General features: G+C 73.0%; 67 protein-coding genes and 2 pseudogenes (1 of these 69 running past the window's edge). 39 read left to right on the top strand and 30 right to left on the bottom strand.

Annotated features, from left to right (window positions below; genetic code table 11):
• Positions 1-165: 165 nt before the first annotated feature.
• Genes ABZ919_RS04770 through ABZ919_RS04760 form a run of 3 tightly spaced genes read left to right on the top strand, consistent with a single transcriptional unit; the run spans position 166 to position 4153 of the window.
• On the top strand, positions 166-885 hold the full coding sequence (locus ABZ919_RS04770) for an FCD domain-containing protein (protein ID WP_361242848.1): 720 nt from the start codon (positions 166-168) through the stop codon (positions 883-885).
• Positions 882-2324, top strand: a complete 1443-nt coding sequence (locus tag ABZ919_RS04765) for a hypothetical protein (RefSeq protein ID WP_361242846.1) — start codon at positions 882-884, stop codon at positions 2322-2324. Before ABZ919_RS04770 ends, ABZ919_RS04765 begins: the two co-directional genes overlap by 4 nt.
• Positions 2321-4153 (top strand): GMC family oxidoreductase, encoded by a 1833-nt coding sequence (locus ABZ919_RS04760; RefSeq protein ID WP_361242844.1) that lies wholly within the window; start codon positions 2321-2323, stop codon positions 4151-4153. Before ABZ919_RS04765 ends, ABZ919_RS04760 begins: the two co-directional genes overlap by 4 nt.
• Positions 4154-4331: 178 nt before the next feature.
• Here the strand turns inward: ABZ919_RS04760 and ABZ919_RS04755 are convergent, their stop codons facing one another.
• The 4 genes from ABZ919_RS04755 to ABZ919_RS04740 form a co-directional block, all read right to left on the bottom strand.
• Positions 4332-4892, bottom strand: coding sequence for a methylated-DNA--[protein]-cysteine S-methyltransferase (locus ABZ919_RS04755; protein ID WP_361242842.1), 561 nt, complete (start codon positions 4890-4892; stop codon positions 4332-4334).
• Positions 4889-6301: an AlkA N-terminal domain-containing protein gene (locus ABZ919_RS04750; RefSeq protein WP_361242862.1), complete on the bottom strand. Its 1413-nt coding sequence runs from the start codon at positions 6299-6301 to the stop codon at positions 4889-4891. The genes ABZ919_RS04755 and ABZ919_RS04750 overlap by 4 nt, the downstream gene beginning before the upstream one ends.
• A 164-nt stretch (positions 6302-6465) precedes the next feature.
• A complete protein-coding gene (gene rsgA / locus ABZ919_RS04745; protein ID WP_361242840.1) occupies positions 6466-7545 on the bottom strand; it encodes a ribosome small subunit-dependent GTPase A in 1080 nt (359 codons plus the stop codon).
• Positions 7546-7806: 261 nt separating this feature from the next.
• On the bottom strand, positions 7807-8343 hold the full coding sequence (locus ABZ919_RS04740; RefSeq protein ID WP_361242838.1) for a hypothetical protein: 537 nt from the start codon (positions 8341-8343) through the stop codon (positions 7807-7809).
• Positions 8344-9078: 735 nt separating this feature from the next.
• Between ABZ919_RS04740 and ABZ919_RS04735 the strand changes: the two genes are divergently transcribed.
• Positions 9079-9480 carry a hypothetical protein gene (locus ABZ919_RS04735; RefSeq protein ID WP_361242836.1) on the top strand — a complete coding sequence of 134 codons (402 nt, stop codon included), beginning with the start codon at positions 9079-9081 and terminating at the stop codon, positions 9478-9480.
• A gap of 242 nt (positions 9481-9722) precedes the next feature.
• Here the strand turns inward: ABZ919_RS04735 and ABZ919_RS04730 are convergent, their stop codons facing one another.
• On the bottom strand, positions 9723-9854 hold the full coding sequence (locus ABZ919_RS04730; RefSeq protein WP_361242834.1) for a hypothetical protein: 132 nt from the start codon (positions 9852-9854) through the stop codon (positions 9723-9725).
• Here ABZ919_RS04730 and ABZ919_RS04725 point away from each other — a divergent pair.
• The gene (locus ABZ919_RS04725; protein WP_361242832.1) at positions 9838-10611 is read left to right on the top strand and encodes a hypothetical protein; all 774 of its coding nucleotides are present in this window, start codon (positions 9838-9840) and stop codon (positions 10609-10611) included. The genes ABZ919_RS04730 and ABZ919_RS04725 overlap by 17 nt on opposite strands.
• 66 nt (positions 10612-10677) lie before the next feature.
• A complete protein-coding gene (locus tag ABZ919_RS04720; protein ID WP_361242830.1) occupies positions 10678-13266 on the top strand; it encodes an NACHT domain-containing protein in 2589 nt (862 codons plus the stop codon).
• 5 nt (positions 13267-13271) lie between these two features.
• On the opposite strand, the gene ABZ919_RS04715 is transcribed toward ABZ919_RS04720, so the two are convergent.
• The 7 genes from ABZ919_RS04715 to ABZ919_RS04685 form a co-directional block, all read right to left on the bottom strand.
• A complete protein-coding gene (locus tag ABZ919_RS04715; RefSeq protein ID WP_361242828.1) occupies positions 13272-15533 on the bottom strand; it encodes a discoidin domain-containing protein in 2262 nt (753 codons plus the stop codon).
• A 3-nt stretch (positions 15534-15536) separates the two neighbouring features.
• On the bottom strand, positions 15537-17054 hold the full coding sequence (locus ABZ919_RS04710) for a hypothetical protein (protein ID WP_361242826.1): 1518 nt from the start codon (positions 17052-17054) through the stop codon (positions 15537-15539).
• A gap of 5 nt (positions 17055-17059) precedes the next feature.
• A complete protein-coding gene (locus ABZ919_RS04705) occupies positions 17060-18151 on the bottom strand; it encodes a hypothetical protein (RefSeq protein WP_361242823.1) in 1092 nt (363 codons plus the stop codon).
• Positions 18148-20790 (bottom strand): hypothetical protein, encoded by a 2643-nt coding sequence (locus tag ABZ919_RS04700; RefSeq protein ID WP_361242820.1) that lies wholly within the window; start codon positions 20788-20790, stop codon positions 18148-18150. Before ABZ919_RS04700 ends, ABZ919_RS04705 begins: the two co-directional genes overlap by 4 nt.
• A 26-nt stretch (positions 20791-20816) precedes the next feature.
• Complete coding sequence (locus ABZ919_RS04695; RefSeq protein WP_361242817.1) at positions 20817-22391, bottom strand: Hsp70 family protein; 1575 nt, start codon at positions 22389-22391, stop codon at positions 20817-20819.
• A gap of 106 nt (positions 22392-22497) precedes the next feature.
• Positions 22498-22992, bottom strand: coding sequence for a nucleotide exchange factor GrpE (gene grpE, locus ABZ919_RS04690; RefSeq protein WP_361242814.1), 495 nt, complete (start codon positions 22990-22992; stop codon positions 22498-22500).
• A gap of 132 nt (positions 22993-23124) precedes the next feature.
• Positions 23125-23508: a hypothetical protein gene (locus tag ABZ919_RS04685; protein ID WP_361242811.1), complete on the bottom strand. Its 384-nt coding sequence runs from the start codon at positions 23506-23508 to the stop codon at positions 23125-23127.
• Positions 23509-24147: 639 nt separating this feature from the next.
• Here ABZ919_RS04685 and ABZ919_RS04680 point away from each other — a divergent pair.
• The 4 genes from ABZ919_RS04680 to ABZ919_RS04665 all read left to right on the top strand — a co-directional run bounded on the left by ABZ919_RS04680 (position 24148) and on the right by ABZ919_RS04665 (position 28473).
• A complete protein-coding gene (locus ABZ919_RS04680) occupies positions 24148-24732 on the top strand; it encodes an ImmA/IrrE family metallo-endopeptidase (protein WP_361242808.1) in 585 nt (194 codons plus the stop codon).
• Positions 24725-26077 (top strand): DUF6545 domain-containing protein, encoded by a 1353-nt coding sequence (locus tag ABZ919_RS04675; RefSeq protein ID WP_361242805.1) that lies wholly within the window; start codon positions 24725-24727, stop codon positions 26075-26077. Before ABZ919_RS04680 ends, ABZ919_RS04675 begins: the two co-directional genes overlap by 8 nt.
• Positions 26078-26158: 81 nt before the next feature.
• On the top strand, positions 26159-27484 hold the full coding sequence (locus tag ABZ919_RS04670; protein WP_361242802.1) for a hypothetical protein: 1326 nt from the start codon (positions 26159-26161) through the stop codon (positions 27482-27484).
• 41 nt (positions 27485-27525) lie between these two features.
• Positions 27526-28473 (top strand): squalene/phytoene synthase family protein, encoded by a 948-nt coding sequence (locus tag ABZ919_RS04665; protein WP_361242799.1) that lies wholly within the window; start codon positions 27526-27528, stop codon positions 28471-28473.
• 72 nt (positions 28474-28545) lie between these two features.
• On the opposite strand, the gene ABZ919_RS04660 is transcribed toward ABZ919_RS04665, so the two are convergent.
• Entirely contained in the window at positions 28546-29271 is a 726-nt protein-coding gene (locus ABZ919_RS04660; RefSeq protein ID WP_361242796.1) for a helix-turn-helix transcriptional regulator, read from the bottom strand.
• Positions 29272-29798: 527 nt separating this feature from the next.
• On the opposite strand from ABZ919_RS04660, the gene ABZ919_RS04655 reads away from it, so the two are divergent.
• On the top strand, positions 29799-30002 hold the full coding sequence (locus ABZ919_RS04655; protein WP_361242793.1) for a cold-shock protein: 204 nt from the start codon (positions 29799-29801) through the stop codon (positions 30000-30002).
• An 87-nt stretch (positions 30003-30089) separates the two neighbouring features.
• Positions 30090-31820 carry a DEAD/DEAH box helicase gene (locus ABZ919_RS04650; RefSeq protein ID WP_361242790.1) on the top strand — a complete coding sequence of 577 codons (1731 nt, stop codon included), beginning with the start codon at positions 30090-30092 and terminating at the stop codon, positions 31818-31820.
• A 289-nt stretch (positions 31821-32109) separates the two neighbouring features.
• Here ABZ919_RS04650 and ABZ919_RS04645 read toward each other — a convergent pair whose 3' ends face one another.
• The 3 genes from ABZ919_RS04645 to ABZ919_RS04635 all read right to left on the bottom strand — a co-directional run bounded on the left by ABZ919_RS04645 (position 32110) and on the right by ABZ919_RS04635 (position 35911).
• Complete coding sequence (locus tag ABZ919_RS04645; protein ID WP_361242787.1) at positions 32110-33597, bottom strand: cellulose-binding domain-containing protein; 1488 nt, start codon at positions 33595-33597, stop codon at positions 32110-32112.
• 237 nt (positions 33598-33834) lie between these two features.
• Positions 33835-35178: a radical SAM protein gene (locus ABZ919_RS04640; RefSeq protein WP_361242784.1), complete on the bottom strand. Its 1344-nt coding sequence runs from the start codon at positions 35176-35178 to the stop codon at positions 33835-33837.
• Positions 35179-35236: 58 nt separating this feature from the next.
• Positions 35237-35911: a pyridoxamine 5'-phosphate oxidase family protein gene (locus tag ABZ919_RS04635; RefSeq protein ID WP_361242781.1), complete on the bottom strand. Its 675-nt coding sequence runs from the start codon at positions 35909-35911 to the stop codon at positions 35237-35239.
• A 174-nt stretch (positions 35912-36085) separates the two neighbouring features.
• Here ABZ919_RS04635 and ABZ919_RS04630 point away from each other — a divergent pair, with 174 nt between their 5' ends.
• The 6 genes from ABZ919_RS04630 (at position 36086) to ABZ919_RS04605 (ending at position 45716) form a co-directional block, all read left to right on the top strand.
• A complete protein-coding gene (locus ABZ919_RS04630) occupies positions 36086-37369 on the top strand; it encodes an FAD-binding protein (protein ID WP_361242778.1) in 1284 nt (427 codons plus the stop codon).
• Between the two features lie 98 nt (positions 37370-37467).
• Positions 37468-38733, top strand: a complete 1266-nt coding sequence (locus tag ABZ919_RS04625; RefSeq protein ID WP_361242775.1) for an ROK family transcriptional regulator — start codon at positions 37468-37470, stop codon at positions 38731-38733.
• Positions 38734-38744: 11 nt separating this feature from the next.
• Complete coding sequence (locus ABZ919_RS04620; protein WP_361242772.1) at positions 38745-40604, top strand: glycoside hydrolase; 1860 nt, start codon at positions 38745-38747, stop codon at positions 40602-40604.
• 86 nt (positions 40605-40690) lie between these two features.
• A complete protein-coding gene (locus ABZ919_RS04615; protein ID WP_361242770.1) occupies positions 40691-43573 on the top strand; it encodes a glycoside hydrolase family 2 TIM barrel-domain containing protein in 2883 nt (960 codons plus the stop codon).
• A gap of 849 nt (positions 43574-44422) precedes the next feature.
• A complete protein-coding gene (locus ABZ919_RS04610; RefSeq protein ID WP_361242767.1) occupies positions 44423-45007 on the top strand; it encodes a WHG domain-containing protein in 585 nt (194 codons plus the stop codon).
• The gene (locus tag ABZ919_RS04605) at positions 45000-45716 is read left to right on the top strand and encodes an alpha/beta fold hydrolase (RefSeq protein WP_361242764.1); all 717 of its coding nucleotides are present in this window, start codon (positions 45000-45002) and stop codon (positions 45714-45716) included. Before ABZ919_RS04610 ends, ABZ919_RS04605 begins: the two co-directional genes overlap by 8 nt.
• Here ABZ919_RS04605 and ABZ919_RS04600 read toward each other — a convergent pair.
• Positions 45650-45884: pseudogene (locus tag ABZ919_RS04600) on the bottom strand (isocitrate lyase/phosphoenolpyruvate mutase family protein); the annotation flags it as partial. The gene ABZ919_RS04605 and the pseudogene ABZ919_RS04600 sit on opposite strands and share 67 nt — an antisense overlap.
• A gap of 93 nt (positions 45885-45977) precedes the next feature.
• On the bottom strand, positions 45978-47690 hold the full coding sequence (locus tag ABZ919_RS04595) for a DUF2264 domain-containing protein (RefSeq protein WP_361242860.1): 1713 nt from the start codon (positions 47688-47690) through the stop codon (positions 45978-45980).
• A 257-nt stretch (positions 47691-47947) separates the two neighbouring features.
• On the opposite strand from ABZ919_RS04595, the gene mmuM reads away from it, so the two are divergent.
• A complete protein-coding gene (gene mmuM / locus ABZ919_RS04590) occupies positions 47948-48874 on the top strand; it encodes a homocysteine S-methyltransferase (RefSeq protein WP_361242761.1) in 927 nt (308 codons plus the stop codon).
• Between the two features lie 184 nt (positions 48875-49058).
• On the opposite strand, the gene ABZ919_RS04585 is transcribed toward mmuM, so the two are convergent.
• Positions 49059-50627 carry a carboxylesterase family protein gene (locus tag ABZ919_RS04585; RefSeq protein WP_361242758.1) on the bottom strand — a complete coding sequence of 523 codons (1569 nt, stop codon included), beginning with the start codon at positions 50625-50627 and terminating at the stop codon, positions 49059-49061.
• A gap of 346 nt (positions 50628-50973) precedes the next feature.
• On the opposite strand from ABZ919_RS04585, the gene ABZ919_RS04580 reads away from it, so the two are divergent.
• A complete protein-coding gene (locus tag ABZ919_RS04580) occupies positions 50974-51987 on the top strand; it encodes a hydroxyacid dehydrogenase (protein WP_361242756.1) in 1014 nt (337 codons plus the stop codon).
• A gap of 211 nt (positions 51988-52198) precedes the next feature.
• Here the strand turns inward: ABZ919_RS04580 and ABZ919_RS04575 are convergent, their stop codons facing one another.
• The 3 genes from ABZ919_RS04575 to ABZ919_RS04565 all read right to left on the bottom strand — a co-directional run bounded on the left by ABZ919_RS04575 (position 52199) and on the right by ABZ919_RS04565 (position 54127).
• On the bottom strand, positions 52199-52453 hold the full coding sequence (locus ABZ919_RS04575) for a hypothetical protein (protein WP_361242753.1): 255 nt from the start codon (positions 52451-52453) through the stop codon (positions 52199-52201).
• The gene (locus ABZ919_RS04570) at positions 52450-53313 is read right to left on the bottom strand and encodes an isocitrate lyase/PEP mutase family protein (protein ID WP_361242750.1); all 864 of its coding nucleotides are present in this window, start codon (positions 53311-53313) and stop codon (positions 52450-52452) included. Before ABZ919_RS04570 ends, ABZ919_RS04575 begins: the two co-directional genes overlap by 4 nt.
• A gap of 157 nt (positions 53314-53470) precedes the next feature.
• Entirely contained in the window at positions 53471-54127 is a 657-nt protein-coding gene (locus tag ABZ919_RS04565) for a ThuA domain-containing protein (protein WP_361242747.1), read from the bottom strand.
• A 172-nt stretch (positions 54128-54299) separates the two neighbouring features.
• Here ABZ919_RS04565 and ABZ919_RS04560 point away from each other — a divergent pair, with 172 nt between their 5' ends.
• Positions 54300-54701 (top strand): VOC family protein, encoded by a 402-nt coding sequence (locus ABZ919_RS04560; protein WP_361242744.1) that lies wholly within the window; start codon positions 54300-54302, stop codon positions 54699-54701.
• Here the strand turns inward: ABZ919_RS04560 and ABZ919_RS04555 are convergent.
• From ABZ919_RS04555 to ABZ919_RS04545, 3 genes and pseudogenes are all read right to left on the bottom strand, one after another.
• A complete protein-coding gene (locus tag ABZ919_RS04555; protein ID WP_361242741.1) occupies positions 54684-55370 on the bottom strand; it encodes a helix-turn-helix domain-containing protein in 687 nt (228 codons plus the stop codon). The genes ABZ919_RS04560 and ABZ919_RS04555 overlap by 18 nt on opposite strands.
• Positions 55371-55568: 198 nt before the next feature.
• Positions 55569-56239, bottom strand: a pseudogene (locus ABZ919_RS04550) (cupin domain-containing protein); the annotation flags it as partial.
• Between the two features lie 218 nt (positions 56240-56457).
• Positions 56458-57738 carry a YihY/virulence factor BrkB family protein gene (locus tag ABZ919_RS04545; protein ID WP_361242738.1) on the bottom strand — a complete coding sequence of 427 codons (1281 nt, stop codon included), beginning with the start codon at positions 57736-57738 and terminating at the stop codon, positions 56458-56460.
• A gap of 131 nt (positions 57739-57869) precedes the next feature.
• Between ABZ919_RS04545 and ABZ919_RS04540 the strand changes: the two genes are divergently transcribed.
• The 15 genes from ABZ919_RS04540 (at position 57870) to ABZ919_RS04470 (ending at position 72848) form a co-directional block, all read left to right on the top strand.
• Positions 57870-59507, top strand: a complete 1638-nt coding sequence (locus ABZ919_RS04540; protein ID WP_361242735.1) for an acyl-CoA dehydrogenase family protein — start codon at positions 57870-57872, stop codon at positions 59505-59507.
• A 387-nt stretch (positions 59508-59894) separates the two neighbouring features.
• The gene (locus ABZ919_RS04535; protein ID WP_361242858.1) at positions 59895-61181 is read left to right on the top strand and encodes a GAF domain-containing protein; all 1287 of its coding nucleotides are present in this window, start codon (positions 59895-59897) and stop codon (positions 61179-61181) included.
• 173 nt (positions 61182-61354) lie between these two features.
• Positions 61355-62689: a hypothetical protein gene (locus tag ABZ919_RS04530; RefSeq protein ID WP_361242732.1), complete on the top strand. Its 1335-nt coding sequence runs from the start codon at positions 61355-61357 to the stop codon at positions 62687-62689.
• Between the two features lie 65 nt (positions 62690-62754).
• Positions 62755-63327 (top strand): GNAT family N-acetyltransferase, encoded by a 573-nt coding sequence (locus tag ABZ919_RS04525; RefSeq protein WP_361242729.1) that lies wholly within the window; start codon positions 62755-62757, stop codon positions 63325-63327.
• A 127-nt stretch (positions 63328-63454) separates the two neighbouring features.
• Complete coding sequence (locus ABZ919_RS04520; RefSeq protein ID WP_310739661.1) at positions 63455-63538, top strand: putative leader peptide; 84 nt, start codon at positions 63455-63457, stop codon at positions 63536-63538.
• Positions 63539-63665: 127 nt separating this feature from the next.
• Complete coding sequence (locus ABZ919_RS04515) at positions 63666-65363, top strand: nitrite/sulfite reductase (protein WP_361242727.1); 1698 nt, start codon at positions 63666-63668, stop codon at positions 65361-65363.
• A complete protein-coding gene (locus ABZ919_RS04510; protein WP_361242723.1) occupies positions 65360-65542 on the top strand; it encodes a hypothetical protein in 183 nt (60 codons plus the stop codon). The genes ABZ919_RS04515 and ABZ919_RS04510 overlap by 4 nt, the downstream gene beginning before the upstream one ends.
• Positions 65539-66249 carry a phosphoadenylyl-sulfate reductase gene (locus ABZ919_RS04505; RefSeq protein ID WP_361242720.1) on the top strand — a complete coding sequence of 237 codons (711 nt, stop codon included), beginning with the start codon at positions 65539-65541 and terminating at the stop codon, positions 66247-66249. The genes ABZ919_RS04510 and ABZ919_RS04505 overlap by 4 nt, the downstream gene beginning before the upstream one ends.
• Before the next feature lie 29 nt (positions 66250-66278).
• The gene (gene cysC, locus ABZ919_RS04500; protein WP_361242717.1) at positions 66279-66815 is read left to right on the top strand and encodes an adenylyl-sulfate kinase; all 537 of its coding nucleotides are present in this window, start codon (positions 66279-66281) and stop codon (positions 66813-66815) included.
• Complete coding sequence (gene cysD, locus ABZ919_RS04495; protein ID WP_361242714.1) at positions 66812-67747, top strand: sulfate adenylyltransferase subunit CysD; 936 nt, start codon at positions 66812-66814, stop codon at positions 67745-67747. The genes cysC and cysD overlap by 4 nt, the downstream gene beginning before the upstream one ends.
• Before the next feature lie 2 nt (positions 67748-67749).
• Positions 67750-69084 (top strand): GTP-binding protein, encoded by a 1335-nt coding sequence (locus tag ABZ919_RS04490; RefSeq protein WP_361242711.1) that lies wholly within the window; start codon positions 67750-67752, stop codon positions 69082-69084.
• 223 nt (positions 69085-69307) lie between these two features.
• Positions 69308-70417: an aliphatic sulfonate ABC transporter substrate-binding protein gene (locus ABZ919_RS04485; RefSeq protein ID WP_361242708.1), complete on the top strand. Its 1110-nt coding sequence runs from the start codon at positions 69308-69310 to the stop codon at positions 70415-70417.
• Between the two features lie 11 nt (positions 70418-70428).
• The gene (locus ABZ919_RS04480; protein WP_361242705.1) at positions 70429-71232 is read left to right on the top strand and encodes an ABC transporter ATP-binding protein; all 804 of its coding nucleotides are present in this window, start codon (positions 70429-70431) and stop codon (positions 71230-71232) included.
• Complete coding sequence (locus tag ABZ919_RS04475) at positions 71219-72103, top strand: ABC transporter permease (RefSeq protein WP_361242702.1); 885 nt, start codon at positions 71219-71221, stop codon at positions 72101-72103. The genes ABZ919_RS04480 and ABZ919_RS04475 overlap by 14 nt, the downstream gene beginning before the upstream one ends.
• A gap of 7 nt (positions 72104-72110) precedes the next feature.
• Positions 72111-72848 carry a sirohydrochlorin chelatase gene (locus tag ABZ919_RS04470; protein WP_361242699.1) on the top strand — a complete coding sequence of 246 codons (738 nt, stop codon included), beginning with the start codon at positions 72111-72113 and terminating at the stop codon, positions 72846-72848.
• A gap of 46 nt (positions 72849-72894) precedes the next feature.
• Here the strand turns inward: ABZ919_RS04470 and ABZ919_RS04465 are convergent, their stop codons facing one another.
• Entirely contained in the window at positions 72895-73203 is a 309-nt protein-coding gene (locus ABZ919_RS04465) for a hypothetical protein (RefSeq protein WP_361242696.1), read from the bottom strand.
• Positions 73204-73297: 94 nt separating this feature from the next.
• Between ABZ919_RS04465 and ABZ919_RS04460 the strand changes: the two genes are divergently transcribed.
• Positions 73298-73522: a hypothetical protein gene (locus ABZ919_RS04460; protein ID WP_361242693.1), complete on the top strand. Its 225-nt coding sequence runs from the start codon at positions 73298-73300 to the stop codon at positions 73520-73522.
• A 484-nt stretch (positions 73523-74006) separates the two neighbouring features.
• Here ABZ919_RS04460 and ABZ919_RS04455 read toward each other — a convergent pair whose 3' ends face one another.
• The 3 genes from ABZ919_RS04455 to ABZ919_RS04445 all read right to left on the bottom strand — a co-directional run bounded on the left by ABZ919_RS04455 (position 74007) and on the right by ABZ919_RS04445 (position 76836).
• The gene (locus ABZ919_RS04455) at positions 74007-74642 is read right to left on the bottom strand and encodes a DsbA family protein (RefSeq protein WP_361242690.1); all 636 of its coding nucleotides are present in this window, start codon (positions 74640-74642) and stop codon (positions 74007-74009) included.
• 55 nt (positions 74643-74697) lie between these two features.
• Entirely contained in the window at positions 74698-75645 is a 948-nt protein-coding gene (locus tag ABZ919_RS04450) for a sigma-70 family RNA polymerase sigma factor (protein ID WP_361242687.1), read from the bottom strand.
• A gap of 174 nt (positions 75646-75819) precedes the next feature.
• On the bottom strand, positions 75820-76836 hold the full coding sequence (locus ABZ919_RS04445) for a 2-dehydropantoate 2-reductase N-terminal domain-containing protein (protein WP_361242684.1): 1017 nt from the start codon (positions 76834-76836) through the stop codon (positions 75820-75822).
• 100 nt (positions 76837-76936) lie between these two features.
• Here ABZ919_RS04445 and ABZ919_RS04440 point away from each other — a divergent pair, with 100 nt between their 5' ends.
• On the top strand, positions 76937-77806 hold the full coding sequence (locus tag ABZ919_RS04440; RefSeq protein WP_361242681.1) for a transglutaminase domain-containing protein: 870 nt from the start codon (positions 76937-76939) through the stop codon (positions 77804-77806).
• Here ABZ919_RS04440 and ABZ919_RS04435 read toward each other — a convergent pair.
• Entirely contained in the window at positions 77772-78323 is a 552-nt protein-coding gene (locus ABZ919_RS04435) for a DUF1697 domain-containing protein (protein WP_361242678.1), read from the bottom strand. The genes ABZ919_RS04440 and ABZ919_RS04435 overlap by 35 nt on opposite strands.
• A 411-nt stretch (positions 78324-78734) precedes the next feature.
• Here ABZ919_RS04435 and ABZ919_RS04430 point away from each other — a divergent pair, with 411 nt between their 5' ends.
• A protein-coding gene (locus ABZ919_RS04430; RefSeq protein WP_361242675.1) for an MMPL family transporter crosses the window boundary here: on the top strand, positions 78735-80819 show its 5' portion. Its footprint extends 162 nt past the window's final position; the window shows 2085 of its 2247 coding nt (coding positions 1-2085); it begins with the start codon at positions 78735-78737; its stop codon lies beyond the right edge, outside the window.

Below are 80819 nucleotides of genomic sequence, written 5' to 3'. Positions count from 1 at the left end.
GGAATACCGGGCCGTCTGTCCTGTTCAGAGGCATCCAGGGGGTACGGCCCTCTTTAGGATGTGATCCCGCTCTCGTGGGCACCATCACCCCCGACGCCCCCCGAGGGTGGCGAAGCGAGGCCATTTTTGTCATGCCCATTGACTACGGGCGGCCCCGTTGGTTGAGTGGCTCAGCCACTGAGCCACTGGGAGGACCGCGTGGAGGCACTGCCCCGCGAAACCGTCGTCGATGTCCTGGAGAGCCGTCTGCGCGAGGACATCCTGGCCGGACGCCACCCGGCCGGCAGCTATCTGCCGCCCGAACGCACGCTCGCCCACGGCTACGGCGTCACGCGCACCACCCTCAAGCACGCGTTCGGGCGTCTGGCGCAGGCCGGACTCCTGGAGACTCGGCACGGTGTCGGCACCCGCGTCCGGGACTACCTGCGCCTCGGCGGCGCCGACCTGCTGCCCATGCTCGTGCGGCACAGCCCCGACTGGATCGGCGAGGTCTTCGAAGTGCGGCGGCACATCGGCGCGCTGATCGCGCAGCGCGCCGCCGCCCGGGCCACCGGCCGTCAGCGTGCCGAGCTGCGCGGGCTTCTGACCGCCGTGGCACAGGCGGCGGACGCCGATGCCGTTCAGCTCGCGGACATCGAGGTCCACCGCGCCCTGGCCCGCGCCACCGGCAACCGCGTCTACGTCCTGCTGACCAACACCCTCTTCAACGCCTACCTGCCCGTGCGCACGGCGCTCAGGGCGCCGTTCGAGGACGCCCGGGTGGCCCACGGACGCCTGGAGCCGGTGGTCGAGGCGGTCGCGGCCGGCGACCAGGCCGGCGCCCGCCGGGCGGCCGAGCAGTATCTGACGGCGACCGAACGGATCATGCTGGAGGCCCTCGCATGAGCGCGGACACGACCGCACGCACGGAACCGGGCGACAGCGGCCCATCGGCCCGTGGCACCCGCTTCCACGAGACGATGCTCGGCACGCTGACGCTCGACGACGAGGACCACGCCCGCCCGGTCCGCCTCGATCTGACCGTCCCGGCGGACCACCTCCTCAGGCCCCTCGGTACGACCCGTGCCCGCGCCACCGGCCGGATCCGTGTCGCCGGCTGGGCCGACGACCCCGACGCGCAGGGCGAGCTGGAGATCTCGCCGCTCAGGCGCCGCCGCATCCGCTACCGCATCGCGTTCATCGCCGACGGGCGGCGCCTCACGCTGGACGGCTGGAAGTCCATCACCCCGCGCAGGCCCGTCACCTCGATGACCGTGTTGCCGTACACCGTCCTCGAGGACGCCGTGCCGATCGGCACCGGCACCCTTCGCTTCCCCCTCGGCACCCAGCTCCTGCCCTTCCTCGCCAGTTTCCGCTTCCCGCGGCGGGAGGATCCCGCCGTCCTCCTCGCGCCCCGCTGGCGCGGTGAACCCGGCCGTACCGAGGTCTGGTACACCACGGTCACCGATCCCGACTCCGGCAGCGGACTGTGGCTGCACCACGAACTGACCGCGCCGGCCGACGGATCCGCGCCGTACGCACACGGCTGGGCGGCGGTCTTCCCCAAGGACGGCCCCGTGCGGCACGCCCGGTTCGGCCCGGCACCCTGGAGTTCCGGGCAGCCCGGCTTCAGCGCCGACGGGGTCTCGGTCCGCCCCGGGCGACTGGCCGGGTCCGCCGCGGACGGCGCGCTGCAGTGGGACCTCACGGAACGGCCCGCGGACGACGCCCTGTTCACCTTCCCCCGCTGGTCGTGGAAGCGGCCGCTGCTGCCGGCCACCCACGTGCTCCCGGCAGCGCGGGCCGTCTACGACGGCACGTTCACCCAGGACGGCACCGTGCTGAAGCTCACGGCGGCGCCGGGGGCCTCTGCCCGGATCTACGGTCACGGCAACGCCCGCCGATGGGCCTGGCTGCACGCCGACCTCGGCGGCAGGGACGTGCTGGAGATCGTCGCGGCCGTGTCCATGCGCCCGGGCCTGCGCAGGCTGCCACCCCTGGTCTTCCTCCGGCTGCGGCGCAACGGCCGCACCTGGCCACGCCGCCCGGAACGACCGGCCGTCGGCTGGGCCGGTGCGGGGCGCTTCCGCGCCGGCATCGGCCTGCCCACGTGGACGGTCACCGGCCGCGCGGGCCTGCGCCGGATCCGGGTCGAGGTGACGCAGCCGGCCGACCGCACGCTCACCCTGGACTACACCGACCCGGACGGCCGGCACGCGACGTGCCGCAACAGCGAGCGCGCCGACGCGCACGTGCTGCTGGAGCGCTGGTGGTTCGGCGGCTGGCGCACCGAGGCGGAGTGGACACTCGACGGCACGGCCCACGCGGAGGTGGGCACACGATGAGTCTCGCCGGCCTCGTGTCCGCGCTCGTCGCCGACGACGGCACCGCCGACTGGCCCCGCCGCGTCCCCGCCCGGCTGGAGACGCTCCTCGCCGCGACGCCGGCCGCCGCCCGGGCCGGACTGCGGGCGGCGGCGCGCGGCGTGGACGCCTACGCCCTGGCACGCACCGGCCGCTCCCTCGGCGAACTCACCCCGCCCGAAAGGGAGTCCGTGCTGCGCGCACTCGCCGCGCGTCCCGCCCTCCTCCCGCTGCTGGACGTGCTGAAGGTGCCCGTCCTACTGGCGGCCGGTACCGAGCGGATGCTCCAGGACGGCCCCGTACCGCCGGCCCGCACGCCTCCGGACCCGCCGCTGCATCTGACACCCGCATCGGCCTGGCCCGCCCGCTCCACCGCCGACGCCGTGGTCATCGGCTCGGGCGCGGGCGGAGCCATGGCGGCGCGGACCCTGGCCAGGGCGGGACTCGACGTCCTCGTCCTCGAAGAGGGGCAGCACCATCGCACCGAGTCGTTCGGCCGGCGTGCGCCCCTGGACCGGTTCACCGAGCTGTACCGGGACGGCGGGGCGACCGTCGCCGTCGGCACCCCGCCCCTGCTGCTGCCGACCGGCCGAGCCGTCGGCGGCACCACGGTCGTCAACTCCGGTACGTGCTACCGGACTCCGGCCCACGTCCTCGCCCACTGGGCCAGGGACCTCGGTTTCACGCTCGCGGACGGCTTCGCCCGGTACCTGGACGAGGCCGAGCGCACCCTGCAGGTGGCCAGCCAACCCGTCGACGTCCTCGGCAACAACGGCCGCGTCGCGCTCACCGGTGCCCGGGAACTGGGCTGGCGGGCCGCGCCCCTTCGCCGTAACGCGCCCGGCTGCCGTGGCTCCTGCCAGTGCGTGGTGGGCTGCCCCACGGGAGCCAAACAGAGCGTGCAGCTGTCCGTGCTGCCCGACGCCTGCGCCGCAGGTGCCCGCATCGTGACAGGGGCACGGGTCGAGCGCATCCTCGTCGACGCGGACCGGCCCGGGGGCCCACGGGCGGCAGGGGTGCGCGTGCGCCGGGAGGACGGCGGGGCGGAGATCCTCGCGCCCCTGGTCGTCGTCGCGGCGGGAGCACTGCAGTCCCCGCCGCTGCTGCGCCGCTCCGGACTCGGCCGGCATCCCCGCCTCGGGCGCAACCTCAGCGTGCACCCGGCCACCAGCGTCGCCGGACGCTTCGCGCAGCCCGTCACCGCCTGGGAAGGCGTACTGCAGAGCGTCGGCGTGGAGGAGCACCACGACGCGGGGATCCTCATCGAGGCCACCGCCACCCCGCCCGGCATGGGCTCCTTCGTCCTCCCCGGGGTGGGTGCCGAGCTACGGCGCGAACTGGAGGGCGCCGACCGGCTGGCGACGCTCGGCGCGATGATCGCGGACCGGCCCTCCGGACGCGTCCTCGGCCGTGACCGCACACTGATCCGCTACGACCTGGACCCTCGCGACGCGGGCCGCCTGATGAGGGCCGTCCGCGCCATGGGTGAGCTGCTCTTCGCCGCGGGCGCCGAGGAAGTCCTCACGGGTCTCCCCCGCACTCCGCGCGTCGAAAGCCTCGCGCAGCTGGACGCCGTGCTCGCCGGTACGACCGCGCGACAGCTGCACCTGTCGGCCTACCACCCCACCGGCACGGTCGCCGCGGGCGCCGACCCCGAGCGGTTCCCGGCCGATCCGGCGGGCCGCCTGCGCGGGGTGCACGGAGTTCTGGTCGCGGACGCCTCCGTACTCCCCAGCTGCCCGCAGGTGAATCCCCAGCTGAGCGTCATGGCGGCGGCCCTGGCCACGGCAACCGCACATCTGGGCGCGTGACCAGCGGGAGGGCGCTCCTGCAGGCCGTGGGCGAGGACAGCCGTGGCGTGGGCGAGGACAGCCGTGGCGTGGGCGAGGACGGCCGTGGTGCCGGATCGTGCGGCCCGGCATACGGGACACCGCCGGGACGACGGGCGCGGCCGGGGACCCGGGCGCCGCTCGGCGCACGTGGCCGGGATCAGGATCCGGCGGCCGGTGGCCTAGGTGTGCCGGTGACCTGCCGGGCCGTGCCCGGGGCGGACGGGGCGCCGCCGGCGATCGCGCCCTCCAGGGTCAGCAGCCACGCCTTGCGGTCGACTCCGCCCGCGTATCCGGTCATCGCCCCGTCCGCGCCGATGACCCGATGGCAGGGGCGCACGATCAGGAGCGGGTTGGCGCCGATCGCGCCGCCGACGGCGCGTACCGCCGCGCGGGGAGCGCCGATCCGCGCGGCGATCTCCCCGTAGGTGACGGTGGCGCCGTACGGGACCTCGTCCAGCGCGGCCCACACCCGCTGCCGGAACTCGGTGCCCCGGGCGCTCAACGGCAGCCCGAACTCCTCGAGTTCACCGGCGAAGTAGGCGGCGAGCCGTTCCGCGGCGGTGCGGAACGGCCCGGCGTCGTGCCGCCAGCCGTCCGCTGCCGTCTGCGCGCCCTTCTGCCCGGGCACGGACAGCGAGGTGAGCGCCCCGTCCGCATCGGCGGTGAGGAGCAGCGGACCCACGGGCGCGTCCAGCCGGGTCCAGTACACGGTCGTCATCGGTTCCACTCCCCTGCCACGCGCAGATGCTGGACGGCGTACGAACGCCAGGGCCGCCAGTCGTCGGGCACCCCCACGCCGGGCGGCGCGACGTCCGGATCGCCGAGGGCACGCACGCGTACGGTGGCGACGGTGGCCGGGTCCATCCCGGGCAGGGCGAGCAGGGCCTCCTGCGTCTCGTCCCGGTCGGCGCCCGGATCCAGTCGTACGGTGCCGTCGGCCAGGGCGGCGGCCAGCGCGCCCAGCGGGCCGGCCGGCCCCACCTCGGCGAGGGCGGCGGGCTCGGGGAAGAGATGGGTGAGGCCGCCGCAGGGCGCGTCGAGCACCTTGCCGTACCGGCGCACCAGGTCCTCCGCGCCCGCCCTGCCCACCAGGGCCTGGACGGCGGGCTCCAGCGGGTCCACGGCGCCGGGCGAGCGCAGTCCGGGCCGGGCGGCGACCAGCGGGCCGAGCCGCGGGTCGGCGCCGAGCCGCTCGTCGACGGCGTACGGGTCGGCGTCCAGGTCGAACAGGCGGCGCAGGCGCTGCACCGCGGTCGTGAGGTCCCTGGGGTCGGTGAGGTGCAGCCGCGCGTCCAGCCAGCCGCCCGGGCGGGTGCCGGTACCGCCCTTCGGCACGCGGGTGCGCTCCTCCACGGCGACGACGCCGGTGCCGTACGGCAGCCGCAGCGTGCGCCGGTAGGTGCGGCTGCCGTGTACGCCGGACACCTCCTCGACTCCGGACACCGCCTCGTGGGCGAGCTGGTCGAAGACGGCGGCGGCCTGGTACGGGCCGCGGTGGGCGAGCCGCAGCGGGATCCCGGCGCCGGGAGCCGCCCGGCGGGCGTCGCGGCCCCGGGAGGCGCTCCGGCCCCGGGAAGCCGCGGCCCGCAGCTGCGTCGGTGTCGAGGCGTACACCTCCCGGACCGTGTCGTTGAACTGGCGCACGCTGGCGAACCCGGCCGCGAACGCGATCTCCGTGACCGGCAGCTGCGTGGTCTGCAGCAGCACCCGCGCGGTGTGCGCCCGCTGGGCGCGGGCGAGCGCCACGGGCCCGGCGCCGAGTTCCCCGGTCAGCTGCCGCTGGACCTGCCGCGCGCTGTAACCGAGCCGCGCGGCGAGCCCGGCTACGCCCTCGCGGTCCACGACGCCGTCGGCGATCAGCCGCATGGCCCGTCCGACGGCGTCCGCCCGCACGTTCCACTCCGCCGACCCCGGTACCGCGTCCGGCCGGCACCGACGGCAGGCGCGGAACCCGGATCCCTGCGCGGCGGCGGCCGTCGGGAAGAACCGCACGTTGTGCCGCTTCGGCGTCACCGCCGGGCAACTGGGCCGGCAGTAGATCCCGGTGGTCTCGACAGCGAAGAAGAAGACCCCGTCGAACCGCCCGTCCCGGCTGCGCACCGCCTCGTACCTGGTGTCCTCGTCCATCACGGTTCCAGTGTGAGGCGGCCGAGGGAGGCGGTGCCAGCGGGAATCGGACATGGCGGTGGTGGGCGTGCGGAACGCACGGCAGGGGACGCCGACCGCCGCCGGGCGCGGGTACGACACGACCGGTCGCGCAGTCCCCGCGCCCCCCGCGGCGTCTCCGGCGCCTACCCCCGGCGGCCCCGCTTGGCCTCCATCGCGGCCTTCCCGACGGCCCCCTTCTTCTTCCACTCCCGCCGAAGGTCCGCGCGGACCCGCGCATCGGTCTTGGCCACGATCCACTGGTTCTCCCGCACCAGCTTCCGGTAGCTCTCCAGCCGCCTTGCCGCGAGCTCCCCGCTCTCCAGGGCGGAGCGCACCGCGCAGTCCGGCTCGCTCTCGTGCGCGCAGTCGTGGAAGCGGCACCGCTCGGCCAGTTCCTCGATCTCGGCGAACACCTGGCCGACCCCGCTCTCGGCGTCGTACAGGCCGACGCCCCGCAGCCCGGGCGTGTCGATGAGGACGCCGCCGGAGGGAAGGGCGAGCAGGTTGCGGGTGGTGGTGGTGTGGCGGCCCTTTCCGTCGATGTCCCGCGCGGCCCGCACGTCCATGACGTCGGCACCCATGAGGGCGTTGGCCAGCGTGGACTTGCCCGCGCCGGACTGGCCGAGCAGCACGGACGTCCCGGACCCGACCAGCGCGACGACGACGTCGAGCCCGTCGCCGTGCAGGGCGCTGACGGTGAGCACGGGCACGCCGGGCGCGCTCGACTCCACGTCCTGCACCAGGTGGGCGAGGGTGACCGGGTCCGGCACCAGGTCGGCCTTGGTGAGGACGACGACCGGCTGGGCGCCGGACTCCCAGGCCAGGGCGAGGAAGCGTTCGACCCGGCCGAGGTCGAGTTCGACGGCGAGGGACACGGCGACGACGGCGTGGTCGACGTTGGCGGCCAGGATCTGTCCCTCGGACCGCTTGGAGGAGGTGGAACGCACGAAGGCGGTACGGCGCGGCAGGTACGCGCGGACGTAGCGCGGATCGCCGCCGGGGTCGACGGCGACCCAGTCCCCCGTGCACACCACCTTCATCGGGTCACGGGGAACGACGAACTCGGTGTCGGCACGGACGAGACCGCCGGCGGTGACGACGTCGCACTGGCCCCGGTCGACCCGTACGACACGGCCCGGCAGGAGACCCTGCCCGGCACAGGGAGCGAACTCGGCCTCCCAGCCCTCGTCCCAGCCGTACGGGGCCAGAGGGTGCGAGGACACGGAAGAAGCCAAAGAAGAAGAGCGATTCAAGGGGAACCCTTCACAAGGGCGGCCCCGGCTCTGCGCAGGTGTGCGCTGTGAGAAAGGTCAGCCGGTGGCCACGGAGGTGGAGTGGATGATCTTCTGGTCGCGGGCAGCGCCCGTCACAGAGACAGCCATCGGTCACACCTCCCGTTCCTCACTCGGCCGACAGCGGCAGCCAGTGGCCGCCGCGCGAAGTTGACCTCACGATAGAGCGGCACCGACCCGAGTGCCACCGATTTAGTGTTCCGGCAGCGGTCCGTGTCCGGAGCCGGACGTTGCCGGTGGTCGCTCGGGGGGCGGGCAGGTTTCCACTCCACAGCTCGCGTCCCCCCACACGGCTTGCAGATCCTCGCACCGGACGGTGATCGACGCGTCGGTGAGCGCGATCTCGTGCAGGCACCCGCCGTCCTCGTCGGGCAGGATCTCGTCGAGGAGGACGGTGTCGACGCTCATCCAATCGATGGAGTGTCCGTACTCGATGGAGAAGTGCGTCACGCCCGAGTAGCTGATGCGCAGGCCGGAGTCGTGCTTGAACTTGTTGGGCGCGAACTCCAGGACCAAGCCGCCACTCTTGTCGGTGGCCACGTGGATCCCGGCCAGCTCCAGATCCTTCACACAGCGGGTGGCGGCCGCGATGTCGTAGTGGCCGGGGTCGGTGGCGAAGGACCGGGCGCCTGGGGGTAGGTCAGTGCGCAGACGCGGCAGTTCGGTCAGGTAGGGCCTCGGATCCACCGCGAACCCACCATCGGCCCATACGGCTGTGACGTACTCCATGTGCAACCTTCCGCGGCGAGAAGCGGTCGCCTCCATTGTCTCCGGTGATGTCCTCAGTCCCCTTGGGCCCGATGCGCCGACTTTCCGCAGGGCCGGCGGTACTTCGGCTTCCGGCGTCACGCACGAATCCCAGAACCAGCAGCTCATCGCACGGGCCGCGGGCGTGGCCGCCACCGCACCGTAGTGGCCGATCGTGTTGACGGTGTGCTTGAGCCAACTGGGCGCCCAACTTCCGTCGTCATCCTGCGAAGCAGCCCTTTGTTTCATGACCTCGTACAACTGCCCCGTCGGTGATTCCGTGGTTCCCTGCGCCCGCTGTCCCGATGCCCCCGACGATGGCCGGTGCGCCCACCAGGCAGTCGATGCCACTCAGACAGAGTTCTGCGCCCCCGAAGACGGCTTCACCGCCTTGGCCGACGCCCCAGACGCCCGCCATCACCCGGTTCAACAACGGCCTCGGACAAGCCCTGCGCGATGCTCAGGAGAGGTCCGCGGCGGAAGACTCCTGCACCCAGTGCTTCGTCGCGGCCTGCGACCGGGTACCACCCTGCTTCGGAAGTGGCCGCTTCGTCTCCAAGGACAGATCGCCTGCACCGTCGGGCAGTTGCCCCGGACAGCAGCACTGACGGCACGGGCCGCAGATCCCTCTCGGGACGTCGACTGGTAGTTGGCGGGACGTGCCCACCCGGCCGTAGGACATGACAGTGACGGTCAGGTCCCCCGTAGGGTGCTCGGGTGTTCAATCGGCTTGAGGTCGGTGCGTTGCCGCCGGGCCCTCGATGGGCTGCCCAGTTGAAGGTCCGGATCGACGGCGAGGATGTAGTGGCAGAGGCGGTTGGGGAGGGAGGCCGCGGCCCGTTCGCGGAGGAGGCGCTGTCCGCCGACAGCCACGATGCCCTCCGGGCGACCGGCGAGGGGCGACGTGTCGTGCTGGGCGAGCCTGAGTGCACCGGCGGATGCTGTGGCTACCTGTCCGTGTTCGTGCAGCGGCACGGCGGGAGTGTGGAGTGGTCCGACTGGCAGGTGCCCAGAGACGAGGTGCGGCCCCCAGCGTTCTGTTTTGACGCCGATCAGTACGACGCCGAACTGACCCGAGCACTGACAGACCGGCGGTGGCAGGTCTACAGGTGTGATTGACGCCCCGCCGGTCCTGTCCTGGGCGGCGCGTGACGTGCCCAGATGGAATGCCGTTACCGCCTCTTGATGTTGCTCGAGAGAGAACGAGCGGACGTCGGGCACCCTCAGTGCCGGAACCGCTTCACACAACACCGGGCACCACCACGTCAGTTCCGCGACCGTCTGGCGCGGCTATGGTTACTGAGCATGTCGTCAGGAGAGCCGCCCGAGGGTCAGCGAGATCCTCACAGCCGGAAACCCCGTCAGCGGACGAGGTGGCCGCGGCCGTCGAGCAGCGGCAGCGGCAGCGGCAGCGGCAGCGGCAGCGGCGGGAACCGGGCAAAGGCCGTCGCGGTCGCTGCGGCCTCGGCCGTGGTCGTGGCGGCCTGCGTCACCGGCTCGCTGATCCTGGGCGGCTCCCAGGACGACGCCGACGGCGGCGGGCACGCGCAGGCGTCGGCGAGTGCCCCGCGGAGCGCCACGGCCTCGGCGCCGGCATCCGGCGGGCCGGGCGGCGGCGCGGCCGAGAAGCCGACCGTCCCGGGCTGGAAGGTCGTCGTCAACCCCGAGTGGGGCACGGCCTTCGACGTGCCGCCGGACTGGGACGTCAAGCCGCCGGACATGATGTTCGGCTTCGAGAACAGCAAGCTCGACTACAACGACCCCAAGAACTGGGGCAAGGTCGTCATCATCATGAGCGCAACGGCGGTCCTCCAGGAGAACTGGTGCCTGTCCGACGCCGACGAGGACGGGCGGGTGGACGGCACCGCGCTGGCGGTGGCGGGCACGAAGGGCGCCGAGGGTGCCAAGAGCACCGGCGACGCCGCGTTGGGCCAGGTGGTCGAGTGGGTGTACGGCGGTTACACGCAGCCCGACAGGAAGAGCATCGTCCCCGACAGGACGGCGAAGCCCTACACGACCAAGTCCGGTCTCAGGGGGAGCATCGCCTGGGCCCGGTCCAGGAACACGCCCGAGAAGGACAGGTGCGCGAGTGACGGCAAGGCCGTCACCTTCGGCTTCAAGGACTCCGCGGGTGACCTCGTCGCATGGAGCCTCTTCGGCGCGACCGGCGTGCGGGGCGAGCTGCCGGACTCGACGATCATGAAAATCCTCGGCACGGTACGCCTCCACGGGAAGCCGAAGAAATACTGAGCCGGCACCGGCGACGCGCGAGACCGATGAGTACAGTGGGAAGGGCGACGACGGGGGCGGACGTACATGTCGAGGCAGACGGGCCCGGACGGTGGGCCGCAGATCACCAACACCGCGGTCGACTGCACTGCCGAGTACCTGATCCAGATCGGGATCCTCCAGGGCGACCTCAATGTCAACGTGCGGGTGAACGCGTCCGATGACGGCGCCCCGCTGGCCGCGGCCGAGCGGACACTCGCGCGCAGCCTCCTGTACCGCTGGCGGGCCGAGGCCGACGCCTGGGACATGACCGACCCGCAGCCGCTGCCCGTGCGCTGGACAGCCAGCCACCGGGTGGCGTCCGCCGGGGAGTACCTCCCGGCGGGCTCCGGGACGGACACCATCGCCGGGATGTTCCTGAGGCTCGGCCCACGGCGGCGGCTGGTCGTGCTCGGCACGGCCGGGTCCGGCAAGACCGTCCTGTCCGTGCTGCTCACCCTCGAACTGCTCGCCCGCCGGCTCACCCAGGACGAGCCCGACGTACCGATCCCGCTCGTGCTGTCGCTGGAGTCCTGGGACACCCGGCGGCAGTCGCTGACCGAGTGGCTCGTGGACCGGCTGCACCAGGACCACCCCGGTCTGCCACCCGTGGACGGCGCCCACCCGGCCCGCCGGCTGGTCCTGGACCGGCGGGTGCTGCCCGTCCTCGACGGTCTCGACGAACTGCCCGCGCACCGCCGCGCCGAGGTGCTCGGCGCCCTCAACTCGGGCCTCGGCGGCGACGGGGACGCCGTACTCGTCTCCCGCACGGGCGAGTACGCCGATCTCGACGGGAAGGGCCAGGGCCTACGGCACGCCACCGTCATCGAGTCGCTGCCGTTACGCCCGGACGAGGTGGCGGAGTACCTCCGCAGGGCCCGGCCGCCGGCCCGTGCCGCCGCCTGGACCGACCTGCTGGACACCCTCCGCAATCAGCCCTCCGCACCGGTCTCGTGGGCCCTGACCAGTCCCCTGATGGTGTGGCTGGTGCGCCGCTCTTACGAGCAGTCCCCCGCCGATCCCCGCGAGTTGACGAGACAGGAGCGCTTTCCCACCCGGGAGGCCGTCGAGGCGCACCTGCTCGACCGGATCGTGCCCGCCGCGTTTCCGGCGCGGCCGCCGGACCCCGGCCGGCTGCACCCGCCCCGCGCCTGGGACGCCGAACGGGCCGGCGCCTGGCTGTCGTACCTGGCGCTGCTGCTCAGCCGCCGGGAGGAGTCCGAGCTCGCCTGGTGGCGGCTGTACGCGGCGCCGCTGCCCCGGCTGCTCGCGGTGCCCGCGCTGCTGACGGCCGGCATCCTGCTGTCCGTCGTCATCAAAGCGTGTATGTCCGGCTATGCGAAGACCTCCCCGGTGGGCGACCTCAGCGTGACGAACGACGTGATGTTCGGCGTCGTCCTGGCGGCCACCGCACGGTCCGTCACCGCGGGCTGGTTCGGCCAGCGGCTCGCCGAGCCCCGCCGCAGCGCCAACCCGCTGCTGTTCATCCACGCCCTGCGCTCCATCGACCGGCACGCGCGCGTCGGTCCACGGGTCCGCCTCGCGGCACTCACGGGCGGTCCCGCCCTCGTCGTCCTCCTCCTCGCGCTGTACGCCTTCGTGTCGCCGGACCCGGCCCTGGTCGCGCTCGCGATCGGTTCCGTGCTGCCGATCCTGTTGATGATCGTGTACGCCGCGCCCGCCGACACCGTCGACGCCGCCACCCCCGGCGAACTCCTGCGCGGCGAGCAGACCGCGCTCGTCACGACGCTGACGCTGGTGGCTCCCCTCATCGGGGTGGGTGCCGGTTCGCTCTTCTGGCTCGACTCGCACGGTTCGGGCAGCTGGTGGCCCGCGTTCGCGGCCTGGGCCGGTGCCTCCGCGATGTTCGTGCTGCTCAGTCCGTGGAGCCGCTGGTTCCTCGCCAAGTGCTCCCTGGCGGCGACCGGGCGGGCGCCCTGGACGCTCATGACCTTTCTCAGGGACGCGCGGACGGCGGGCCTGCTGCAACTGTCGGGCGGCACCTACCGGTTCCGCAACCGCAGGCTGCAGGATCACCTGGCGGGGCTGCGCGCCCAGGAGCGGAGCACACCGGCCGTCCCCGGGCCGCCGCGCCTCCCCGCGCTCGCGGACTCCCGGCACTTCACGGTGGAGAGCACCACGGACCATTACCACCTGCGCGGCCGCTCGCGCAGGCTGCCGCTGGCCCACTGGGCGGTGCTGGGCCCGGTGTTGAGCGTCTTCCTCGTGCGCTTCAGCGTGAGCGGCCAGTGGCAGCACTCCATCAACTGGCTGGCGATGCTGTTCCTGCCCTTCCTCGGCGCCCTGATCACCGTGATCGGCTTCGCCATGCCGCGTCGGCGGATCGAGCTGGAGCTGACCCGGGACGGCGTCACCTCCGTCACGGGCCGCAGGCGCCGCTCCTACAGATGGCGGCACGTCGCGGAGATCACCGTGCGCCGGATGGTCCTCCGGGGCCGGGACGCGGGCTTCTACGGGCTCCAGGTCAGGCTGGTTCCCGACGCCCCGCGTCCACCGCGCCGCTCCCGCACGGGAGACGGCTGGTACCTCGTGCTGCCGCTCGGTTTCACCCGGCACGTCGACGACGGGCTGGGCACGGCCCTGGCCGCCTTCGCCGGGCCGCGCTGGACCCGCTGAGGCCCTCAGCAGAGGGATTCGGACCTTCCGGCGGCCGTGAGCAGCGCCAGGCAGCGGGACGTCACCGTGTGCCCGTCCTCGCCGGCGTCGACCGCGTAGGCGAGCGGGACACGGCCCTCGGCGCCGCTCGGCGCCGTGATCCGCCAGCGCGCCTCGTACGTGTCCTCGGCCCGCAGCACCCGGGGCGGGCGTCCCACGAGCACGGCGTGCCAGCCCGCGGGCAGCAGGGGCGGCCGTACCACGATGGCGAGGTCGCGGGCGGTGGTGTTCTCGATGCGGAGCCGGCCGCCGTCCGCGGGGTGCAGGCGCAGGGCGTCGGAGCTGGTCCAGCGGATGCTGAACTCGCGCAGGCGCAGCTTCTTCGACCGGCCCTTGTCGTACGGGGAGCCGAGGCCGATGCGGATGGAGTCGACGGTGTGCCGGTAGCGGATGTCGTAGCCGTACGTCTTGCCGAGGCCGTACTTGTTGCCGCTTCCCACGGTGCGGTTGTGCCACCCACCGGAGTCGTAGTCCCGGACGGTACTGGCGCCGACCTGCCCCTCCAGGCCGACGCTCAACCCGAAGGGCCCGTCGACGCTGTCCGGGTCGAAGTCCACCGAGACCTCGCTCAGCGGCAGCGGCATCCCGAAGTCGACGCGCAGCCAGTTCTCCGGGTGCGGGGAGCCGGTGACGGACCAGTATCCGGCGTGCCCGGGCAATGCCGCCGAGGGCGGATGTCCCGGCGCCGCGTAACTGGTGCTGAGCCTCGGCCAGTCCCGGGTCGCGGTGGCCATGAGGTCGACCTGGTGGACCGAACCGGTCAGCGGATGCCGCCACTTGTCGTAGGCGGAGGACAGGCCGAGGAACGCCGGCAGTGGCAGGACGCCCGCCTGGAGCAGGACCAGGACGAGCGGCACGGCCAGGAATCCGGCGAGGTGGGCTGCCAGGAGGCTGTGCCGGGCTACGCGGTGGCGCGGCAGCCGCACCGTGACACCTGCGGCGCGGCGCACGGGCGGTGGGGCGATGCTCCCGCCCGGACCCGTGGCGCCGCGCGTCCCTGCCAGCCACTGCAGGATCCCGGCCAGAGAGGAGGCCGGAACACACCTCACCGGGACACCGGTGGTGTCGAGGGCGCGCAGCAGGTGGCCGCCGTCGGCCGCTTCCAGCGCGGCGCGTACGTCCGTGTCGCCGCCCCGTGCGGCCCGGGTGTACAGCAGCGCGAGACGGCGTGGGCGACGGCGCGCGGGCAGGGCGCTCAGGACGTGCAGAACCCTGGTGACGGCGTGCACGGCGTCGCCGTGCGCGGCCGGGTCGTCCACCACCAGCAGCAGTCCGTCGGCCCGGCCCAGCACGTCCAGCCGGGCCACCGACTCCTGACTGCGGTACGCGTCACCGGCCGGGTCGTACCAGAGCAGGGGCGTTGGGCCCGAGCGCACCAGCGGCGGTTCGCTCCCGGGCGGGGCACCCAGTTCGGCCAGGCCCTGCCGGTGGACACCGCTGCGCTGCTCGCGCGGGCCACCGACGAGCACCACGACCCGGGCCCGCTCGTAGCCGGCGGGCAGTGCGTCGCGGCAGTGCGGGCAGGACGCGTCCAGGCGGCGGACGCCGAGAACGGCGGGCAGGCGAGCGCCGCAGCGGCAGCGGTGGTACAGCGCGCCGTACCGGTTCGGGGTCAGCGCACCGTGGCGGGCGCCGCAGCGGGGGCACAGGCGTACGGGCCGTACGACGGTCCGTCCACAGCGCGTGTAGGGGCACGGCGCCGACCCGTGGCGCAGGGCGCGTCCCGCCCGCTCGACCGCGGCCCACATCACCCACCACAGCGTCCACAGCGCACAGCACAGGGCCCAGAACAGGAGCGAGAACAGCAGCGGGAGGAGACTCAGCGCCGTCGCGGTCAGGACGACGGCGGTCATCGTGGCCACGAGGAGCGGGACCAGGACGACCGTCAGGAAACGCTGTCCCCACCTCGCGCCGTGCCGTGACAGGCCGGCGAGCTCGCGCACGCAGCGGTCCATGAACCGCTCGGCGTCGCTCATCAGCCGTGTGTGCTCGTCGAGGCCGTCCCACCAGGCCGCGCGCAGGTCTCGCAGCGCGGTGACGCGGAAGTAGGCGGGGATCGCCGGTTCGCCGTCCGAGGTGGCTGCGGTGCCCGCTGCCGGGCCGAACGTCCGCCAGACGATGCCCAGTTGGGACAGCACGAGACGCGGCAGGGTCACGAGCGCCCCGTGGCCGACGGTCAGGGTGGCCAGGACGACGACCGCCATGAGGAGAACGACGGGGTTGGCCACGGCTCACTCCTTCTCCCGCGCGGACCCGCGCCGCCACGGCAGCCGTGGACCCCGTTCCCGCTCGGGTTCCGGCTGCTCGGCCCGCACCAGGTCGCGCAGGGCCTCGTAGGTCTCCGTCTCCTCCCACAGCCCCCGCCGGTACAGCCGCAGGATCCTCAGGCCGGCCCGGCGCGGCTCTTCGGGTGCCCGGCGCAGCACGTGCAGCGCGGTGCCCGGGGCTTCGGCCAGCAGGTCCCGTGCCCCGCCCGGTGCCCCGTCGGCGAGGGAGGCGAGGAAGGCGCACGCCTGGGCGTCCAGTACGTCGGCCCGCGACTCGGCGGCGTCCTCGAGCGCGGTGAGCAGCCCCGCGAGGACGGCGTCCCGGTAGGGCTCGGGCAGCGGCGCGAGCGCGGACCGTACGTCGCCCAGCGGTGCCGTCAGGGTGGCGAGGTGGCGTTCGGCCGCGTCCCGTACGCGCTCGGGCGGGACACCCGCCGTCTGCGGCCGCAGCTCCGCCACCGCCCGTACGAATCGCGCGAGCCCGGAGTCCTCCCCGGCCGTCGACCCGTCAACGTCCGGCGTCGTCGGGGTGGTCCAGGACGGGGCGAACGCCGCCTGCACCAGGTCCCCGGCCGCGCCGTCCGGGGCGAGCAGTGCGCATGCGGCCCGCAGCCGCCGTACGCCCGCCCCGGCGCCCTCGTCCGGGGCCGCGTCCCACAGGTCGGCCACCGCGTCCACCAGATCCAGCCGCCCGCTGTCCCACGCACCCGCCAGGAAGCGTGCCGACGCGCACGGCTCCGGACCTCCGTGCTCCCCCAGCCCGTCGAGGTCGAACGCCGGGGCCGGCGCCCGCTCCCCCGTTTCGGGCCGTGTTCCGGTGAGATGACGGTGGTCGTCCTCCGGCCGCGCCGTGTACGTCGTGAAGGTCAGACGGGCGGTCAGGCCCGCCGGGAGGCTGTAGGAGACCGCGGCGATCCAGTCGACGACACGTTCCGGGTCCGCGGAGATCAGGGTCGCGCCCGTGTCCTCGTCGGCCAGCGCCCGCAGGGTCACGGTGAGCAGCCGCTCCAGGAGACGGACTCCCCTCTCACCGGCGGCGGCCAGCAGCCGGCGGACCCGGTCGGGCCCTACGGCGCTGCCGGGCACGAGTTCGGCCACGTCGGGCAGGGCGTGGCCGTCGCCGGGCGCGGGGGACGGTGCCCACTGCGGGGTGTCCCACAGCTCGACGGGGCGCAGGCCCGCCAGTTCGCCGGGGCCGGCGCAGAGGGCGTGGCAGAAGTGGTTGCCCAGGCGTCCGGTGTAGTCCCGGCCGGTGAAGCGGGTACGGGTCAGTACGGCCGTGTCCTCGTCGGGGCGGTCGTAGGCGAACGCCGTGGGGCATTCGGCGGGTTGGACGGCGCCCGGCGGGGGCGTGTACCCCGCCAGCGGGCGCAGGACGCCGAGCGCGGGGCGGGCCGCCGGGGAGACGGCGGTGAAGCGGAAACCGCCGTGGGGGCCGGCGGCCGCCGGCGGGGCGGAGGTGTAGTGCGCCTGTCCGGCCATGGCGGTCACCCCCGTCCCCGGTCGAGGGCGCCGAAGCGGTGCAGCAGCCACATCAGGGGGTCCTCCACGCGGTGCGGCCGTACGACACCACCGTGCCCGAGGCCGCCACCGCGTTGTGGCGGGGTACCGAGCGTGGAGAGGGCGAACAGCTGGTAGTCCGTGCAGAACCGGCGCAGCCGCGCGTCGAGTTGGTGTTCCTGCCAGCGGTTCAGCAGGGCCTGGAGTTCGGCATGGACGGCGGCACGGTCGTCGGCGTCGAAGACGGGCCCCGGGCGGCGGGCGCGGTGCAGGGCGGAGTTGTCCGGCAGATGGGGCCACAGCAGGTCGGCCTTGGTGAGGGCGACGGCGACCGGAACGGTCACCTTGCCGCCGCCGCCCAGGTGGCCGAGTACCCGCGCCAGTACCTCGCCGGACCTGCCCGGCACCCCGTCCCCGTCCTTCAGGGGGGCGCCGGGCAGGTCCTGCGGGTCGACGAGGACGACGACGGCGTCGGCCGCGGCGAGGTAGCGCAGTTGGGTCTCCATGCGGTCCCGTGAGGTGAAGTGCTCGCCCGCGGTGTCGAGGAACACCAGGGTCAGCACCTGCTCGCGGGCGCGCCCGAAGCGGCCCCGCCGGGTGCGGCCGAGACGGTGCACCAGGGGCCGCCCGCCGTCGTGCTCGGCGGTCTTGGGGACGGTGTGCTGCTCCTCGTACAGGTGACGCTCGTACCGTTCGTGGTAGTCGGCCATGGTGTCGTCGTCGCAGGGCAGCAGGGCCGCGTCGAGTTCGGCGCCGAGGCGGTGCAGCAACTCGTGCACGAGCACGGCGATGTAGGTGCTCTTGCCCGAACTGACGGGGCCGGCGAGCGCCACCAGTTTCCCGGGGATGCGCAGGTAGCCCTCCGGCAGCCGGCCCCCGCAGGCGGTGCAGCGCAGCCGGGTGGCGGTGCGGCCGCAGGTGCGGCACACCGCGGAACCGGCCCAGGGGTCGGCGGACGCCAGGCCCCTGTCCTCGGCGCAGGCGGCGGTGCCGCTCGCGCAGACGTACGCGATCTGTGCCCTGGTGACGTTGCGGAAGCAGTGCGGGCACACCCGGTTGCGACGGCGCGTCGGTCTCATGTCCCCTGCCCCCGGCCGATCTTGAGCGTGTAGTGCGGCGGGTCCCGCAGGACGAGCCCCTCACCGACGGCGAAGCAGCGCAGCCAGCCGCCCGGACCGCGGGGCAGCCGCGCCGACAGCCGCACGTCCCGCCCCGGGCCGAGCTCCGCCTCGGCGAGGTCCGCGAGGAGGTCCCCGTCGGCGGGCTCCAGCGGCCAGACCGGACCGTGGGAGCGCACCAGCAGCAGGCGCTCGGCCCGTACGGGGGCGGGGGCGGTGAACACGGCGGTGACCGTGCGCCGTCCGGGCAGGCCGTGCCGCTGAAGCCGGTAGCCGACGTCGGTGCGCGCGGGCAGCGCCGCTGTGCTCGGCGGGCCGTACGCGCGCAGCCCGCCGAGCACTGCCACCGGCCGCACCTCGACCTCCACTCCGGCGCCGTCCGCGACGGGCAGCCGTACGCCCGCCTCGTGGCGGTAGGCGGCCCGGCCGACGGTGCGTCGCCGTTCGTCCTGCTCGCCGGGGCTCCGCCAGGTGACCTCGACCTCGTCGCCGGCGTCGGGCGGCCAGTCGAGGACGACAGTCACGCCGGTGCCGCCGTGCCGGGTGAGGGTGAGGGTGCCGAGGGGCCGCACGGCGGCGACCGCGTGCGCTCCGGTGACGGCGCGTTCCCCGGCGACGGTGACCGCCAGCACCACCGTCGGCCGGTCCGGGGGCGGGAACCGAAGCCCCCGGGGGGCGTGCCGGGCAGCGATCGGCCGCCCGGGCAGTTCCGCCGTGCGCAGCCGGGTGCCGGGCGGCCAGGGGGGTACGTCGCCGAAGCCGTAGAGGTGCACCTCGCCGCCGGGCGGCGGGTCGAAGGAGGCCAGGAGGTCGCCGTCCACGCGGCGGATCTCCAGGCCCGTGACCGGCTCGGGCGGGCCGAGGGGTGTGGCGGTGAGCGAGACGCCGCCGGTGCGCACGAGCCGTCCGTCGTCGGTGTGGTAGACGACGCGGATGCGGTAGCGGTACGTCGTGCCGTTGGTGAGCCCGCCGTCCGTGAAGCCGTCGGGGCGGGCCGCGACCCGTACGTCCTCGCCGTCCGGCCCGGCACGGACGACCTCGACGGACCGGGCCTGCACCGGGCGGGTCCAGGCGGCGGTGATCACGCGGTCCTCGGGGCGCACCTCAACGCCGCTGACGTCGGGCCAGTAGGTGACGGGTCCGCACAGCGCGAGCGGCGAGGGCACGCTGCCGGGTTCGGCGGCCCGGTGCACGGCGACCGCGTAGTACAGCGGGACACAGGCGGGGGCCGAGCGGTCCACGAACGAGGTGGCCCGCGGCGACGGCAGCGGCAGCCCGGTCCCGTCGGCCGGGTCGCGCGGGGGGTGGCGTTCTGTCCGCAGCAGCACGTACTCGGGCTCGCCCGCCGTGGACGGGCTGGGCCGCCAGGCCAGGGCGACGCCGGCGACGCCGGGCGTGGCGGTCAGGCCGGAGACCGGGCGGACCGTGAGGGCCCGCCGAACGGCGTCGGCGCCCGGCACGTCGCGGGCGACGGACTCCGCCTGTTCCAGCAGCTCCCAGGCCAGGTCGGCGTCCCGGGCCGGCAGTCCGCGGGCGCGCTCGACCAGGGCGCGCGCCTCGGCCAGCTTCCCGCGCACGTGGGCGAGCAGGGTGCGGACCTCCTCGGGCAACGCGTCGGCGGGCAGGCGGTCGGCGACGGCCGCCGCCTCCGCGAGCCGCCCGTCGGCCGTCAGCCGCCGCAGCCGTCCCTCCAGCGGATTCCCGGCCTCCTCGTGGAGCACCGCGAAGACCAGCCGCCGCGCGTCCGGTTCGGCGACCGACAACTGCCCGGTGGCGTGGGCGAGAAGGGTGGCCGGGGTGGCGCGTGCGGCGAGCCTCTCCCGCAGCGGCACCGCCACCTCGTACAACCGCACCTGCGCGAGGCCCTCGGCGCCCTGGTCGGCCAGCACCCGGCGCACGGCGGCGGCCAGGGCCTGGGCGGCAGTGTGCGCGGCACTGTGCGGCAGCCGGCTCCAGCGGCGGGCCGCCTCCTCCAGGGCCGCCGCCGCGACGGGCGGCGCGTCGAAGAGCCGCACGGGCCGCGGGGTGCGGCCCCCCGGGGTGCCGGCGGCGAGGAAGTCGTCGAGGTGGCGCAGCCGCAGCACCTCCAGGTGGCGGGCAGAGCGGGCACAGGCGGGGTGCGGCACGTCCCGGGGCAGCAGGTCCGGTTCGGCGATGCGCAGCCCCAGGCCGGGCAGCAGCTCCCGTGCCTGCGCCACGCTCACGCGGTGTGCCGCGGCGGCTTCCGAGGCCGTGACCTCGGCGATCAGGCCGAGCCCGCCCGCGGCCTCCTGCAGCGTCGCGCGCAGGGCCGCCTGCCCGGACTCGGCCTGCCGGTCGTGCTCGGCCACGGCCGCCCGCAGCGGGCCCAGATCGCCACCGGCCGCGGCGTCGAACAGCGGCCGGTGGATGAGGTGCCCGGCCTCGAGCTCCTCGATGACCGGGCGGTACTTGAGGCGGGCGCGGCTGCGACGCCAGCAGGCGCGGACCGCGGCGACCGTCTCGGTGACCGCGGGCCCGTCCAGACGCCGCGGCAACTGGTAGCGGGTGCGCACGTCGTCGGTCACCGGCAGTCCGGCGTCGAGCACCTCGCGCCGGTAGCGCTGCTCGTCGAACGGCACGGCGTGGTCCCCCGTCCTTCCCCGCGTCAGCTGAAGCGCTGGCGGCTCAGAGCGTCCCGTGCTGTGGCGACCGCGTCCGGCGTCATGCCTCCGATCTGCACGGTCAGTTCGAGCCTCTCGCCGCTCTCCTTCTCGGCGGCGACGACGCCGAGGAGCCCGGAGGAGTCCAGCGTGTAGACGCACTGGATGGGCCAGTTCTCGGGTTTGCCCGGTGGAATGGCCAGGTGGCCCTCGGCGACACAGGTGTTGTGCGCCAGCTCCTCGGACTCCTCCACGCCGGCCTGCTCCATCACGCGGATGCGCACGCTGCGCTGTCCCGCTTGCGTCGTGTAGAACTCGTCGGTCACCGACACGGGCAGGGGGTCGTTGGCGTGCACCAGGTGGAAGACGTAGTGCCGGTCCGTGCCCCGCTCCAGGAGCTGGATGCCGTAGCCGCGCGAGGCCACGGTGGAGATCTGGTACGGGCGGTGCGTGAGCCCCGTCTCCGGCACGTCCGGCACCTGGTCCGCGGGGAGTTCACCGCTGGAGACGATGTACGCGGCCCGGTCCAGGGCGTAGATGGCGGCGCCGCGGGCGACTGCGAGGTCCGGGTTGTGCAGCCGGGGTTCGAAGCCGAACTGGGTGCGCAGGGCCTCGGCCACGGCGGGCATCTTGGTGGCGCCACCGACCAGGAGCACCTCGTCGAAGCGCGACACACCGCGCTCGGCGGCGAGTTCGACCGTGCGGCGGGTGATGTCGATGGTGCGGTCGAGCAGGTCGCCGGTGAGTTCCTGGAGCTTCTCCCGGGTCAGCTCCACCGCTTCGACCCTGCCCTGGTGCATGACGCGGACGGTGTAGCGCTCCCGGAAGGACAGCGCTTTCTTCGCCTCCTCGGCGTCCTTGCGCAGCTGCGTCTCGGACTGAGGGTCGGACAGCGGGTCGTCGACGTCGGGGAAGCGCTCGCGGAACCGCTCCACCAGGTGCACGACGACGCGGTCGTCGAAGTCGCTGCCGCCCAGCTCCTTCGCGCCGTCCGTGCACAGCACGGTCAGTTCGCGCCCGCGCAGGGTGAGCACGGTGGTGTCGAAGGTGCCGCCGCCCAGGTCGTACACGAGGATGGCCCGGTCCCCGCGCTCCTCGTCCCCGTCCAGGGCCCCGTAGTCCAGCGCGGCCGCGACGGGCTCGGCGACCACGTCGAGGACGCGCAGGCCGGCGATCTCGCCCGCCTTGCGGGTGGCGTCCCGCTCCGCGAGCCCGAAGTAGGCGGGCACGCTGATCACGACGTCCCGCGCCTCCTCGCCGTCGGCGGCCTTCGCGTCCTCGACGAGTTTGCGCAGGATGCGAGCGGAGATCTCCTCGGGTGTGTAGGTGCGGCCGTGGAACTCGCGCGGCACCACGTCGCCCATGTCCCGCTTGATGAGCTGGACGACGTGCTCGGGGTCGAGGACGGTGGCGTCCTTGGCGCTCTGTCCCACGACGACGCTGTCGGCGCTCTCGAAGTAGACGACGGACGGCGTGGTGTCCGCCCCTTCGAGGTTGCGCAGCACGGTGGGTCTGCCGACGTCGTCGATCCGTGCGACGCAGGAGTAGGTGGTCCCCAGGTCGATGCCGTACACGGCCATACGGTCTCCCGCCACCGGGACGGCCGCGTCCGCGCCCGTCCCGTCTGCTGTCCGTCAGTTGTCCTGTGCGAGTCGTGCGCGGTGCGCCCGTCGGAGACGGAGACGTTCACGAGGCGTCCGGTTCCCACCGGGACACCACGACGTCGGCCTTGCGCACGACCCGTTCCCCTTGAACGAATCCGGCGGCCACGACGCGCGCCACGGTCCGGTCCGCCTCGGGGCCTTCGGCGGCGACGCGTCCCACCGGACGGTGCAACGCCATGTCGTACGCCTCGCCGGGCTGCGGGGCGTATCGCTCGACGCCGGTCCTGGCCACGGTGTCCGCCGCCTCGTCGGCCAGCGCGGTCAGCAGGGCACGCAACTCGTCGACGCCGAGCGGACCGGTGACGTGTTCCGCCTGACGCAGGATCTGGTCGTGGAGCCGGATCAGCGAGTGGCGCACGAGGTCGAGCGCCGTTTCCATCTCGCCCCGGCGCAGCCGCTCGACCTCGTCGTGCAGCCTGGTCACGACCTCCTCGCGGCGCTCGGCGAGCTTTTGCTGACGAGCGAGCGCCGCGGTGAACTCACTTGCGAGCGCGCAGGGTTCGACTCGTTCGGGCACGTCGCTCACAGTAGACCACAGAGGCACGACGCGTCAGCAGAGGTTGTCACGATCGCCTGCGGGGCCGGAATCGTCGCGCTGTCCGGCCGGCGCCCGGTCCTGCCGTGCGCCGGCCGGCCGTGCACGGCCTCGTCAGCCACCGAGATTGATGGAGCCGTGAACGTCCCGTGCCTGGACGACGGTGCTCTGAGTGCCCCCGGAGATCGTGTTGTGCACATCTCCCGTGCCGGTCCGGGTGGTCTCCAGGGCTTCGGCCTCCCGCCGCCAGACCGCGAGAGCCTGGGCGAACGCAGGGTCCTGGCGGGCACGGCGGGCCAGGACCCCGGCCAGCTCGGCGGCGCGCTCCGCGCTGTCGGGCGCCTCGGCGAGGGCGGTCAACTCGCGCTGGTCGCTCGGCTCCCGCCCCGGCTGCCGCCGTCTGACCAGATCCCGCAGGGACGTCCAGATCTGCTCCCCCGCCGCACCCGCGGTTCCGCTGGCCAGGGCCATGAGCAGTTCGGGGGCAATCACGTCCACGAGACCCTCCACCGTTTGCCACGCACAGGTCGTGGAGCGAGCCTACGGCACGGGGGCCCGTGCCGTGCAGACCCGAATCCGGGAACCGCACCGTCAAGTCCGGGCGGGAAGCCCTGCCCGGCACGGCGTCGGACCACAGGCCCCGGCACAGCCCCGAGGCCCCTGCCGCAGTGGGGCGGCTCATCCGCCGTATCGGCTTCACGGGCCGCGGTGGGCTGTCCACGCACCGGCGTTCCCGACCTATAGTTGACGACGCGTTGGTCGACACGCTTTGAAACACTGTCCGGGTCTGGTGACTTGAACGCGGTTTCCGGAGTGCTGTCGGGGCAGGTGAGGAGAACGGATGACGGGGTGGATCACGCGATCCGCCACAGGAGCGGAGACCAGGGCCGGGCAAACGGGCCCTCGAGCCACGCACCGGGCATGGCTCCTGCAACGGGGCGCCGCGCATCGACCGACTCGCCGGGAGTCGCGTCACTCCTGCGATTCCGCGCCACCCGAACATGATCACCGGGCTGCGCAGACCGCCACCCTCGCCGACGAGGGGTTGCCTGCCGGTCCGCGGGTTCGGCCGCATGGGTTCAGCCGACGTGCGGTGACCGCGGGCCCCGGTGGAGGGGGACGAGGATGCGGCCGATCGTGAGGACGGGCCGTCGCCGGCCCGAGTGGCCGCGCTGGATCGGCACGGTCCGCGAAGAGTTCGCCATACGCCGCGAAACCCATGCGGCTGCCCGGCAGATCCGCAGGGACCTGGGCCTCTCCAGCGTCCAGAGCATCGACGGTCTGGTGGAGCTCGTCGCCGAACGGCGCGGCAACCCCATCTCTGTACTGTACATCGACATGCCGCCCACCGTCAGCGCCTTTTCCCTGGCCACCCCGGACCAGGACTACATCGCGGTCGACGAGCACGCCAGTGAACTCACCCAAGTGAACTCCATCGCCCACGAACTGGGTCATTTCCTGTTCGACGAGGCGGAGGACGTCAGGGTGCCCGTCGGATCGGGCAACGGCAGCCCGCTGTCGAGGGAACTGGCGGTTCAGCTCACACCGGCGCTCAACCCGGACACGGTCACCGCCTTCTTCCAGCGGTCCCACTACGACTCGCCGGTCGAGCGAAAGGTCGAGGCCTTCGCCACGGTGGCGCTGGACCGCAAGATCGCGCTCCAAGAGTCCGACGCCCATGGCTTCGCCTTCAGCTTCACCCACCGGAGGACCGGTGTCTGAGAGCAGCGCGACCACTGTCTACCTGGTCATCGCCACCCTCCATCTGACGATCGCCGTCTGGAAGGCCTCAGCCCTCGTACGCTCCCCTTCTTTCGCGCTGGGCCTGCAGGTCGCCACCCACGGATTGGGCGGCATCGTCTACGTGGTCGCCTCCCCTCTCGGATACCGGAGTCTCGGCTCGGCGTCCGGTCAACCGTGGCTCCCCACGCTGCCGATCTACCTGGGCATCCTGTTGTGTTTCGGGACGCAGCACCTTCTGACGATCTTGTGGACCCCGTCCCGGTCGGATCAGCCCTGGCGGGTCCGGCGGCAGATCGTGGCCTGGGCGGTCGCCTACGGCATCTCCTTGACGGTCATGGTCGTCGCGTTCCTGACCACGGATCTCGGCGGATCGGCCCATCCGCTCAAGTTCAATACCGACCAGGTGAACCATCCGCAGGTGCAGCTCTTCCTCAGTGTGTTCCTGACCATGCTCACCTGCGGAACGGTGCACACCTGGCGTCGCACCCGACGTGCACGGGCCGACGACAAGGCCATCATGCACTCCGTGCGCTGGTACGGGCGCAGCATGCTCGTGACGTCCGGGTACGTGGTGTGTTCGGCGCCCGCAGCCGCAGCCGCCGCCCTCGGTCACCACCAACTCGACGACGTGGGAGTGCTGGGCTCCGCCTTCGGAGTCGTGGGATCGATCATGACGTGCTACGGGGTCTCCGGAGCGGCGTTGAGCAAGTGGCTCGGCGAGCGTCGGGACATCGCGGTTCTGCAGCCGTTGTGGGATCTCGTCGTCGCCGGGGTCGACCAGGAGCTGTCCCTGGGCTCGGGGCACCGCCGGTCGGATCACTGCGACGGGCCGGCCCCGGCCGCTCCCGAGCGGTCCAAGCCGAATCGCATCTTCAATGTCCGGTGGACACTTCACCGACGAGTGATCGAGATCCTCGACGGAATCCGGCAGCTGGAACGGCGCGCCTGGATCAGCGACGTGCCGGCGCAGGCGGTCGCGGGCCTGTACGGCGAGGCCATGAGGTCCGACGCCTTCCGTAGCCAGCTGGGCCTGGGGAAGAAGGGGCTGTCCCCCCACGAGCTGGAAGCCGCCGTCACGGCCGCGGTGCTGCGCGACGCGGTCGAACGCCTCCAGGCGGCAGGCCCTGACGGCGCGGCACCGTCCGCCTCGGCCGGGCCCGCGCTGTTCGCCCCGGGGAAGAACACGCCCGCCGCCCAGGAGAGGACCCGCCTGGTACGCCTGGCCCGAGCGCTCCGCTCCCCTCTGGTCGACGCATCGCTTCAGGTGGTCCGTTCTGCCGAGGAGGGCGAAGGGGTGCCCCGGACCCGCGCAGCGGCACGATAGTGTCCCGTCCGGTCGCTCTTCTCGGCGACGACGCACCCACTCGAACGGAGCTGAGCCGTCACGGGCTCGGAGGGGAGCCCCGTGCAACGGGCAGTTGTGCTTGGTGGAAGCTACGCGGGCCTGTTGGCGGCCCGTGTGCTGAGCGACTTCGCCGAAGAGGTCGTCATCGTGGAACCGGACCACCTCGACGGTGAGGCAACCGGCTCGGGCGCGCCTCACCGGCACCAGTTGCACGCCCTGCTCGCGATGGGACATGCGCAGCTGGAGCGCTGGTTTCCCGGCATCACCAGGGAGATGACCGCGCGGGGTGCCCTGGTCGGCAGGGGCCGAGCGGTCCAGTTCTACGTCGACGGCAGGCCACGTCCGCCCCTGGAGGACGTCGAAATGCTCGGCGCCACACGCCCGTTCATCGAGCGCACCGTACGACGGCGGACGCGAGACCTGCCCAACGTGCGCTTCCTCGCCGGCCGCGGCCGAGGACTCCTGGTGCGAGGCGACCGCGTGTGCGGCGTCCGCTACGCCCCGGCCGGGCACGAGCACGGGCACGGGCTCGAGACGACGCTCGCCGCCGACCTCGTCGTCGACGCCATGGGCCGGTCGAGTCGCCTGAGCGCTTGGCTCGACCAGCAGGGGTGGCCCGTGCCGCCTGTGGAGCGGATGCGGATCGACCTCGGTTACGCCACGGCCACATTCCATCGGGGCAGTGAACTCGCGGGGACGGTGATCGCGCACTCCGCCCCGGGACCCGACAGCGGCTACCAGCCCGCACGCTGCGAACCCGGAGCGCTCGCGGCGGTCGAGGACAGCCGGTGGACGGTCGTGCTGGCCGGTTACGCCGGTTACCGCCCTACCAGCGACCCACGGGAGTTCGTCGCCAGGATGCGACGTTGCGTCGCCCCGCTGCGGGAGGTCGCCGAGCACTGCGCGCTGCAGGGCGATGTCGGCACATTCCACTTCCGCGAGAGCCGGCGCCGCCTGTTCCGCGCGACAAGTCGCTTCCCGGGCGGACTGGTCGCGGCGGGCGATTCCATGGCCTCCGTCAACCCGGTCTACGGGCAGGGGCTCACCCTCGCGGCCCTGCAGGCCGGCGCGCTCGCCATGTACCTGCGCTCCGGAGCGGCGCCGCACGCTCCGGCCTGGGACTACTTCCGTCGGGCGGATGTCTTCGTCGACGCCGGGTGGAAGCTGTCGACGACCGCCGACCTGGCCCAGCCCCACGTCACCGGTCCCTACCCCCGCGGCTATCCCCTGATCCGCTGGGTAGGCGACAAGATCACGCAAGCATCGGTCCGGGATCCCGAGATCAACCGCGCCTACATGGACGTCGTCCACATGCGGCGGCATCCGCGAACCCTGACTCGCCCCCATGTCCTGCTGCGCACGGCCCGCGTCCTCCTGGACCGCTGACCGTCCGTGCCCGTACCGGAACCACCAACCGAAGGAGAGCAGTGCCCCGATGGCCCGCGGCCCTGACCGAGGCCGGCATCACTGACCCGACACTGCGGCGAGCCTACGACGCCCAGCGCGACCTGGTACGGAAGTACGCCCTCCACCAGTACCTCGCCGCCCGGCTGCTGCTCCCCGCGAAGCTCCATGCGTCCGTCGTCGCCATGGTGGCCTTCATGCACGAAACCGACGAGCGAATCGACGCCGGAGAGGTCGGCGCCCGCAAGGAAGCACTGAGTTCATGGGACCGGGAGGTCAGGGGGGCACTCGAGGCCTCCCCCGGCCCGGGGGCTCCCTCGTCCGCTCTGCTCCTGGCGCTCGCCGACACCTCACGCCGCTGCCCGCAGACGGCTGTGCGCGTGCACGACTTCCTGGACGGGGCACCCGTCGAGGCCGAATGGACCGGCTTCGACAGCGAGGCCGACTACCAGGCCTACATCGACCGTTACTCGCTCCCCGCCCTGATGCTCACCGCGTCACTGATGGCGCCGGCGCCGGAGGCAGGTCTGGACGAGTCGTTCCTCCGGGGATGCCGGGCGCTGATCGAGGGGTGGCAGCGCACCGACTTCCTGGCCGATCTCGCCGAGGACGCCGAGCAGGGCCGCATCGGCATCGCGCGCGAGGAACTGGACCGGTACGGGCTGACCGTCGGGGACCTGCGGAACAAGTCGCAGGCGTGCGTTCCCGCCCTGGGGCGGCTGGTCGCCGCGCAGGCCGATCTCGCCGAGACCGCGCTCACCGCGTGCCGGGGACTGCCTGATCTGGTCGACGCGCCCTACCGACCGTTTCTGCGGGCCCTGATGTCCCTTCAGGTTCTCCACCTGCAGGCCGTACGGCGCAAGGGAGGTTCCCTCCTGCACGACGGGGCGCGACCGTCGGTCCCGGCCGCCCTGCGCGTCCTGGGGCGGCAGTACCGCGCCGCGAGAAGCGTGCGGCGCCCATCGAGGTGACGGACGGACGCTCCCGGCCTCCCCGGGGCGGCCGGGCGCCACGAGGCCGCGGACCGCGTCGGGAAGCTGTCGTCAGTCGTCGTGCTTGGCCAGGCCTACCGCGTTTCTGAGGATGCCCATCACGCTTCTGCGGTGTCTGGCCGGCAACGAGCGCATCGTGGCGGCGAGTTCGCTGAGTTCAGGGTCCTCGTCGCCACCGGCCGCAGCCGCCGGCGCCTGGGAGGCGCGCTGGGCCGTTTCGACCACCTGGTGGATCGCGGCCTGCAACTGCCGTGACAACTGGTCGCTGCCGGCCGACACGCTTCCCCGCAGGGCCACGCGCTCCACCCGCCGGCCCTTGAGTTCGGCGATCAGCCGGGCCTGTTCCAGGACGGGTTCAAGAGCCGTCAGGAGCGCCGTCTTCGGTCCGAGCGTGAAGAAGCCCGGGGCGTCGAAGAACTCCGCCAGGTCCTTGCTGACGTCGAATCCCGGGTTGCGCGAGCCGTTCAACAGGTTGGTGATCGTCGACTTGGCCACGCCGACGGCATCGGCGACCTCCTGGAACGTGTGCTTGCGCCCGTTCTCCTTGAGCCTGGTGTCCAGGAGGAACCGCAGGCGGTCCTTGAAGGGCGGGTCGACCTCGTCAGGGGCGACGGGATCCCCTGCGAAGAGTCTGCGGACCGTCGCCTCGGCGATGCCCGTTTCGTGGGTGAGCCGGTCGAAGTTGATCACCTCGATGGTGTGGCCCAGTTCCTCGAGCTCCGCCTTGATCGATGCCAGGGCCGCCGCGACGTCCTCCACCCCGGTGGTGTTCTCCATAAACAGGCCGTCTCCTGCTTCGTCGTCGGTAAAACCCGCGTGGGCGGCGCACTGAAGGTTAGCGCCAGGAGGCCGCGCCCCGCACCAGGGGGGACACATTTGTAACCCACCTATGGGCCTCGGCAGGCGATCTAGGCGCCAATTGACATCCGCGAGTGGGTGCAGCATGATCCCTGATCGTGATGGAGTTCTCGCCTCCGCAGGAGACCTAAATGAGCGTTACGTCATCACGGCCCGCCGGTGCGCCGGTGCACGGCCCGTCGGCCGGCGGCCACGCAGCGCACTGACCTCTTCCCGGCGACGGCCCCTGAAGCTCCGACGGTCACACCGCCACAGGGGAGCGGTGTGGCCGTCGGATCGGACGCCGTGATCCAGCGCCGTGCGCCGGACCGTGCTACAGTTCTCGCGTTGCAGTTGTGGTACCCATGAACCTATGTGCGCCTGACAGGAATGTTTTCCCCTCAGGCGCATTATTTGTTTTTCCGGCGTCTCCGGATGGGGCCTCTGCCTACAGAACGGAGAAGGTCATGGCACAGGGAACCGTGAAGTGGTTCAACTCTGAAAAGGGTTTCGGCTTCATCGCGCAGGACGGCGGCGGCCCCGACGTCTTCGCCCACTACTCGAACATCGCGACGCAGGGCTTCCGTGAGCTCCAGGAGGGCCAGCGGGTCTCCTTCGACGTCACGCAGGGCCAGAAGGGCCCGCAGGCCGAGAACATCATCCCCGCCTGATCGCCGGACGCGTATCGACTCACCGGGGTCCGCACCGTCACGGTGCGGACCCCGGTTTGTGCTGTTTCCAGGAAGGCAGACAACCGCATGACCCGCAGGTCCCAGAAGCCCAACCGGCGCGCCTCGTCACCCCCACCGTCCGCTTCGTCGCCAACGGAATTCCGGCTGCCGGAAAGCAGGACACCCGCGCTTCCCGCCGTGACGGACTTCGCCGGTCTGGACATGCCCGCGGGGCTGCTGAAGACCCTCACCGCCCAAGGCGTCACCACCCCCTTCCCCATCCAGGCCGCCACGCTGCCCAACTCGCTCGCCGGACGTGATCTGCTGGGACGGGGACGCACCGGCTCCGGCAAGACCCTCGCGTTCGGGCTTGCGCTCCTGGCCCGCACGGCCGGACTGCGCGCGGAGTCCAAGGCACCCCTCGCCCTCGTGCTGGTGCCCACCCGGGAACTCGCCCAGCAGGTGACCGACGCGCTCACCCCCTACGCGACGGCGGTCGACGTCCGGCTGGCCACCGTGGTCGGCGGGCTGTCCATCACCCGGCAGGCCGATGCGCTCCGGCGCGGCGCCGAGGTGCTCGTGGCGACTCCCGGCAGGCTCAACGACCTCGTGGAACGCGGGGACTGCGTGCTCGGCCAGGTACGCATCACCGTGCTGGACGAAGCCGACCAGATGACCGACATGGGCTTCCTGCCCCAGATCACCAAGCTGATCCAGCAGGTACGGCCCGACGGACAGCGCATGCTCTTCTCGGCCACGCTGGACCGCAACATCGACCGCCTGGTGCAGCGGTTCCTGACCGACCCCGTGGTGCACTCCGTGGACCCCTCCGCGGGAGCGGTGACCACCATGGAGCACCACGTGCTCCACATCCAGGACGAGACCGACAAGAAGGCCGTCACCACGCGCATCGCCGCCCGAGACGGCCGGGTCATCCTCTTCCTCGACACCAAGAGGTCAGCCGACCGGCTCACCAAGCGGCTCCTGGCCGTCGGCGTCCGCGCGGCGGCACTGCACGGAGGCCGTTCCCAGCCGCAGCGCAACCGCACTCTGGAACAGTTCAAGAACGGCCAGGTCACCGCCCTGGTGGCGACGAACGTCGCGGCCCGCGGCATACACATCGACGACCTCGACCTCGTCGTCAACGTCGATCCCCCCACCGATCACAAGGACTACCTTCACCGGGGCGGCCGCACGGCCCGCGCCGGCGGCTCCGGCAGTGTGGTCACCCTGGTCCTGCCGGACCAGAAGCGGGACGTCACCCGGCTCCTGTCGGATGCGGGCATCCGCCCCCGGTCTGCCCGCATCAAGTCGAGCGACGCGGAACTGGCCACCATCACCGGTGCCCGCGAGCCTTCCGGCGTGCCCGTCACCATCGAGGTGCCCCGGCCGGCGACGCCGACGGCGTCCCGCCAGGACGGGAAGACCGGTGGCGAGCGCAGCAGGCGGTCCGGCCGCCGGCGCCGAAGCGGCGGCGGGTCCCAAGCGGCGACGGGCGCCGCCACCAGCACGGGGAGCCGGGGCTCCGACCGCCGGGCCGCGGCCGGGGCGGCAGCCTCCGGTGACACCTCCGCGAACGGCGGGCGGCGCTCTGGCCTGCGTTCCAAAGCCGCCGGGGCCACGGGGGGTGCCGCCGGAGCGGGCGGCCGCGGTTCCGACCGGCGCGCCGCGGCCGCTGCGGCGACCGGCTCCGCGTCCGGCAAGGACGCCCGCGGCTCCCGCCGGCGCACGACGGCCGGCGGCGGCACGGGCGGCGCTGCCGGCACCGGCGGCCGCGGCTCCGACCGCCGAGGGGGCCGCCGCACTCCGTCCACCTGACGCAGGAGCCACCGAAGCACCACTCGGTCCACGGCGCGGAGCGCGCTGGAGCAGACGAGGTCCGCGGTCACGCAGGAGGCGACGCCCGGATTCAGAAGAACGGGGACTCCCGCTCCGGCATCTCGTTGATCATGTGCTGAATCGTGTCCTTCACCCCACCGAGCCGACCGCCGCACGGGGCGGGATCAGACTCCCGCAGGAGTAGCACGCCTCGGACAGCTTCGCCCCGGTGCGTCCGTCCGTGGACGCGTGCGGCACTCGCCGTCGGGTTTCCCTTCCCCCCGACCGCTCAACCGGCCGTGCAGGCCGTCCCGTTGAGGGTGAAGTCGTGCGGTGCGTGGTTCGCGCCCTGCCAGGTGCCGTTGAACCCGAAGGACAGGGTGCCGTGCGCGGCGACGGTCGCGTCGTAGTCGGCGGCGGTGGCGGTGACGCGGGAGCCGCTCTGGTGGACGGTGGCGTCCCACATCTGGCCGACCTGCTGACCGTCGCGGAACGCCCAGGACAGGCTCCAGCCGTCGAGGGGCCGGTCCGTGGTGACGGTGACGGTGGCCTGGAATCCGTCGGCCCACTGGCTGACCAGGTCGTAGGCGACCCGGCAGCCGGCCGCGGCGGCGCTGGTACGGCCGGGTCCGGGCCGGTGTCCGGCCGGGGAGGAGTTCCCCTGCGGTTCCGGGTCGGGCTTGCTGCGCTCGGACCCGGCTGTCGTACGCGGCGCGGAAGGGGTGGCGGTGACCGACGGCGCCGCCGGGGAACCCTGCCGGGTGGGGGTGCCGGTGGTGCGGGAGACGCTGGGGTCGGCGACCGGCTGCCGGTCGTCACGGGCGGCGGCGGTGTCGCCGCCGCCGCCGAACGGCATCATCGACACGCCGAGCGCCAGCGCCGACAGCAGCACGGCGGCGGCGAGCAGGCCACCGCGCACGGCGCGGCTGCGGCCGGTGCCCTCCTGCGGATCGCCGGCGGGGTCGGCGCCGCCGGGGCGGCCCGCGCCGAGGCGGACCTCGGCCGCCCTGCGGCGGCGTTCCAGGTAGGCGAGGCCGCCCCAGCCGATCACCCCGCCGGCCAGCGCGGCGGGCAGCCCGCCGCCGTGCAGGCGCAGACAGGCGGCGGCCTCGGCACACCGCACGCAGGTCGCGAGGTGCCGGGAGAGGTCGTCGGGGGTGTCGGCGGCCGGTGAGCGGGTGACGGCGTCCAGCAGCCGGGCGTAGGAGCGGCACCGGGCGTCCATCGGGGTGTCGAGATGGGCGCGGTGACAGCGGTCCCGGAACAGGGTGCGGACCTGTTCCAGTTCCTCGGCGGCGGTGGCCGGGTCCAGGCCGAGCCGGCGGGCCACGGCCGGCAGGGGCAGCGCCTCCACCTCGGCCAGCCAGAGCAGCGACGCGTCGGCCTCCTGCATGTCCCTGAGGCCGCGCAGCGCGACCGGGCGCTGAAGCGGCGGGCCCGTGTAGCGGGCGGCGTTGCCGGAGTTGAGCCACAGCCTGAGGTCGGGGTCGAGCTTGTGCCCCTGCCCGTCGGCCTCCCAGGCGGCGGCGGTGTCACGTACGGCGGTGAGCAGCGCCGGGATCGTGGGCAGCCGTGCCGTGCGGCGGCCCGCGCCGCGCACATGGGTGCTCGCGGCGGCGCGGATCTCGCGCATGCCGAGCGCGAACGCCTCGGTCGCCAGCTGGTGGGCCGTCAGGGACCCGGCGGTGCACAGGTCCGCGTAGCTGAGCACCGCGTCCCAGCCCTCCGAGAACAGCGCGGCCTCGGTGGCGTCCTGGGGGGTCGGCAGGTCGGGCATGGGACTCCTGCATCCACGAGCGAGGTCAACTCACCAAAGAGGGAGGGGAGTTGCAGGGAACCTCGCGGCAGGACACAGAGCCTTTCACGTCCTTGACACAACTGACAAGCGGCCTGTTCACATCCGGTTACCGATGGTGGCGGGGTGGATGCGTGACGCGACGAGCCCGCAACTCCGTTCTCCAGTACGGACGTGGTGCCGGTTGCGCTCACCGCCGGGCCGGACCGGTGCGCGCCATCACACCTCGGCCGGCGCCTGCGCCGCGTCGGCCACCGGTCCCTCGGCGGGCAGGCTGTCCATGAAGGAGCTGACGGAGAAGACCGCGCGGCCGGGTCCGGGCGGTCCGTAGCCGGGCGGGGAGGAGAGCCCGAAGTCCTCCATCGTCTGACGGTAGGCCTGCAGCAGCCGGATGTGGTACTCCAGCGGCGCGCCCTGCGGGTTGGCCTTGCCGAGCGGGGTGGTGGGCTCCGGGCACCAGGTGGTGAAGCGGGGCGTGATGCCGTGCGACATGAAGAAGCGCAGGCCCTCGGTGGTGGAGGCGATGGCCTCGTCGACGGTGGTGAAGCCGAACGGCTCGGCCATCTCCACGCCGGCGACGAAGTTGGGGATGACGTTGCGCGCGCCGAAGATCTCCGCCGAGTCGAGGATCCGCCTGTGCCACTCGTCCCGGCCGACGTACCGCTCCTTGCCCGGGCAGTACAGCTCGAACAGCCGGCGGTCCCACACCTCGAAGTTGGGGTGGTAGATCTGCACGCCGTAGTCCTTGAACCGCTGCACGTCCGCCTTGGGCAGCGCCTGGGCGACGACCTTGCCGATCCAGCGGCCCGGGAAGCGCTCCTCGATGGCCTTGGCGTAGTGGCCGTAGAAGTCGGCCTCGTCGCGCCCGGCGACCGTCTTCGTGATGGCGCCGCCGGTCAGCGTGTACGCGGTGGACGCCTTCTGGGTGTCGTACCGGTCGATGATCTCGAGGGCCTCCAGCACCTCCTCGACGTCCTTCACCCCGGTGTAGGGCCGCCCGGCCGCCTTGTGCTGGCGCCAGTTGTGGTTGATGTCGCAGTACTGGCACTCCTCCTTGGCGCCGAAGTACTGGCAGACCCGGAAGACGGTGAGGTAGATCAGATAGCCCCACTGGATGGTCGGGGCCACCTCCATCACGGACTTTCCGTTGGACAGGGTGTGCCGGTAGTACTCCGGCATCGGCGGCACGCCGACGTCGGCGATCCGCTTGCCGTCGAGGTAGAGCCCGAGCAACCCGTCCGCGTCGGCGGCGACGCGGTACGGCGAGGCCGGGTTCACGCGCACGGAGACGACGGTGCGGCGCAGGTCGTACGGGCCGCCGGTGAGGATGATCTCCTCCGGCGGGCGCCTGAGCGCCGCCTCGCCGAGCTCGGGCAGGGTGCCGTGGTCGAAGGAGAAGATGAAGTACGACTTCGGCTTGACCTCGCCGTTCTCGTTGTCGCTGAGCGCGGAGGGGTCGAAGGCGACGCCGCCGCGGAGCAGGTCCTCCTTGAAGACGGCTTCCCGTGGCACGTGCGGGAACCGCTCCATCAGATCCTCGACCAGCGCGGTACGACTGCCCATCCGTCTGTCTCCTCCCGGTTCAGGCGTACGACTCACACCGTATGCCCCCGCCTGCGGCTCAGCCGTGCCGGGTCCCCGCACGACGCGCGATGTGGTCCGGTACGGCGGTGCCGGCGGGCAGCGCCGGGTCGGGCTCCGGGGTGCCCCAGACCGTGGTCAGCGGCAGGACCCCGGCCCACAGGCCGAGGGCGGCGTCGGGACCGTCGCCGTCGTCCGGGGCACCGGTGCGGATCTTGACGGAGGCCTCCTCCAGGGAGAGGGCGAGCAGGGCGGTGGCGGCCAGCTCCTTGCGGCTGGGCCGGCGGGCGTACGACCACTGGCCCGGCGCGCAGTGCTCGGTGAGCCGGCGCAGGCCCTCCAGCTTCCGCTCGGGGTCGGTGACCTTGCGGGCCGTGCCGTGGATCATGGCACTGCGGTAGTTGACGCCGTGCTCGAAGACGGAGCGGGCGAGCACGAGCCCGTCCACGTGGGTGACGGTCACGCACACGGGGGTGTCTCCGGCGAGGCTGCGGCCGGCCACGGAACCGTGCAGGTAGAGCCATCGCTCGTCCCGCCCGTAGACCGTGGGGACGACCACCGGCCGCCCCTCCACGAGCACGCCCAGGTGGCACACGAAGGCGGCGTCCAGGATCGCCTCCAGCTCGGCCCGTTCCAGGCTTCCCTGCTCGCGCAGCCGGCGGTGCCGGGTTCGGTCGGTGACGGGCAGGCGGGCGGGGAGCGGTTCCTGGGTCATGGACCCGCAAGGTACCGATTCCGCACTCGTTTGACCAAGTGATTTTCATATACGTCGACTAAAGGGCCCTGTACAACGAAATCCGTAGGTCTACCCGATCCATAGGTCGGCTCCCAGTGGAGCCCGGAGGGATGAGAGGCTCGGCACGGACGCACTTTCCGGGAGGACGCACGCATGGCAGGAACGGCCGAGACCCGAGGGACGGTCAGCAACTGGGCGCGCACCGTCACCTACACCGCGCGCGAGTTCCACCGTCCGCGCACGCTCGACGCGCTCGCGGCGCTGGTGGCGGGCAGCGCGCGGGTGCGGGTGCTGGGCAGCGGGCACTCCTTCAACCGGATCGCCGACCCGGGAGCGGACGGGGTGCTGCTGTCCACCTCCGGGCTGCCACCGGTGATCGAGGTCGACTCCACCACGCGCACGGTCCGGGTGTCGGGCGGTGTCCGCTACGCCGAACTGGCCCGGACGGTCGACGGGCACGGGCTCGCCCTGCCCAACATGGCGTCCCTCCCGCACATCTCGGTGGCCGGTTCGGTGGCGACCGGCACCCATGGCTCGGGCGTCGGCAACGCGCCGCTGGCGTCGGCCGTCCGGGAGGTGGAGCTGGTCGTCGCGGACGGCTCGACGGTGACGATCGCCCGGGGCGACGCGCGCTTCGACGGCGCCGTGACCTCGCTCGGCGCGCTCGGTGTCGTCACCGCGCTCACCCTCGACCTGGAGCCGGCCTACGAGGTGGAACAGCATCTGTTCACCGAACTCCCGCTGGAGAACCTGGACTTCCGCGCCGTGATGGCCTGCGGGTACAGCGTCAGCCTGTTCACCGACTGGCGGGGGCCGGGCTTCCGGCAGGTGTGGGTCAAGCGACGCACCGACCAGCCGGCGGTGCACTTCCCGTGGGCGGCGCCCGCGACCGAGTCGCTGCACCCGGTGCCGGGCATGCCGGCGACCTACTGCACCGAACAGCTGGGCGTGCCCGGGCCGTGGCACGAACGGCTGCCGCACTTCCGGGCGGAGTTCACGCCGAGCAGCGGGGAGGAGCTCCAGTCGGAGTATCTGCTGCCGCGGACGGCGGCGCTGGAGGCGTTGTCCGCGATCGACGGTATCCGGTCGACGGTCGCCGGTGTTCTGCAGACCTGCGAGGTGCGGACGGTCGCCGCCGACACGCAGTGGCTCAGCCCCGCCCACGGACGGGACTCGGTCGCCCTGCACTTCACCTGGGTGCGCGACGAGGCGGCCGTTCTCCCGGTGGTGCGCCTGCTGGAGGAGGCGCTGGTCCGGTTCGATCCGCGTCCGCACTGGGGAAAGGTGTACGAGGTACCGCCGGCGGTGGTCCGTCGACGGTATACACGCGTCAGCGACTTCCGCGCCCTCGCCCGCTCGCTGGATCCCACGGGCAAGTTCACCAACACCTTCGTGCGGAACATCCTCGACGACGACTTCATCCACCCCCTTTCCTAACCCCTTGTCGAAAGCTTCTCCCAGCCCATAGCCTGACGCCCGCGCCGGGGCTCGAAGTCGCCCCGGCCCGGCCCGGACGGCATGGGAGGGGCAGCCGCGTGAAGCGCACATCACGTGACATCCGCACCGCGAACCGCTACGAGGTGCTGCGCCAGATCATCGCCGAGTCCCCCACCTCCCGGCAGGAGCTGGCCGCCGCCACCGGGCTGAGCCTGGCCACGGTCGCCACGCTCGTCGGCGAGCTGCTGGACCTGCGCATGATCACCGAGGTCGGGTTCGAGGACTCGGCCGGCGGCCGGCCGCGCGGTCTCGTCGCCGTCGACGCGTCGGGGGGCGCGCTGGTCGGCGTGGACATCGCGGAGACGTACGTCCATGTGGAACTGTTCGACCTGGCGCTGAACGTGCTGGCCCGCGCCGAGGAGGACATGCGGCCCGGTGAGCGCCGTCCGGAGCGGGTGGTCGGGCATGTGGCCGCCGCCGTCGGTTCGGTGGTCGCCCAGGCCGGGGTCGAGGCGGCGCGTGTCCTCGGCGTCGGGGTGAGCGTGCCGGGCCAGGTGGACCGGGACACGGGCGTCGCCGAGTACGCCCCCAACTTCGACTGGCACGACGTGCCGCTGCTCGACCTGCTCGCCGAGCACATCGCCCACCCGCTGTACCTGGACAACCCGCTGCGCGCCTGCGCGGTGGCCGAGCTGTGGTTCGGGGCGGCGCGGGGGCACGGGGACGCCGTGGTCGTGAACCTCGGCACCGGAGTCGGCGCCGGACTGGCCCTCGGCGGCGGTCTGCACCGGGGCGTGAGCAACAGCGCCGGCGAGTGGGGCCACACCACGCTCGTGCTCGACGGGCGGCTGTGCCACTGCGGCAACCACGGCTGTGTCGAGACGTACGTCGGCGCACCCGGCATCATGCAGAACCTGCGCGAACTCAGCCCGGAATCCCCTCTGTTGCACCCCGAGGACCAGACCGCCACCATCGCCGCACTGGCCCACGCGGTCGCCGCGAACGACCCGGTCGCGGTCAAGGTCGTACGGGACACCGCCCGTTACCTCGGCGCCGGCATCTCGGACCTGATCAACCTCCTCAACCCCGAGGTGGTCGTGCTCAGCAGCTGGGTCGCCGCCCGGCTGGGCGAGCCGCTGCTGGACGAGGTCCGGCAGGCCGTCGCCCGGCACGCGCTGCGCCGGCCGCTGGCGGCCACCCGGATCGTCCTCTCCCCGATCCCCACCGACCCGGTGTCCCTCGGCGCGGCCACGTTCGCGCTGGAGGGGGCGCTGCAGTCCGTCGGGCAGAGGCGGACGAGTCCCGTCAGAGGCGCCACCAGGCGCACCGCCCCCGCAAGGAGCCGTACCGCACCGCCTTCATGACGACGGAAGGGATGCACGTGTCTCAGCCCCGCACCGCTCACCTCCGCGCACGACCCCTGCTGCTGGCGGCCTCGGCCGCGCTGACCGTGACCGCAGCCCTGCTCGCCTCCCCACCCGCACGTGCCGCCGACGCCCCGGCCACCGCCGAGGTCTCCCCCCACGCCGCCCAGACCATCGACGACATCGGCGCGTCCGGCGCCTGGTGGGTCAACGACCTCCAGCACTTCGCCCCCGAGGTCCAGGCCAGGGTCGCCCGACTCCTTTTCTCCGCACAGGGGTTGGATCTGAGCGCGTACCGCTACAACATCGGCGGCGGAGGCAGCGCGGTCACCACCCCCGCACGTGCCGCCGAGGACTTCCTCAGGCCCGACGGCTCCTACGACTGGAGCAGGGACAAGGGCGGCCGGACGTTCCTGAAGTACGCGGCGCAGTACGGCGTCAAGGACCTGATCGGCTTCGTCAACAGCGCTCCCGCCCGCTGGACGACGAACGGCAAGAGCTGCGGCGGCCGGCTGAAGGCGGAGAACGAGGCCGACTTCGCCAGGTACATCGCGGACGTCACGGACCACTTCGCGCACCAGGGAGTGAACCTCGACCACATCAGCCCGTTCAACGAGCCGGACAACAGCTTCGCCGACTGCGGCCAGGAAGGCATGCCGGTGCCGGTCGACCAGCGCGACGACATCGTGCGCGCGCTGGGCGCCGAGCAGCGGGCCCGGCACCGCAAGACCGGGATCATCGCGGACGAGTCGAGCCGGACGACGCAGTTCACCGGCGAAGTGCCCCAGTGGATCGGGCAGCCGGGCACCGCGCCGTACGTGTCCGAGCTGGCCCACCACACGTACGACGACCCCGACGACGGTCGGCTCGGCAACGTCTACGAGACGTCGAAGTCGGCCGGCAAGTCGTCCTGGGCCACAGAGATCTGCTGTTTCGGCAAGGGCAGCACGGGCTGGAACCAGGAGTACGACCCGACGATCGACAACGCCCTGCTGATGTCGCGGATCATCTACAAGGACTTCGCGATCTCGCACGACGCGGCGTTCCAGTGGTGGGTGGCGCTCGCGAGCGGCTACGGCACCGATCCGGACACCAGGAACGACCAGGGGTGGAACGACGGCCTGATCTACTACGACCCGGACTACGCGGCGGACGGCAACCAGAAGCTGTACTTCACCAAGCGGTACTACGCGCTCGGCCAGTACAGCAGGTTCGTCCGGCCGGGCTCGGTGGCGCACAACGTCACCGGGGCCCCGGCCGGCGTCGAGGTGTCGGCGTACGAGCGAAGCGGCCGGTGGGTGGTCGTGGTGAACAACCACAACAGCACCGACACCACGCTGAGCCTGCACTTCAACAGCAGGGTGCCGGTGCGGGCGGCGCAGGCGGTGCGGACCTCGGCGGACGAGAACTGGGCGGAGGTCGCGAAGCCCGCCGTCGGTGACGGGACCGTGTCCGCCACGCTTGCCGCCCGCTCGATCACGACGTACGTGTTCGACCGGAAGGGCGACGGCGCCTCCGACCTGACCGGCGCCCTGGTGGGCGGGCAGTCGGGCAAGTGCCTGACGGCCGATGCCTCGGGAGCCGCGATCGCCACGTGCACGGGCGCGGCGGGCCAGTCGTGGTCGTACGACGCGCCAGGCACGCTGAAGGGAGCCGACGGCTACCTGACGGCCGGGAGTTCGGGCCCTACCACGACCGCCGTGGCCACCGGTGACGCGAGCCAGGAGTGGCTGCTCAATGCCGACGGGCAGATCGTGAACGAGGCGTCGGGCACGTGTCTCGACGTCAGCGGCCGGGCCACCGCCGACGGCAGCAAGGTGATCCTGTACAGCTGCAACGGCGGTGGCAACGAGGCCTGGACCGGGCAGTAGAACCCTCTTTCCCCGTACCGAGGGCCGCCGTGCCCCGTCCCCGCCGGCCCTCGACCCACCTGCCCCACAGCCCCGTTTGGAGACCGATGTCTTTCCGCAACCGCACCGTCACCGATTACGTCGAGGACGTCTCGCCGGGCTCCGGGGCGCTGCCGGCCCGCGCCTGGTACGCGTCGTCCGACGCCGCCTCCCTCTCCCTGAACGGCAGTTGGCGTTTCCGGCTGTCGCCGACGGCCGACGCCGAGGACGACTCCTTCGCCGAGGAGGGGTACGACTCCGGTGACTGGACGCAGATCCCGGTCCCCGGCCACTGGGTGCTCCAGGGGCACGGCCTGCCGGTCTACACCAACCACCTCTACCCGTTCCCGGTCGATCCGCCGCGGGTGCCGACGGAGAACCCGACCGGCGACCATCTGCGGGTCTTCGACCTGCCCCGGCACTGGCCGGACCCCGCCGAGGGCGGCGCGGTGCTGCGCTTCGACGGCGTGGAGTCCTGCGCCCGGGTGTGGCTGAACGGCACCGACCTCGGCGAGTTCAAGGGGTCCCGGCTGCCGCACGAGTTCGCGGTCGGCCATCTGCTGAAGCCCACGGGCAACGTGCTGGCCGTACGGGTCCACCAGTGGTCGGCCGGCTCCTACCTGGAGGACCAGGACCAGTGGTGGCTGCCGGGCATCTTCCGTGACGTCACCCTGCTGCACCGTCCGGCGGGCGCCGCCCTGGACTTCTTCGTGCACGCCTCCTACGACCACCGCGCCGGCACCGGCACCCTGCGGGTCGACTCCGACGTGGACGGCCGGGTGACCGTTGCCGGGCTCGGCATCGACATCACGACCGGCGAGAGCGTGACCGTGCCGGCCGAGCCCTGGTCGGCGGAGACACCCAGGCTCTACGAGGGCACGCTCACCACCGTGGGCGAGCGGGTGCCGCTGCGCATCGGTTTCCGTACCGTGGCGCTGTCGGACGGCCTGATCGAGGTCAACGGCCGCCCGGTGCTGTTCAAGGGCGTCAACCGGCACGAGTGGCATCCGCAGCGGGGCCGCGCGCTGGACCTCGCCACCATGCGCGAGGACGTGCTGCTGATGAAGCGGCACAACATCAACGCCGTCCGCACCTCCCACTACCCACCGCATCCGGCCTTCCTCGACCTGTGCGACGAGTACGGGCTGTGGGTGATCGACGAGTGTGACCTGGAGACCCACGGTTTCACGGAGCAGGGCTGGCGGGACAACCCCGTCGACGACGACCGCTGGACGCCGGCCCTGCTGGACCGGGCCTCCCGCATGGTCGAGCGGGACAAGAACCACCCGTCGGTCGTCGTCTGGTCCCTGGGCAACGAGGCCGGCACCGGCCGCGGCCTGACCGCCATGGCCGAGTGGATCAAGGGGCGGGACCCCTCCCGGCTCGTGCACTACGAGGGCGACCCCACCTGCCGGGACACCGACATGTACTCCCGGATGTACGCCGACCACGCCGAGGTGGAGCGGATCGGCCGCGGTCTGGACGGCGGCACCCTGGGGCGCCGCCGGCTGCCGTTCGTCCTGTGCGAGTACGCGCACGCCATGGGCAACGGACCCGGCGGACTCGCCGACTACCAGCGGCTGTTCGAGTCGTACGGCCGGCTGCAGGGCGGCTTCGTGTGGGAGTGGATCGACCACGGCATCGCGCACCCGGAGCTCGGCTACGCCTACGGCGGCGACTTCGGCGAGGAGCTGCACGACGGCAACTTCGTCTGCGACGGGCTGCTCTTCCCCGACCGGCGCCCCTCCCCGGGCCTGGCCGAGTACAAGAAGGTGATCGAACCGGTCGGCATCGCCGGCGAGCCGGGCGACGGCACGGTCCGGATCACCAACAAACAGGACTTCGCCGACCTGTCGCCGCTGGCGTTCTCGTGGTCGTACGACGTCGACGGGGAGACGGTGGAGTCCGGCGCCCTGCCGGTGCCGGCGCTCGCGCCCGGCGAGTCCGCCGACGTCAAACTGCCCGCGCCGCCGGCCGGGGCGCCGGCCGGCGAGGCCCACTGGACGGTCCGGGCCACGCTCGCGGCCGACGGCCCGTGGGCGGCGCAGGGGCACGTCGTGGCCTGGGGTCAGGTTCCGGTGTCGGAGCGCCGGGCGCCTGCGGTCGCGGCGACCGCCGGGCCGGAGACCGGGGACGGGGTGATCACCCTCGGTCCGGGCACCTTCGACGCCCGCACCGGCGCCCTGACGGCCGTCGGCGGGGTGCCCGTCCTCGGACTGCGCCTCGACGTGTGGCGGGCCACGACCGACAACGACGACGGCGCCCCCTGGCAGCCCGACCTGCGCTACGGGGTGGTGTGGCGCACACTCGGCCTGCACCGGATGCGGCACCGGCTGGACGCGGTGGAGACCGGCGAGCACACGCTGACGGTCCGCACCCGCGTGGCTCCGGCGGCGCGGGAGCTGGGGCTGTCGACGGTGTACCGCTGGACGTCGGACGGCGACCGTCTGCGGTTGACCGTGCGCACCACCCCGGAGGGCGACTGGACCGTCCCCCTCCCCCGCCTCGGCATCCGCTTCGGACTGTCCGCAGCCGACGCTGTGCGGTGGTACGGCGGCGGTCCCGGCGAGGCCTATCCGGACACCAGGACGGCGTCGTCGGTCGGCCGTTGGGAGTCGACCGTGGACGACATGCAGACGCCCTACGTCCGCCCCCAGGAGAACGGCGCCCGTATCGACGTCCGCCGGGCCGAGCTGGGCGGCCTGCGCATCGAGGGCGACCCGGTGTTCTTCCTGACCGCCCGCCGCTGGACCACCGAACAGCTGGACGCCGCCACGCACCTGACCGATCTCACCCCTGGTGACACGGTCTGGGTCAACCTGGACCACGGCCAGCACGGCATCGGCTCCCAGTCCTGCGGTCCGGGCCCGCTGCCGCAGTACCACCTGCGGGCCGAGCCGGCGGAGTTCTCCTTCGTGTTCTCCACGGCTCCCGGCCCCGGGACCGGTTGACCGTCGCGGTCCTGACGCGGCTGTCCCGCACCTGATCCCCTCGCGCGGCGAGCGCCGCCGCCGGTCGGCCGATGCCCCGGAAGATGCGGGCCTCGGCCGGGTCGTGGTCGTCCTCGCCCGCGAGGAGGGCAGACGGCGAGGCGTCCGCCCGGTCGCCGGGACGGGTTCCGGGCCGCGTTCCGGGACGGGGGGTGCGGGTCGTCCATGTGTCGTACGGCGGCGGTGTGAGCACCGTGCCCCCTACCTAGGACGCGGGCCGCGCCGCCGGGGCCGGCCGCCGAAGTCGCGCGGGACGGGGCCGCCCGAGGTCGCGATGCCGAGCCGCAGCGACAGCACCGGGGACAGCGGGGACAGCGGGAACGCGACAGGCCGAGCAGCCGGTGCAGGGCGCCTACCGTGGCCACCGTCGCGAAGGACAGCAGCGCGGCCCCCGGCGACCTGCCACAGCCGGCCCGGGAAGGCGCCGGACGCGGGACGGGAGTTCGCCGGCCTGGCGCGGGGCGACGGCGGCGGACACGCCGGCCCCGGCGGGCACGGGCAGCAGCGAGCAGCGGTCGACGCCGGACGTCCACCTGCCCCGGGGGTGGGCAGCAGCCGGACGCCGGCAGGGGCGTCGCCCGGGGGAAGTGCGGCGCCGGCCGCGCGGTCCTCGTGTCCGTCGTCGACGTCCTACGGCACCACCTCGCACCGAGAGTTCCCGAAAGGGCGGGACCCACCCTGCGCCCGGCGGCGGCAGGACGGCTTCTGCGGCCCGCCGCCCAGGACTTACGGCGGTGACGACTTCCTGGTATACATAGCCCAAAACCTAGAGCCTCTAGGAAATGGGAAATGTGCGAAAGGCAGGCATCCATGGCCCGAGCGGGCCTCACCGTCGACCGTGTCGTCACCGCCGCCGCCGAACTCGCCGACGAGGCCGGCTTCGAGCAGGTCACCCTCTCCGCGCTGGCCCGCCGCTTCGGCGTGAAGGACGCGAGCCTGTACTCGCACGTCCGGGGCCTCGCGGACCTGCGCACCCGGCTCGCCCTGTACGCGGGGGGCGAGCTGATCGACGGGATCGCGGTGGCCGTGGCCGGTCGCGCGGGCAAGGACGCGCTGGCCGCCTTCGCCGGCGCCTACCGCGCCTACGCCCTGGACCATCCCGGCCGGTACGCGGCCACTCAGATCCGCATCGACCAGTCCCTGATCGCCGGTTCCCCGGCCATGCGCCGCACCGCCGAGATCACCTACGGCATGCTGCGTGCCTACGGCCTCCAGGAGCCCGACCTGACCGACGCAGTACGCCTGCTGCGCAGCACCTTCCACGGCTACTGCGCCCTGGAGTCCTGCGGAGGCTTCGGCGCGGACCGGGACGTACAGGCCTCCTGGGACAAGGCGATCGACGCCCTGCACCTGGCGCTCACCCACTGGCCGCGGGAGGGTGAAAACGATGGCTGAACCCCTGTCCTACGACGTCACGGGCAGCGGTCCGGTGCTGCTGGTGCTGCCGGGCGGCGCCGGGCACCCCATGGGTCTCGGGCCGCTGGCCGAGCGGCTGGCCGGGCACTTCACCGTGGTGACGTACGACCCGCTCGGTCTCGCCCACGGCCGGCTCGGGCCGCCGGTTCCCGAGCAGCGGGTGGCCGCCTGGAGCGAGGGCGCGCACCGGGTGCTGGAAGCGGTGCTGCCGGGAGGCGGGTCCGCGTACGTGTTCGGGACCAGCTCCGGCGGGATCACCGCCCTGGACCTGCTCGCCCGCCACCCCGAGCGGCTCGCGCACGTGGTCGCGCACGAACCGCCGTGCGTGACGGTGCTGCCGGACGGCGAAGAGCGGCGGGCCGAGCTGATCGGGCAACTGGACGGACCCGGACGGCCGCCCGCCGAAGGGGAGTCGGCGACCCCGTTCGGCGTCTTCCTGGCGCGGGTGCTGCGCCCGTTCACCGCGCATCTGCCCACCTTCACCGCTCCCAGGGGCCGCCTCACGCTCGGCGCCGGCACCGACTCGCGCGGCACGGTGCTGCACCGGACGGCCGCCTCGCTCGCCGAGCGGCTGGGCGGCGCGTTCCTGGAGTTCCCCGGCGGGCATCTGGGCACGGCGGATCACCCGGTGGCGTTCGCGGACCTGCTCACCGGCACCCTCCGCTCCAGCGCGCGGACCTCGGCGTAGCTGGGCGTGGTCCCGTCCGGGGGCGCGTCCGGCGGCGATGCCGTCCACCGCGTCCAGGGCCGCGCCGGGCGCGCACCGGTAGAGCAGCGAGCCGAGGCTGACGCGGCGGACGCCGAGACCGGCGAGCCGGTCGACGGTGGGACCGGTCGGCGAGCAGCGGACGTTCAGGTGTGGGCGCGCCCGGATCACCGGTGACGTCGTGGTGCTCGGCGACGTCGCCCTCACCCGGGCCACGCGCCCGTCAGCCCCTCCCGGCCCGTCTCACCGGCGGGTCACCGACCACGGCGGGCCCGCGGACCGCCCGTCCGAAGCCGTGAAGGCGAAGACGCCCTCCGCGCCGGACGCCCAGCGGACGCGAACCTCGTGATCCTCCCGCACCGTGACGGACACCAGCTCTTCGAGGGGCCGAGGTTCCGGGTCGCCGGTGAGCCGGGCGAGCGCCACGAACAGCGTGGCCCCGCCCGCCCCCGTGTGTCCCGTCAGCTCCTGCGACAGGCCCGACACCGGCAGGAGTTCGGCGCGCAGCCGCGCGGGCGCCGTCCACCCCGTGATCCGCACGGGCGTGCCGGGCGCGGCCCCGGCCACGAGATGGGCGCGCACCTCCACCGCGCCCTCCGCGAGTACGAGGCTGGTGACGGTGATCTGGTCGCGCACCCTGTGCCGGGAGGCGATCCAGCCCCGGCCGGTGCCGAGCGGCTCGATCTCCGTGCGGCCCGGATCGCCGCCGACGATCACACTGTTGTCGTACGACACCGCGGGCACCGTCGCGGTCGAGTAGGCGAGCCGGGTGTAGTAGGGGTCGTAGCGGACGTCCTCACTGCCGTGGTTGTGCAGCCGGACCAGACCGTCCGAACGGGTGCTCTGCAACAGCCAGTTGGGGACCGGAACGGGATGCACCTCGTCGGCGCGCCCGGCCGGGCCCGGTTCCTCGGCCGCCGTCCACACCTCGTGCTCCGCGGGCAGCAGCAGGCCGAGGAACCCTTTGCCGGCCCAGTACGGGGAGGCCGGGCCGGAGTAGCTCTGCACGAGCGACTCGTCGGGGCCTAGCCAGCCGAGCGGGAGCAGGCCGCGCTCGTCGACCGCGCCGCCGTCGAGGAAGTACCGCAGCGCGCCGGAGGCCAGGCGCCGTGTCTCGCCGGCCGTCAGCGGGGTCTGTCCGATCAGTGCGCCGAGCCAGAGCGGTGCGGCCGTGGCGAAGCGGTAGGTGAGGGAGCGGCCCTGGTGGAGGGGGGCACCGTCGCCGCCGAACAGGCGGACGTAGTCGGTGAGATGCCGGGACAACCGTCGGCCGTACACAGAGAGCAGTCCGCTGTCGTCCGCCAGCCACGCGTGGAGGACGGTGTACAGGTGCATCGCCCATCCGTTGTAGTAGTCGAACTTCCGGCCGTCGCCGTCGGTGTACCAGCCTCCGCCGAGGTACCAGCCCTCGATCCGCTCCAGGCCGCGGTCGATCACCTTGCCGGCCGCCTCGGGCCGGTGGCCGATCTCCTGAAGGAAGCCGCCCACGGTGACGGGGAACAACTCCCAGTTGCACGGCCAGGGTTCGGCGGTGAGCGCGTGCGCCAGCCAGTCGGCGGTGCGCTGCCGTACGGGGTCGTCCAGCCGGTCCCACAGCAGCGGCCGGGTCAGCCGCAGGGCGAGCGCGACGGACGCGGCCTCGACGAGCGGCTGGCCGCGGTCCTCGATGCGCGGCCAGACCCCGCCGGGACCGGTCGCCAGGCCGTCGGCGTAGCGGCCGAGCGCGTTCTCGTCCCGGCGGAAGGCGGCCAGCAGCAGCGTACGGGCGTATCCCTCCAACCCGTCGCAGAGGTGGCCCGAGTGACTCACGTGGTCGCCGGGGAGGTGGTACAGAGCGCGGTCGGGCCTGGCGTAGGGCACGACGGCGGCCAGCAGGGCGTCGGCGGCGGCCTCCCAGTGGGCGCGGGTGTAACCGGTGTACGGGCTGGACGCGCGGTCGTCCGCGGGCAGTTCGATCACGGCGGTGCCTTTCCTTCCTGGCGGGGCCCGGGGCGCACCGGTTCCGGTCGCTGCGCCCCAGTGGCTCATCCCACCCGCACGGCACCCGGGGGCACCAGGTGCAGAACCAGAAGTCGACTGCGTGAGAAGGGGCCGGGCGGAAGACCCTCCGGTCCCTCATCGTGGCCGCCCGTCCCGGCGGCACCCGCATCGACGGCGAAGCCCGGGCCGGACATCGAGGTCCTTCCGCGTTCCGCTTCGACTAGCGTCAAGACATGACCAGCAGCATCTCCCCCCGCCTCGCCGACGCCCTCGCCGCCGGGCCCCTCGTGCTCGACGGCGGCATGTCCAACCAGCTGGAGGCTGCCGGGCACGACCTGAGCGACGAACTCTGGTCGGCCCGACTGCTCGCCGAACGCCCGGAAGCGGTGACGCAAGCCCACCTCGCCTACTACCGGGCCGGCGCGGACGTGGCCATCACCGCCAGCTACCAGGCCACCTTCGAGGGCTTCGCCCGGCGGGGCATCGGCCACGGGGAGGCCGCGCGGCTGCTCACGCTGAGCGTGGACCTCGCGCGCGACGCCGCCCGGCAGGCCGCCGACGCGGGCATCGAGCGGCCGCTGTGGGTGGCGGCCTCGGTCGGCCCGTACGGTGCGATGCTCGCGGACGGCGCCGAGTACCGGGGCCGCTACGGGCTGGGCGTGGACGAACTGGAGCGTTTTCACCGGCCGCGCATGGAGGTGCTGGCCGCCGCCGCGCCGGACGTTCTCGCACTGGAGACGGTGCCGGACGCCGACGAGGGCGCCGCGCTGCTCGGGGCGGTGCGCGGGCTGGGCGTTCCGGCCTGGCTGTCGTACACGGTCGACGGCCGGCACACGCGTGCCGGACAGCCCTTGGAGGAGGCTTTCGCCCCGGCCGCCGACGTGGACGAGGTGATCGCGGTGGGCGTCAACTGCTGCGCGCCGCAGGACGTGGACACCGCCGTGGAGATCGCCTCCCGCGTCACCGGCAAGCCGGTCGTGGTCTATCCGAACAGCGGGGAGGCCTGGGACGCCGAGGCGCGCGCCTGGACCGGGGGGACCACTTTCGGCACCGGTCGGGTCAAGACGTGGCGGGACGCGGGCGCGCGGCTGGTGGGCGGGTGCTGCCGGGTGGGGCCGGAGGCGATCGGGTCGATCAGGCAGGCCCTGGACGCCGCCTGAACGCAGCGCCCGGCGTCGGGGCGCACGGCGTTGCAGGGCCCCGGGAGGAACCGGGCCGGCCACGGTCCGGAACGGCTGTCCCACCGGCAGCACGCGACCCGGGAACCCGGGACCCGTGGAGCCGCACCGCCGTCCGTCGGCCCGGCAGCCGCCCACGGCCGCCGACGACGTGCGACCGCGGACCTCAACGGCGTCTGGCCCCCACCGAGCGCCGCAACCGCCGTACCGCCGCCGCCAGCTCCGCTCCCGGGGCGCGGATGTCCGCGGCGGGGCCGGGTTCCGGGCCCGTGGGGGCGGCCGCCCAGAGGGCGGTCTCCGCGTCCCGGGGACCGTATGCGGTATGCGGTTCCCCGTCGCCGAAGATGCGCACCGGATGGGACGCGTCCCAGGCCTGCCAGCCGGGGTCCCCGGTGGCCGCGAACCGCACCCAGGCCGCGTGCATCGCCTCGGCCAGCTCCCGCGGTGCGCCCTCACCGGCAAGTCTCTGCGACTCGGGCAGGTCACCGGAGTCGAAGACGAACCCCAGCTCCAGGGCGTGGCAGGCGCCGAGCCCGGGGAGGCGGGACGGCCAGGCGAACTCGTAGAGGTAGGAGGTGCCGGGGCGGGCGTCGGCGAGGCGGTGCAGCGGGATCCGCAGCAGGTGGTCGGTGACCATCTGGCCGACGATCTCGGCGGTGCCGGCGTCGGGGTGCAGGGCCCGGTAGCCGCGGGGCACCTCGTGGCCGGCGTGGCAGCGGGCCATCGCCCCGGCGAGCGCGACGGCGCCGAGCCGGTCGACGCGCTCCACCAGCCCGCCGGGCACGAGCCAGAGCCGGTACTCGTCGCGGGTCCAGCCCATGAGCAGCTCGACGCCCTGGGCGGCGTCGCCGTCGATCAGGGCCTCGAGCGGGTCGCGGGGCACGAGGTCGCCGTCCACGACGATGCCGAACGCGGGCCCGCCCAGGACCGGACTGCCGAGCCGGCCGACCTCGGCCTGGGTGCGCAGCAGCAGGTCGCGGTCGACGGCGGCGAAGGCCTCGGCGGTGGCGGGGATCTTCAGCCGGGTGGCCATGCGGCGCACCATCCGCCGCACCTTGTCCCGGTCGGACGCCTCCGGCGGTCCGCTCTGCAGCACGGCGCGCCGGACCAGCCCCCGGGTCGCGGGTACGGCGAGCAGGGCGCCGGCGCTGATGGCGCCGGCCGACTGGCCGCACAGCGTGATCCGGTCCGGGTCGCCGCCGAACGCGCCGATCGCGTCGTGCACCCAGCGCAGGGCGGCGAGCTGGTCGCGCAGGCCGGGGTTGGGCGGTGCGTCGGGGAACAGTCCGTAGCCCTCGACGCCCAGCCGGTAGTTGACCGAGACGCAGACGACGCCGTCCCTGGCGAAGGTGGCGCCGTTGTAGACGGGCACGGCCGAGGATCCCCTGGTCAGGGCACCGCCGTGCAGCCACACGAGGACCGGGAGGCGGGCGCCGGGGTCCGGCTGCGGGGTCCATACGTTCAGGTTGAGGCAGTCGTCGCCGGGGATCACCGGGTCGGACAGGTACTGGGCGAAGGCCTCGGAGTACGGCGGTTTCGGCGCGGTGGGACCGAAGGCGCCGGTGTCGCGCACCCCGTTCCAGGGCTCGGGCGGCTCGGGCGGGCGGAACCGCCGGGGACCGAAGGGCGGGGCTGCGTACGGGATGCCCCGGAACACGGTGACGCCCTGCTCGTGCCGGCCGCGTACCGCCCCGTAGGGCGTTGTGACCACGGGGTCCGCCCGGTCTGCCGTCATCGCCCACCAGCCCTTCGCCGCGCACTCGTGCACCGTGCAACAACAGAGCACCACATGAGCGGCCGGTATTCCGGCGCACGGGCGCCCGGCAGGGCCGTTCGGGCGACCCGGCACGGTGGGTGGCGGCCGGTCACACGACGTGCATCCGAGTGCAACCGCAGACGGCGTCGGCCGGGCCGGCGAACCGCCTGCCGTGATCCCGGCTGCGGGAGGCCGGTCGGAGCGCGAACGGCCCCCGTCCGCCGTGATCCGGCTTCCACCGCTGCCGATTGACCGTCCGTCCGCCGCACGCATACGGTGGAAGGCGCTTTCTGAACAGGTACCGGCCGCCGTTCCCAGGAGAGCCATGACCCGCTCCCAGCCGCCGCGGGCCGTGTTCGCGATGGACCCGGTGCACCTGCCGTCGCTCTTCCCGCCGCCGCTCATGAGCCGGCTGAGGCAGACGGCCGACATCGACACGGCGCTCGTCGTACGGGACTTCGCCGATCCCGCAGTGGCCGGCGCCCTCGCCCCGGCCGAGGTGCTGGTCACCGGGTGGGGCTGCCCGCACCTGGACGCCGGCGTCCTGGCGGCGGCCCCGCGGCTGCGTGCCGTGCTGCACGCCGCGGGCTCGGTACGCTCCCTGGTCGGCGAGGCCCTGTGGGACCACGGCGTCACGGTGTGCAGCGCGGTGGCGGGCAACGCCCTTCCGGTGGCGGAGTACACGCTCGCGATGATCCTGCTCGTCGGCAAGGACGCCTTCGGCCACCGCGAGCGCTACCGCCGTACCCACACCGGACCGGCCCCCGCCGAGACCGCCGCCACCGGCAACCTCGGCCGCCGCGTCGGTGTCGTCGGCGCCTCCCGCGTGGGCCGCCGGGTCATGGAGCTGCTGCGGCCGTTCGACCTCACGGTCCTGCTGCACGACCCCTGCGTGAGCCCCGCGCAGGCCGCGGCCCTGGGGGCGGAACCGCTGCCGCTGGAGGATCTGCTGCGGCGCAGCGACGTCGTCAGCCTGCACGCTCCCGACCTCCCCGAGACCCACCACATGCTCGACCGCGCCCGCCTCGGCCTCATCCGGGACGGCGGCGTACTGATCAACACCGCGCGCGGTGCGCTCGTCGACCAGGAGGCGCTGACGCGGGAGCTGGTCTCGGGACGCCTGTGCGCGGTCCTCGACGTCACCGAGCCGGAGCCGCTGCCCGCCGGTTCCCCGCTGTACCGGCTGCCCAACGTCTTCCTCACCCCGCACATCGCGGGCTCGCTCGGCAACGAGCTCCAGCGGCTGGGCACCATCGTCGTGGAGGAGCTGGAGCGGCTGGCCGAGGGACTGCCGCCGCTGCACGAGGTGCGGCACACGGATCTGTCCCGGGTCGCCTGACGCGCACCGGCAACGCCCGGACGACCACGTGCGGCGAGCTGTCACCCCGCCGTGTCGGGCGGGAACGCGCCTGGAGCGGCCGGCGGCGTGAGGCGCGGACCGGGACGAGCGAGGGGACGCGGCGACGGCCGGGCACCTCTCGCAGGGGGTGCCCGGCCGTCGTCGTCTGCGGTCGCCTCCTTCGTGCCGTGCGCGTGCACGCGACGGGCGGTCAGTCCCCGGAGTGACGACCGGCGGCCACGAGGGCCTCCACCACGTCCACGGCGCTGCCGTCGTGGTCGCTGCCGGCGGTGCCGCTGCCGGTCTGGACATTGGCCGCGCGGTCGACCTCCAGCCAGGAGTCGGCGTGGGAGTTGTCGATCAGGGTGATCAGGCTTCCGGACGCGCCCGCGGGTACGGCCCCGGCCCCGAGCAGCGCGGCCGCGGCCACGGCGGCGAGCCCGAGCCGGGGTACGGCACCGTTCACACGCCCACGCCCTCGGGGGTGAGCCGCTCACGGGCGATGTTGCGCTCCAGCAGGCTGGTGGAGGCCTTCACGCCGACGCCGCTCGCGGGGTCCACCTCGGGCAGCCGGCCGTCGGCCGCCTTCAGGCCGGTGAGCGCGGTGTCCATGGCCTCGTGCGCGGCGAACAGGCACGGCGTGCTGTAGATCGCGACGTCGACGCCGAGGTCGGAGAGTTCGCCGAGCGACAGGCGGGGCGACTTGCCTCCGGCGATCTGGTTGAACAGCAGCGGCTTGTTCCCGACGACCTCACGGATGCGCCTGATCCACTCGACGCTGCGCACGCCGTCGACCAGGACCACGTCGGCGTCGGTGGCGGCCAGGCGCTCGGCGCGGTGCAGGATGTCGTGCTCGTCGGTGGCGTCCGTACGGGCGACGACGACCAGGTCCTTGCGGGTCTCGAGGACCTGGTGCAGCTTCTCCAGGTACTCCTCCAGGGGGAGCACCTGCTTGCCGTCGGCGTGACCGCAGCGGCGGGGCCGTTTCTGGTCCTCCAGGATCACCCCGGAGGCGCCGATCCGTTCCAGTCCCTCGACGACGTGGCAGGCGACCTCGGGGTCGACGTACCCGTCGTCGATGTCGACCAGCAGATGGTGGTGCGGGAACGCGCCCCGCAGCCGCTGGACGAAGGCGACCATGTCGGGCCAGGCGATGAAACCGATGTCCGGCAGCCCGTAGTACGAGGCCGCGAAGCCGAAGCCCGAAACGAACATCCCGTCGTAGTGCTTGGCCGCGATCGACGCCGAGTACATGTCGTACACGCCGATCAGCGGTGTGGTCCCGGGCCCGGCGATGCGCTCGCGCAGCTTCTTACCGTAAGTCAAGGTCCGGCTCCTCCTGTGGGTGGGTGACGCGAGGCCGGGTGGCCGACGCGCCTCGAAGCCCTTTGCCAAGACAAGAGCATCCCTAGATACTCATGTGACCATCCATGTACGCGAGCTTTACTCACCCCAATGGCCGAACCGGTTCACCGCAGAAACGTCACGCAGGCAGCCGTGCCGCCCTGCCGAGTCCGCCGTCCAGGTGGGCCAGGAAGTCCGGGTCGCGGTAGGCCTCGGCGGCGTGACCGAGCGCCGTGTAGAAGACCCGACCGCCTCCGGCGCCCTGCTCACGGCACCAGGCCAGCGGATGGTCCGCGCCCATCCCCCCGCCGTCGTACGAGGCCTCGTCGGCGCTGAGCAGCACCCGCGCCCGTCCCCGGGGACTGGCGTCGAAGTCGTACCACTCGTCGGTGAAGTCCCAGACGGCCGGCAGCCCGCGGGTCGCGGGGTGCCCGGGGTCCTCGACCACGACCCTGCCCGGCTGGTGGGCGGGGTGCCCTACGAAGCGGGCGCCGAGGAGTTCGCCGTAGTACGGCCAGCCGTACTCGGTGCAGGCCGCCGCGTGCACCCCGGCGAAGCCGCCGCCCGAGTCGACGTACCGCGCGAGCCGCTCCCGGCCGGCCGGGGTCAGCACATCGCCGCTGGTCGAGAGGAAGACGACGGCGTCGTAGCCGTCCAGCGGCCGTTCGAGGTGGGCGGGGTCCTCGGTGTGCTCGACGGCGAACCGGCCCAGCGCCCGCACGGCGGCGACGGCGTCCGGGATGGAGTCGTGGCGGTAGTCCGTGGTGCGGGTGTGCAGCAGCAGTCGCGCGGCCATGCGTGGAGCCTACGCGGCACAGGCAGGCCGGCTCCAACTCCCTTCGGGCACGGGGACGGTGTTCCACCCACAAGGTGCACGCCCGACGCCCGGCGCCCGGCCCGACGCGCGCCGCGCCTTGGTGTCCGATTCCTTCAAGACCGGCCGGCGGGGGCCCGCCTACGGTGAGCGCATGACTGCACGATTCGCCGTGATCGGCGTGGTGGTCTCCGACCTGGCCGCCTCGCTCGCCTTCTACCGTCGCCTCGGGCTGGTCTTCCCGCCGGGAGCCGAGGAACAGCCGCATGTCGAGGCCGCGTTGCCCGGGGGGCTGGTGCTCGCCCTCGACACCGAGGAGACCGTCCGCTCCTTCCACTCCGGCTGGCGGCCGCCGCGGGGCGGCGGGCGCGTCGGGCTCGCCTTCCGGTGCGGCTCACCCGCCGAGGTCGACGCCCTGTACGAGGACCTGGTGACCGCCGGGCACCACGGCGAACTGAAGCCGTGGGACGCGTTCTGGGGGCAGCGCTACGCCACCGTGCACGACCCGGACGGCAACGGCGTCGACCTGTTCGCGCCGCTACCCCCGGGCGAGTAACCGTCCGAGCGGCATGCCCGTCAACTGCCGTACGTCCCGCGCCAGATGGGGCTGGTCCGCATATCCCGCACGGACGGCCGTCTCGGCGTACGGCGTCCCGGCGCGGGCCAGCGCCAGCGCCCGTTGCAGCCGCAGGATGCGGGCCAGGGTCTTGGGGCCGTAGCCGAAGGCGCCCAGGCACCGGCGGTGCAACGTGCGGGCGCCCAGGCCCAGTTCGGCGGCCGTGGCGGACACCGGCCAGCCCTCGTCGAGCCGTTCCACCAGCCGGCGCAGCAGCCGGTCCGGGGGCGTGGTCCGCGCGGCCCGGTCCACGGCGATGTCCTCCAGTGCCGTCGCGGGGTCGGGCGCCGCCTCCACCCGCGCGCGCAGCCGCCGGACCCGGTCGCCGGGCCAGAGGTCGGCCAAGTCGACCCGCAGGTCGCGCAGTTCGTGCGCGGGGACACCGAGCAGGGTGGGCGCGGTGCCGGGGAAGAAGCGGATCCCGGCCCACGAGCGGGGCGGGCCCTCGGGGACGTACGGGCGGGTGTCGGGGCCCGCGACCAGCAGCCGGCCCTCGCTCCACAGCAGGTCCATGCAGCCGTCGGGCAGCACGGGCCCGGCACCGGCCCCTTCCGGGGTGTGGGTCCACACGACCGCGCCGGTCAGCCGGGACGCCCACTCCGTGTACACGGCTGCCAGCCTACGTCGCCGCAGGCACCGGGCTCCCGCTCCTCGACCGGCCGGCGGGCTTGGCCATGGGGTGTGCGTCCCGCAGGGAGCTTCACCCACGGGGTGGAGAGGTACGGCGCGGCCTCAGCCGCGGCCGTCAGGCGCGGCCCCCGCCCCGCTCCGCCCGGTGTTCCTGCGGGCTCACGCCGTACACACGCCCGGGTCGTCCTGCAGCAGGCGCAGCGCCCGGCCCACGACCGGGTCCGCCAACGCCTGGTACCACGCGGGTGCCGCCGCTTCCGGGCGGGAGAACCAGGCCCGCAGGGCGCTGATGAGCAGCAGGTCCAGGAGCCGGTCCAGGACGACCTCCTGGCCCGGCTCGTCGCGCACGATCTCCTCGGCCGGCAGGGGCGTGAGCGGGCAGGCCCACACGTCGGCAGCGAGGGTGAGCAGGGGTGGCAGGGCGTTGAGCAGACGTCCGCTGATCTCGCCGCGCATCAGATAGGTGCCGATGAGCACGACCGTGCCGGCGTCGGGGCGGTCGCCCCAGGTGCGCACGCCGAGGTCCATGGAGCCGTTGAGAGAGGTGCCGTCGGGGTAGCGGCACTCGCCGCCGGGCAGGATCAGCGCCTGCGGTGCGGTGTCCGGTTCGTCGCCGCAGGTGTACGGGTCCGGGCCGCGTGCGATCGCCAGGTCTCCGGGACCGAGCCGGACCGGCACGCCGTCACCGTCCGGAGTGATCCACGCGGTGCCGCGCGCCATGAGCATCACGGTCAGCGGCGCGGCGCCTCGTCCGCCACGCGCACGGCCCACGGCGGATCGAAGCAGGCACGGATCAGGAAGGCGCCGTGCGCGCGTGGACCGTCCAGCAGGCCCGCGAGTGCGTCCATGGGGGCAGCGTAGACGCGCGCTCCTGGGCACGAGCGGTTCGGCGAGGTCGCCCGCCGGGCACGGCAGTCGGCCGGCGGACCTGGCGCAGAACGGGCCGAACCCGCGGTGCGGGCGCAGCACGCGCGGCGCCCGGGGCGCCGGCCACGGGCATCGGCGGCGTGGAGCGGGGCACCCCGCACCCGGCCGGGCCCGCCGGTCGCCCGCCCGTGTCCGTGTCCTACCGTGCCGAGCCCCCGCTCCCGTTGGCGTCCCCGTTGGCCTTGTGCGGCGGTCGCCCTTCGTCGTCGTGCGGTTGCCTGCCGTCGTCGTGCGGTTGCCGGCCGTCGTCCTCGTGCGGTCGCCGGCCGCCGGCCCCGGGTGCGGGCCGGCCGTTCGACCCGTGCGCGTGGTGCACGTGCTTGGCGTGGGTGCGCAGGCGGGCCGTCACGTCCTCCGGGGGCAGGAAGCGGGACCAGCGCTCGGGGAACTCGGAGGGCATGTCGGGGTCGTCGGGGTCGGTCTCGCGGGCCGCCGTGGCCCGGGCGACGTACTCGACGACCTGGGCCTCGCGGAACCGCTCGTTCGCGGCGCGGGCCGCGGCCGTGGCGGCGGCGGGCCACACCCGGTCGATGGCGGCGTTCACGGCCGCGCCGACGAGGACGGCGAAGGCCGACACCCCGATCCACAGGAGGACGGCGACGGAGGCGGCCAGGGAGCCGTAGATGGTGGCGCCCTCGATGGTGTGCACGAGGTAGATCCGCAGCAGGAAGCTGCCGAGGACCCACATGGCCAGGGCGACGAGGGCGCCGGGGACGTCCTCGATCCACGGGGAGCGGACCGGTACGGACACGTGGTAGAGGGTCGTCAGGAAGGCGATGGACAGGAGGATGACGACGGGCCAGTACAGGACCTGGACCAGCGTCTCCGACCAGGGCACCACCCGGACCACCGCGTCCGGGCCCGCCACCATCAGCGGCAGCGCCACCGAGCCGATCAGCAGCGCCACGGTGAACAGCAGGAACGACATCATCCGCGTCTTGACGATGCCCCGGACGCCGTCGAGGCCGTACATCACGGTGATGGTGTCGATGAAGACGTTCACCGCTCGCGACCCCGACCACAGGGCGAAGACGAAGCCGATGGAGATGACGTCGGGCCTGCCGCCCTTCATCACGTCGTGCAGGATCGGCTGGGTGATCTCCTTCACGCCCTTGTCGGACAGGACCGTCCGGGAGGCCTCGAGGATGTTGGTCTCGAGGCTGCTGATGGTGTGGGCGCCGGTCCAGGTGTCGACGTAGGCGAGCAGCCCGATGAGGCAGAGCAGCAGCGGTGGCACGGACAGCAGCGTGAAGAACGCCGCCTCGGCCGCCAGACCCAGGATGCGGTACTCCATGCAGGAGTTGACGGTGTCCTTGAGCAGCAGCCAGGCCGTCCTGCGCTTGGAGACGTTCCGGTAGAGGGCTCTGGCCCGGTGGAGGCGACCGGCGGGCCGCTCGGGGGGTTCACTTGCTGGCTGCACGACCCAAAGGTATCCGCAGCACCCGACCGCCCTCACCTTCCGGGGCGGGTGAGCGCATCCGGCGCCGCCGGCGGCGCCCCTGTGCCACTCTGGATGCCATCACCGCCGCCGTTCCGGGTAGGTTCGCAATCATGGCAGGCACCCCCACCCACACCGTGACGAACCAGCCGCCACCCCTGGTGGGCTACGACGCCTTCGCCGCCGACCGGGCTCTGGTGGAGGCCGTCGAGCGCCACACCGGTCCGGACGTGCTCGACGAGGTGTGCGCGGAGCTGTCCGCGCTGGGCCGCGCCGCGGGCTCGGCGCAGCTCCAGGAGTGGGCGGTGCAGGCCAACGAGCAACCGCCCCGGCTGCGCACCCACGACCGGTACGGCCACCGGATCGACGAGATCGACTTCCACCCCGCCTGGCACCGGCTGCTCGGCAAGGGTGTCTCGGCTGGTCTGACCGGCGCCTGGACCCGGCCGTCCGGGCACGTCCGCCGGGCCGCCGGCTTCCTGGTCTGGACCCAGGTCGAGGCGGGCAACTGCTGCCCGCTGTCGATGACCCACGCCGCGGTTCCGGCGCTGCGGACCGACCCCGCGCTCGCCGCTGAGTGGGAGCCACTGCTGACGTCCACGGTCTACGACCGTCAGCTGCGGCCCGTCGCGCAGAAGCCCGGGGCGCTCTTCGGTATGGGCATGACCGAGAAGCAGGGCGGCAGCGACGTCCGCGCCAACACCACCGGGGCCCGGCCGCTCGCCGAGGCGGGCACGTACGAGCTGACCGGGCACAAGTGGTTCTGCTCGGCGCCCATGTCGGACGCCTTCCTGGTGCTGGCGCAGGCCCCGGGGGGCCTCACCTGCTTCCTGGTGCCCCGCGTCCTGCCCGACGGCTCCCGCAACGTCTTCCTCGTCCAGCGGCTGAAGGACAAGCTGGGCAACCGGTCCAACGCCTCCGCCGAGGTCGAGTTCGCCGGCACCTGGGCGCGCCGGGTCGGCGAGGAGGGGCGCGGGGTACGGACGATCATCGGGATGGTCGCGGCGACCCGGCTGGACTGCGCGCTGGGCTCGGCGGGGCTGATGCGGCAGGCGGTGGCGCAGGCCGTGCACCACTGCACGTACCGGGAGGCGTTCGGCGGGAAGCTGATCGACAAGCCGCTGATGCGCAACGTCCTCGCCGACCTCGCGCTGGAGTCGGAGGCGGCGACGGCCCTCGCGCTCAGGCTGGCGGCAGCCTACGACGACGACGGCGAACAGGAACGGGCCTTCCTGCGGCTGGCGGTCCCGGCGGCCAAGTACTGGATCACCAAGCGCTGTGCGCCCGTGGCCGTCGAGGCCGCGGAGTGCCTGGGCGGCAACGGCTATGTCGAGGAGTCGGGCCTGCCGCGGCTGGTACGGGAGTCCCCGCTGAACTCCGTCTGGGAGGGCGCCGGAAACGTGCAGGCGCTGGACGTGCTGCGGGCGCTGCAGCGGGAGCCGGGCGCGCTGGACGCCTGCCTGACGGAGATCGGCCGGGCCCACGGCGCCGACCACCGCCTCGACCGCGCCGTGAAGGACCTCTTCACCGAACTCGCCGACCTGGACGCCGTCGAGGGCCGGGCCAGACGACTGGTGGAACGCCTCGCACTGGTGCTCCAGGGCTCGCTCCTGGTCCGGCACGCTCCGCCGGAGGTGGCGGACGCCTTCTGCGCCTCGCGCTTGGGCGGCGACCACGGCGCATCGTTCGGCACCCTGCCGACCGGCCTGGACCTGGCGCCGGTTGTGGAACGCGCACGCCCGACGCTCTGAAGCGCGGTCCGGTCTGACCCGCCCAGGGGCACGGGGGACTGTGCGACCAGCCACGACGCATCCGGACCCGCCGACGCACCGTCACCATGCACGCCCTGCTGCGAGGACGACCGCGCCCAGCGGGGGTGGTGCTGCGCCGACACGGCACCACCCCCACCGTCTGGGCCCGTTGAACCCGCGGATGCGACAAGTCTCGGCCACCCTCCGACCGTCCACCAGGGTTGCAAAGGGTTGCAACTTGTCGGCGCACGTGCGCGGAGTGTGTGCCTCCGGCCTGCCCGGAGCGGCAGTATGAGAGGCGACAGCCGGACCGGAAACCGCCGACCGGACAGCTTGACAAGCATGTTCGAGCCCATTCCCGGGAGGACCCCCGTGGTGAACCCGCCGATGAACGTGGCGCGCCTGGCCGCCGTGGACGCGGCACAGGCGGCGCGGCTGCTGAGCGCGGTACGCGACGCCACCCTTGCCGGTCAACGTGCGCGGATCGCGCCCCGGCCGGTGATCGAGCAGTCCTGGGGCCGGATGCTGCGCAGCGGTGTCGATCCCGACCACGACTTCAGATCGGGGCTGCTGTCCTCCGAGGAAGTGCGGCGCCGGCGCGAGGAGTCGCCGCTCAGACATGTCCTGCCGGTGCTGCGTGAGGGTCTGCTTTCGGTCGCCGACGTCGCCCAGCACATCATGGTCGTCGCGGACGCCGACGGGCGTGTGCTGTGGCGGGAGGGGGCCCCGCCGGTGCTGCGCAAGGCCGACGGCCTGGGTTTCGAACTCGGCGCGGACTGGCGGGAAGACGTCGTCGGCACCAACGGAGTGGGCACCCCGGCGGTCGTACGACGGCCCGTGCAGGTCTTCGCCGCCGAGCACTTCGTGCGCTCGCACGCCTCCTGGACGTGCACGGGCGCGCCGATCACCGATCCGAGGGACGGCCGGCTGATCGGTGTCGTGGATGTCAGCGGCCCGCTGGAGACGATGCATCCGGCGACCCTCGCCTGGGTGGACTCGGTGGCCAAGCTGGCCGAGGCACGGCTGCGGGAGCTGCATCTGGACTCCCTGGAGCGGCTGCGGTCGGTGGCCGCGCCGGTGCTGGCCCGGCTGGACGGGCGGGCGCTGGTGGTGGACCGGGACGGCTGGTCGGCGGCCGTGTCCGGGATGCCGTACGTGCGCCGGGTCGCACTGCCCAAGTCGCTGGCGCCGGGCCGCCGGTGGCTGCCGTCGCTGGGCTCGTGCGCGGTGGAGCCACTGGCCGGCGGCTGGTTGCTGCGCGCGGCCGAGGAACCGCTCGGCACCGCCACCCGGATCGCGCTGGATCTGGCCGGGCCGGGCCGCCCCACGCTGACGGTGTCCGGTTCTGCGGGCTCCTGGTCGCGGGAACTCAGTCCGCGGCACGCCGAGTTGCTGTATCTGCTCGCCGCGCACCGCTCCGGCCGCGGTGCGGCGGCGCTGGCCGATGATCTGTTCGGGGATCCTTCGCGCACGGTCACGGTACGGGCCGAGATGTCACGGATCCGGCGGTACTTCGGGGAACTCCTGCAGCATCGACCGTATCGCTTCCGCGAGGACGCCGAGATCGAGATGTTTCTTCCCGAGGACCTCCGTGACCTGCTGCCTTCTTCGACGGCGCCGGCGGTCGCACGGAGGCGGACGGCCGTGCGGGGCGGCGGGCCCGCGGACCGGTGAGCCCCTCTTCCGGCGGATGTGCGGGGTCTTGGCCCTGCGCGGGCCGTTGCTGCCGTAGCATCCCTTAAGGGCCACCCCAACTGCTTCTCACATCAACGTACGGATCATCAGGCGCAGTTGGCCCGCCACCGTCCGGCGCCCCGGCGGTACGGGGCCCCGGAAGAGGGGACGAGATGAAGCATCGCGGCAGACACCGCCGGCGCAGGCGGGGCGCTGCACTGCGCGCGGTCCTGTCCGGGACCGCGCTGGCGCTCACCGCGGCCGCCACCCTGATCAGCGCGTCCCAGGCGGACGTCACCGACAGCCCCGGCGCGCTCCGGCCGCTCGCCTCCCCGGCGGACACCGGCCGGCTCCAGCTCCAGGAGCGGCTGGTCCCCGCCCGCACGCTGGACCGGCTCTCGGCCGCGATGGGCCGCCCGGCCGGCGTGGACGCCGTCCTGGCGAGCGCCGACCGCAGGATGCGCGCGTCCGCCGACTGCTCCTCCGCCGACCGCGCGTCCCTGCCCGTCGCACCGGCCGCCACCCGGGCCTCCTGCTGGGACCCGGCCGACGCCGCCGGCACCGCCTGGCGGCCGGCGTCGGTGACCACCTCCGGGGACGCCGACGACGACGGGGTCTGGGGCACCCACCGGGTCGTCCTGGCCGGCTGGACCCACAGCACCACCACCGGCCGCGCCGCCGAGCGCGGCCTGGCCAGGGTCGCCTTCGTGAACGCCGACGACCCCGCCCGCCTCGCCTACCGCTGGGTGCTGCTGGTGGTGCCGGTCGACGGCGGCCGCGACTACCGGGGGCTGGCCTCCGGGATCTCCGGGATGGTCTGGTACCAGGACAAGCTGCTGGTCACCGCGCGGTCCGGCAGCGCCGACGCGCTGTATGTGTATGACCTGGACCGGATCCAGCGCACGAGCGTCGACGGCCCCGCGATCGGCCGGGTACCCGGCGGCTGGTCCGCCGACGGCTATCGGTACGTGATGCCCGCGGTCGGCTCGTACCGCTTCACCGCGGGTCGCTGCGCCCGCTCCGGACCGCCCTGTCCCGGCGCGCTCGCCCTCGACCGGGGCACCGCCGGGGACAGTCTGGTCGCCGCGGAGTGGACCGCGCCGGACGGCGAGCGCAACGCCCGGCTGTGGCGGTACGCGTTCAGTACGGATCCGGCGCGCGAGGGCCTGCTCGCCACGGACGCCGAGGGGCGGGCGGCGGCGGTGGAGGCGTACCGGACCCGGACGGCCGGGATCCGGGGCGTGCTGTCGTACCGGCGGCCCGGAACGGAGCGTGCGTCCTGGTATGTGGGACGCCTGCCCGGCTCACGGGACGGGCACGGCGGGTTGTGGCGGCAGGACGCCGACGGGGCGAAGGCCGCGCACTGCGGTTCGGACGGCTCGCGCCGCTGCTGGGCCGAGAAAGCGGGCTCCCTGTCCTACTGGCAGGCAACCGGCGAGGTGTGGTCGCTGTCGGACCGGATGCTGTTCTGCGTGCCCCTGGCGGAGCTGGACAGTTCCCTGGGCTGACCAGGGGCCCGCTGGGTGACCCGGCCGATCGACAGACCGGGGCGCGGGATGATTCCCTGGCGCGCATGAGCAGCATCCCTGTCACCACCTGGTCCCTGGAGCAGACCTCGCCGGCCGATCTCCTGCCCGCCGCCGCGCCCGAGGGCGACGTCCGGATCGTGCGCGCAGAGGTCCCCTCCCCCGAGTTCAGCCGTTTCCTGTACGCCTCGGTGGGCGGCGACATCCGCTGGACCGACCGGCTGGGCTGGACGTACGCCCGGTGGCAGGAGCACCTGGACCGGGCCGGTGTGGAGACATGGGTGGCGTACGACCGGGGCACCCCGGCCGGCTATGTGGAGCTCGGCCCGCAGGACGAGGGCGTGGTCGAGATCGTCTACTTCGGTCTGATCCCGGCCTTCCGCGGCCGCCGCATCGGCGGCCATCTGCTGTCGTACGGGGCGGCCCGCGCCTGGGACCTGGCCGAGCGGTGGCCGGGACGGACGCCGACGAAGCGGGTGTGGCTGCACACGTGCAGCCTGGACGGCGAGTTCGCCATGGACAACTACCAGCGGCGCGGCTTCAAGCTGTTCGACACCAAGGTCGAGCTGGAGCCGGACACGACGGCGCCGGGGCCGTGGCCCGGCGCATACCCGGCCTGACCTGCCGGGACAAGCCTTCACGCACGGCATGTGAGCGACGACACCCTTGTCCCACATTCCGGGACGCGGATGTCCGCATGATGGATAAAGCTGGACTGTGTCCAGATCGCCATGACACGCTTCCGTCATGCCTGGAACTGGAATTGCCTTGGTGAGTCGGCGGCACGTCGACCTCGGCCGCATGTCCAGCGCCATCTGTCCGGCGAGCTGAGCGCCCCAGCACCGCCGCGAACCCCCCTTCCCAGATGTTCCTTGCGCAATGTCGCGCACGCCTGCCCGCGTGCGCGCGTCTGCGCAGGTCAGAGCTGATTCCCACCGGTCTCGAAGGACGTAGAACCATGGCCGCCACTCCGCCGAACACCGCCGCCTCCGCGCCCCGCCGCAAGGTGAGCCGTCACCGTGGTGAGGGTCAGTGGGCCGTGGGTCACTTCACCCCGCTCAACGGCAACGAGCAGGTCAAGAAGGACGATGACGGTCTCAATGTGCGGACGCGCATTGAGACGATCTATTCCAAGCGCGGTTTCGACTCGATCGATCCCAGCGACCTGCGCGGCCGGATGCGCTGGTGGGGGCTGTACACCCAGCGCAAGCCCGGGATCGACGGCGGCAAGACCGCGATCCTGGAGCCGGAGGAGCTGGACGACCGCCACTTCATGATGCGGGTGCGCATCGACGGCGGCGCGCTGACCACGCAGCAGCTGCGGGTGATCGGCGAGATCTCCCAGGAGTTCGCGCGCGGCACCGCGGACATCACCGACCGTCAGAACGTGCAGTACCACTGGATCCGGATCGAGGACGTGCCGGAGATCTGGGAACGGCTGGAGGCCGTCGGCCTGTCCACCGTCACCGCCTGCGGTGACACCCCGCGTGTGATGATCGGCTCCCCGGTGGCGGGGATCGCCGAGGACGAGATCATCGACGGCACGCCGGCGCTGGAGGAGATGAAGCGCCGCGTGCTGAACAACAAGGCGTACTCGAACCTCCCCCGGAAGTTCAAGACGGCCATCTCCGGCTCGCCGCTGCTGGACGTCGTGCACGAGATCAACGACGTGGCGTTCGTCGGCGTACGGCACCCCGAGCACGGCCCGGGCTTCGACGTGTGGGTGGGCGGTGGCCTGTCCACCAACCCGAAGCTGGGTGTCCGGCTCGGCGCCTGGGTGCCGATCGACGAGGTCCCCGACGTCTACGAGGGCGTCCTCTCCATCTTCCGTGACTACGGCTACCGCCGGCTGCGCAACCGCGCCCGCCTGAAGTTCCTGGTCGCCGACTGGGGCGCGGAGAAGTTCCGCCAGGTGCTGGAGGACGAGTACCTGAAGCGCGAGCTGGTCGACGGCCCGGCCCCCGAGCAGCCCGTGCAGCAGTGGCGCGACCACATCGGGGTGCACCGGCAGAAGGACGGCCGTTTCTACGTCGGTTTCGCCCCGCGCGTCGGACGCGTCGACGGCGCCACGCTGACGAAGATCGCCGACCTCGCGGAGGCACACGGCTCGGGCCGGGTGCGCACCACCGTCGAGCAGAAGATGATCGTCCTCGACGTCGAGCAGGACCAGGTCGACTCGCTGGTCGAGGGCCTGGAGGCGCTGGACCTCACCGCCCGGCCGTCCACCTTCCGGCGCGGCACCATGGCCTGCACCGGCATCGAGTTCTGCAAGCTCGCCATCGTCGAGACCAAGCAGCGCGGCTCCACGCTGATCGACGAACTGGAGCGCCGCCTGCCGGACTTCGACGAGCCGATCACCATCAACCTCAACGGCTGCCCGAACGCCTGCGCCCGCATCCAGGTCGCGGACATCGGTCTCAAGGGCCAGCTGGTCCTCGACGACAAGGGCGAACAGGTCGAGGGCTACCAGGTGCACCTCGGCGGCGCCCTCGGTCTGGAGCCGGGCTTCGGCCGCAAGGTGCGCGGTCTGAAGGTCACCGCCGAGGAACTGCCCGACTACGTCGAGCGGGTGCTGAAGCGGTTCCAGGCCGAGCGCGAGGACGGCGAGCGGTTCGCCACCTGGGCGTCCCGGGCATCCGAGGAGGCACTGTCGTGAGCGAGCGGGCCGCACCTTTCCACTGCCCCTACTGCGGCGACGAGGACCTGCGTCCGCACGAGCAGGGCCACGGCGCCTGGGAATGCGCGGCATGCAACCGCGCATTCCAGCTGAAGTTCCTCGGACTGCTGGCCCGGGGACTTCAGCGCGCCGACAACGGACGGGACGACTCGATATGACGACGGCTCAGCACGACCGTACGGCCGATGAGTTGCGGGCACTCGCCGAGCAGGCGGGCCGCGACCTGGAGGACGCCTCCGCCCTGGAGATCCTGCAGTGGGCGGTCGACACCTTCGGCTCGAAGTTCTGCGTCACCTCGTCCATGGAGGACGCCGTAGTCGCCCATCTCGCCTCGCGCGTGCTCGCGGGCGTGGACGTCGTCTTCCTCGACACCGGTTACCACTTCCCCGAGACCATCGGCACCCGCGACGCCGTCGAGGCCGTGATGGACGTCAACGTCATCACCCTCACGCCGAAGCAGACGGTCGCCGAGCAGGACGCGGAGTACGGCCCGAAGCTGCACGAGCGCGACCCGGACCTGTGCTGCGCACTGCGCAAGGTCAAGCCCCTCGAAGAGGGCCTGAAGGGCTACCAGGCGTGGGCGACCGGCCTGCGCCGCGACGAGTCGCCGACCCGGGCGAACACCCCGGTCGTCGGCTGGGACGAGAAGCGGCAGAAGGTCAAGATCTCCCCGATCGCCCGCTGGACGCAGGACGACGTGGACGCCTACGTCGCCGCACACGGCGTGCTCACCAACCCGTTGCTGATGGACGGTTACGCCTCCGTCGGCTGCGCCCCGTGCACCCGGCGGGTCCTGGAGGGCGAGGACGCGCGCGCCGGCCGCTGGGCGGGCCGCGCCAAGACCGAGTGCGGGCTGCACGGATGACGAACCATCACCTTCTTCAGGAGAACGACGTGACGACCGGAGCCACCGTCTGGCTCACGGGCCTGCCGAGCGCCGGCAAGACCACCATCGCCTACGAGCTCGCCGGCCGGCTGCGCGCCGACGGCCACCGCGTCGAGGTGCTCGACGGCGACGAGATCCGCGAGTTCATCTCGGCGGGCCTCGGCTTTTCCCGCGAGGACCGGCACACCAACGTGCAGCGCATCGGCTTCGTCGCCGAGCTGCTCGCCCGCAACGGCGTCAAGGCGCTGGTGCCGGTGATCGCGCCGTACGCGGACAGCCGGGACGCCGTACGCAAGCGGCACGCGGAGAACGGGACGGCGTACCTGGAGATCCATGTGGCGACCCCGGTCGAGGTGTGCAGCGTGCGCGACGTGAAGGGACTGTACGCCGAGCAGGCCGCGGGCCGGCTGACCGGGCTGACCGGCGTCGACGACCCGTACGAGGAGCCTCAGGCTCCCGATCTGCGGATCGAGTCGCAGAACCAGACCGTGCAGGAGTCGGCGGCGTCGGTGTACGCCCTGCTGAGCGAGAGGGGACTGGCATGACGACCGTGACCGAGGTCGAGGAGGGCACGGAGAGCCCGTACGCCCTGTCGCACCTGGACGCGCTGGAGTCCGAGGCGGTGCACATCTTCCGCGAGGTGGCGGGCGAGTTCGAGAACCCGGTGATCCTGTTCTCCGGCGGCAAGGACTCCATCCTCATGCTGCACCTGGCGCTGAAGGCGTTCGCGCCCGCGGCCGTGCCGTTCTCGCTGCTGCACGTGGACACCGGGCACAACTTCCCCGAGGTGCTGGAGTACCGGGACCGTACGGTGGCCACCCACGGGCTGCGCCTGCATGTGGCCTCCGTCCAGGACTACATCGACCGGGGTGTGCTCAAGGAGCGTGCCGACGGCACGCGCAACCCGCTGCAGACGCTCCCGCTGACGGAGAAGATCCAGAGCGAGAAGTTCGACGCCGTGTTCGGCGGCGGCCGCCGCGACGAGGAGAAGGCCCGCGCCAAGGAGCGGGTGTTCTCCCTGCGCGACGAGTTCTCCCAGTGGGACCCGCGCCGCCAGCGCCCCGAGCTGTGGAACCTGTACAACGGCCGGCACGCACCCGGCGAGCACGTCCGGGTGTTCCCGCTGTCGAACTGGACCGAGCTGGACGTGTGGCAGTACATCGCCCGCGAGGGCATCGAACTGCCGCAGATCTACTTCGCGCACGAGCGCGAGGTGTTCCAGCGGGGCGGCATGTGGCTGACCGCCGGTGAGTGGGGCGGCCCGAAGGACGGCGAGAGCGTCGAGAAGCGCCAGGTCCGCTACCGCACCGTCGGCGACATGTCCTGCACCGGCGCCGTCGACTCCGACGCCACCACGCTGGACGCCGTGATCGCCGAGATCGCCGCGTCCCGGCTCACCGAGCGGGGCGCGACCCGCGCCGACGACAAGCTCTCCGAGGCCGCGATGGAAGACCGCAAGCGCGAGGGGTACTTCTAAGCATGAGCACGACCACGACCGAGGCGCTCTCGGCCACCACGCTGCTGCGGTTCGCCACCGCCGGCTCCGTCGACGACGGCAAGTCCACGCTCGTCGGGCGGCTGCTGCACGACTCCAAATCGGTCCTCGCCGACCAGCTGGAGGCCGTGGAGCGGGCGTCCGCCGGCCGCGGCCAGGAGGGCCCGGACCTCGCCCTCCTCACCGACGGTCTGCGCGCCGAGCGCGAGCAGGGCATCACGATCGACGTGGCCTACCGCTACTTCGCCACACCCCGGCGCCGGTTCATCCTGGCCGACACGCCCGGGCATGTGCAGTACACCCGCAACATGGTCACCGGCGCCTCCACGGCCGAGCTGACCGTGATCCTCGTCGACGCCCGCAACGGTGTGGTCGAGCAGACCCGCCGGCACGCGGCGATCGCGGCCCTGCTGCGCGTGCCGCACGTCGTGCTCGCGGTCAACAAGATGGACCTCGTCGGGTACGAGGAGCCGGTGTTCGCCGCGATCGCCGAGGAGTTCACGGCGTACGCGACCGAACTGGGCGTGCCCGAGGTCACCGCGATCCCGATCTCGGCGCTCGCCGGTGACAACGTGGTGGAGCCGTCCGCGAACATGGACTGGTACGGCGGCCCGACCGTGCTGGAGCACCTGGAGACCGTGCCGGTCAGCCACGACCTGGCGCACTGCCACGCCCGGCTGCCCGTGCAGTACGTGATCCGCCCGCAGACCGCGGAGCACCCGGACTACCGGGGCTACGCGGGCCAGATCGCGGCGGGCACCTTCCGGGTCGGCGACCGGATCACGGTCCTGCCCTCCGGGCGCACCACCCGGATCAGCGGCATCGACCTGCTCGGCGAGCCGGTGGACGTGGCCTGGACGACGCAGTCGGTGACGGTCCTGCTGGAGGACGACATCGACGTCTCCCGCGGCGACCTGATCGTGCCGACGAAGGACGCGCCCGCCACCACCCAGGACGTGGAGGCGACCGTCTGCCATGTGGCCGACGAGCCGCTGCGGGTCGGTCACCGGGTGCTGCTCAAGCACGGCACCCGCACCGTCAAGGCGATCGTGAAGGACATCCCGTCCCGGCTGACGCTGGACGACCTGTCCCTGCACCCGCACCCGGGACACCTCGTCGCCAACGACATCGGCCGGGTGAAGATCCGCACCGCCGAGCCGCTGCCGGTCGACTCCTACGCCGACTCCCGCCGCACCGGCTCCTTCATCCTGATCGACCCCGGCGACGGCACCACGCTGACCGCGGGCATGGTCGGTGAGTCGTTCGCCGCCCCCGAGCCGGTCAAGGACGAGTCCGAAGACGACGGCTGGGACTTCTGAGCATGAGGACGACCGACGTCTACTCGACGTTCGCGAAGGAGGGCGGCCGCGTCGGCAGCGGCGCCCTCGGCAGCGGACAGGGCGGAGTGGCCCGATGTGTGCGCTGACGTACGCGCACCGCTCGCGCGCCCTCACCCCCCACCGCCGTAGACGAAGACCTGCCGATCTCCCGGCCACGACCTGAGGGACGTGACCCGCCGGGCCAACGAGAGGACCGCCTCCCGTGCCTGCCAACCGCTCAAAGCTCCATCGCCGCGGCATAGCCGCGCTCGCCGCCCTTCCCCTCCTCGCGCTCGCCGCGTGCGGCTACGGCTCCGAAGCCAAGAGCGACGACACCACCAAGGTCGCCGCCGGCGCCAAGAAGATCGACGGACTGGACTCCGTCAAGATCGGGTACTTCGGCAACCTGACCCACGCGACCGCGCTGGTCGGCCGTGAGCAGGGCCTCTTCCAGAAGCAACTGGGCGCCACCAAGGCGGACTACGCCACGTTCAGCGCGGGCCCGTCCGAGATCGAGGCTCTCAACTCCGGCTCCATCGACATCGGCTGGATCGGACCCTCCCCGGCCATCAACGGCTACACCAAGTCCGGCGGCAAGAGCCTGAAGATCATCGGCGGTTCGGCGTCCGGCGGTGTGAAGCTGGTCGTGAACCCCAAGAAGATCACGTCCCTGAAGGACGTCAAGGGCAAGAGGATCGCCACCCCTCAGCTGGGCAACACGCAGGACGTGGCGTTCCTCAACTGGGTGGCCGACCAGGGCTGGAAGGTCGACGCGCAGAGCGGCAAGGGTGACGTCACGGTCGTCCGCAGCGACAACAAGGTGACGCCGGACGCGTTCAAGGCCGGATCGGTCGACGGTGCCTGGGTGCCGGAGCCGACCGCGTCCAAGCTGGTCGCCGAGGGCGGCAAGGTGCTGCTGGACGAGTCCACGCTGTGGCCGGGCAACAAGTTCGTGATCACGAACATCGTCGTGCGGCAGGCCTTCCTCAAGGAGCACCCGAAGGCGGTCGAGGCCGTGCTGAAGGCCTCCGTCGAGGCCAACAAGTGGATCGACGCCAATCCCGACCGGGCGAAGGCGGCCGCGAACAAGCAGCTGGAGGCCGACTCCGGCAAGGCCCTCCCGGCGAACGTCCTGGACCCGGCGTGGAAGTCCATCCGGTTCACCGACGACCCGCTGGCCTCCACCCTCCGCACCGAGGCGGCGCACGCGGTCAAGGCCGGGCTGCTCGACAAGCCGGATCTGAAGGGGATCTACGACCTGACGATCCTGAACGAGGTCCTCAAGGCCGAAGGCGCGAGCCCGGTCGACGCCGCCGGTCTCGGCGCCAGCTGACGCCCGTCCCGATGAGTTCCCAGGAGGTGACGACCATGGCGACGACGTTCGTCGAGGCCGCCGAGTCGGTCGAGTACGCCGCACGCCTTGAGCACGTCTCGAAGTCCTACGCGACACCGGGCGGGCAGCAGCTCGTCCTGGACGACATCAGCCTCGATGTCGCGCCCGGCGAGTTCGTCACCCTCCTGGGGGCCTCGGGCTGCGGCAAGTCCACGCTGCTGAACCTGGTGGCGGGCCTGGACCGGCCCACCGCCGGGTCCATCAGCACCGACGGCCGGCCGGCGTTGATGTTCCAGGAGCACGCGCTGTTCCCGTGGCTGACCGCGGGCAAGAACATCGAACTGGCGCTGAAGCTCAGGGGAGTTCCCAAGGCGGAGCGGCGCGGCAAGGCCGAGGAGCTGCTCGAACTCGTCCGCTTGCAGGGCGCGCACGGCAAGCGTGTGCACGAGCTGTCGGGTGGTATGCGGCAGCGGGTGGCGCTGGCCCGCGCGCTGGCGCAGGAGAGCAATCTGCTGCTGATGGACGAGCCGTTCGCGGCCCTGGACGCCATCACGCGGGACGTGCTGCACGACGAGCTGACCCGCATCTGGTCGGAGACCGGGCTGTCCGTGCTGTTCGTGACGCACAACGTGCGCGAGGCCGTACGCCTCGCGCAGCGGGTCGTGCTGCTGTCCTCCCGTCCGGGCCGGGTGGCCCGCGAGTGGGAGGTGGGCATTCCGCAGCCGCGCCGCATCGAGGACGCGCCCGTGGCGGAACTGTCCCTCGAGATCACCGAAGTCCTTCGTGGGGAGATCCGCCGCCATGGCCAGCACTGAGACGACGACCGCCCCGGGGACCGGGAGCGTGGAGGCCGGCCTCGACGCGCTGGAGACCGCGCAGCCGGGCCGTACGCCGTTCCGCAGGACCCTCGTCGACAAGATCCTGCCGCCGATCACCGCGGTCGTCGTGGTGCTGGTGGTCTGGCAGGGCCTGATCACCCTGAAGGTCGTCGACGACCCGACCAAGCTGCCCACGCCGGGGGCGGTCTGGCACGCGTTCCGCGACGACTGGCTGCAGGGCAAGCTGCTCGGCTACATCTGGACCAGTGTCTCGCGCGGTCTGCTCGGGTTCTGCTTCGCGCTGGTGATCGGCACCCCGCTGGGGCTGCTGGTGGCGCGGGTGAAGTTCGTGCGCGCGGCCATCGGCCCGATCCTGTCCGGCCTGCAGTCGCTGCCGTCGGTGGCCTGGGTGCCGCCGGCCGTGATCTGGCTGGGCCTGAACAACTCGATGATGTACGCGGTGATCCTGCTCGGTGCCGTGCCGTCCATCGCCAACGGCCTGGTGTCGGGGGTGGACCAGGTGCCGCCGCTGTTCCTGCGGGCCGGCCGCACGCTGGGCGCCACGGGTCTGAAGGGCACCTGGCACGTCACCCTGCCGGCCGCCCTGCCCGGCTACGTGGCCGGCATGAAGCAGGGCTGGGCCTTCTCCTGGCGCTCCCTGATGGCAGCCGAGATCATCGCGAACTTCCCCGACCTCGGCACGGGCCTCGGCCAGCTGCTGGAGAACGCCCGCACCGCCAGCGACATGGCCATGGTGTTCGAGGCCATCCTGCTCATCCTGTTCGTCGGCATCGCCATCGACCTGCTGATCTTCAGCCCGCTGGAGCGGTGGGTGCTGCGCAGCCGCGGGCTGCTGGTGAAGGGCTGAGCGCACCATGCACCGTCCGGTTCTCCTCGTCATCGCCCACGGCAGCCGTGACCCGCGGCACGCCCGGGCCGTGCACGCCCTGGTGGAGCGGGTGCGGGCGCTGCGGCCCGGGCTGCGCGTGGAGACCGGGTTCCTGGACTTCAACGTCCCCTCCGTGCCGGGGGTGCTGGAGTCGCTGGCGGCCAAGGGAGCGCGGGACGTCGTCGCCCTGCCGCTGCTGCTGACCCGCGCCTTCCACGCCAAGGCCGACATCCCCGCCGTACTGCGGCAGGCGCCGGCGCGGCTGCGGATCCGGCAGGCGGACGTGCTCGGCCCCTCCCCGCTGCTGCTGTCCGCGCTGGAACGGCGGCTGTACGAGGCGGGTCTGACGCCCGCCGACAAGCCCTCGACCGGGGTCGTGCTGGCCTCGGCGGGATCCACCGACCCGGAGGCGATCGCAGTGATCGCAGAAATCGCGCGGGAGTGGCGGCACACCGGTTGGTGCGCCGTGCGGCCTGCGTTCGCCTCCGCATCCCTTCCGCGGACCGAGGACGCCGTGGCCGAGCTGCGCGCCCTGGGCTGCGAGCGGGTCGCCGTGGCGCCGTACGTCCTGGCCCCCGGCTTCCTGCCGGACCGCATCGCGCGGGGCGCGGCCGGTGCGGACGTGCTGGCGGACGTGCTGGGTCCGGCGCCCGAGGTGGCGCGGCTGCTGCTGGAACGCTACGACGCGGCGCGCCGGCCCGCGCTGACGGCGCTGGGAGCCTGATCACGCGGCACGGGCCGGGGCCCCGTGGCGGCGGGGCTCCGGCCCGTCACAGACCGAGCGCGTGCAACAGGTGCTGGGTGAAGGTGAGGCTGCCGGTACCGGCGCCCGCGGTGACGGCGACGTTCTCCAGCGCGGTGCGGATCCGGCCCCGGTTGGGCGGCAGGCCGTCCTCGGCGGACAGCGCCAGCTCCGCCTGGATGACCTCCCCGTTTCCGGCGATCCGCGGATACTCGGCGCGCAGCGCCTCGGTGAGCCGGTCGGCGACGGCCATGAGGTCCTGGATGTCCGGCGTGCCGTTCCTGGGGTCGATACGGCTGAAGTCGACGGGATGGTTCCCGAAGTCGTACGTACTCATGTCCTGTCCTCGCTCGTGTCCGAAGGAGCCTTCGGGGGTGGGGTGGCTATCGGCTTCGGCGTGGGCGGCTTAGGCCCATGGGGCCCGCCCGCCCGTGGAGACCGGGCTCTGGCGCGCCGAAGACGCCGGGACGGCTGACGTCACCGATGCCGTGGTCGTACGTTCCGTCACCGGGGGCGTCGCCCGGTCTGCTGACGCCGGCGCGCCGCCGGACCGGCCGCCCGGCTCCGTGCTGCTGCCGGCGAACGGCCCGGTGGGGGCGGCGGTGGGGGCGGCCTCGCCGGCACGGGGCGAGAGCGTCCGCGACGGCGCCGAGTAGGCCGAAAATCGCCACCCATCCGGGTGAATGGCGTCCGTTGACCGTGCCGCGGCGGGGGCGGGAAGGGCGGCCGGTCCGACCGCTCGCAGGCGCCCGGGAGTGCCCGGCCGGTCCCCGGCGGGCGTGCGGCCGCCGCGGGCGGTGAGAACGCCGTCGAGGCGCACCGGGCCGCCGCCCGGCCGCCGGGTCGCCGCGGTCCCGCGGGACTGCGGCAGCGCAGGTAATGGTCTGCCCGTCACGCTCATTCGCCCCCTCCGGCCGTCCGCGCGCTTCACCCTAGGGACACGCCGGTGTGTTTGTCGCGGGGTTCGCGGAGCGCTGGCCCCGGGGGCTGGGCGCGTGGTAAAGGGCACCGCGGTCCGGCGCTCCCCTGCGACGTCGGACCGCGGCGGCTCTTCGTTCTGCGCCTGTCACGGCCCACGTGTCACTCGTCCGCCGAACTCGGTGCGCGCGAGGGGCTTTTATCGGCCACTCGGCCGCACGCTCAGTCGAAGCGTAGGGCGCCGGTGCGGGTGCGCTTGAGCTCGAACAGGTCGGGGTGGCGGGCCAGCACCCGGAAGCTGTCGAAGAGTTCGGCCGCCTCCGCGCCACGCGGGACGGCGCGCAGCACCGGTCCGAACCACACGGTGCCGTCGACGTGGATGGTCGGCGTGCCCACATAGCCACCCGACTCCGGCTCCACGCCGGCCTCGTGACTGCGGCGCACCGCGTCGTCGTACGACGGATCGTGCGCGGCGGCCGACAGGTCCGCGGGCAGCCCGAGTTCGGCCAGCGACTCGGCGACCACCTGGTCGAAGTCCTCGATCCGGGCTTCGTGGATCCGGGTGCCGAACGCCGTGTACAGGTCGCGCAGCACCTTGTCGCCGTGCCGCGCGGCGGCGGCCACGGCGACCCGCACCGGGCCGATCGAACGGTCCACCAGGTCCCGGTACCAGTCGGGGAGTTCGTTGCCCGTGTTGTGCAGGTACAGGCTCATCACCCGGAACCGGAGGTCGAGCGGGCGCAGCCGCTCGACCTCCAGCAGCCAGCGTGAGGTGATCCAGGCGAAGGGACAGGCGGGGTCGAAGAAGAAGTCGACCCGGGTCGGGGTGGACTCGGCGGCGGTGTCGCGGTAGGTCATGCAAGCGACGCTAGTCGCCCATTGGCGCAACGTCCCGGCCCAATCCCCTCCTGGTTCACTGATCCAATTCCGCCCGGCCGCCGGCCCCCGCACGCCCCGGGTCCACCACCGCGATGCCGGTCTTCCGCAGGCGTCCCGGTTCCGCCACGACGTCGATCCCGGTGATCCTCCCGTCCGTGCCGAAGGCGAAGGCGAGGACCAGCCGCGGCCGCCCCCGCTCGGCCATGACCAGACCGAACTCGCCGTCCAGCAGGGCGAGTCCGGTGCACTGGGCGCGGGCCACGGCCGCCATCGCACCGCGGGCGACGGGCTCGGCGCCGCGCACGGTGACCGGTTCGGGCGTGGGCACGACCAGCGCGTCGGCGTGCAGCACCACTTCGGGGTCGAGCAGCGCGACCAGGGCCGTGAAGTCGCCTTCGCGGGTGGCCGCCAGGAACGCCTCGACGGCCCGGCGGCGGCGTACGGCGTCCGTGCCGGACGCGGCCGGTCCGCCCTGGACGCGGCGACGGGCCCGGCCGGCCAGCTGCCGGGTGGCGGCCGGGCTCTTCCCGATCAGCGGGGCGATCTCCGCGAAGGGCACGGCGAACAGGTCGTGCAGCACGAAGGCGACCCGTTCGGCCGGGCCGAGAGTGTCGAGGACGACCAGCAGCGCGACCCCGACCTCGTCGGCCAGCAGCGCCTCGCGGGCGGGGTCGCCGGCGTCGGCGGTGCGCGGCGGGACGTCGTGGGAGTCGTCCTGGGCGCCGGTGAACTCCTCGCGCCGGTTGCGGCGGGCCCGCAGCATGTTGAGGCAGACCCGGGTCACCACGGTGGTCAGCCAGCCCGTGGGGTTGCGCACCGCGTCGAGGTCGGCCTGCCGGGCCCGGAGCCAGGCCTCCTGCAGCGCGTCGTCGGCTTCGGCGGCCGAGCCGAGCAGCCGATGGGCCACGGCCGTGAGATGCGGCCGGTCCGCCTCGAACCGTGCCGCGAGCCGCAGCCCGGCGTCCCCCGTGAAGTCCTCCACCGTTCCCCCGTCCCCTTCCTGCGCGCCGGACCCGGCCCGCCCGCGCGCCCGGACCCCAGCAAACGCCGGCCCGGCCGGAACATCAACCGGCACAGGCACGGCGCCGATCGGCAGGCGGCCGGATCAGGTGGCGGACGGGACCGAGGCGGCGCCCGGGACCGGGTGGCAGCGGGATCAGATGGCGGACGGCACCGTCTCGTCAGCCAGGCGCACCAGTTCCGCGACCGGCATCGACCCCGCGGCCCGGCGTTCCCGCGCGAACCGGTTGGCGAGCCGCTGGAGCAGTTCGTTCAGCGGGGCCGGCACGCCGTGCAGCCGGCCGAGGAGCACGATCTCCCCGTTGAGGTAGTCGGCCTCGATGGTGCCGGTGCCCCGGGCGAGGGACTGCCAGGAGGAACCGCCGCCGCGCGGGGCCCCGTCCAGCGGCACCAGGGTGACCTTGTCGCCGCGGGCCGCCTGCTGCTCCCCGGCGCTCGCGTACGCGATGCCGGCCGCGTCGAGCACGGCCTCCCCCTCGGCCCGCACGCGCGCGTACAGCGCCGCGGCGGCCGCGCCGGACACCGGCCCGCTGACCGCTTCGAGGGCGTTGCCGAGGTTTCCGAGCAGCTTGGCGTACTGCCAGCGGGCCACGTCCGGCACCACCGGTGCCTCGAAGCACGCGTCCGCGAGGTCGGCGGCGATCCGGCGGGCGGTGTCGTCGGTGCCGTGCGGCAGTCGGCCGAGGTGCAGGATGCCGGTGAGCGGGGTACCGGCGGCGGAGACGGCACCGGGCGCCACGAAGGTCGAGGGCAGCCAGACGCAGACGCCGTACACCCGGCGGAAGCGGCGCAGCGCCAGCCGCCCGCTCTCCACCCCGTTCTGCAGGCACACCAGCGGCAACCGCTCGGCCGCGGTGCCGCCGCCCGCGACGGGCGCCTCGGCCCAGTTCTCCAGGGCGGCCACCGTGTCCTGCGTCTTCACGGCGAGGACGAGGACGTCGTCGGGGCGGAGCTCGCCGAGCGGGCCCGGGCCGTCGACGGCGGGCAGCCGGTACGTCGACTCCCCTTCCGGCACCCGCAGCCGGAGCCCGTGCTCCCCCAGTGCCACCAGGTGCCGGCCGCGTGCCACGAGGACGACGTCACGGCCGGCCTGGGCCAGCCGCCCGCCGACGGTCCCGCCGACCGCTCCCGCACCGATGACGATGTAGCGCATGATCAGAGCCTCGCACACCCGTACGCGCCCCTGCCCGACGATCACCGAGAAGACATGCGGACTTGACCTTGTCCCTGGGGCAACGGCGAGCGTGCCGGCCATGGACGACTTCTACCTGCGGCAGACGCCGTACAGCGACCCGGGCGACCTGGACGTGGCCGCCCTGCCCCGCGATCCGCGCCGGCTCACCGGCCTGGTGCGCGGCCTGATCCTGCACCGGCGCGAGGGCGGCCGTTTCGCGTACGCCGTCCCCGAGGACCGTCTGCACCACGACGCCGAGTCGCGGTACGTCACGGCGATCCTGCGCATCCTGCGCGAGCGCGGGTCCGGCCCGCTCACCGTCGAACGGCCGTACGACCAGCGGTTCGTCGGCACCTGCCGGGACTACGCGCTCCTGCTGTGCTCCCTGCTGCGGGCCACCGGCACCCCGGCCCGCGTCCGCGGCGGGTACACCGCCTACTTCGTCGACGGCTTCCACGACGAGCACTGGGTGACCGAGTACCAACTCCCGGACGGCCGCTGGCGGCTGGCCGACCCGCAGGTCCACGACGCCCGCTACGGCGTGCCGTTCGACCCGCTGGACGTGCCCCGTGACCAGTTCGTCGTCGCCGGGCAGGCGTGGCGGGCCTGCCGGGCCGGCGAGGCGGACGCGGACACCTTCGGCGTGTGGGGCGAACCGGACCTGCGCGGCCTGGATCTGGTGGCCCACAGCGTCGTACTGGACCTGGCCGCGCTGACCGGCACCGAGCCGCTGCCCTGGGACGATTGGGGTCCGTGGTACGGGGCAGGACCCCTGGCCGAGGCCGACCTCGCACTGCTCGACACGGTGGCCGCGGCCGGCACCACCGAGGAGCTGCGCCGCCTGAGCACCGACCCGCGGCTGGCCGTACCCCGCGAGATCCAGTCCCTGACGACCTACCTCGGGCCGCGGTCCGTCACTCTTCCACAGCCGTCAACTCGACCAGTTTGAGCACGGTGTTCCAGTTCCGGCTGGTGGCGATCAGGCCCTTGGTCAGACGCGGACGGGACAGCGCCTCGGCGAGCTTGGAGCGGCCGAGGCCCTCGGGGGCGTACAGGTACAGGCAGCGGTCGCCGAGCCGGAACTCCTCGGGGAGATGGGCGGCGGGGTCGATCTCGGCGTAGCGGTCGGGGGTGACGGGTGCCGAGAAGTACGTGACGTGCAGCTGCTTGGGCTGCAGGTCGGCGGCCGGGAACGGACAGGCCTCGGCGACCGCCTTCAGATAGGCGTGGTCGCGCACGAGCACGTCCACCGGGAAGCCGAACCGCTCCTCGATCGCCCGGGTCAGCTCCGCCGCCAGTGACTCCTCGTCGCCGCGTCCGGTGGTGAAGACGGCCTGTCCGCTCTGCAGATGGGTCCGTACGCCGGTCAGGCCGAGGCCGGTCAGCAGCGAACGCAGGTCCGCCATGGGCACTTTCCTGCCGCCGCCGACGTTGATTCCGCGCAGCAGCGCCGCGTAGGTCGTCATGCGGCCACCTTAGAACGGCCGTCGTGCCCCGTGGGGGCGGGCACGACGGCCGTTACCCGCGCCGGGCGGGGTTGCGCGAAACTCTCGCCGATGGGCGGGCCCGGGATCAACCTCTACACGCACCTGTGACTTGTTCAACAAAGTTTCGTAATCACAAACCCCCGCGCCGACGGCAGAACGGACAACCCACGTCCCCCGCTTGCGGATACGGGGGGCGACGACCCCGAGACGCGTCCCCGAGAAGTGGAGAAAGGTGTAAGGGGCCGCTGTCCTCCCCAGTGCTGACCGACGGGCCGCCGAGTTCACCAGGCAGCACGAAGAGAGGTGCTCGTGCGGCTCATACCGTCGAACGGAGCAAGCACAGACGTGGCGGCAGGGGGCCGTCACCGCACACGAGGGGGAAGGCCCGCGATGGGGAACAGGGACGTGCCGGTGCGGGGGCTGGCCGCCCGTGCCGGCGGCTGGAGCGCCCGGCACCGCTGGGCGGCCGTCGGCATATGGGTGCTGTTCGTCGTACTGGCGATGGGACTCGGCTCGGCGGCGGGCCGGGTCGACGTCGACGAGAACAACCAGCTCAAGGGCGAGACGCACACGGCTGCGCAGATCATCGACGACGCGGGGATCAAGCAGCCGGCCGGCGAGACCGTCCTGATCCAGTCCAGGGACGCCGCCGTCGCGGCGACCGGGTCCGAGTTCCGGGCCGCCGTCGCCGAGGTGGTCAAGGCCGTCGAGGGCACCGGCGAGGTCACGGCCGTGACCTCGCCGTACGACACCCGCACCATCTCCCGCGACGGCCGCAGCGCGCTGGTGCAGTTCGACATGCGCGGTGACGCCAAGACGGCCGTCGACCGGGTCGAGCCGGTGCTGAACGCCGTCGCCGGGGTGCAGAAGGCGCACGAGGGCCTGCGGATCGAGGAGATCGGCGGCGCCAGCATGCAGAAGCAGTACAAGGACGCCTTCGGGGACGACTTCAAGCAGGCCGAGTACTCGGCGGTGCCGGTGGCGCTCGGCATCCTGCTGATCGCGTTCGGCGCGCTGATGGCGGCACTGCTGCCGGTGGCCCTCGCGATCACCGCGATCATGGCGACGATGGGCCTGATGGGCGTCGTGAGCCATCTGCAGCCGATGAGCGACACCGCCAACTCCGTGATGCTGCTGGTCGGTATGGCCGTCGGCGTCGACTACTGCCTGTTCTATCTGCGCCGCGAACGCGAGGAGCGGCAGGCCGGCCGGGACGCGAGGACCGCGTTGCGGATCGCCGCCGCCACCAGCGGCCGGGCGGTCATCGTCTCCGGTGTCACGGTGTGCGTGGCGATGGCGGGCATGCTCTTCACCGGGCTCGCCGAGTTCGAGGCGATGGGGCTCGCCTCGCTGATGGTGGTCGCGGTCGCCATGGTCGGGTCGGTGACGGTGCTGCCGGCGCTGCTGTCGCTGCTCGGCGAGCGCGTGGAGAAGGGCCGGATCCCGTTCCTGAACCGCAGCCGCCGTAAGCGGTCCGCGGACGAGGGCAGCCGGTTCTGGACTGCCGTCCTGCGGGGCGTGCTGGCCAGGCCGCTGGTCTCCGTCGTCGTGGCGGCCGGCGCGCTGCTGGCGATCGCGGCGCCCGCGCTGGGCATGAAGACCCAGCAGCTCACCATGGACCAGGAGTTCGGGAAGTCCCTGCCGATCGTGCAGACGTACAACCGCGTCAACGACGCCTTCCCTGGCGGCAGTGAGCCCGCCCAGGTGGTCGTCAAGGCCAGGGACATCAACGCTCCCGCGGTACGGCGGGCACTGGCCGACTTCAAGCAGCAGGCGATCGCCTCGGGCGCCTCGCGCGGCCCGGTCGACATCCGGCTGCACACCGCGCAGAACGTCGCTCTGGTCTCCGTCCCGCTGGTCGGTGGTTCCGACATGGACCGGGCGGTCAGGAGCCTGGACATGCTGCGCGACCAGGTGCGGCCCGCCACACTCGGCAAGGTGGACGGTGTGCAGGCGCCGGTGACCGGGCAGGTGGCCGGCAACCACGACTTCAACGACCAACTGCTCGGCTCCGTCGTCCCGGTCTTCGCGTTCGTGATCGTCTTCGCGTTCCTGCTGATGCTGCTGTCGTTCCGCTCGCTGACCGTCGCGATCACGTCGATCGTGCTCAACCTGCTGTCGGTGGGGGCGGCGTACGGCATCCTCGTCGCCGTCTTCCAGCACGGCTGGGGGGCCTCGCTGGTGGGCGCGGAGGGAGTCGGCGCGATCGTGACCTGGCTGCCGCTGTTCCTCTTCGTGATCCTGTTCGGGCTCTCGATGGACTACCACGTGTTCGTCGTCTCCCGCATCCGTGAGGCCCGGATGCGGGGCCGCAGCACCGCGGACGCGATCCGGCACGGCGTGGTCACCACGGCCGGCGTCGTCACCAGCGCCGCGGTCATCATGGTGGCCGTGTTCGCGATCTTCGGCACGCTGTCGATGCAGTCCATGAAGCAGATGGGCGTGGGTCTGGCCGCGGCGGTCCTGATCGACGCG

The sequence above is a fragment of the Streptomyces sp. NPDC046759 genome (genome assembly GCF_040645475.1).
Taxonomy (GTDB): Bacteria; Actinomycetota; Actinomycetes; order Streptomycetales; family Streptomycetaceae; genus Streptomyces.
This window is presented reverse-complemented; position numbering and strand designations above follow the sequence as displayed.

Excerpts from the sequence above, each read along its gene's own strand:
- ABZ919_RS04765 (WP_361242846.1), top strand. The coding sequence starts at position 882 with ATGAGCGCGGACACGACCGCACGCACGGAACCGGGCGACAGCGGCCCA.
- ABZ919_RS04760 (WP_361242844.1), top strand. The coding sequence starts at position 2,321 with ATGAGTCTCGCCGGCCTCGTGTCCGCGCTCGTCGCCGACGACGGCACC.
- ABZ919_RS04755 (WP_361242842.1), bottom strand. The coding sequence starts at position 4,892 with ATGACGACCGTGTACTGGACCCGGCTGGACGCGCCCGTGGGTCCGCTG.
- ABZ919_RS04750 (WP_361242862.1), bottom strand. The coding sequence starts at position 6,301 with ATGGACGAGGACACCAGGTACGAGGCGGTGCGCAGCCGGGACGGGCGG.
- ABZ919_RS04740 (WP_361242838.1), bottom strand. The coding sequence starts at position 8,343 with ATGGAGTACGTCACAGCCGTATGGGCCGATGGTGGGTTCGCGGTGGAT.
- ABZ919_RS04720 (WP_361242830.1), top strand. The coding sequence starts at position 10,678 with ATGTCGAGGCAGACGGGCCCGGACGGTGGGCCGCAGATCACCAACACC.
- ABZ919_RS04710 (WP_361242826.1), bottom strand. The coding sequence starts at position 17,054 with ATGGCCGGACAGGCGCACTACACCTCCGCCCCGCCGGCGGCCGCCGGC.
- ABZ919_RS04705 (WP_361242823.1), bottom strand. The coding sequence starts at position 18,151 with ATGAGACCGACGCGCCGTCGCAACCGGGTGTGCCCGCACTGCTTCCGC.
- ABZ919_RS04695 (WP_361242817.1), bottom strand. The coding sequence starts at position 22,391 with ATGGCCGTGTACGGCATCGACCTGGGGACCACCTACTCCTGCGTCGCA.
- ABZ919_RS04660 (WP_361242796.1), bottom strand. The coding sequence starts at position 29,271 with ATGGAGAACACCACCGGGGTGGAGGACGTCGCGGCGGCCCTGGCATCG.
- ABZ919_RS04655 (WP_361242793.1), top strand. The coding sequence starts at position 29,799 with ATGGCACAGGGAACCGTGAAGTGGTTCAACTCTGAAAAGGGTTTCGGC.
- ABZ919_RS04650 (WP_361242790.1), top strand. The coding sequence starts at position 30,090 with ATGACCCGCAGGTCCCAGAAGCCCAACCGGCGCGCCTCGTCACCCCCA.
- ABZ919_RS04645 (WP_361242787.1), bottom strand. The coding sequence starts at position 33,597 with ATGCCCGACCTGCCGACCCCCCAGGACGCCACCGAGGCCGCGCTGTTC.
- ABZ919_RS04640 (WP_361242784.1), bottom strand. The coding sequence starts at position 35,178 with ATGGGCAGTCGTACCGCGCTGGTCGAGGATCTGATGGAGCGGTTCCCG.
- ABZ919_RS04635 (WP_361242781.1), bottom strand. The coding sequence starts at position 35,911 with ATGACCCAGGAACCGCTCCCCGCCCGCCTGCCCGTCACCGACCGAACC.
- ABZ919_RS04630 (WP_361242778.1), top strand. The coding sequence starts at position 36,086 with ATGGCAGGAACGGCCGAGACCCGAGGGACGGTCAGCAACTGGGCGCGC.
- ABZ919_RS04620 (WP_361242772.1), top strand. The coding sequence starts at position 38,745 with ATGCACGTGTCTCAGCCCCGCACCGCTCACCTCCGCGCACGACCCCTG.
- ABZ919_RS04615 (WP_361242770.1), top strand. The coding sequence starts at position 40,691 with ATGTCTTTCCGCAACCGCACCGTCACCGATTACGTCGAGGACGTCTCG.
- ABZ919_RS04610 (WP_361242767.1), top strand. The coding sequence starts at position 44,423 with ATGGCCCGAGCGGGCCTCACCGTCGACCGTGTCGTCACCGCCGCCGCC.
- ABZ919_RS04605 (WP_361242764.1), top strand. The coding sequence starts at position 45,000 with ATGGCTGAACCCCTGTCCTACGACGTCACGGGCAGCGGTCCGGTGCTG.
- mmuM (WP_361242761.1), top strand. The coding sequence starts at position 47,948 with ATGACCAGCAGCATCTCCCCCCGCCTCGCCGACGCCCTCGCCGCCGGG.
- ABZ919_RS04585 (WP_361242758.1), bottom strand. The coding sequence starts at position 50,627 with ATGACGGCAGACCGGGCGGACCCCGTGGTCACAACGCCCTACGGGGCG.
- ABZ919_RS04580 (WP_361242756.1), top strand. The coding sequence starts at position 50,974 with ATGACCCGCTCCCAGCCGCCGCGGGCCGTGTTCGCGATGGACCCGGTG.
- ABZ919_RS04565 (WP_361242747.1), bottom strand. The coding sequence starts at position 54,127 with ATGGCCGCGCGACTGCTGCTGCACACCCGCACCACGGACTACCGCCAC.
- ABZ919_RS04560 (WP_361242744.1), top strand. The coding sequence starts at position 54,300 with ATGACTGCACGATTCGCCGTGATCGGCGTGGTGGTCTCCGACCTGGCC.
- ABZ919_RS04540 (WP_361242735.1), top strand. The coding sequence starts at position 57,870 with ATGGCAGGCACCCCCACCCACACCGTGACGAACCAGCCGCCACCCCTG.
- ABZ919_RS04535 (WP_361242858.1), top strand. The coding sequence starts at position 59,895 with ATGAACGTGGCGCGCCTGGCCGCCGTGGACGCGGCACAGGCGGCGCGG.
- ABZ919_RS04530 (WP_361242732.1), top strand. The coding sequence starts at position 61,355 with ATGAAGCATCGCGGCAGACACCGCCGGCGCAGGCGGGGCGCTGCACTG.
- ABZ919_RS04525 (WP_361242729.1), top strand. The coding sequence starts at position 62,755 with ATGAGCAGCATCCCTGTCACCACCTGGTCCCTGGAGCAGACCTCGCCG.
- ABZ919_RS04520 (WP_310739661.1), top strand. The coding sequence starts at position 63,455 with ATGCCTGGAACTGGAATTGCCTTGGTGAGTCGGCGGCACGTCGACCTC.
- ABZ919_RS04515 (WP_361242727.1), top strand. The coding sequence starts at position 63,666 with ATGGCCGCCACTCCGCCGAACACCGCCGCCTCCGCGCCCCGCCGCAAG.
- ABZ919_RS04505 (WP_361242720.1), top strand. The coding sequence starts at position 65,539 with ATGACGACGGCTCAGCACGACCGTACGGCCGATGAGTTGCGGGCACTC.
- cysD (WP_361242714.1), top strand. The coding sequence starts at position 66,812 with ATGACGACCGTGACCGAGGTCGAGGAGGGCACGGAGAGCCCGTACGCC.
- ABZ919_RS04490 (WP_361242711.1), top strand. The coding sequence starts at position 67,750 with ATGAGCACGACCACGACCGAGGCGCTCTCGGCCACCACGCTGCTGCGG.
- ABZ919_RS04480 (WP_361242705.1), top strand. The coding sequence starts at position 70,429 with ATGAGTTCCCAGGAGGTGACGACCATGGCGACGACGTTCGTCGAGGCC.
- ABZ919_RS04475 (WP_361242702.1), top strand. The coding sequence starts at position 71,219 with ATGGCCAGCACTGAGACGACGACCGCCCCGGGGACCGGGAGCGTGGAG.
- ABZ919_RS04470 (WP_361242699.1), top strand. The coding sequence starts at position 72,111 with ATGCACCGTCCGGTTCTCCTCGTCATCGCCCACGGCAGCCGTGACCCG.
- ABZ919_RS04465 (WP_361242696.1), bottom strand. The coding sequence starts at position 73,203 with ATGAGTACGTACGACTTCGGGAACCATCCCGTCGACTTCAGCCGTATC.
- ABZ919_RS04455 (WP_361242690.1), bottom strand. The coding sequence starts at position 74,642 with ATGACCTACCGCGACACCGCCGCCGAGTCCACCCCGACCCGGGTCGAC.
- ABZ919_RS04445 (WP_361242684.1), bottom strand. The coding sequence starts at position 76,836 with ATGCGCTACATCGTCATCGGTGCGGGAGCGGTCGGCGGGACCGTCGGC.
- ABZ919_RS04440 (WP_361242681.1), top strand. The coding sequence starts at position 76,937 with ATGGACGACTTCTACCTGCGGCAGACGCCGTACAGCGACCCGGGCGAC.
- ABZ919_RS04435 (WP_361242678.1), bottom strand. The coding sequence starts at position 78,323 with ATGACGACCTACGCGGCGCTGCTGCGCGGAATCAACGTCGGCGGCGGC.